At 71.9% G+C, this 115,343-nt stretch carries 95 protein-coding genes, 2 tRNA genes, 1 other RNA gene, 2 pseudogenes and 1 riboswitch (1 of these 101 running past the window's edge); of the genes and pseudogenes, 32 read left to right on the forward strand and 68 right to left on the reverse strand.

The window, feature by feature from the left end; all coding sequences use genetic code 11:
- Positions 1-248: 248 nt before the first annotated feature.
- The 4 genes from HTV45_RS19085 to HTV45_RS19100 form a co-directional block, all read right to left on the reverse strand.
- Positions 249-1,034, reverse strand: a complete 786-nt coding sequence (locus HTV45_RS19085; RefSeq protein WP_215207026.1) for a DUF1707 domain-containing protein — start codon at positions 1,032-1,034, stop codon at positions 249-251.
- A gap of 110 nt (positions 1,035-1,144) precedes the next feature.
- Positions 1,145-2,164: an ATP-binding cassette domain-containing protein gene (locus HTV45_RS19090; RefSeq protein ID WP_251692404.1), complete on the reverse strand. Its 1,020-nt coding sequence runs from the start codon at positions 2,162-2,164 to the stop codon at positions 1,145-1,147.
- 7 nt (positions 2,165-2,171) lie between these two features.
- A complete protein-coding gene (locus HTV45_RS19095; protein ID WP_215207109.1) occupies positions 2,172-2,936 on the reverse strand; it encodes an ABC transporter permease in 765 nt (254 codons plus the stop codon).
- An 82-nt stretch (positions 2,937-3,018) separates the two neighbouring features.
- Positions 3,019-3,819, reverse strand: a complete 801-nt coding sequence (locus HTV45_RS19100) for an ABC-2 family transporter protein (protein WP_215207108.1) — start codon at positions 3,817-3,819, stop codon at positions 3,019-3,021.
- 275 nt (positions 3,820-4,094) lie between these two features.
- Between HTV45_RS19100 and HTV45_RS19105 the strand changes: the two genes are divergently transcribed.
- A complete protein-coding gene (locus HTV45_RS19105) occupies positions 4,095-6,620 on the forward strand; it encodes a transglycosylase domain-containing protein (protein WP_215207027.1) in 2,526 nt (841 codons plus the stop codon).
- A 15-nt stretch (positions 6,621-6,635) separates the two neighbouring features.
- Here the strand turns inward: HTV45_RS19105 and HTV45_RS19110 are convergent, their stop codons facing one another.
- The 3 genes from HTV45_RS19110 to HTV45_RS19120 all read right to left on the reverse strand — a co-directional run bounded on the left by HTV45_RS19110 (position 6,636) and on the right by HTV45_RS19120 (position 7,851).
- On the reverse strand, positions 6,636-6,956 hold the full coding sequence (locus tag HTV45_RS19110) for a multidrug efflux SMR transporter (RefSeq protein WP_215207028.1): 321 nt from the start codon (positions 6,954-6,956) through the stop codon (positions 6,636-6,638).
- 36 nt (positions 6,957-6,992) lie between these two features.
- A riboswitch (guanidine-III (ykkC-III) riboswitch) is annotated at positions 6,993-7,053 on the reverse strand.
- A 66-nt stretch (positions 7,054-7,119) separates the two neighbouring features.
- The gene (locus tag HTV45_RS19115) at positions 7,120-7,476 is read right to left on the reverse strand and encodes a co-chaperone GroES (RefSeq protein ID WP_215207029.1); all 357 of its coding nucleotides are present in this window, start codon (positions 7,474-7,476) and stop codon (positions 7,120-7,122) included.
- 45 nt (positions 7,477-7,521) lie between these two features.
- Positions 7,522-7,851 carry a DUF3618 domain-containing protein gene (locus tag HTV45_RS19120; protein WP_215207110.1) on the reverse strand — a complete coding sequence of 110 codons (330 nt, stop codon included), beginning with the start codon at positions 7,849-7,851 and terminating at the stop codon, positions 7,522-7,524.
- Between the two features lie 140 nt (positions 7,852-7,991).
- Between HTV45_RS19120 and bcp the strand changes: the two genes are divergently transcribed.
- Together bcp and HTV45_RS19130 are read left to right on the forward strand one after the other, a co-directional pair.
- Positions 7,992-8,459: a thioredoxin-dependent thiol peroxidase gene (bcp, locus tag HTV45_RS19125; RefSeq protein WP_103540966.1), complete on the forward strand. Its 468-nt coding sequence runs from the start codon at positions 7,992-7,994 to the stop codon at positions 8,457-8,459.
- Positions 8,460-8,728: 269 nt separating this feature from the next.
- Positions 8,729-8,814, forward strand: a tRNA-Leu gene (locus HTV45_RS19130).
- Between the two features lie 45 nt (positions 8,815-8,859).
- On the opposite strand, the gene rdgB is transcribed toward HTV45_RS19130, so the two are convergent.
- From rdgB to HTV45_RS19150, 4 genes are all read right to left on the reverse strand, one after another.
- Entirely contained in the window at positions 8,860-9,462 is a 603-nt protein-coding gene (rdgB, locus tag HTV45_RS19135; RefSeq protein WP_215207030.1) for an RdgB/HAM1 family non-canonical purine NTP pyrophosphatase, read from the reverse strand.
- Positions 9,463-9,499: 37 nt separating this feature from the next.
- Positions 9,500-9,898 (reverse strand): hypothetical protein, encoded by a 399-nt coding sequence (locus HTV45_RS19140; RefSeq protein WP_215207031.1) that lies wholly within the window; start codon positions 9,896-9,898, stop codon positions 9,500-9,502.
- A 142-nt stretch (positions 9,899-10,040) separates the two neighbouring features.
- Positions 10,041-10,778, reverse strand: a complete 738-nt coding sequence (rph, locus tag HTV45_RS19145) for a ribonuclease PH (RefSeq protein WP_215207032.1) — start codon at positions 10,776-10,778, stop codon at positions 10,041-10,043.
- Between the two features lie 94 nt (positions 10,779-10,872).
- The gene (locus HTV45_RS19150) at positions 10,873-11,106 is read right to left on the reverse strand and encodes a glucose PTS transporter subunit EIIB (RefSeq protein WP_215207033.1); all 234 of its coding nucleotides are present in this window, start codon (positions 11,104-11,106) and stop codon (positions 10,873-10,875) included.
- Between the two features lie 197 nt (positions 11,107-11,303).
- On the opposite strand from HTV45_RS19150, the gene HTV45_RS19155 reads away from it, so the two are divergent.
- Positions 11,304-12,617 carry a PTS transporter subunit EIIC gene (locus HTV45_RS19155; RefSeq protein WP_215207111.1) on the forward strand — a complete coding sequence of 438 codons (1,314 nt, stop codon included), beginning with the start codon at positions 11,304-11,306 and terminating at the stop codon, positions 12,615-12,617.
- A gap of 278 nt (positions 12,618-12,895) precedes the next feature.
- Entirely contained in the window at positions 12,896-14,158 is a 1,263-nt protein-coding gene (locus tag HTV45_RS19160; RefSeq protein ID WP_215207034.1) for a PTS transporter subunit EIIC, read from the forward strand.
- Positions 14,159-14,249: 91 nt separating this feature from the next.
- Here HTV45_RS19160 and HTV45_RS19165 read toward each other — a convergent pair whose 3' ends face one another.
- The 8 genes from HTV45_RS19165 to clpS form a co-directional block, all read right to left on the reverse strand.
- Positions 14,250-14,999 (reverse strand): MBL fold metallo-hydrolase, encoded by a 750-nt coding sequence (locus HTV45_RS19165; RefSeq protein ID WP_215207035.1) that lies wholly within the window; start codon positions 14,997-14,999, stop codon positions 14,250-14,252.
- Positions 15,000-15,695: 696 nt separating this feature from the next.
- Positions 15,696-16,646: a PLP-dependent cysteine synthase family protein gene (locus tag HTV45_RS19170; RefSeq protein WP_215207036.1), complete on the reverse strand. Its 951-nt coding sequence runs from the start codon at positions 16,644-16,646 to the stop codon at positions 15,696-15,698.
- 6 nt (positions 16,647-16,652) lie between these two features.
- Positions 16,653-16,931: a MoaD/ThiS family protein gene (locus tag HTV45_RS19175; protein ID WP_215207037.1), complete on the reverse strand. Its 279-nt coding sequence runs from the start codon at positions 16,929-16,931 to the stop codon at positions 16,653-16,655.
- A gap of 110 nt (positions 16,932-17,041) precedes the next feature.
- Positions 17,042-17,137 carry a putative leader peptide gene (locus tag HTV45_RS35225; RefSeq protein WP_312847494.1) on the reverse strand — a complete coding sequence of 32 codons (96 nt, stop codon included), beginning with the start codon at positions 17,135-17,137 and terminating at the stop codon, positions 17,042-17,044.
- A 99-nt stretch (positions 17,138-17,236) separates the two neighbouring features.
- Positions 17,237-17,659, reverse strand: a complete 423-nt coding sequence (locus tag HTV45_RS19180) for a Mov34/MPN/PAD-1 family protein (protein WP_215207038.1) — start codon at positions 17,657-17,659, stop codon at positions 17,237-17,239.
- A gap of 157 nt (positions 17,660-17,816) precedes the next feature.
- A complete protein-coding gene (locus HTV45_RS19185) occupies positions 17,817-19,367 on the reverse strand; it encodes a sodium:alanine symporter family protein (RefSeq protein WP_215207039.1) in 1,551 nt (516 codons plus the stop codon).
- A 355-nt stretch (positions 19,368-19,722) separates the two neighbouring features.
- A complete protein-coding gene (locus HTV45_RS19190; protein WP_215207040.1) occupies positions 19,723-20,325 on the reverse strand; it encodes a DUF2017 domain-containing protein in 603 nt (200 codons plus the stop codon).
- 55 nt (positions 20,326-20,380) lie between these two features.
- Positions 20,381-20,698, reverse strand: a complete 318-nt coding sequence (clpS, locus tag HTV45_RS19195; protein ID WP_215207041.1) for an ATP-dependent Clp protease adapter ClpS — start codon at positions 20,696-20,698, stop codon at positions 20,381-20,383.
- 120 nt (positions 20,699-20,818) lie between these two features.
- Between clpS and HTV45_RS19200 the strand changes: the two genes are divergently transcribed.
- Both HTV45_RS19200 and HTV45_RS19205 read left to right on the forward strand, forming a co-directional pair.
- Positions 20,819-22,165: a nicotinate phosphoribosyltransferase gene (locus tag HTV45_RS19200; RefSeq protein WP_215207042.1), complete on the forward strand. Its 1,347-nt coding sequence runs from the start codon at positions 20,819-20,821 to the stop codon at positions 22,163-22,165.
- Positions 22,166-22,278: 113 nt separating this feature from the next.
- A complete protein-coding gene (locus tag HTV45_RS19205) occupies positions 22,279-22,872 on the forward strand; it encodes a nicotinamidase (RefSeq protein WP_215207043.1) in 594 nt (197 codons plus the stop codon).
- Between the two features lie 205 nt (positions 22,873-23,077).
- On the opposite strand, the gene HTV45_RS19210 is transcribed toward HTV45_RS19205, so the two are convergent.
- Positions 23,078-23,407: a hypothetical protein gene (locus tag HTV45_RS19210; RefSeq protein ID WP_215207044.1), complete on the reverse strand. Its 330-nt coding sequence runs from the start codon at positions 23,405-23,407 to the stop codon at positions 23,078-23,080.
- Positions 23,408-23,529: 122 nt separating this feature from the next.
- The gene (locus HTV45_RS19215) at positions 23,530-25,893 is read right to left on the reverse strand and encodes an immune inhibitor A domain-containing protein (protein WP_215207045.1); all 2,364 of its coding nucleotides are present in this window, start codon (positions 25,891-25,893) and stop codon (positions 23,530-23,532) included.
- 387 nt (positions 25,894-26,280) lie between these two features.
- On the opposite strand from HTV45_RS19215, the gene HTV45_RS19220 reads away from it, so the two are divergent.
- Entirely contained in the window at positions 26,281-26,574 is a 294-nt protein-coding gene (locus HTV45_RS19220) for a hypothetical protein (protein ID WP_215207046.1), read from the forward strand.
- Between the two features lie 3 nt (positions 26,575-26,577).
- Here the strand turns inward: HTV45_RS19220 and HTV45_RS19225 are convergent, their stop codons facing one another.
- From HTV45_RS19225 to hppD, 4 genes are all read right to left on the reverse strand, one after another.
- On the reverse strand, positions 26,578-27,285 hold the full coding sequence (locus HTV45_RS19225; protein WP_215207047.1) for an RDD family protein: 708 nt from the start codon (positions 27,283-27,285) through the stop codon (positions 26,578-26,580).
- A 93-nt stretch (positions 27,286-27,378) separates the two neighbouring features.
- Positions 27,379-28,869, reverse strand: coding sequence for an RDD family protein (locus HTV45_RS19230; RefSeq protein ID WP_215207048.1), 1,491 nt, complete (start codon positions 28,867-28,869; stop codon positions 27,379-27,381).
- Positions 28,870-28,982: 113 nt separating this feature from the next.
- Positions 28,983-30,392 (reverse strand): FAD-binding oxidoreductase, encoded by a 1,410-nt coding sequence (locus HTV45_RS19235; RefSeq protein ID WP_215207049.1) that lies wholly within the window; start codon positions 30,390-30,392, stop codon positions 28,983-28,985.
- 166 nt (positions 30,393-30,558) lie between these two features.
- Positions 30,559-31,707, reverse strand: coding sequence for a 4-hydroxyphenylpyruvate dioxygenase (gene hppD, locus HTV45_RS19240; protein ID WP_215207050.1), 1,149 nt, complete (start codon positions 31,705-31,707; stop codon positions 30,559-30,561).
- A 122-nt stretch (positions 31,708-31,829) separates the two neighbouring features.
- On the opposite strand from hppD, the gene HTV45_RS19245 reads away from it, so the two are divergent.
- The 5 genes from HTV45_RS19245 to HTV45_RS19265 are packed head-to-tail and all read left to right on the forward strand — an operon-like array spanning position 31,830 to position 36,141.
- A complete protein-coding gene (locus HTV45_RS19245) occupies positions 31,830-32,300 on the forward strand; it encodes an Lrp/AsnC family transcriptional regulator (RefSeq protein WP_215207051.1) in 471 nt (156 codons plus the stop codon).
- A gap of 29 nt (positions 32,301-32,329) precedes the next feature.
- Positions 32,330-32,977, forward strand: coding sequence for an ABC transporter permease (locus tag HTV45_RS19250; protein WP_215207052.1), 648 nt, complete (start codon positions 32,330-32,332; stop codon positions 32,975-32,977).
- Positions 32,970-34,253, forward strand: coding sequence for a betaine/proline/choline family ABC transporter ATP-binding protein (locus tag HTV45_RS19255; RefSeq protein WP_215207053.1), 1,284 nt, complete (start codon positions 32,970-32,972; stop codon positions 34,251-34,253). The genes HTV45_RS19250 and HTV45_RS19255 overlap by 8 nt, the downstream gene beginning before the upstream one ends.
- A complete protein-coding gene (locus HTV45_RS19260) occupies positions 34,250-35,113 on the forward strand; it encodes an ABC transporter permease (RefSeq protein WP_215207054.1) in 864 nt (287 codons plus the stop codon). The genes HTV45_RS19255 and HTV45_RS19260 overlap by 4 nt, the downstream gene beginning before the upstream one ends.
- Positions 35,110-36,141, forward strand: a complete 1,032-nt coding sequence (locus HTV45_RS19265) for a glycine betaine ABC transporter substrate-binding protein (RefSeq protein WP_251692405.1) — start codon at positions 35,110-35,112, stop codon at positions 36,139-36,141. The genes HTV45_RS19260 and HTV45_RS19265 overlap by 4 nt, the downstream gene beginning before the upstream one ends.
- A gap of 197 nt (positions 36,142-36,338) precedes the next feature.
- On the opposite strand, the gene HTV45_RS19270 is transcribed toward HTV45_RS19265, so the two are convergent.
- The 6 genes from HTV45_RS19270 to HTV45_RS19295 all read right to left on the reverse strand — a co-directional run bounded on the left by HTV45_RS19270 (position 36,339) and on the right by HTV45_RS19295 (position 42,419).
- The gene (locus HTV45_RS19270; RefSeq protein ID WP_215207055.1) at positions 36,339-37,130 is read right to left on the reverse strand and encodes a S16 family serine protease; all 792 of its coding nucleotides are present in this window, start codon (positions 37,128-37,130) and stop codon (positions 36,339-36,341) included.
- Positions 37,131-37,515: 385 nt separating this feature from the next.
- On the reverse strand, positions 37,516-38,157 hold the full coding sequence (locus tag HTV45_RS19275) for an IclR family transcriptional regulator (RefSeq protein WP_215207056.1): 642 nt from the start codon (positions 38,155-38,157) through the stop codon (positions 37,516-37,518).
- A 277-nt stretch (positions 38,158-38,434) separates the two neighbouring features.
- On the reverse strand, positions 38,435-40,234 hold the full coding sequence (locus tag HTV45_RS19280; RefSeq protein WP_215207057.1) for a DEAD/DEAH box helicase: 1,800 nt from the start codon (positions 40,232-40,234) through the stop codon (positions 38,435-38,437).
- A gap of 125 nt (positions 40,235-40,359) precedes the next feature.
- Entirely contained in the window at positions 40,360-40,728 is a 369-nt protein-coding gene (locus HTV45_RS19285; RefSeq protein WP_215207058.1) for a type II toxin-antitoxin system death-on-curing family toxin, read from the reverse strand.
- Positions 40,728-40,925 carry a hypothetical protein gene (locus tag HTV45_RS19290; protein ID WP_215207059.1) on the reverse strand — a complete coding sequence of 66 codons (198 nt, stop codon included), beginning with the start codon at positions 40,923-40,925 and terminating at the stop codon, positions 40,728-40,730. The genes HTV45_RS19285 and HTV45_RS19290 overlap by 1 nt, the downstream gene beginning before the upstream one ends.
- 33 nt (positions 40,926-40,958) lie before the next feature.
- On the reverse strand, positions 40,959-42,419 hold the full coding sequence (locus HTV45_RS19295; protein WP_215207060.1) for an MFS transporter: 1,461 nt from the start codon (positions 42,417-42,419) through the stop codon (positions 40,959-40,961).
- Positions 42,420-42,640: 221 nt separating this feature from the next.
- Between HTV45_RS19295 and HTV45_RS19300 the strand changes: the two genes are divergently transcribed.
- Positions 42,641-42,712: transfer RNA gene (locus HTV45_RS19300), tRNA-Cys, on the forward strand.
- Positions 42,713-42,895: 183 nt separating this feature from the next.
- Here HTV45_RS19300 and HTV45_RS19305 read toward each other — a convergent pair.
- From HTV45_RS19305 to HTV45_RS19350, 10 genes are all read right to left on the reverse strand, one after another.
- A complete protein-coding gene (locus HTV45_RS19305) occupies positions 42,896-44,080 on the reverse strand; it encodes an SUKH-4 family immunity protein (RefSeq protein WP_215207061.1) in 1,185 nt (394 codons plus the stop codon).
- 340 nt (positions 44,081-44,420) lie between these two features.
- Positions 44,421-46,727, reverse strand: a complete 2,307-nt coding sequence (locus tag HTV45_RS19310) for a molybdopterin cofactor-binding domain-containing protein (protein WP_215207062.1) — start codon at positions 46,725-46,727, stop codon at positions 44,421-44,423.
- Entirely contained in the window at positions 46,724-48,724 is a 2,001-nt protein-coding gene (locus tag HTV45_RS19315; RefSeq protein ID WP_215207063.1) for a 2Fe-2S iron-sulfur cluster-binding protein, read from the reverse strand. Before HTV45_RS19315 ends, HTV45_RS19310 begins: the two co-directional genes overlap by 4 nt.
- On the reverse strand, positions 48,721-49,614 hold the full coding sequence (locus tag HTV45_RS19320) for a xanthine dehydrogenase family protein subunit M (protein WP_215207064.1): 894 nt from the start codon (positions 49,612-49,614) through the stop codon (positions 48,721-48,723). The genes HTV45_RS19315 and HTV45_RS19320 overlap by 4 nt, the downstream gene beginning before the upstream one ends.
- A gap of 316 nt (positions 49,615-49,930) precedes the next feature.
- Positions 49,931-51,574 (reverse strand): beta-N-acetylhexosaminidase, encoded by a 1,644-nt coding sequence (locus HTV45_RS19325; protein WP_215207065.1) that lies wholly within the window; start codon positions 51,572-51,574, stop codon positions 49,931-49,933.
- A gap of 1 nt (position 51,575) precedes the next feature.
- Positions 51,576-52,445 carry a carbohydrate ABC transporter permease gene (locus HTV45_RS19330; RefSeq protein WP_215207066.1) on the reverse strand — a complete coding sequence of 290 codons (870 nt, stop codon included), beginning with the start codon at positions 52,443-52,445 and terminating at the stop codon, positions 51,576-51,578.
- A 5-nt stretch (positions 52,446-52,450) separates the two neighbouring features.
- Positions 52,451-53,437 (reverse strand): carbohydrate ABC transporter permease, encoded by a 987-nt coding sequence (locus HTV45_RS19335; RefSeq protein ID WP_215207067.1) that lies wholly within the window; start codon positions 53,435-53,437, stop codon positions 52,451-52,453.
- Positions 53,434-54,726: an extracellular solute-binding protein gene (locus HTV45_RS19340; RefSeq protein ID WP_215207068.1), complete on the reverse strand. Its 1,293-nt coding sequence runs from the start codon at positions 54,724-54,726 to the stop codon at positions 53,434-53,436. Before HTV45_RS19340 ends, HTV45_RS19335 begins: the two co-directional genes overlap by 4 nt.
- Positions 54,727-54,960: 234 nt before the next feature.
- Complete coding sequence (locus HTV45_RS19345) at positions 54,961-55,242, reverse strand: DUF3039 domain-containing protein (RefSeq protein WP_003990595.1); 282 nt, start codon at positions 55,240-55,242, stop codon at positions 54,961-54,963.
- A gap of 30 nt (positions 55,243-55,272) precedes the next feature.
- Complete coding sequence (locus tag HTV45_RS19350) at positions 55,273-55,845, reverse strand: YqgE/AlgH family protein (protein ID WP_215207069.1); 573 nt, start codon at positions 55,843-55,845, stop codon at positions 55,273-55,275.
- A gap of 314 nt (positions 55,846-56,159) precedes the next feature.
- Between HTV45_RS19350 and murA the strand changes: the two genes are divergently transcribed.
- Positions 56,160-57,506 carry a UDP-N-acetylglucosamine 1-carboxyvinyltransferase gene (gene murA, locus HTV45_RS19355; RefSeq protein WP_215207070.1) on the forward strand — a complete coding sequence of 449 codons (1,347 nt, stop codon included), beginning with the start codon at positions 56,160-56,162 and terminating at the stop codon, positions 57,504-57,506.
- A gap of 176 nt (positions 57,507-57,682) precedes the next feature.
- On the opposite strand, the gene HTV45_RS19360 is transcribed toward murA, so the two are convergent.
- The 10 genes from HTV45_RS19360 to HTV45_RS19405 all read right to left on the reverse strand — a co-directional run bounded on the left by HTV45_RS19360 (position 57,683) and on the right by HTV45_RS19405 (position 70,177).
- Positions 57,683-57,964 carry an HU family DNA-binding protein gene (locus HTV45_RS19360; RefSeq protein ID WP_004987462.1) on the reverse strand — a complete coding sequence of 94 codons (282 nt, stop codon included), beginning with the start codon at positions 57,962-57,964 and terminating at the stop codon, positions 57,683-57,685.
- Between the two features lie 393 nt (positions 57,965-58,357).
- Positions 58,358-59,767 (reverse strand): NAD-dependent malic enzyme, encoded by a 1,410-nt coding sequence (locus tag HTV45_RS19365; protein WP_215207071.1) that lies wholly within the window; start codon positions 59,765-59,767, stop codon positions 58,358-58,360.
- A gap of 395 nt (positions 59,768-60,162) precedes the next feature.
- A complete protein-coding gene (locus HTV45_RS19370) occupies positions 60,163-62,511 on the reverse strand; it encodes a UvrD-helicase domain-containing protein (protein WP_215207072.1) in 2,349 nt (782 codons plus the stop codon).
- Positions 62,512-63,543: 1,032 nt separating this feature from the next.
- On the reverse strand, positions 63,544-64,305 hold the full coding sequence (locus HTV45_RS19375) for a zf-HC2 domain-containing protein (protein WP_308309709.1): 762 nt from the start codon (positions 64,303-64,305) through the stop codon (positions 63,544-63,546).
- 74 nt (positions 64,306-64,379) lie between these two features.
- Positions 64,380-64,964 carry a sigma-70 family RNA polymerase sigma factor gene (locus tag HTV45_RS19380; protein WP_037932079.1) on the reverse strand — a complete coding sequence of 195 codons (585 nt, stop codon included), beginning with the start codon at positions 64,962-64,964 and terminating at the stop codon, positions 64,380-64,382.
- Positions 64,965-65,255: 291 nt separating this feature from the next.
- Positions 65,256-65,849, reverse strand: coding sequence for an ABATE domain-containing protein (locus HTV45_RS19385; RefSeq protein ID WP_215207074.1), 594 nt, complete (start codon positions 65,847-65,849; stop codon positions 65,256-65,258).
- Between the two features lie 108 nt (positions 65,850-65,957).
- Positions 65,958-67,112, reverse strand: coding sequence for a uroporphyrinogen-III synthase (locus tag HTV45_RS19390; protein ID WP_215207075.1), 1,155 nt, complete (start codon positions 67,110-67,112; stop codon positions 65,958-65,960).
- A gap of 127 nt (positions 67,113-67,239) precedes the next feature.
- Positions 67,240-68,598 carry a NarK/NasA family nitrate transporter gene (locus HTV45_RS19395; RefSeq protein WP_215207076.1) on the reverse strand — a complete coding sequence of 453 codons (1,359 nt, stop codon included), beginning with the start codon at positions 68,596-68,598 and terminating at the stop codon, positions 67,240-67,242.
- A 179-nt stretch (positions 68,599-68,777) separates the two neighbouring features.
- Positions 68,778-69,680, reverse strand: coding sequence for a hypothetical protein (locus tag HTV45_RS19400; RefSeq protein ID WP_215207077.1), 903 nt, complete (start codon positions 69,678-69,680; stop codon positions 68,778-68,780).
- A 26-nt stretch (positions 69,681-69,706) separates the two neighbouring features.
- The gene (locus HTV45_RS19405; RefSeq protein ID WP_215207078.1) at positions 69,707-70,177 is read right to left on the reverse strand and encodes an ATP-binding protein; all 471 of its coding nucleotides are present in this window, start codon (positions 70,175-70,177) and stop codon (positions 69,707-69,709) included.
- Between the two features lie 231 nt (positions 70,178-70,408).
- On the opposite strand from HTV45_RS19405, the gene HTV45_RS19410 reads away from it, so the two are divergent.
- The 3 genes and pseudogenes from HTV45_RS19410 to HTV45_RS34370 all read left to right on the forward strand — a co-directional run.
- On the forward strand, positions 70,409-71,260 hold the full coding sequence (locus tag HTV45_RS19410; RefSeq protein WP_215207079.1) for a helix-turn-helix transcriptional regulator: 852 nt from the start codon (positions 70,409-70,411) through the stop codon (positions 71,258-71,260).
- Between the two features lie 8 nt (positions 71,261-71,268).
- Positions 71,269-71,442: a DUF397 domain-containing protein gene (locus HTV45_RS19415; protein WP_215207080.1), complete on the forward strand. Its 174-nt coding sequence runs from the start codon at positions 71,269-71,271 to the stop codon at positions 71,440-71,442.
- A gap of 293 nt (positions 71,443-71,735) precedes the next feature.
- A pseudogene (locus HTV45_RS34370) lies at positions 71,736-72,252 on the forward strand (tyrosine-type recombinase/integrase); the annotation flags it as partial.
- A 136-nt stretch (positions 72,253-72,388) separates the two neighbouring features.
- On the opposite strand, the gene HTV45_RS19425 reads toward HTV45_RS34370, so the two are convergent.
- Both HTV45_RS19425 and HTV45_RS19430 read right to left on the reverse strand, forming a co-directional pair.
- A complete protein-coding gene (locus HTV45_RS19425; RefSeq protein WP_215207082.1) occupies positions 72,389-72,718 on the reverse strand; it encodes a hypothetical protein in 330 nt (109 codons plus the stop codon).
- Positions 72,719-72,774: 56 nt separating this feature from the next.
- Positions 72,775-73,620, reverse strand: a complete 846-nt coding sequence (locus HTV45_RS19430; protein ID WP_308309710.1) for a polymorphic toxin-type HINT domain-containing protein — start codon at positions 73,618-73,620, stop codon at positions 72,775-72,777.
- A gap of 164 nt (positions 73,621-73,784) precedes the next feature.
- Between HTV45_RS19430 and HTV45_RS19435 the strand changes: the two are divergent.
- Positions 73,785-74,189: pseudogene (locus HTV45_RS19435) on the forward strand (RHS repeat-associated core domain-containing protein); the annotation flags it as partial.
- Positions 74,190-74,516: 327 nt separating this feature from the next.
- Here the strand turns inward: HTV45_RS19435 and HTV45_RS19440 are convergent.
- The 4 genes from HTV45_RS19440 to HTV45_RS19455 all read right to left on the reverse strand — a co-directional run bounded on the left by HTV45_RS19440 (position 74,517) and on the right by HTV45_RS19455 (position 81,098).
- The gene (locus tag HTV45_RS19440) at positions 74,517-75,779 is read right to left on the reverse strand and encodes an acyltransferase (RefSeq protein ID WP_308309711.1); all 1,263 of its coding nucleotides are present in this window, start codon (positions 75,777-75,779) and stop codon (positions 74,517-74,519) included.
- A 54-nt stretch (positions 75,780-75,833) separates the two neighbouring features.
- Positions 75,834-77,987 (reverse strand): glycosyltransferase, encoded by a 2,154-nt coding sequence (locus HTV45_RS19445; protein ID WP_215207083.1) that lies wholly within the window; start codon positions 77,985-77,987, stop codon positions 75,834-75,836.
- The gene (locus HTV45_RS19450; protein WP_215207084.1) at positions 77,987-79,549 is read right to left on the reverse strand and encodes a hypothetical protein; all 1,563 of its coding nucleotides are present in this window, start codon (positions 79,547-79,549) and stop codon (positions 77,987-77,989) included. The genes HTV45_RS19445 and HTV45_RS19450 overlap by 1 nt, the downstream gene beginning before the upstream one ends.
- Positions 79,550-80,129: 580 nt before the next feature.
- A complete protein-coding gene (locus tag HTV45_RS19455) occupies positions 80,130-81,098 on the reverse strand; it encodes a LysR family transcriptional regulator (protein WP_215207085.1) in 969 nt (322 codons plus the stop codon).
- An 83-nt stretch (positions 81,099-81,181) separates the two neighbouring features.
- Here HTV45_RS19455 and HTV45_RS19460 point away from each other — a divergent pair, with 83 nt between their 5' ends.
- Complete coding sequence (locus HTV45_RS19460) at positions 81,182-82,489, forward strand: MFS transporter (protein WP_215207086.1); 1,308 nt, start codon at positions 81,182-81,184, stop codon at positions 82,487-82,489.
- An 88-nt stretch (positions 82,490-82,577) separates the two neighbouring features.
- On the opposite strand, the gene ssrA is transcribed toward HTV45_RS19460, so the two are convergent.
- From ssrA to ftsE, 5 genes are all read right to left on the reverse strand, one after another.
- Positions 82,578-82,981, reverse strand: a transfer-messenger RNA (tmRNA) gene (ssrA, locus tag HTV45_RS19465).
- 103 nt (positions 82,982-83,084) lie between these two features.
- Positions 83,085-83,564: an SsrA-binding protein SmpB gene (smpB, locus tag HTV45_RS19470; RefSeq protein ID WP_215207087.1), complete on the reverse strand. Its 480-nt coding sequence runs from the start codon at positions 83,562-83,564 to the stop codon at positions 83,085-83,087.
- A 58-nt stretch (positions 83,565-83,622) separates the two neighbouring features.
- Positions 83,623-84,783, reverse strand: a complete 1,161-nt coding sequence (locus HTV45_RS19475) for a S41 family peptidase (protein ID WP_215207088.1) — start codon at positions 84,781-84,783, stop codon at positions 83,623-83,625.
- 177 nt (positions 84,784-84,960) lie between these two features.
- Positions 84,961-85,878: a permease-like cell division protein FtsX gene (ftsX, locus tag HTV45_RS19480; RefSeq protein WP_215207089.1), complete on the reverse strand. Its 918-nt coding sequence runs from the start codon at positions 85,876-85,878 to the stop codon at positions 84,961-84,963.
- Between the two features lie 27 nt (positions 85,879-85,905).
- Positions 85,906-86,595 (reverse strand): cell division ATP-binding protein FtsE, encoded by a 690-nt coding sequence (ftsE, locus tag HTV45_RS19485; protein ID WP_103543777.1) that lies wholly within the window; start codon positions 86,593-86,595, stop codon positions 85,906-85,908.
- Positions 86,596-86,914: 319 nt separating this feature from the next.
- On the opposite strand from ftsE, the gene HTV45_RS19490 reads away from it, so the two are divergent.
- Complete coding sequence (locus tag HTV45_RS19490; protein ID WP_215207090.1) at positions 86,915-87,109, forward strand: hypothetical protein; 195 nt, start codon at positions 86,915-86,917, stop codon at positions 87,107-87,109.
- A 119-nt stretch (positions 87,110-87,228) separates the two neighbouring features.
- On the opposite strand, the gene HTV45_RS19495 is transcribed toward HTV45_RS19490, so the two are convergent.
- The 4 genes from HTV45_RS19495 to HTV45_RS19510 form a co-directional block, all read right to left on the reverse strand.
- The gene (locus HTV45_RS19495) at positions 87,229-87,849 is read right to left on the reverse strand and encodes a hypothetical protein (protein WP_215207091.1); all 621 of its coding nucleotides are present in this window, start codon (positions 87,847-87,849) and stop codon (positions 87,229-87,231) included.
- 305 nt (positions 87,850-88,154) lie between these two features.
- A complete protein-coding gene (prfB, locus tag HTV45_RS19500) occupies positions 88,155-89,261 on the reverse strand; it encodes a peptide chain release factor 2 (RefSeq protein ID WP_215207092.1) in 1,107 nt (368 codons plus the stop codon).
- 100 nt (positions 89,262-89,361) lie between these two features.
- Positions 89,362-90,606 (reverse strand): serine/threonine-protein kinase, encoded by a 1,245-nt coding sequence (locus HTV45_RS19505; protein ID WP_215207093.1) that lies wholly within the window; start codon positions 90,604-90,606, stop codon positions 89,362-89,364.
- Positions 90,607-90,735: 129 nt separating this feature from the next.
- On the reverse strand, positions 90,736-92,427 hold the full coding sequence (locus HTV45_RS19510) for a serine/threonine-protein kinase (RefSeq protein WP_215207094.1): 1,692 nt from the start codon (positions 92,425-92,427) through the stop codon (positions 90,736-90,738).
- A 491-nt stretch (positions 92,428-92,918) separates the two neighbouring features.
- On the opposite strand from HTV45_RS19510, the gene HTV45_RS34375 reads away from it, so the two are divergent.
- The 9 genes from HTV45_RS34375 to HTV45_RS19560 all read left to right on the forward strand — a co-directional run bounded on the left by HTV45_RS34375 (position 92,919) and on the right by HTV45_RS19560 (position 111,464).
- A complete protein-coding gene (locus HTV45_RS34375) occupies positions 92,919-97,157 on the forward strand; it encodes an FHA domain-containing protein (RefSeq protein WP_251692422.1) in 4,239 nt (1,412 codons plus the stop codon).
- Between the two features lie 439 nt (positions 97,158-97,596).
- Positions 97,597-99,015, forward strand: coding sequence for an ABC transporter substrate-binding protein (locus tag HTV45_RS19525; RefSeq protein WP_215207095.1), 1,419 nt, complete (start codon positions 97,597-97,599; stop codon positions 99,013-99,015).
- A 7-nt stretch (positions 99,016-99,022) separates the two neighbouring features.
- The gene (locus tag HTV45_RS19530) at positions 99,023-100,372 is read left to right on the forward strand and encodes a carbohydrate ABC transporter permease (RefSeq protein WP_215207096.1); all 1,350 of its coding nucleotides are present in this window, start codon (positions 99,023-99,025) and stop codon (positions 100,370-100,372) included.
- Positions 100,373-100,463: 91 nt separating this feature from the next.
- On the forward strand, positions 100,464-101,363 hold the full coding sequence (locus HTV45_RS19535; protein ID WP_215207097.1) for a carbohydrate ABC transporter permease: 900 nt from the start codon (positions 100,464-100,466) through the stop codon (positions 101,361-101,363).
- A gap of 147 nt (positions 101,364-101,510) precedes the next feature.
- On the forward strand, positions 101,511-103,850 hold the full coding sequence (locus tag HTV45_RS19540; RefSeq protein WP_215207098.1) for a bifunctional glycosyltransferase family 2 protein/CDP-glycerol:glycerophosphate glycerophosphotransferase: 2,340 nt from the start codon (positions 101,511-101,513) through the stop codon (positions 103,848-103,850).
- Between the two features lie 238 nt (positions 103,851-104,088).
- On the forward strand, positions 104,089-106,299 hold the full coding sequence (locus tag HTV45_RS19545; protein ID WP_215207099.1) for a bifunctional glycosyltransferase family 2 protein/CDP-glycerol:glycerophosphate glycerophosphotransferase: 2,211 nt from the start codon (positions 104,089-104,091) through the stop codon (positions 106,297-106,299).
- A 1-nt stretch (position 106,300) separates the two neighbouring features.
- Positions 106,301-108,517: a bifunctional glycosyltransferase/CDP-glycerol:glycerophosphate glycerophosphotransferase gene (locus HTV45_RS19550; protein WP_215207100.1), complete on the forward strand. Its 2,217-nt coding sequence runs from the start codon at positions 106,301-106,303 to the stop codon at positions 108,515-108,517.
- A complete protein-coding gene (locus HTV45_RS19555; RefSeq protein WP_215207101.1) occupies positions 108,514-109,785 on the forward strand; it encodes a hypothetical protein in 1,272 nt (423 codons plus the stop codon). Before HTV45_RS19550 ends, HTV45_RS19555 begins: the two co-directional genes overlap by 4 nt.
- Positions 109,786-109,904: 119 nt before the next feature.
- The gene (locus HTV45_RS19560) at positions 109,905-111,464 is read left to right on the forward strand and encodes a hypothetical protein (protein ID WP_215207102.1); all 1,560 of its coding nucleotides are present in this window, start codon (positions 109,905-109,907) and stop codon (positions 111,462-111,464) included.
- A gap of 48 nt (positions 111,465-111,512) precedes the next feature.
- On the opposite strand, the gene HTV45_RS19565 is transcribed toward HTV45_RS19560, so the two are convergent.
- A complete protein-coding gene (locus tag HTV45_RS19565) occupies positions 111,513-111,926 on the reverse strand; it encodes an organic hydroperoxide resistance protein (RefSeq protein WP_215207103.1) in 414 nt (137 codons plus the stop codon).
- Between the two features lie 126 nt (positions 111,927-112,052).
- Between HTV45_RS19565 and HTV45_RS19570 the strand changes: the two genes are divergently transcribed.
- Together HTV45_RS19570 and HTV45_RS19575 are read left to right on the forward strand one after the other, a co-directional pair.
- A complete protein-coding gene (locus tag HTV45_RS19570) occupies positions 112,053-112,547 on the forward strand; it encodes a MarR family winged helix-turn-helix transcriptional regulator (RefSeq protein WP_215207104.1) in 495 nt (164 codons plus the stop codon).
- A gap of 358 nt (positions 112,548-112,905) precedes the next feature.
- Positions 112,906-114,504, forward strand: coding sequence for a glycosyltransferase family 2 protein (locus HTV45_RS19575; protein ID WP_215207105.1), 1,599 nt, complete (start codon positions 112,906-112,908; stop codon positions 114,502-114,504).
- Between the two features lie 221 nt (positions 114,505-114,725).
- Here the strand turns inward: HTV45_RS19575 and HTV45_RS19580 are convergent, their stop codons facing one another.
- Positions 114,726-115,343: the 3' portion of a TetR/AcrR family transcriptional regulator gene (locus HTV45_RS19580; RefSeq protein WP_215207106.1), read on the reverse strand. It continues 21 nt past the right edge of the window; only the last 618 of its 639 coding nucleotides appear in the window; its start codon lies beyond the right edge, outside the window; the stop codon is at positions 114,726-114,728.

The raw sequence follows: 115,343 nt of genomic DNA on the forward strand, positions 1-115,343 counted from the left end.
CCCGCCCCGCCCCCGGGGCGCTGCCCCGGACCCCGCTCCTCAAACGCCGGAGGGGCTGGGACGACGGGAGCGGGACGGCGGGGCGGAGGCGCTGGAACGGAAGGGCAGGACGGCGGGGCTGGCCGGACGGACTGGACGGCAGGGCTGGACTGCAGGACCGGACGGAAGGGCTGGACCGGAAGGGCAGGACGGCGGGGCTGGCCGGACGGACTGGACGGGAAGGGCGGGCTGGCGAGGGCGGGGTGGGATCAGCGGTCTTCGCGGGGGTGGGGTTCGTGCCGCTCGCGGGAGGTGTGGAGGTTCAGGGGGTCGTGGAGGGGGGCCGTCAGACCTCGGCGGCGTTCCCCCTTGCGTTCCAGTTTTTCGCGGCGGCGCTCCTCGCGCAGGCGCTGCTTCTCCGCGCGGGGGAGCTTGCGCTGGACGCCCACGCCGCCCCAGAAGGCCAGGCCCGTGACGATCACTCTGGGCGCACCGGGCTCGCGCGGTACGCCCTCCTCGCTGTGGTCGAAGCCGCCCATGATGCCGATGCCGCGGACGACGACCTCGACACCGGGCGGGACGATGACATCCACACCGCCCATGATCGCGACCGCGTTGATCACGATCTCGCGGTCCGCGAAGTACGCCTCGCGCAGATCGATCTCCCCGCCGCCCCAGAAGGCGAAGCAGTTGAAGCGGCGCGGGGCGGTCCAGTGGCCCTTGCGCTGAAAGCCCGACATCACGGCGACGGCCCACGTCGACGTACCCGCTTCACTGTCGCTGTCGCCGACGATCCGGTTCCCCCAGTCGTTCCCCGGCTCCAGGTCCTTCGTCAGGGAGACGGCGGCCACGCCCGGTGAGCCCCGGTCCGGCAGATCCCGGGTGATAGGCGCCAGTTCCCCGTACGTCCGCGCGCTGTACGTGGCGTCCAGCCGCTCCCCGAACTCCTCCATGTCGAGACGGCCCTCCGCGAGGGCGTCCCGCAGGATGTCGGCGACCCGTTCACGGTCGGCGTCGGAGGCGCGAAGGTCCGGTACGGCTGCGTCGTCGGTCATACACATCAGCCTACGATTCGCCTCCGTCACACGGCTACGAGGGACACGGAGAGAGGAGCGGCGCGGGAGGGGTTACCGACCACGGGCGGCTCCGGGCCACCGGCCACAAACTACGGAACAGCGTGGTCCGCCGGGTCTTGTGGGGAGTGCGGGGACGGCGGGGGGTCTGCCGGGGTGGTGAGCATCTTCGCGATGACCGTCTCGATGTCCGGTTCGCGTACCGAGAGGTCGACCATCGGGTACTCCGCCGCGACGCGCGCCACCAGGCCCGCAGCCGACTCCGAGGCCGGGAACGCCAGCCACTGCCGCGGGCCCTCCACCCGTACCACCCGCGCGGGAGCCGGTGCCTCGATCGGCGGGAGCTCCCGCTCCAGGTCGACGACCAGGATCCGCTCGCTCTCCCCCACCTCGTGCAGTCCGGCGAGCGCACCGTCGTACACCAGCCGGCCCTGGTCGATCACCATCACCCGCGAGCACAACTGCTCGATGTCCTGGAGGTCGTGCGTCGTCAGCAGCACCGTCGTGGCACGCTCGGCGTTCAGCTGCCGCAGGAACTCCCGCACCCTGGCCTTGGACATCACGTCCAGACCGATCGTCGGCTCGTCGAGGTACAGCACCTCCGGATCGTGCAGCAGGGCCGCCACGATGTCGCCGCGCATCCGCTGGCCGAGCGACAGCTGACGCACCGGGACGTCCAGCAGGTCGGAGAGACCGAGGAGTTCGACCAGACGGTCCAGGTTCTCGCGGTACCTCGCGTCCGGGATGCGGTACATACGGTGCATCAGCCGGTACGAGTCGATGAGCGGCAGGTCCCACCACAGCGTCGTACGCTGCCCGAACACCACCCCCATGCGGTGCGCGAGCCGGGTCCGCTCCCGCGAGGGGTCGATCCCCGCCACCCGCAGCCGGCCGGCGCTGGGGGCGAGGATCCCGGTGAGCATCTTGATCGTCGTCGACTTGCCCGCGCCGTTGGGGCCGATGTAGCCGACCATCTCCCCGCGCGCCACCGTGAACGAGAGCGAGTCCACGGCCCGCACGCTCCGCCGCTCCCGCCTCATGAAGCCGGTCCTCCGGCGCACCTCGAAAACCTTCTCGACACCGTCCAGCTCGATGAACCCGTCGTCCGTCATGACCGCCCTAACTCCCCGTGCTCCGATACGACCTCAGGCCCGCCCGCCACGCCGCCCCGGCCGCCGCCGCGCACCCCACCGCCACCAGCGGCGCCGCGAACGCCGCCCCCGCCGGCAGCCCCAGCGGATACGGACGCCCCAACAGATACGCCGCCGGCACCCAGTTGACGAAGGCGAGCGGCAGCACGAACGTCACCCCCCGCACCAGATCCCGGCCGAACACCGTCGGCGGATACTGCAACAGCGTGGTACCGCCGTACGTGAACGCGTTCTGCACCTCGGCCGCGTCCTGCGCGACGAACTGGAAGGCACCGCCCGCCACGAACAGCGAACCGAAGATCACCGCACCGCAGACCACCGTCACCGGCACCAGCAGCACCTTCACCACGCCCCAGTCGACGTCCACGGCCGCCAGCGCCCAGCCCAGCACCGCCGCCCCCTGCACACCCCGGCCCAGCCGGCGCAGCGCGAAACGGTCCGCGGCGACCTGCGCGAGCACCGGCACCGGACGCACCAGCAGCGTGTCGAGCGAGCCGTCACGGACCCTGCCCCCCAGCGACGCCACCGACCCGAACGCCAGCTGGGCGGCTCCGAACGCCGTCCCGGACAGCCCGTACAGCAGCGCCACCTCCGGCAGCGTCCACCCGCCGAGCGCGTCGACGTGCGCGAACATCAGCAGGATCGCCACGAAGTCCAGCCCCGTCAGCAGCAGATTGCCGCACACCGTCAGCGCGAAGGAGGCACGGTAGGTCAGCGTGGACCGGATCCACATCCCGGCGATCAGCCGGTACGCCCGCAGCCCCTCCACCGCCCGGAAGCGCCCCCGCACCGCGGACACCTCCCGCACCCGCACCTCAGCCACCCTGCACCACCACCCGCCGTGTCGCCGCCGACTGCACCAGCCGGCCCGCCGCCAGCAGCGCCACCGCCCACGCCGCCTGGAACGCGAACGCCCCCGGCGCGGCCGTCTCCCCCATCAGCACATCCGCCGGCACCTGGAGCTGCGCCGCCCACGGCAGCACCCGCACCACCTCGCCCAGGGCGCCAGGAAACGCGTTCAGCGGCAGCGTCATACCCGAGCAGAAGGCACCCGTGACCATCAGGGCCTGCCCCACGCCCTGGCCGTCCAGCAGCCAGAACACACTCAGCGCGAACAGATAACGGATCGCGAAACTGACCAGCAGCGCCAGCAGGAGCGACACCCCGAACGCCGCCCACACGGCGAACTCCCCCGGCAACGCCGTCGGGAAGAACAGCGCCCCGAAGAGGAACGGGACCACACCCCGCCCCAGCAGCTGGAAAACCGCCCGCCCCATATCGTTCGCCAGCCACCACAGCTGCAGATCGACCGGCCGGTACAGATCCACCGCGATCTCACCCGTACGGACGCGTTCCATCAGCTCGATCTCGAACCCGCCGCCCTGGACCGCCAGCATCGCGAACAACGCCTGCGCCAGCCACACATACGTGACCGCCTGCGCCTGGTCGTACCCGCCGAGACCCGGCCGGGCCTCCCACAGCGCGAGATACGTGTAGACCAGGATCAGCCCGAACACGGTGTTGGTGAACACCCCCGCCGCGGTCGCCGCCCGGTACGTCGCATACCGCCGGAAACCCCCCGCCACCACAGCCGGGTACACCCGCCACGAGCCCACGCCGACCCGCCACGAGCCCACACCCACTCCCTCACTCCCGCGTCCGGCACCGAAGCGCAGGAGCCTAGTGCGCGGGCCCCTCCCCCTGCCACGCGATTACCCGCCGCCGTCCGGCGCGTGGCAGCACCCGGCAGGGCCGAACGTGTGAGAAGCCGCAAGTGTGCGCGACGCGCGCCGCAACCGCGGGACGCACGACCGGATGGGACAGTCTTGAATAAGGGGAACGCACCCGGCGTACGGGTACGAACGAGGCGAAACAGGAGTCCGTGCACGACATGAGCGACGAGCCGCAGCCGCAGCCGCAGCAGCCCCGGAAGGGCCGGGCACCCGGAAAGCCCCAGGCGGCCGCCGCCCCCGGAGGCACGGCGGGAGGCAAGGCCGCAGGCCGGGCGGACAGCACCGCGGGAGCCGGAGCGGGCAGCAGGACCGGCAGCCCCGCACGGGGCAGGACGGGAGGCAGGGCCGGCGGCAGGCCCCCACGCACCGGATGGCGCCGGCTGGTCCCCACCCGGCGCATGGTGCTCGGCACCTTCCTCGGCACCGGCCTCGTCCTCGTCGGCGGCTTCCTCCTCGGCTACCACCTGGTACAGATCCCCGCCGCCAACGCCCTCGCCACCCAGCAGGCCAACGTCTACCTCTACGCCGACGGCACCGTCATCGCCCGCGACGGCGAGATCAACCGGGAGAACATCACCCTCCCCCAGATCTCCGAGGACGCCCAGCACGCCATCCTCGCCGCCGAGGACCGCGACTTCTACACCGAGTCCGCCGTCGACCCCCAGGCCATGATCCGCGCCGCCTGGAACACCGCCACCGGCAAAGGCAAACAGTCCGGCTCCACGATCACCCAGCAGTACGTGAAGAACTACTACCTCCGCCAGGAACAGACCGTCACCCGCAAGGTGAAGGAGTTCTTCATCAGCATCAAACTCGACCGCGAACAGAGCAAGGACGACATCCTCGAGGGCTACCTCAACACCAGCTTCTTCGGCCGCGGCGCCTACGGGATCCAGGCCGCCGCCCACGCCTACTACGACATGGACGCCTCCGAACTCGACGCCGGACGCGCCGCCTACCTCGCCTCCCTGCTCAACGCCCCCAGCCAGTACGACGTCATCACCCACCCGGAGAACCGGCGAAGCGTCGAGAACCGCTGGAACTACGTCCTCGACGGCATGGTCGACGAAGGCTGGCTCAGCGAGAGCGAACGCGCCGGCATGAAATTCCCCACCCCCAAGGAGACCACCCACTCCACCGGCATGTCCGGCCAGCGCGGCTACATCGTCAACATCGTCAAGAAGTACCTCACCGACAACGACATCGTCGACGAGGCATCCCTCGACACCGGCGGCTACCGCATCACCACCACCCTGCACAAGGACAAGCAGGACGCCTTCGTCGACGCCGTCAACGACAACCTCATGGACCGGCTCGACCCGGAGAACCGCGAGGTCGACACCTACGTCCGCGCCGGCGGCGCCTCGGTCGACCCCAAGACCGGCAAGGTCGTCGCCCTGTACAACGGCATCGACTACGTCAAGCAGTACACCCCGAACGCCACCCGCCGGGACTTCCAGGTCGGCTCCGCCTTCAAGCCCTTCGTCTTCACCTCCGCCGTCGAGAACAGGTCCCGCACCCAGGACGGCCGCCGCATCACCCCCACCACCCGCTACGACGGCACCAGCGAACGCCCCGTCCAGGGCTGGCCCGGCGACCGCTACGCCCCCGAGAACGAGGACCACCGCGACTACGGCGACATCACCGTGCGCGAAGCCACCGACAAGTCCGTCAACGCCGTGTACGCGCAGATGGCCGTCGACGTCGGCCCCGACAACGTCCGCAGGACCGCCATCGCCCTGGGCCTGTCCAAGGACACCCCCAGCCTCGACGACGCCGGCCCCTCCATCGCCCTCGGCGTCGCCACCGCCAGCGTCCTCGACATGGCCGAGGCCTACGCCACCCTCGCCAACCACGGCAAACACGGCGCCTACACCATGGTCGAGGAAGTCACCCACGGCTCGAAGACCATCGCCCTCCCCGAACGCCGCACCCGCCAGGCCGTCAGCCGCAACGCCGCCGACACCACCACCGCCGTCCTGCGCGGCGTCGTCGAGAACGGCACCGCCACCGCCGCCCAGACCTCCGGCCGCCCCGCCGCCGGCAAGACCGGCACCGCGGAGGAGGACACCGCCGCCTGGTTCGCCGGCTACACCCCCGACCTCGCCACCGTCGTCGCCGTCATGGGCCAGGACCCCGTCACCGCAGGACACAAGTCCCTCTACGGCGCCATGGGCCTGCCCCGCGTCAACGGCGGCGGCGCACCCGCCGAGATCTGGGGCCAGTACACCCACGACGCCCTCGAAGGCGACCCCGTACAGGCCTTCAACCTCCGCCTCCAGCCCGACGCCTTCGCATCCCAGCCGCCGCCCGCCGACTCCAGCACCGGCCCCTCCTCCTCCGGCGACCCCACCGGCGGCGGCTCCGACGCACCGGGCGACGAGGACACCGGCAGCCGCACCCCCGACGACACCGGCGCACCGACCGGTAACACACCGGCCGACGGCGGCAGCGAGGGCGGCGCGACCGGGGGGACCACCGGCGGCGAAGGCGCGACGACCGGCGGCGAAACCGGCACCGGCGACGGCTCCCCGGACGGCCCCGGCTCCGAATCCGGCTCCGGCTCCGGCTCCGGCTCCGGCTCCGGCGGCGGCAGCGGAGACGACTTCAACGGAGACGACCGCACCCGCCGCCCCGGCAGCCTGACCGGCACGATCACCCAGCCCGCCCGCCGGATCTGGTGAGCACGAGCCCGGCCGTCAATGCCCCGAGGTCGCCCTCAGCCCCACCACCGCGATCACCAGCAGACTGATGAAGAAGATCCGGGCGGCCGTCACCGGCTCGCCCAGCACCACCATCCCCAGCACCGCCGCACCGGCCGCGCCGATCCCCACCCACACGCCGTACGCCGTACCGATCGGCAGCGTACGGGCCGCGTACGACAGCAGCAGCATGCTGGAGACGATCCCGGCACCGGTCAGCAGGCTGGGCACCAGCCGCGTGAACCCCTCGGTGTACTTCAGACCGACCGCCCAGCCGACCTCCAGCAGACCGGCGACCACCAGCAGAACCCACGCCACGACAGGCACCTCCGGGACACGAGAAACCGAAACGGGGGTGCGTCGTCTTTGCCTTCACCCCGGTACGGCGCGTCTCGTCGGGGCCCAGTGGGTCCCTCCACCGTAGCCCACAACGACGGAAGGGGCTGATGACCATGGTCACCAGCCCCTACCGCCCTCAGAACTACAGGTACAAGCCGGTCGAGTCCTCGGAACCCTCGAAACGGTCCGCGGCCACCGCGTGCAGATCACGCTCCCGCATCAGCACATACGCGGTCCCGCGCACCTCGACCTCCGCACGGTCCTCCGGGTCGTACAACACCCGGTCACCCGGCTCCACCGTCCGCACGTTCTGCCCCACCGCGACCACCTCGGCCCAGGCCAGCCGACGGCCCACCGCCGCCGTCGCGGGAATCAGAATGCCGCCCCCGGAACGCCGCTCGCCCTCACTCGTGTCCTGCCGCACCAGCACGCGGTCGTGCAGCATCCGGATGGGCAGCTTGTCGTCCTGGGAACCCTGCTCGAGTCTTTTGGCGCTCACGTCCTGCAACCTACCTGCCTTCGCCCCGCGCGTACGCGGGAGGGGTCAGCGCCGGCGCCGCCAGGACCCCAGGGCCAGCAGCCCCACGACCCCGACCGCGAGCACCGCCACCGGCACCACCCGCTCCAGCCGCGGCGAACCCTCCGCGTCCACGAACTGCCCCTTCACCTCACTCACCACACCGTTGACGCGCACATACGCACGCCCCAGCGTGTGGTCCACGTTGGACACGACCTTGGCCTTCGCGTCCCCCATGATCGTCTTCGGGTGCGCCCGCACACCGATCTCGTCCAGCGTCTCGGCCAGCACCGCGCGACGGCGCTCGATGTCCGCCTCGATCTGCGCCGGGGTCCTGGTGTCCGCCGTGTCCGCCACCGTGCCGCCTCCGATACTCACTGATACCTGTGCCGGACAGTCTGTCAGCTCCACGTCGCCACGCACTGTCAGGACCCCCGGTTACCCTCGATCCCGGCACCCGATCCACCCCGCGCGTACGTACGAGGAGACCAGATTCGATGAGCGAACGCCTCCAGCCCGGAGACGCGGCCCCCGCGTTCACCCTGCCCGACGCCGACGGCAACGAGGTGTCCCTGGCCGACCACAAGGGCCGCAAGGTCATCGTCTACTTCTACCCGGCCGCCCTCACCCCCGGCTGCACCAAGCAGGCCTGCGACTTCACCGACAACCTCGAGCTGCTGGCCGGCGCCGGCTACGACGTCATCGGCATCTCACCGGACAAGCCCGAGAAGCTGGCGAAGTTCCGCGAGAAGGAGTCGTTGAAGATCACCCTCCTCGCCGACCAGGACAAGAAGGTCCTCGACGCCTACGCCGCCTTCGGCGAGAAGAAGAACTACGGCAAGACCTACATGGGCGTCATCCGCTCCACGATCGTCGTCGACGAAGAGGGCAAGGTGGAACACGCCTTCTACAACGTCCGCGCGACGGGCCACGTAGCCAAGATCATCAAGGACCTGGGCATCTGACGTGCCCGACCCCCCTGGAACGGCTCGTACCGACTCACCGGTACGAGCCGTTCCGCTTTCCGTACGCAACCGTCCGATATCCGGTTCGTAACTCCGTACAACGCCACGAACGGGTGGTAGGGGACCGAGGAGAACCTGCGGCACTTGGGCCCCAACTGCCACGCGCTGACAGAGACGTGGTGTCGCCAGAAGGCGAGGGCGGCCCTCCCGAGGTGACCCGATTCCCCCGTACACTGAGCGTCGCCGGTCAGGCGTGATGACCGTGTTGAGCGGCCGTGGCGAAATCAGGCAGCACGCGAGGGTTTTAGGTGCCCTTGGGCGAAAGCCCGTGTGGGTTCGAATCCCACCGGCCGCACGAAGAAGGGGCCACCCGTCGACAGGGTGGCCCCTCAGCCATTACTCAGCCCAGCAGCTCCCGCACCGCCGGTACCAGTGCCCGGAAGGCCTTGCCGCGGTGGCTGATCGCGTTCTTCTCGGCCGGGGTCAGTTCGGCGCAGGTGCGGGTCTCGCCCTCCGGCTGGAGGATCGGGTCGTAGCCGAAGCCGCCGGTGCCGGCCGGGGTGTGGCGCAGGGTGCCGTTCAGGTGGCCCTCGACGACCCGCTCCGTGCCGTCCGGGGTCGCGAGGGCTGCCGCGCAGGTGAAGCGGGCGCCCCGGTGGGCGTCGTCGATGTCGGAGAGCTGGGCCAGGAGCAGGTCCAGGTTGGCCCGGTCGTCGCCGTGGGTGCCCGCCCAGCGGGCGGAGAAGATGCCGGGGGCGCCGTTCAGGACGTCGACGCAGAGGCCGGAGTCGTCGGCGACGGCGGGCAGGCCGGTGGCCCGGGCGAGGGCGTGGGCCTTCAGCAGGGCGTTCTCGGCGAAGGTGACGCCGGTTTCCCTGACGTCGGGGATGTCGGGGTAGGCGTCGGCGCCGACGAGGTCGTGGGGCAGGCCCGCGTCGGCGAGGATCGCCCGGAGTTCGGTGATTTTTCCGGCGTTGCGGGTGGCGAGGATCAGGCGGGTCATGGGCCCAGTATGTCCGGGCCCATGGGGCGCTCGTCCGTTACGGGGTGCAGACCTTGGTGAGTTCGCCGGCTGCGTCGGTGATGGGGCTGACGTCGGGGGTGGCGTCGCCGTTCTCGACGGAGGTGCGGACGTTGTCGACGGCCTTGCCGAGGTCGTCGACGGCCTTGGAGACGTCGGCGTTGTCGGTCTTGCCGCCGATCTCGTCGAGGTTCTTGTCGATGGAGTCGAGGGACTCCTCGAGCTGGGTGACGTCGTTGCCCGCGCTCTCGACGGCCTGCTGCATGTCGGTGACGCTGTCGGCGATGGCGTCGGCGGTCTGGACGCAGTCCAGTGCCTTGTCGACGGCCGCGCAGCCGGTGGTGAGTCCGGCGGTCAGCGCGACGGCCGCCAGGGTTGCGGCGACGGCTGTGGTGCGGCGTCGGCGGCTCGCGGCCATGGATCGGTCCCTCCCTCGTCGGGCCGGTGCGGCCCGGATCGTCTGCCGGGCGCCCGGTGTTGAGCCGTGCGCCCGTATCCGTTCAGACGCGGGGGTGGCCGGCGCGGTTGCTCCGCGTCGGCCACGGTCCTTGGTCTGTCTTTTACTTTTCGAGGACCGTACCAAGGGCGGCGTGCTGTGCGGTGGCGAGTTCGGTGCAGCCGGTGACGGCGAGGTCGAGGAGGGCGTTCAGTTCGTCGCGTGCGAAGGGTGCGGCCTCGGCGGTGCCCTGGACTTCGACGAAGCGGCCGTCACCGGTGCAGACGACGTTCATGTCGGTGTCGGCCTTGACGTCCTCCTCGTAGCGGAGGTCGAGGAGGGGGACGCCGGCCACGATGCCGACGGATACGGCGCTGACGGTGCCGGTGAGGGGCTGGCGGCCGGCCTTGACGAGCTTCTTGGTCCTGGCCCAGGTGATGGCGTCGGCGAGGGCGACGTAGGCGCCGGTGATGGCGGCGGTGCGGGTGCCGCCGTCGGCCTGGAGGACGTCGCAGTCGAGGACGACGGTGTTCTCGCCGAGGGCTTTGTAGTCGATGACGGCGCGCAGGGAGCGGCCGATGAGGCGGCTGATCTCGTGGGTGCGGCCGCCGATGCGGCCGCGGACGGATTCGCGGTCGCCGCGGGTGTTGGTGGCGCGCGGCAGCATCGAGTATTCGGCGGTGACCCAGCCCTCGCCGCTGCCCTTGCGCCAGCGGGGGACGCCTTCGGTGACGGAGGCGTTGCAGAGGACTTTGGTGTCGCCGAAGGAGACGAGGACGGATCCTTCGGCGTGCTTGCTCCAGCCGCGTTCGATGGTGACGGGGCGGAGCTGTTCGGGGGTGCGGCCGTCGATTCGAGACATGGCGGTGAGCCTAGCCGTACGTGCGGGAGGGGCCCCTTCCGCGGTGGGTAGGAGCCCCGTTCGTGTGGTGCGTGTGTGGCTTTTCGCGGTGGTTCTACATCATGTCTTCGATTTCGGCGGCGATGGGGTCGGCGTCGGTGCCGATGACGACCTGGATCGCGCTGCCCATCTTGACGACGCCGTGTGCGCCGGCGGCCTTGAGGGCGGCTTCGTCGATCTTGGAGGGGTCCACGACTTCGGTGCGGAGGCGGGTGATGCAGCCTTCGATCTCGTCGATGTTGTCGATGCCGCCGAGTCCGGCGACGATCTTCTCAGCCTTGGTGGCCATGCTCGTTCTCCCTGATCCGAACCGCTTTGTCGCAGTAACCCACAGTTGGCCCATCTTTGCGAGCGGTCGTGTCGTGGGTGCCGAAGGATGGCGTCACGACAGCGGAACCGTCCTGCCCTGACTGGTCTACACCACCGGGTGGACTGCCGCCAAACGCGTCATGCCCGTCGTGTCCGTATCCCAGGGAAGGGGGCCGGATGAGTGCCGGCAGTCCTGCCAGTGCCGAGCCTACGGTGACTTCCGCCCGGGAGCGATGGAATCGGTTGTTCCAGGGTCTGCAGAAGATGGGGCGGAGTCTGCAGCTGCCGATCGCGGTGCTGCCCGCTGCGGGGATCCTGAACCGGCTGGGGCAGCCGGATGTGTTCGGGGACGACGGGCTGGGCTGGACGAACGTCTCGAAGGTGATGATGGGCGCGGGTGGCGCCCTGCTGGACGGTTCGCTGGGGCTGCCGCTGCTGTTCTGTGTGGGTGTGGCCATCGGGATGGCGAAGAAGGCGGACGGTTCGACGGCGCTGGCGGCGGTGGCGGGGTTCCTCGTCTACTTCAATGTGCTGCGCCAGTTCCCGGAGGACTGTCCGGAGGGTTCGGAGGCGGTGCCGCAGGTCGGGTGCCGGTTGACGGACGGGTCGGGGACGGTGACCGCGTTCACCTTCCAGAATCCGGGTGTGTTCGGCGGCATCGTGATCGGGCTGATGGCGGCGTATTTCTGGCAGCGGTTCCACCGGACGAAGCTGGTGGACTGGCTGGGGTTCTTCAACGGCCGGCGGCTGGTGCCGATCATCATGGCGTTCGCGGCGATCGTGTTCGCGGCGCTGTGTCTGTGGGTGTGGCCGCCGATCGGTGACGCGCTGGAGAGTTTCAGTGACTGGATGACGGGGCTGGGCGCGTGGGGTGCGGGTGTGTTCGGTATCGCGAACCGGGCGTTGCTGGTGGTGGGGCTGCATCAGTTCCTGAACGTGCCCATCTGGTTCCAGTTCGGTTCGTACACGAAGCCGGACGGGACGGTGGTGCACGGTGACATCAACATGTTCCTGGCGGGTGATCCGGACGCGGGGCAGTTCCTGTCGGGGTTCTTCCCGATCATGATGTTCGCGTTGCCCGCGGCGGCGCTGGCGATCACGCACTGTGCGAGGCCGGACCGGCGCAAGGAGGTCGGCGGTCTGATGCTGTCGGTGGCGCTGACGTCGTTCGTCACGGGGATCACCGAGCCGATCGAGTACTCGTTCCTGTTCATCGCGCCGTTGCTGTTCGCGGTGCACGCGGTGCTGACGGGTGTGTCGATGGCGGTGACGTGGGCGCTGGGGGTGCACGACGGGTTCAGTTTCTCGGCGGGGCTGATCGACTACGTCATCAACTGGAACCTGGCGACGCGACCGTGGGCGATCATCCCGATCGGGCTGTGCTTCGCGCTGCTGTACTACGTGATCTTCCGTTTCGCGATCACCAGGTTCGATCTGAAGACTCCGGGGCGGGAGCCGGAGGAGGAGGTGGAGGACGCGACGAAGGCGTGATCTCCTAGGCCGGCGGCGGCTGTTCAAGTCCTCGGACCGTACGGTCCGGGGGCTTTTCGGTGCGCCCGGAGAGGATTCCGTTTCGCGGTGCCGGGCAGGCACGGTGCGTAGCGCTGTGGTCGCTGGATCCGAGGGTTCCTTATGCGGCCTTCATCGTGTTACAACTGGTCTACACCACTCAGTGGTGTAGACCACGCGCACGGGCTTCCCGCCGCGCGTCCCGGGACGCCGCCGTCCTCTTCTGTCCCTGGCGGCGCCTTGCCCACTGGAGGAAGACGATGACCACGGCGAGCACGGCAACCGCCGAGAAGAAGAAGGGCGCCGGGGCGATGGCCGTCCTGCAGCGTATCGGCCGCAGCCTCATGCTGCCGGTCGCGGTGCTGCCCGCGGCCGCCCTTCTCGTGCGCCTCGGGAACACGGACATGCTGGGGCGCGAATCGTTCCCCGGCTTCATCACCAAGATCGCCGGCTTCATGGCGGCCGGCGGCAACGCGATCCTCGACAACATGGCGCTGCTGTTCGCCGTGGGCATCGCGATCGGCTTCGCGAAGAAGTCGGACGGCTCGACGGCGCTCGCGGCCGTGGTCGGCTACCTGGTCTTCAGGGAGGTCCTCGGCACCTTCACCGACGGCAGCCTGCCGAAGGAGGAGGCCATCGTCGACGGCAAGATCGTGATGGTCGAGCAGGCGGTGGACGCCAAGGTGCTCGGCGGTGTGGTCATGGGCCTGGTCGTCGCCCTGCTCTACCAGCGCTTCTACCGCACCAAGCTGCCCGACTGGGCGGGCTTCTTCGGCGGCCGCCGCCTGGTCCCGATCCTGTCGGCGTTCGCCGGTCTGTTCATCGGCATCGTCTTCGGCTACATCTGGCCGGTGCTCGGCACGGGTCTGCACAACTTCGGTGAGTGGCTGGTCGGCTCCGGCGCCGTGGGCGCGGGCATCTTCGGTGTCGCCAACCGTGCCCTGATCCCGGTCGGCATGCACCACCTGCTGAACTCCTTCCCCTGGTTCCAGGCGGGCGAGTACGAGGGCAAGAGCGGTGACATCGCCCGCTTCCTCGCCGGTGACCCGAGCGCCGGCCAGTTCATGACCGGCTTCTTCCCGATCATGATGTTCGCGCTGCCCGCCGCCTGCCTGGCCATCGTGCACTGCGCCCGCCCCGAGCGCCGCAAGGTCGTCGGCGGCATGATGTTCTCCCTGGCGCTGACCTCGTTCGTCACCGGTGTCACGGAGCCCATCGAGTTCACCTTCATGTTCATCGCACCGGTCCTGTACGCGATCCACGCGGTGCTCACCGGTGTCTCGATGGCGCTGACCTGGGCGCTGGGGATGAGGGACGGCTTCGGCTTCTCGGCCGGCGCGGTCGACTTCGGCCTGAACCTCGGCATCGCGACCAACCCATGGGGCCTGGCCCTGGTCGGCCTCTGCTTCGCGGCGGTCTACTACGTGGTCTTCCGCTTCGCGATCACCAAGTTCAACCTTCCGACCCCCGGTCGGGAGTCGGACGAGGAGCTGGCCGAGATGGCGAAGGCCGAGGCCAAGTAGGACCTGACCGCACGGAACGCCGAATGCCCCCGACCGCTGAGCGGTCGGGGGCATTCGGCGTTGCTGCCGGGCGTGGAACCGCGCGGGGACGTCAGATCTCGTACGTCGTCCCCGGCGCCGCCAGTCCCACCGGGCCGGCGTAGACGCCGCGGGCGTCGGTGAGGTTGATCTGCGGGTCGGTCCACGGGGGGATGTGGGTGAGGATCAGGCGGCGGGCGCCCGCGCGGGCCGCCGTCTCACCCGCCTCGCGGCCGTTGAGGTGCAGATCGGGGATGTTCTCCTTGCCGTGCGTGAAGGCGGCCTCGCACAGGAAGAGGTCGGCGTCGCGGGCGAGGTCGTCGAGGGCGGGGCTGACTCCCGTGTCGCCGGAGTAGGTCAGTGTCCGCCCGCCGTGCTCGATGCGGATGCCGTACGCCTCGACCGGGTGCGCGACGCGCTCGGTGTGGACGAGGAACGGGCCGATCTCGAAGGTGGACGGCTTGACCGTGTGGAAGTCGAAGACCTCGCTCATGGAGGAGGCCGAGGGGGTGTCCGCGTAGGCGGTGGTCAGCCGGTGCTCGGTGCCCTCGGGCCCGTAGACGGGAAGGGGGTCGCAGCGGCCGTCGTGCCGGTAGTACCGCGCGACGAAGTAGCCGCACATGTCGATGCAGTGGTCGGCGTGCAGATGGCTGAGGAAGATCGCGTCGAGGTCGTAGAGACCGCAGTGGCGCTGCAGCTCGCCCAGGGCGCCGTTGCCCATGTCGAGGAGCAGCCGGAAGCCGTCGGCCTCGACGAGGTAGCTCGAGCAGGCCGATTCCGCGGACGGGAACGACCCCGAGCAGCCGACGACGGTGAGCTTCATGAAGCAGAAACCTCCGCTGGCGGGGGTGGGGAGACGGGGGTCGTGCGGTTCGTCGAGCGTAAGGCGCGAAACCTGTGGTCGCTCCTCCGCCAGGGGCCGTTGTGGGCGAACTCACCTGTGCTGTCACCGGTTCGGCTGGATGCGGCGCACGCCGGGACGGGAGGGGCGCGCGGTGGTGGCTCGCGCCGGTACGGTCTGGGCATGGACACGGCTTGGTGGCTCGCGCTCGCCGCGGTGGTACTGCTCGCGTTGGTCACCGCGCTCGTCGACGGGTGGGGGCGGGGGCATCGGCCGCGGCGGCGGCGCGGGGGTGGTGGCGCCGGGGGTGGTGGCGCCGGGGGTGGTGGCGCCGGGGGTGGTGGCGCCGGGGGTGGTGCTGACGGCTCCGGGAACGGGGGCGGGCCGCGGAACGGGGGCGGGTGACGGGGCAGGTCTTTCGCCCCCGCCGCCCCTTCCCGTCCCGTCCCGGGGCTCCGCCCCGGACCCCGCTCCTCAAACGCCGGAGAGGCTTGAAGGGCGGCCGGAGAGGCTTGCAGGGCGGGAGAGGCTTGCAGGGGGCCGGACAGGCTTGCAGGGGCCGGACAGGCTGGAAGGGGCGGGAGGAGGCTTGAAGAGGCGGGAGGAGAGGCTGGACGGGCCGGAGAAGCCGGAAGGGCCGGAGAAGTCGTTCTCCGGCCCTTTGTGGTGCGGGGCGTGTCAGGCCCAGAGCTGGCCCTGGAGTGCGTCGATGGCCTCTTCGGTCGTCGCGGCCGTGTAGACGCCGGTCGAGAGGTACTTCCAGCCGCCGTCGGCGACGACGAAGACCACGTCGGCGGACTCCCCCGCCTTCTGTGCCTTCTTCGCGACGCCGATCGCGGCGTGCAGGGCGGCCCCGGTGGAGACGCCGGCGAAGATGCCCTCCTGCTGGAGGAGTTCCCGGGTGCGGGTGACGGCGTCGGCGGAGCCGACGGAGAAGCGGGTGGTGAGGACGGAGGCGTCGTAGAGCTCGGGGACGAAGCCCTCGTCGAGGTTGCGCAGGCCGTAGACGAGGTCGTCGTAGCGCGGCTCGGCGGCGACGATCCTGACGTCGGGCTTGTTCTCGCGCAGATAGCGGCCGACGCCCATCAGGGTGCCGGTGGTGCCGAGTCCGGCCACGAAGTGGGTGAGGGAGGGCAGGTCGGCGAGGATCTCGGGGCCGGTGGTCGCGTAGTGGGCGCCGGCGTTGTCCGGGTTGCCGTACTGGTAGAGCATCACCCAGTCCGGGTGCTCGGCGGAGAGTTCCTTGGCGACCCGGACGGCGGTGTTGGAGCCGCCGGCGGCCGGGGAGGGGATGATCTCCGCACCCCACATGGCGAGCAGCTCACGGCGTTCCCGCGAGGTGTTCTCGGGCATCACGCAGACCATGCGGTAGCCCTTGAGCCGGGCGGCCATGGCGAGCGAGATGCCGGTGTTGCCGCTGGTCGGCTCGAGGATCGTGCAGCCGGGGGTGAGCCGGCCGTCCTTCTCCGCCTGTTCGATCATGAACAGGGCGGGGCGGTCCTTGATGGAGCCGGTGGGGTTGCGGTCCTCGAGCTTCGCCCAGACGCTGACGTCGGCGGACGGCGAGAGCCGCGGCAGGCGCACCAGGGGGGTGTTGCCCACCGCGGCCAGCGGGGAGTCGTAACGCATCGCCGATCAGGCCATACCACCGGCGACCGCCGGCAGGATCGTGATGCTGTCCCCGTCGGACAGCTTGGTGTTGATGCCGTCGAGGAAGCGGACGTCCTCGTCGTTGAGGTAGACGTTCACGAAGCGGCGCAGCTGGTCGCCGTCGACGATGCGGGCCTGGATGCCGGTGTGCCGGGTCTCGAGGTCGGCGAAGAGCTCGGCGAGGGTGTTCCCGGTGCCCTCCACCGCCTTCCGGCCGTCGGTGTACTGGCGGAGGATGGTCGGGATGCGGACCTCGATGGCCATGGCTGAGGGCTCCTGTCGGAAGGGTCTGTCGTCGGTCGTCATGTTCGGGAGAACGCGCGGCGGCACGCGTCGGCCCGCCGCGGCTCTCGGCCGTTCGGCGGCAGCGGGGATCAACAGATGGCGCTGTTCAGCCGGCACAGGTCGACGTGCAGCCGCGCCACGAGCAGGGCGCCCGGCGCTGTTTCGCTCACGTCGAGGAGAACCATGGGGTCATCGTATCGATTCCCGGACGGGCTTCCGGAGTGTGATCTCACCTCTCGGACACTTCCCTTCCGCGATACGGGACGAGGCCCGGCCGTGGCGCGTCAGTACGCCTCGACGACCTTGACCTCCTCCTCGGTGATCTCGCCCTCCAGGATGCGGAACGAGCGGAACTGGAACTCGCCGGCGTCGTCGGTGTCGGCTGTGGAGACCAGGACGTAGTGGGCGCCGGGTTCGTTCGCGTAGGTGACGTCGGTGCGGGAGGGGTAGGCCTCGGTCGCGGTGTGGGAGTGGTAGATGATCACCGGCTCCTCGTCCCGGTCGTCCATGTCCCGGTAGAGCTTCAGCAGGTCCTGGGAGTCGAACTCGTAGAAGGTGGGCGAGCGGGCCGCGTTCAGCATGGGGATGAAGCGCTCGGGGCGGCCGGAGCCCACCGGGCCCGCCACCACGCCGCACGCCTCGTCGGGGTGGTCCTCGCGGGCGTGCGCCACGATCCGGTCGTACAGGGCCTGGGTAAGGGTCAGCATGGGGCTCAGGATAAGCAGACGGGCCGTCCCGTACCGAAGAGTGGTACGGAACGGCCCGTATGCCGGACGCCTTGAGCGGACGGCCGCGGGGAGCGCCACGAGTGCCCTCCGCGGCCGGCGTCCTGGAGGGGACGGGGCGCGGCCCTGTCCCGGTGGATCAGACCGACTTGGTGACCGGGGCCTCGGGCGTCCCGGGCGTCTCGGCCGTGGTGTCCGCCGGTTCGCCGCTGTTGCGGCGGCGGACGTACTCCAGGAAGGTGTTGAGCTCCCGCTTGACCACGGGGGCCAGCAGGTAGAGGCCGATGATGTTGAACACCGCGAGCAGGAAGAGCGCGGAGTCGGCGAGGCTGATCAGCGAGTCGAGGGAGAGCAGAGAGCCCGCGACCACGAACACGCTCCAGATCACCTTGAACGTCATCTCGCTGGTCCGGCTGCGGCCGAACAGGTACGACCACGACTTGAGGCCGTAGTAGCCCCAGGTGAGGATCGTCGAGAAGGCGAACAGGAGCACCGCGATGGTCAGCAGGTGCGGGAACCAGGGCAGGACGGTCTCGAAGGCGTCGGAGGTGATGGTGACGCCGCCGATGCTCTCGCCCTCGCGCGCCTCGCCCCAGCTGGCGGGGTCGGCGATGACGATGGTCAGCGCGGTCATGGTGCAGACGATGACCGTGTCGATGAACGGCTCGAGCAGGGCGACCAGGCCCTCGCTCGCGGGGTGCTTGGTCTTGACCGCGGAGTGGGCGATGGGCGCGGAGCCGATGCCTGCCTCGTTGGAGAAGGCGGCGCGCTGGAAGCCGACGATCAGGGCGCCGATGACGCCGCCGACGACGCCGTCCGCCTGGAAGGCACCCTCGAAGATGGTGCCGATGGCGTCCGGAACGGCGGTGATGTTCGCCAGGATGACGATCAGGCAGGCCACGACGTACATGAGCGCCATGGAGGGGACCAGCCGGCTGGTGACGGACGCGATGGAGCGGATGCCGCCGAGCAGCACGAGGCCGACCAGGGAGGCGACGACCAGTCCGAAGAGCACGGCGCCGGCGGAGGAGGCCATGAAGCCGTCCTCGCCGCCGAAGGTCGAGGAGACCTGGGCGTAGCTCTGGTTGGTCTGGAAGAGGTTGCCGCCGAACAGACCGAAGAAGAGGATCATGGCGGACGCCAGAACGGCGAGCACCTTGCCGAACGTGGCTCCGGCGCTGCCGAAGCGCTCGGCGAGGCCCTTGGGCAGGTAGTGCATGGGGCCACCGGACACGGTGCCGTCGGGGTGCACCTCGCGGTACTTCACACCGAGGGTGACCTCGACGAACTTGGTGGCCATGCCGAGCAGGCCGCACAGGATCATCCAGAAGGTGGCGCCCGCGCCGCCGATGGAGACGGCGACGGCCACACCGGCGATGTTGCCGAGGCCGACGGTGCCGGAGACGGCGGCGGTCAGGGCCTGGAAGTGGGTGACCTCGCCGGGGGCGTCAGGCTCGTCGTATTTACCCCGTACCACGTCGTAGGCGAGTTTGATCTTGCGTGCCTGGACCAGACCGAACCAGCTGGTGAAGACCAGACCGGCGATCACGAGCCAGGCGACGATGAGCGGAAGCTCGGCGTCGCCGACCGGGACGGTGTAGAAGACGAAGTCGCCGACTTTGGTCGCGACAGGGTCGAAGAAATCACTTACGGCGTCGTCGATGTTTTGGGTGATGGAGTCGAGTGACATCGAACTTCCTCGGGCGCGGGGACGAGCTGGCGTGCGCAGCAGAGCGGGTGCGGCGTGGGGGGTCCACGTCCCGTTCGGCGACGGCGGTGGGGCGGCGGCCCGTGAACGGGGGCGTCGCCCTGTGGTCGTGCTGGTCTACGCCGGCGGTGACCGGCTTTTTGGCTCACAGCCGCGAGCGGGCCGCAAGCGAGTTGCCGATTCTTACCACGCCGTTTGCTTGATCTCGAGTGACCCAGATCACAGAAAACCGCCCTTACGCGGCAAAACCGCAGGGGCGGTGACGGGATCGTTATCCGGACTTGAGGTTCCCCTGAGCGAACACGGCGGGGAACCTATATGGATGCATAGGGCATCTTTACGGCATGAGCGTCGCGACGAGCGTCTCCTGGAGTCCGCCGAGCCACAAGTAGGCCATCACCATCGGCTTGCGCGGGTCCTCGTCGGGGAGGTGGAAGAGGAGGTCGCTGTCGTCCTCGTCGCCGATCTCCAGCCGGGAGCCGATCGCGAGGCGCAGGTCGTTCAGCGCGCCCAGCCACCGGCGGGACTCGGCCGGCGACAGCTCGAGCACCGTGCGGCCCTCGCCGGCCGGGAGGAGCCCGTCCAGGGAGCGGATCACCGCCAGGGCGTTGTCGCGCTTGCCGGCCCGCAGGTCGTTCTCGGTGTAGCGGCGGAACTCGGCGGAGTACTCACGGTCCTCCTCGGCCTCCCGGGCCCGCGGGGTGCTCCCGGGGTCGCCGTAGGCGTCGGGGAAGAGACGGCGCAGCACCGGGTCGGAGGGCGGTTCGCTCGGGCCCTCGGCGAAGAGCTCGGCGAGCGGGTCGCCGGAGGCGTCCTCGGCGGGCCCGGGGCCGATGAGTTCCATCATCTGTACGGCCAGGGACCGGATGATGGAGATCTCGACGGCGTCGAGGGCGACGGCCGCGCCGCCGCCGGGGAGCGGTTCGAAGGTTCCTGGCATGGAGGCGATCGCTACTTCCGGTCCTGCGGACGGGGACGGTTCATGTCCGGCTCGGTCACTTCCGGTCGTGCTGGAGGGTCGCCCACAGTCCGTAGCCGTGCATGGCCTGGACATCGCGTTCCATCTCCTCGCGCGTACCGCTGGAGACGACCGCCCGGCCCTTGTGGTGGACGTCCATCATGAGCTTGGTGGCCTTGTCCTTGGAGTAGCCGAAGTACGTCTGGAAGACATACGTCACATAGCTCATGAGGTTGACCGGGTCGTTGTGGACGATGGTGACCCAGGGAACGTCGGGCTCGGGTACGGCGAAGGCCTCCTCCGCCGACTCGGTGCGTTCGATCTCCATGGGTGCGGGTGACGTCACACTGCCCATGCTGCCACCGCAGGGGGGTGGTCGCACAAACCGGCCCGCTGTTCCGGTCCTCCTGCCGGGTCACGGACCGGACCGCGACCCAAATCGTCAAACTGACGAAATGGGGGTAGCATCCTTCGTATGAACACAGCGGATCTCGGGCTGCCGGTGGAGGTTCCCTCGACGGCGCTCTTCACGGACCAGTACGAACTGACGATGCTGCAGGCCGCGCTGAAGGCCGGTACGGCCGGGCGGCACAGCGTGTTCGAGGCCTTCACCCGGCGGTTGCCGGACGGCCGCCGCTACGGCGTGGTGGCCGGCACCGGACGGGTCCTGGACGCGGTGGAGAACTTCCGCTTCGACGCCGATGTGCTGCGCTTCCTCGGCGAGAAGGGGATCGTCGACGAACCGACCCTGGACTGGCTGGGCGACTACCGCTTCTCCGGCGACATCTGGGGTTACCCCGAGGGCGAGGTGTACTTCCCGGGCTCGCCGATCCTGCGGGTCGAGGGCAGCTTCGCCGAGTGCGTCCTGCTGGAGACCGTGATCCTCTCGATCCTCAACCACGACTCGGCGATCGCCGCGGCCGCCTCCCGGATGGCGTCGGCCGCCGGGGAACGGCCGCTGGTCGAGATGGGCGCCCGGCGCACCCACGAACTGGCCGCGGTGGCCGCCTCCCGGGCCGCCTACCTCGGCGGCTTCACCTCCACCTCCGACCTGGCGGCCGGCTTCCGCTACAACATCCCGACCGTGGGCACCTCCGCCCACGCCTTCACCCTGCTGCACGACAGCGAGCGGGACGCCTTCCGCGCCCAGGTGGACTCCCTGGGCCGCGGTACGACCCTGCTGGTGGACACCTACGACGTGTCCGAGGCGGTCCGCACGGCCGTCGAGATCGCCGGGCCCGAGCTGGGCGCCGTCCGCATCGACTCCGGCGACCTGCTGCTGGTCGCGCACCGGGTGCGGCAGCAGCTGGACGAGCTGGGCGCCACCGGAACCCGGATCCTGGTCACCTCCGACCTGGACGAGTACGCCATCGCCTCGCTGGCGGCGGCGCCGGTGGACGCGTACGGGGTGGGGACGCAGCTGGTGACCGGCTCCGGGCACCCGACGGCCTCCATGGTCTACAAGCTGGTCGCCCGCGCCGAGTCCGCCGACCCGGCCGCCCCGCTGGTACCGGTGGCGAAGAGGTCCACCGGCGGCAAGACCTCCATCGGCGGCCGCAAGTGGGCGGCGCGGCGGCTGGACACGGACGGCGTCGCCGAGGCCGAGGTCATCGGGACCGGCGAGGTGCCGGACGCGCTGGCCGACCGGCAGCTCCTGGTACCGCTGGTCAAGGGCGGCGAGGTGATCGTCCGTGAGCCCCTGGACGTGGTCCGCGACCGCCACGCGGCCGCGCGGGCGGGGCTGCCGCTGTCCGCTACGCAGCTCTCACGGGGGGAACCCGTGATTCCGACGGAGTACGTGCACGAGGGCTCGGGTAGCTAGAGGCGGTGCCCCTTGCCGCGCCCCTGTCCGTGCCACGCTCCCTTCAATAGGCTCGGGGATCCATCCGGCCGGGACTGTCTCCCCACCCGGCCCACTCATCGAAGGACACCGTCATGCGCCGCGCACTGATCGTCGTCGACGTGCAGAACGACTTCTGCGAGGGGGGCAGTCTCGCCGTGTCCGGCGGCGCGGACGTGGCCGCCGCCATCACCGAGCTGATCGGCCAGGCCGGCTCGGCCGGCGGCTACCAGCACGTGGTGGCCACCCGGGACCACCACATCGCGCCCGGCGGGCACTTCGCCGACAACCCCGACTTCGTGCACTCCTGGCCCGCGCACTGTGTCGCGGGGACGGAGGGGGTCGGGTTCCACCCGAACTTCGCGCCCGCGGTGACGTCCGGGGCGATCGACGCGGTGTTCGACAAGGGGGCGTACTCGGCCGCCTACAGCGGGTTCGAGGGGGCGGACGAGAACGGGACGCCGCTGGCGGAGTGGTTGCGGGAGCGGGAGGTCTCGGAGGTGGACGTGGTGGGCATCGCCACGGATCACTGTGTGCGGGCCACCGCGCTGGACGCGGCGAAGGAGGGGCTCCGGGCGCGGGTGCTGCTGGGGCTGACGGCGGGGGTGTCGGCGCCGACGACGGAGCGTGCGCTGGAGGAGCTGCGGGGGGCTGGGGTGGAGCTGTCGGGGGAGCCCGTGGTGCGGTGAGGTTCCGCCGGCCGCTGCCGGCCGGGCCGGGGGTGGGGTTCGGCCGGCTGCGGCCGGCCGGGCCGGGGGTGGGGGGTTCGGCCGGCCGGGTGCCGCCGCGCCCGCCCTCCCATCCCATCGCCCTGGGGGTGCCTCCCGGTGCCTCCCAGGCCCTTTGGGCACTGGGGGAGGCACGATCGCCCACAGCTCCGCGGGCCGGGTGGGATCAGGCCGGGGCCGGGGGGCGGTTGAGGAGGGCCTTGATGGGGTGCCAGAGCTCTACCGTCAGGGGAGTGGTCTCGGGGGTGGTGCGCCATATGAGGCCGTCGGGGTGGTGCAGGACCGCCGTGATCTCGTCCGGGGTCGGGGGCGCGGCGTTGCCCCGCAGGTAGATCGCCCGCAGGCCCAGGTTGCGCAGCCTGGTCAGGGCGCGTGCGCGGTTCTGGGCGTGGACGAGGACGCGGACTCCGGCCGGTGCGTCGGCGGCGGGGCTGGGCAGGTTCATCGCCACCACCACCGTGCCGTTCGGCAGTTTGCAGAAACCTCCTGCGGCCATGTGGTCATACCCCCGTGTCAGCCGGTGTCAATAAGAGCGTCACAGGAGGCACCTAAACACGGATCGGCGGCGACCCGCCAGGGGGTCACCGCCGATCACGCTCTGACCTGGGCAGACGCTATTTACCTGCCTGCGGCACCGACCTCGAGCTCGATGGTCGAGCCGTTCTTGGCCTCCTTGAGGATCTTGATCTTCGTGTTGGTGTCAGTGATCTTGACGCCGGCGGTCGGGTTCGACTCGTCGTAGTAGGTGTGGGTGCGGTCGTTGAAGACCGACACGCCCTTCGACGACGGGATCCACTTCGCCACGTCCGCGTTGTGCAGCATCATGCCGTCGGTGCGGAACTTGCTGAAGGTCGCGTCGTAGGTCTGGATGCGGTTGCGCATCAGCGTGCCGTCGGACCACTTCAGCGCGGTCGGGTGGGAGTCGACCGGGAGGAGCAGACCCGTGCCCGGGTGCCGGCTGGTGTTGTTGTCCTGCTGGGAGGTGTCCCACTTCCAGATCAGCAGGCCGTTCTGGTAGGCGAAGTGCTCCACCCAGTCCGGACGGCTGTTCGCGAAGCCGAAGTTGTACGGACCGACCTTCAGCGTCTTGTCGTACGACACGTACTGCCGGTTCTCGGCGATGTAGTACTGCGCGTAGTCCTTGGTGAAGGACGCCCCGATACGGGAGAAGCCCTTCGCCGTCCAGGCGTCGTCGGCGCTCTCGGCGTCGTCCGTGAAGAGCGCGGTACCGTCCGCCGTCACCGTGATGCCGTCGGCCGCGAAGCCCTTGAGGGCCACACCGCCGTCGGTCTGGTAGCGGAAGCGCAGGTCGATCTTCTGGCCCGCGTAGGCGTCCAGCGAGTATGCCAGCTTCTTGTAGCTGTCGACCGTGCCGTGCAGGGCGGGCTTGTCGCTGCCGTCGCGCGGGATCGGCTGGCCGTCCACCGTGCCGTCCAGGGCGGTCCAGTTGGCGCCGCCGTCGGTCGACGCCTCGGCGTAGAGGAAGTCGTAGTCGGCCTCGATCTCGTACCAGCCGTCGAGGGTCAGCTCGGCCGATTCCTTACCGCTGAGGTCGACGCCGCGCGTCAGCGTGTTCCTGAGGTCGTCGCCGCTGCCGCTCCACCACTGGGTCTGCCCCTCGGCCGGCTCGACGACCTCGGTGGTGACGGCCTTCTCGGGCAGCGTCACGACCAGCGCCTGCTTGTGCTTGGTGTTGTACTCGGCGACACCGAGCTTGTGCCAGGAGCTGACCCCGGCCTTGGCGGTGTCGTAGTTCAGCCAGCCGAGCTGGAGCTTGTCCCAGGCGGTCATGTCGCCGGGCAGGTTGCCGATCTCCTTCTTGCCGGTGCCGAGCCAGGAACCGGAGGACATCAGCGTCCAGAAGCCGGTGGAGTTCTCGCCGCCCTGGGTGTCGTAGTGGTCCGGCAGGCCGAGGTCGTGGCCGTACTCGTGGGCGAAGACGCCGAGTCCGCCGTTCTCGGGCTGGATGGTGTAGTCGCCGACCCAGATGCCGGTGTCGCCGATCTGGGTGCCGCCGAGCTTGTTGTTCTCGGGGCCGGTGGCGCCGGCGTCGGTGCCGAAGGCGTACCAGCGGTGGGCCCAGATGGCGTCCTCGCCCTGGGCGCCGCCGCCCGCGGACTCGTCCTCGCCGGCGTGCACGATCTGGAAGTGGTCGATGTAGCCGTCGGGCTCGTTGAAGTCGCCGTCGCCGTCGAAGTCGTAGCGGTCCCACTCGTCGTACTGGGAGAGCTGGGTCTTGATCTGGGCGTCGGTCTTGCCGGCGGCCTTCTGGTCCTCGGCCCAGGCGGTCACGCCGTCCTGCACCGCGTACCAGGCGCAGTTGTCGGGGACGCACTTGTTGGAGCCGTAACGGGCCTCGTTGTAGGGCACCTTCACCCAGTCGGAGACCTCGCCGTCGACCGAGTAGCGGCCGGAGGACTGCTTCTCGAAGTACGTCTTGACCGAGTCGACGCCCTTGCCGGACCCGAAGTACAGGTCCTCGAAGTGCTGCTGGTCGTAGTCCTCCTGCCAGGCCGTGGAGTTGTCGACCTTGCGGTCCGGCTTGGCGATCTGGTTGTGCAGCGGACCCGGGGTGCCGCCGTAGCGGCTGTCGATCTGGTCCCCGAACTCGACCAGGATCGTGAAGATCTTGTCGGTCTTCTCGCGGCCGAGCTCGACGTACTTGGCGTCGCCCTTCTTGCTCTTCAACTGGACGACCTTCGAACCATTACGGTCCTTGACCGAGGTCTCACCGGATATGACCTGGTTGAGCGCCTCCTCGCGCTGGGCCGCCTGCGTCTTGGAGAGCGGACCGTCGAGGTCGTGGTCGACGTGGTGGTTCTCCGCCGGGTCGTGCCGGTCCACGGCGCTGGGACGGTCGGCCTTGCCTGCCGTGTCGGCCGTGTCGGCCTGGGCCACGGTGAACGCAGAGCAGGTGGCGGTAACCGCCGCGAGCGCCACACCTGTCGCGGCCGCTCTGAACGTCCAGGTTCTACTGGTCACTTGATATCCCCTCCCGCGTACGTGCGCGCGGTCGAAGGGGGTTCCCTGGTGGAAGGTCCCGCAGCGCACGCGATCAACGCGTGTAGTCAAGTGACGACATTTGACTAGAGGTTCGGCAGAAAAAACAGACCTTGACTTGAACAGATCAAGTGCACTATGCGGAGCCCGGGTTCGCGTTCCGGACACACCCGCGCGAATCGAACAGGCGCGCGCGACCGGTCATATGCGGGGGGCCATGACTCCGTGCGCCCCCTGTGCATCGGCCCTGTCGGTTAGGTCACGCTTACTGTCCGTTCCGCTCGGGCACGCTCGCGGTTAGAGTCGCTTGGCGGAACGCCCTGAACCGGTGGAAAGCCAGGCCGACAGCCCCCGACTTCCGAGGACACGATGGCCATGCCCCGTCCTACTGTCGCATCGCTCGCTTACGGTTCGTGCACCGTGATCTTCTCGACCTTCGCCATGCTGCTGTTGTCCGGGACGAGTTCGGGCGTGGGTATCGCGGTGGTCGCGGTGTCGGCGCTCGCCCTCGGACTGCTGGTGGCCATGACCGTGCCGCGCCCCGCGCCCCGGCGGCTCGTGGCGGTGGCACGGCCCGCGGTCCCGGAGCCGGTGCGGGCCACCGTCCCCTCCCCGCTGCGGGAGCCGGCCCGCGAGCCGGTGCGGGAACGGGCGGCGTCCTGACCGTCATCCCGTACTGACCACCACGGTCCTGGCCGCCTTGTCGTGCAGGCCCTGTTTGTAGGGCCGGTCGAAGAAGCTCCAGCCACCCGAGATCGCGGTCCAGATACAGGCGCAGCAGAACGCGAACGGCAGCCACAGCACGGCGGCGCGGGTCAGCGCGGTCTGTGTGGAGGGGTTCGAGCCGTCGGCGAGGTCGGCCACCCTCAGATGCAGCCACTTCTTGCCCAGGGTCTGGCCGGAGCGGGCGGTCATGAGGGTGTCGTAGGCGATGTAGAGCACGGCGGCGATGACGGACTGCGCGAAGCCGTTGCCGACGTTGACGTCGTTTCCGTCGATGTTGTACTCGTTGACGCCGAACGGCCAGGTGAGCAGCACGACGACGATGCCGACGAGGATCATGTCGATGATGCGGGCGAGTGTGCGCCTGCCGCTGTCGGCGAGCGGGGGCATGCCGGCGAGGGGGTCGGAGGGACCGGGGGTGCCTCCGTAGGGGCCGCCGGGGCCCGCGCCGTACGGGCCGCCGCCTCCGCCCGCGCCGTACGGGCCGCCGCCGCCGCCCGCGCCTGTGCCGTAGGGGTCGCCTGGGGGAGGGCCGCCGCCGTACGGGGAGCCGGGCCCCGGGCCTCCGGGGCTGCCCGGCGGGGGGTGCTTCTTGAACGGGTCGTCGTCCGGCGGCTGCTGACCGGAGCCGGGGGGCGGTTCGGTGGTCATGCACCCGAGTCGACCGCGAACCCCCCGGCCCCGCATCCGGCGAGCCGCCGTCCGGAGTAGGAGGACCGGCGGTGCGGGTACCGCCGGTGAGGCTCAGCCCGCGACGAAGGTGTGCGCGGCCTTGTCGTGCCAGCACTGCCGCCAGGGCTTGTCGAAGAGGCACCACAGGATGCCGACGACACCGACGACGAGCAGCCCGGGGACGCTGAAGATCAGCCAGCGGCGCAGGGCGGCGCCGAAGGCCGGGGCGTCATGGCCCTCGATGTCCCGTACGTCCAGGCCCAGCAGCTTCTTGCCCAGGGTGCGCCCCCACCTGACGGTGGGCAGCACCTCGTAGAGGACCCCGGCCAGGAGCAGGACGGCGAGGACGATGCCGAGATGGACCGAGGTGGTGCCGTCGAGCAGCCAGACCGTGACCGTCTCGCCGGACAGCTTGGCGGCTTCGATCTTCGCGTCGATGTGGTCCATGGCCCTGATGCCGAGCGGGACACCGGCCGCCGCGGTGACGGCGCCGAGCACGAGCGTGTCCAGCAGCCGGGCGGCCAGCCGCCTGCCGAGCGGGGCGGGGCGGGCCTCGGCCTGACGGCGGGCGGCGGCCTGGAACGGGTCGTCGACCGGCGGCTTCCACGGCGCGACCGGCGGCTCCTCGCCACCGGCGAGCCGGTGCACCTGCTGGGCCCAGGAGGACTGGCCACCGCCCACGCCGCTCGACAGGGGCCCGGGTCCGGAAGCGGCCGGGACGGGAGCCTCCGGGGCGGCGGGTACAGCCGGCGCGGCGGGCTGGACCGGGGCGGCGGGCCGCGGCGGCACGGCCGCGGCGGCGGCCTGCTGTGGTCCGGCCGGAGCGGCGGGGGTGGCAGGAGCGGCGGGAGGGACCGGGGCGGCGGCGCGGGCGGCCGCCGCCTTTCCGGCGCCGAAACCGGGGCGCCCGGAGGCGGCGCCCGCATCCTGGTTCCGCTCCCCCGCGCGCGGCGCGACGGCGCGGAAGGTCATCGTGCCGTCCTCCACCGCGCCGGTGTCGGCCGCCTGCCGCGGGTTCGGCGCGGGTCTGCGGAACACGAAGGTCCCGCCGCCGGCGTCCGCACCCGCCTCCGGGACGCCCGGGTCGGCGGTACCGGCCTCCGGCGCCGACGGTGCGGACGGCGCTGGTGCGGCCGGTGCGGCCGGGTGCGGCACGCGCGGGTCGGCGCCCCAGGAGACCTTGCGGTCCTGGTCGCCGCCGAAACCGGACTGGCGGGAGCGGTCGGCGCCCCAGGCCGTGGCGGGCTCGGGCCGGCTGCCGTGCTGCGCCTCGGCCGGTGACGGGGACGCGGACGGCTCGGGAGCCGGGGACGGCGCCGGGAACGCCGGTTCGTCCGCCGGGTCCTCGTCGAAGAAGTGCGGGCCCGTCTCCTCGACGGAGGGCCGCGCGGGGCCGGCGCCGGACGGCGCGGCGAGCGGTTCGCCGTCCCCGGGGGCCGGACGGCTGGTGCCCGGCACCCAGGAGGCGCCGTTCCAGTACCGGACATATCCGGGAATGGACGGGTCCGGGTAGTACCCTTCGCGGGGCCTGTCGTCACCGGGGGCCGGGGTTGGGGCACTCATTCCGTCGTCCCGTATCTGCTCGATGGGTGATGGGGGAGGACCACATCTATCAGACGGACGGGGGCCTGACCGCCTCTCCGGCCGGACCCCACTCCTTTCGGGCACCTTCTCGGTCAGAAGAGCTTGCCCGGGTTCAGAATGCCGAGCGGATCGAAGACCTTCTTGACGGACCGCTGCATCTCCAGGCCCACGGGTCCCAGTTCGCGCGCCAGCCACTCCTTCTTCAGCACACCCACGCCGTGTTCGCCGGTGATGGTGCCGCCGAGTTCCAGACCGAGCGCCATGATCTCGTCGAAGGACTCCCGGGCCCGCCGGGACTCGTCCGGGTCGGTGGCGTCGAAGCAGACCGTCGGGTGGGTGTTGCCGTCGCCGGCGTGGGCGACGACGCCGATGGTCAGCCGGTACTTCCCGGAGATCCGCTCGACGCCTTCGATGAGCTCGCCCAGCCTGGAGCGGGGCACGCAGACGTCGTCGATCATCGTGGTGCCCTTGACCGCTTCCAGCGCGACCAGGGACATCCGCCGGGCCTGGAGCAGCAGTTCGGACTCCGCGGCGTCCTCGGCCGGGACGACCCGGGTGGCGCCGGCGGCCTCGCACAGCGCGCCGACGGCGGCGAGGTCCGCCGCCGGGTCGGTGGTGTCGAAGGCGGCCAGGAGGAGCGCCTCGGTGGAGTCCGGCAGGCCCATGCGGGACATGTCGTTGACGGCCCTGACCGTCGTACGGTCCATGAGTTCGAGGAGTGAGGGGACGTGGCCTTCGGCCATGACGCGGCACACGGCGTCACAGGCGGCGGCCCCGGAGGAGAACTCGGCGGCCAGCACCAGCTGCCCGGGCGGCTTGGGCCGCAGGGCGAGGACCGCGCGGACGACGATGCCGAGGGAGCCCTCGGAGCCGACGAAGAGACGGGTCAGGTCGTATCCGGCGACGCCCTTGGCGGTGCGGCGGCCGGTGGACATCAGGCGGCCGTCGGCGAGGACGACGTCCAGTCCGAGCACGTACTCGGCCGTCACTCCGTACTTGACGCAGCACAGCCCGCCCGACGCGGTGCCGATGTTGCCCCCGATGGTGCACGTCTCCCAGCTCGAGGGGTCCGGCGGGTAGGAGAGGCCGTGCTCGCCGACGGCGCGGGAGAGCGCCGCGTTGACGACGCCGGGTTCGACGACGGCGATCCGGTCGACCGGGCTGATCTCCAGGATGCGGTCCATCCGGGTCAGGCAGAGCACGATGCAGCCGTCGGTGGCGTTGGCGGCGCCGGACAGGCCGGTACGGGCGCCCTGCGGGACGACCGGCACACGCAGGGCGGTGGCGGTGCGCATGACGTGCTGGACCTGTTCGACCGTGCGCGGCAGGACCACCGCCGCCGGGCTGCCGGCCCGGCAGAAGCTCGCCATGTCGTGGGCGTAGGAGGCCGTGATGTCGGGGTCGGTGAGGACGGCCTCTGCGGGCAGGCCGTCCAGCAGCCGGTCGACGAGCGGGCCGGCCGCGACCGTGACGTCATCGCGTGGCGTTTCGATACGGCGCATGATCACAGCGTCGCAGTCGGGACCACCGGTGTGAAGCCCGCGTACGGCAGCCGCGTCCCCTCGGGGTGTGATCGGGGTGCCTGCCCCGTGGGGAGGCACCCCGCCCCCCTGCGGGAGGACGCCTGGGCGGCCGTCCGCACGCAGGCGGGCAGCGGGGGCTGCCGGGTCACAGGTTGCCGCGCTTCTCCTGCTCGCGTTCGATCGCTTCGAACAGGGCCTTGAAGTTGCCCTTGCCGAAGCCCATCGAGCCGTGCCGTTCGATGAGTTCGAAGAACACCGTCGGGCGGTCCTGGACCGGCTTGGTGAAGATCTGCAGCAGGTACCCGTCCTCGTCCCGGTCGACGAGGATCTTCAGCTCACGCAGCGTCTCGACCGGCACCCGCGTCTCGCCGGCCCACTCGCCGAGGGTGTCGTAGTACGAGTCGGGGGTGTCCAGGAACCGCACACCGGACGCGCGCATCTGGCGGACCGTCCGCACGATGTCGTTGGTGTTGAGCGCGATGTGCTGCACGCCCGCGCCGCCGTAGAACTCCAGGTACTCGTCGATCTGGGACTTCTTCTTGGCGATGGCGGGCTCGTTGATCGGGAACTTGACCTTGAGCGTGCCGTCGGCGACCACCTTCGACATCAGCGCGCTGTACTCGGTGGCGATGTCGTCGCCCACGAACTCCTTCATGTTCGTGAAGCCCATGACCTTGTTGTAGAACGCGACCCACTCGTTCATCCGGCCGAGCTCGACATTGCCGACGCAGTGGTCGACGGCCTGGAAGGACCGGTGGGCCGGGGGCTCGACGATCGGGTCGGCGGCGACGTAACCGGGCAGGTACGGGCCGTCGTAGCCGCCGCGCTCGACCAGTGTGTGCCGGGTCCTGCCGTACGTGGCGATCGAGGCCAGGACGACGGTGCCGTGCTCGTCCTTCAGCTCGTAGGGCTCGGCGACGGAGCGGGCGCCGTGCTCGATGGCGTAGGCGTACGCGGCGCGCGCGTCCGGGACCTCGATGGCGAGGTCGACGACACCGTCGCCGTGCGCGGCCACGTGGTCGGCGAGGAAGGCGCCCCACTCGGTGGACTGCTTGATCACCGAGGTGAGGACGAAGCGGGCGGAGCCGCTCTCCAGGACGTACGCGGCGGTCTCGCGGCTGCCGTTCTCCGGTCCGGAGTAGGCGACCAGCTTCATGCCGAAGGCGGTGGAGTAGTAGTGCGCCGCCTGCTTGGCGTTGCCCACGGCGAAGACGACCGCGTCCATTCCCTTGACCGGGAAGGGGTCGGCCTGCCGGGCGGTCGCTGCGGGAGTGTGGTCTGTGGTCTGCGTCATAGGGGCAGGGTGGGCCAGCTCTGCAAGGTGCGCAATAGTTTGCCCGTTCACTGGGCAATGTGTTCAGTCGGATGCCCGACCTCTCGGGCTTTCTGTACAGGATGACCATCGGGGAGGCCGGAATGGCGATCGATCATCTGGACGGGCGGATCATCCTGCTGCTGGCGCGGGAGCCGCGGACCGGGGTGCTGGAGATGTCCCGCCGGCTCGGGGTGGCGCGCGGGACGGTGCAGGCCCGCCTCGACCGGCTTCAGTCGAACGGAGTCATCCGCGGATTCGGCCCCGAGGTGGATCCGGCGGCCCTCGGCTACCCGGTCACGGCCTTCGCCACACTGCAGATCCGGCAGGGTCAAGGGGCCGATGTACGGGCGCACTTGACGGGTGTGCCGGAGGTGCTGGAGCTGCACACCACGACCGGCACCGGGGACATGATGTGCCGGCTGGTGGCACGCTCCAACGCCGATCTTCAGCGGGTGATCGACCGCGTGGTCGGTTTTGATGGCATCGTCCGGGCCTCCACGGCGATCGTCATGGAGAATCCCGTTCCGCTGCGGATCATCCCGCTGGTGGAACAGGCCGCGCTCGGAGAGTGACCCGACCTGGCCGACTGGGGTGAGCCGCTGTGAACTTCTGGGAGTACCTGGGGAGCCGGCATCAGCAGATCCTCGTCGACACCTACCAGCACGCCAGCGTGGTCTTCCAGTGCATGGTGGTGGCGACGCTGCTCGGTGTGGCGATCGGGGTGGCCACCTACCGCAGTGAGTGGGCGGGCAACCTCGCCACGACCGCCACCGCGACCCTGCTGACCATCCCCGCGCTGGCCATGATCGGTCTGCTGATCCCCGTGGTGGGGCTCGGGGTGCCGCCGACGGTGATCGCGCTGACGCTGTACGGGCTGCTGCCGATCGTGCGGAACGCGATCGTGGGCCTGCGCGGGGTCGATCCCTCCCTGGTGGACGCGGCCAAGGGGATCGGGATGTCGCGCCCGGCCCGGCTGGCACGGGTGGAGCTGCCGCTGGCCTGGCCGCCCATCCTGACCGGGATCCGGGTCTCGACCCAGATGCTGATGGGTATCGCGGCCATCGCCGCCTTCGCCTCCGGTCCCGGCCTGGGCAATCTGATCTTCCGCGGCATCGCCTCGCTGGGCAGCTCCAACGCGCTGAACCAGGTACTGGCGGGCACGCTCTGCATCATCGTGCTGGCACTGCTCTTCGACGCCGCGTACGTGCTCATCGGCCGGCTGACCATTCCCAGGGGGATCCGTGCCTGAGTCCGTACCCGGTTCCGTCACCGAACCCAAAAGCTCCGGGGCGCCGTCCCGGTCGGTCGGGGCCACCATCGAGCTGGAAGGGCTGACCAAGCGGTACCCGGGCAGTGCGCTGCCGGCCGTCGACAACGTCACCATGGACATCAAGGAGGGCGAGACGGTGATCCTCGTCGGCCCCTCGGGCTGCGGGAAGTCCACCCTCCTGAAGATGATCAACCGGCTGATCGAGCCGACGGCCGGCCGGATCCGGATCGGCGGCGAGGACGTCACCGACATGGACCCGGTCCGGCTGCGCCGCAAGATCGGGTACGCGATCCAGGCGAGCGGGCTCTTCCCGCACATGACGGTGGCGCAGAACATCGCCCTGGTGCCGAAGATGCTGCGCTGGCCGGCGGCCCGGGTGCGGGCCCGGGTGGAGGAGATGCTGGACCTGGTCGGTCTGGACCCGGGTGAGTTCCACGGCCGCTACCCGCGCCGGCTCTCCGGCGGTCAGCAGCAGCGGGTGGGTGTGGCGCGGGCGCTGGCGGCGGATCCGCCGGTGCTCCTGATGGACGAGCCGTTCGGGGCGGTGGACCCGATCACCCGGGACCATCTCCAGGACGAGCTGATCCGGCTCCAGCGGGAGCTGCACAAGACGATCGTCTTCGTCACCCACGACTTCGACGAGGCGATCAAGATCGGCGACCGGATCGCGGTGCTGCGCGAACGCTCCCACATCGCCCAGTTCGACACCCCGGAGGCGATCCTCACCAACCCCGCCGACGACTTCGTGTCGGGCTTCGTCGGGGCGGGAGCGGCGCTGAAGCGGCTCAACCTGACCCGGGTGCGGGACGTGGGGATCACCGACTACCCGACGGTGCGGGTCGACGACCCGCTCCAGGAGATCTTCAACAGACTCCGCTCCGGCGGCACCAACGAGGTCCTGGTGCTCGACAAGCAGGGCCGCCCCTACAAGTGGCTGCGGCGCGGCGACATGATGCGCGCCAAGGGTTCGCTGGCCCGCGCGGGCGCGCTGGTGCACGACACGGTGACCCAGGACGCGACCCTGCGGGACGCGCTGGAGGCGGTCCTCACCGACAACACCGGCCGGGTTCCGGTGACCGGGCGGCGGGGCGCGTACGAGGGTGTCGTGGACGTGGAGACGCTGATGAACTCCGTGCACGAACTGCTGGAGGCGGACCGGCTGGAGGCCAGGGAGGCGCAGGCCGGCCTGCAGGAGCAGCAGGCGTCGCAGACGCACGCCGAGCAGGAGGGCTTCGGAGGGGCGGCGAAGGCGTGAGGACCTCTTCCGGGCGGCGGCCCGAGGGCGAGCACGAGGTGAAGGGGCTGGCGTTCCGGGACGAGGGCGGCGGATCGTCCGACGACGACACCGCGGGCGCTCCGGCCCCGTCCGCCGGGCGGGCCCGGATGACCTGGCAGAAGCTGACGTTCCTGCCGGTGGTGCTGATCGCCGTACTGCTCGCGACCTGGCTGTGGTTCGAGCAGGCGGACCTCGACGCGCTCACCCGGAACGCGCTGTCGGACGGGCGGGTCTCCCAGGCGCTGTGGCAGCACATCGCACTCACCGCGATCTCCACGTTCTTCGTGCTGATCATCGCGATCCCACTGGGCATCCTGCTGACCCGTCCGATGTTCCGCCGGGCCACTCCGGCGGCGATGGCCTTCGCCAACATGGGCCAGGCCACCCCGGCGATCGGCCTGCTGGCGCTGCTGGTGATCTGGCTGGGCATCGGCCGCAGGGCCGCCCTGATCGGCATCATCACCTACGCCGTGCTGCCGGTGCTGTCCAACACCATCGCCGGGCTGAAGGCCAACGACCCCACCCTGCTGGAGGCGGCGCGCGGGATCGGCATCTCCCCGCTGGGCGTGCTCGCGCGCGTCGAGCTGCCGCTGGCCGTTCCGCTCATCCTGGCGGGGGTGCGCACGGCGCTCGTCCTGAACGTCGGTACGGCGACCCTGGCGACGTTCGGCGGGGGCGGCGGGCTCGGCGTGCTGATCACCACCGGGATCACCAGTCAGCGGATGCCGGTGCTGATGGTGGGCTCGATCCTCACGGTGGTACTCGCGCTGCTGGTCGACTGGCTGGCCTCACTGGCGGAACTGCTGCTGCGGCCCCGGGGTCTGGAGGCGGGGCAATGAGCCGTCCGGTACCGCTGTCGCGCCTGTTCCCGCGCCCTCTCCCGCGCCCGTTCCCGCGCCTTCTCCGGCGTCTGTGTCCGCTGCTGGCCGGGGCGCTGCTGGTGGCGGCCTCCGGCTGCGGTCTGACCAGCGGTTCGCCCATGGTCGACGACGTGGGACCCGGCTCGATCGGCCGGGGCGAACCACTGGAGGGCGCGACCCTCACCGTCACCTCCAAGGAGTTCACCGAGCAGCTGATCCTCGGGGCGATCATGGGCATCGCCTTCCAGGCGGCCGGCGCGGAGGTCATCGACCGGACCGGTATCCAGGGGTCGGTCGGCTCCCGGGAAGCGGTCGTCCGGGGGGAGGCGGACGCCGGGTTCGAGTACACGGGCACGGCGTGGATCACGTACCAGGGCAACAGCAGGCCGATCCCCGATCCGCGCGAGCAGTGGCTGGCGGTGCGGGACGCGGACGTGAAGAACGGGGTGACCTGGCTGGAACCGTCGGAGCTGAACAACACCTACGCCCTCGCCATGAACCAGGCGAACTTCGAGAGGTACGGCACGCGGACCCTCTCCGACGTGGCCGCGCTGGCGACATCCGACCCGGGTGCGGTGACCCTGTGCGTGGAGGGCGAGTTCGCCAACCGCGCGGACGGGCTGCCGGGGATGGAGAAGACGTACGGCATGGACATCCCGGCGGGCAACGTCACGCAGATGGACACCGGGATCATCTACACCCAGGCGGCCGAGGGCGCCTGTACCTACGGCGAGGTCTTCACCACCGACGGGCGCATCAAGTCCATGAACCTGGTGGTGATGGAGGACGACAAGAAGTTCTTCCCCAACTACAACGCGGCGCCGACGGTCAACTCGGGCACCTTCGAGAAGTGGCCGGCCATCGCGGAGGTGCTCGCCCCCGTCACGGAGAAGCTGGACAACAACGTGGCACAGACGCTGAACGCCAAGGTGGACGTCGACGGGGAGGACCCGCACCAGGTCGCGCTGGACTGGATGGTGGAGGAAGGATTCGTCGAGGAGAACTAGCTGTTCCGTCCCGGCCGGCCGCCTAGGGCCTGTCTGACAATTCCCGTCGTCGCCCGGAGGGCGGCCCCGCGGCGTCAGGTGCGTGCTCTCGGCGTGCCGGGCGTAGAGCCTCGTACTGGATGTACTTGGCTCTGCGCACGGTGCGGCGAGAGTGCGTGCATGGCGTCGCGGGGCAGACGGGAATTGTCAGACAGGCCCTAGCAGCTCGGGACCTTGCCGGTGCCCTTCTCCAGGTCGACCAGGGCCTGGACGGCGCCCTTCAGGGTGGTGACCGGGATCAGGCGCAGACCCTCGGGGAGTTCGGCCTGCGCGTCGGCGCACTCGGCCCGGGGGACGAGGAAGACGGTGGCGCCGTCGCGCCTGGCCGCCTGTGTCTTCAGGGGAACGCCGCCGACCGCGCCGACCGCGCCCTCCTCGTCGATCGTGCCCGTACCGGCGATGACCCGGCCGCCGGTGAGGTCACCGCCGCTGCCGTCGCCGTCCAGCTTGTCGACGATGCCGAGGGAGAAGAGCAGACCGGCGCTGGGACCGCCGACGTCAGCCAGTTCCAGTCTGACGTCGATGCCGTCGTCCGCACGGTCCAGGTAGTTCAGCGCGGCGCTGGTCGCCTCGTCCTGGGACACCTTCATCTGCTTGCGGTTGTACCGCTCGATCTCCTTGACGCTGTCGCCGCTGGGGTAGACCGCGTCGCGGGGCATGACCGCCTGGTCGGTGCTGAACCAGCTGTCGATGACGTCCGTGAGGCCCACCCGGGTGTCCGGGGAGGTCGCCTCGATGGTCGTCATCCGCAGCTGTCCGCCGGTCTTCCGTACGGGTGCGCCGGAGATCGTGATGACCTGCGCCCCCTTGTTCTCGCCGAGCACGTCCGCCGTCATGCCGGGCTGCGCGACGGAGAAGGGCAGCGGGGCGAAGGCGGCGGTGGCCAGCAGGGCGGTTACGGGCACCGCCAGGACGGCGAGGGCTTGGGGACGCGTGAGGCGGGAGAGCACGGTGCCAATCTAACGCGCCCCCGCCGCAGCCACTGCCGCCGCCCGGCGGCCCCCGCTCGATCGCGGCCGAGAGGCGGGGAAGGCACCCCGTGGGCGCCAGGTCGCGTCACGCCCCCGGTCAGCGATCCCGCACCCTTGCGGTGCCGGCCGTGAGTTGCTCCACCGGCATGTGCCGGGTGCCGCCGCGCCCACCCGTGCCGCCCTGCGGCACGACGGCCCGCGGCGCCGCGCTAGCTGTATTGCCCTGTGAGGTTGGGGATGCGGCCGGCGGGTGGTTGGCCCTTGCAGACGTCGCCATCCACACCGAACCGGAAGGCGCTCACCTGTTCAAGATCCCTCAGCCGAGACCTGGCTCACCCGTCCACAACCTCCCGGGACAGAACAGCTAGCGCAAGGCCTCGGCCACCTCGCGGGCCGCGTCCATCACGCGCGCTCCCACCCGCTCCGGTACGACGTCCGCCAGCATGACCACGCCCACACTGCCCTCGACCCCCGTCACCCCCAGCAGCGGCGCGGCCGCCCCGCAGGCTCCCGCCTCCAGCTCCCCGTGCGTCAGCGTGTACCCGGGTTCGTCGGCCGACTGCTGCCGGGCGGAGAGGATCGCCTTGCCCGCGGCCCCCCGTTCCAGGGGGTGCCGGAACCCGGCGCGGTACGCCACGTGGTAGTCCGTCCAGGACGGTTCCACCACCGCCACGGCCAGCGCCTCCGCCCCGTCCACCAGGGTCAGATGCGCGGTCGCGCCGATGTCCTCCGCCAGCGACCGCAGCGCCGGCATCGCGGCCTCGCGTACCAGCGGATGCACCTGCCGTCCGAGCCGGAGCACGCCGAGTCCGACCCGGGCCCGTCCGCCCAGATCACGGCGTACGAGCGCGTGCTGCTCCAGTGTCGCGAGCAACCGGTACACGACGGTCCGGTTCACGCCCAGTTTGTGGGACAGCTCCGTGACGGTCAGCCCGTGATCGGTGTCGGCGAGCAGCTTGAGGACCCGTAGTCCCCTGTCGAGCGTCTGAGAGGTCTCCGCGGTCACGACGCCCACTCCTTCGTGATGAGGTCGGCGGCCCCCTCGCGGCAGATGCGTCACCGAGTCCCGTCGGTCACGCGCCTCAGAGGCCTCCGATCGGCCCGGCGGCCCGGCAGTGTCCCGGGCACGGTCGCTTCACGGCTGCGCTCCGCGGCGGCGCTGCCACGGGGCGTATGCGTAGCGGGGACAGTAGCGAGCCGGTTCGGTGAGCGGAAGTCTCCGTCCAGAATCCGGGCACTCTCCGCCGGAAGTGGTTCCGTTTGTCCTCATACGTGCGGCGAGGTCATCGCATGCGCGTGGCCCACTCCTGCACCTTTTCGATCCGCTGGCGCAGCTGTCCCGCCGTGGCCTCGGCGGAGGGCGGGCCGCCGCAGACCCGGCGCAGCTCGGTGTGGATCACACCGTGCGGTTTGCCGCTCTGGTGGACGTACGCGCCGACCAGGTTGTTGAGCCGCTTGCGCAGCTCCATCATCTCCTTGTGGGAGACCACCGGGCGGCGCTCGGCGGGCATCTCGAGCAGGTCCGCCTCCTCGGCGGGCTTCTTGCGGCTGTGCGCGATCTGCCGGGCCTGCCGCTTCTGGAGCAGCAGTTGCACCTGGTCGGGTTCGAGGAGTCCCGGGATGCCGAGGTAGTCCCGCTCCTCCTCGCTGCCGGGGTGGGCCTGCATGCCGAACTCGGCGCCGTTGTACATCACCCGGTCGAAGACGGCGTCGGACTCCAGCGCCTCGAAGGGCAGCGTCTCCTGCTCGCCGGTGTCCTCGTCCTGCTCCCGGTTCGCCTCCTCCATCTCCTTCTCGGACGCGGCGTACGGGTCCTCCTCACCCTCCTTCTTGGGCTTGTCGAGGACGTGGTCGCGTTCGCGCTCCATCTCGCCCGCGAAACCGAGCAGGTCGGGGATGGTCGGCAGGAAGACGGACGCGGTCTCGCCGCGCCGCCTGGACCGTACGAAACGGCCGACGGCCTGGGCGAAGAACAGCGGGGTGGAGATGGTGGTGGCGTACACGCCGACCGCGAGGCGCGGGACGTCGACGCCCTCGGACACCATGCGGACGGCGACCATCCAGCGGTCGGTGTTCTCGCTGAACGCGTCGATGTTCTTCGACGCACCGGTGTCGTCCGACAGGACCACGGTCGCCTTGTCGCCGGTGATCTCGCGGATCAGCTTGGCGTACGCCCGCGCGGAGTCCTGGTCGGCGGCGATGACGAGGCCGCCGGCGTCCGGGATGGCCTTGCGGACCTCGGTGAGCCGCTGGTCGGCGGCGCGCAGCACGGCCGGCATCCACTCGCCGCGCGGGTCCAGCGCGGTGCGCCAGGCCTGGCTGACGGCGTCCTTGGTCATCGGCTCGCCGAGGCGGGCGGCGATCTCGTCGCCGGCCTTGGTGCGCCAGCGCATATTGCCGCTGTACGACATGAAGACGACCGGACGGACGACGTTGTCGGCGAGGGCGGAGCCGTATCCGTAGGTGTAGTCGGCGGACGAGCGCCGGATGCCGTCGTCGCCCTCCTCGTACGCCACGAAGGGGATCGGGTTGGTGTCGGAGCGGAACGGCGTGCCGGTCAGCGCCAGCCGCCGGGTGGCCGGCTCGAACGCCTCCAGACAGGCCTCGCCCCAGGACTTGGAGTCACCGGCGTGGTGGATCTCGTCGAGGATGACGAGGGTCTTGCGCTGCTCGACCCGGTTGCGGTGCAGCATGGGCCGCACTCCGACACCGGCGTACGTGATCGCGATCCCGTCGTACTCCTTGCCGAGCGGGCCCGCGCTGTACTCGGGGTCGAGCTTGATGCCTATCCGCGCCGCGGCCTCGGCCCACTGCTTCTTCAGGTGCTCGGTGGGCGCGACCACGGTCACCTGCTGCACGACGTGGTGGTGCAGCAGCCAGGAGGCGAGCGTCAGGGCGAAGGTCGTCTTGCCGGCCCCGGGGGTGGCCACGGCCAGGAAGTCACGGGGCTGTGCCTGGAGGTACTTGTCCATCGCCCTCTGCTGCCAGGCGCGCAGCTTGCCGGCGGTGCCCCAGGGGGCCCGTCCGGGGAAGGCCGGGGACAGGTGGTGCGAGTGGGACGCGGTGCCGGCGGTGGTAGTCACGATCTCCGTCGGGGTAGCTCGGGTACGGCGCATCGGCGCATGACGACCGGGCCACCCTACCGATGGCCCGGTCGGGTCGACGCCGCCACCGGGCCGTGCTCCCGGGGGTGGGACCGAGGTCACAGTCAGCGCGCGAAGCGCGGCAACTGGGACGCGATCTTGGGAACGTCCAGCGCGCCCTGACATACGTCCAGCACGAAGCGCTCCGCCTCGTCCACGTCGAAGTCCGCGTCCAGTGGATGCCCGTTCATGTGGAGAAAGACCCAGGTCCCGTACCAGGCGAGACGCTTGTTCCCGTCGACGAGAGCGTGATTGCGAGCGAGGGACTCCATGAGCGCCGCAGCCTTCTGCCACACGTCCGGGTACGCGTCCTGGCCGAACACGCTGGACCGGGGCCGCGCCAGAGCCGAGTCCAACAACCCGAAATCGCGCACCTCGTCCGCCCCGAGCCGCTTCGCGAGGTTCAGCAGCTCGGGCAACGTGAGGTAGTGCATCAGGCGAGCCTCCGGTTCAGCTCCGCACTGGCCTTCAGCACATGGTCGGCCGCCTCGTTGAACAGGCGCGAATGCTCGTTTATGGCGGAGATCACGGCATCGTGCGCGAAGGCCTGCATGCTGCGCCCTTCCGCTGTGGCGCGCTCACGCAGGGCGTCGAGCTCTTCCTCGGTAAACCGCAGGTTCAGTCCAGCCATACCCTCGACGGTACTACGCGGTACCACGTGGTGTCATGTTGCTTCGGGGCGCACCCGCGCAGCCACCCACACCCCCGCCAGCGCCACCGCCGCCATCGGCAGGAACACGGCGACGAAGGCGGCCGGGTGGGAGCCGGAGGCCTGCGTCGCCGCGTGGCTGACCGTGCCGCCGCCGAGGGCCGCGAAGGCGGCGCCGCCCGCGGCGAGCAGGATGACGTTGGAGAGGCCGTCGGAGATCTGGAGGGCGGCGGAGTTGGTGCCGGCCTCCTTGGGGCCGGAGAGCTGGAGCAGCAGGACACTGGTGGAGGAGATCACCAGGCCCATGCCGAGACAGCCGAAGGCCCAGGCGACCGCCACGGTCCAGGCGGGCACGGTCTGGATCAGCACGGTCGGGGCCACCGCGATGCTCGCCGCCACCAGGAGCATGCCGGATGCCATCAGACGTTCCCGGTACGGCTCGAGGCGGGGCCGGGACTGTATCCAGGAGCCGAGCGCCCAGGTGCCGCCGCCCGCCGCGAGCGAGAAGCCGGCGAGGGTCGGGCTGAGGCCCCGCTGGGTGACCAGCATCAGCGGGACGAACGACTCCGCCGCGATGAAGGAACCGGCGGCGACTCCGCGCAGCAGGACCACCGAGGGCAGGCCGCGGGCCGCCCGGTAGGTGCCGCGCGGGAGGAGGCCGAGGACGGCCGGGACGAGCAGGGCGGTGCCCAGCGCGCCCGGCAGGAGGGACAGCCAGCGCAGGTCCTGGGCGGCGTACTGGAGGAGCCCGGCGCCGAGGGAGATCGCCAGGGCCAGACGGATGCGGCGGCCGTCGAAGGAGGCCGGGGCCCCGTCGCCCCCGTCCACGGGGCCGGAGGCGAGACGCCGTATCTGGGGCAGGGCGAGGGCCAGCGGGAACACCACGAGGACCGGTATGCCGAGGAACACCCAGCGCCAGCCGATGTGCTCGGTCACGGCGCCGGAGGCGAGGGGGCCGACGATGGACGGCACGACCCAGCTCGCCGCGAAGGCCGCCATGATCGCCGGGCGCAGCCGTTCCGGGTAGGCCCGGCCGACGATGACGTACAGCGCGACGATCACCAGGCCGCCGCCGAGCCCCTGTACGGCCCGCCCCAGGATGAACGGCCACATCGCGCCGGCCGTCCCGGAGAGCAGCAGCCCGACGGCGAAGGAGGCGATGCCCCCGGTCAGCGGCCCCAGTGGGCCGCTCCGGTCGGACCACTGACCGGACAGCACCATGCCGAACAGGCTGGTGGTGAAGTAGCCCGAGAACGCGAACGCGTACAGCGAGACGCCGTCCAGCTCGCGCGCCGCGACCGGCATCGCCGTGCCCACCGCCGTCGCCTCGAAGGCGATCAGCAGCACGACGGAGACGATCCCGATGCTCAGCGCGCGGTAGGGGCTGCTCAGCACGGTGTCGGCGGCGGCGAGGGCCGGGGAGGGGGCGTCGGCGGGCTCGGCGACACCGGTGTCGCGCGGGTTCGGGGCGGTCATGACCGCCAGAGTAAGGTGCGATGCCCGGTGTGACGCCTGTCGGAGGGTGTGATCCGCACCGGACCTTGGTCGTAGGACCGCCGCCGCACCCCGTTCGGAAACGGCGCGTGGCAGTCACCTCGCGGCACCCGGCTTTTCCTCGGGTGCCGCCCGCGGACCGGCTTACGGTCGGTGCACGGTTCGGAACGACGAGGCGCCGCGGGGCACCTCGCCACCGACACGGCCGTGTGCCCGAGTGGCCCAGGGACTCGCCTGCACAGCGAGGTACACCGGTTCGAATCCGGTCACGGCCTCCGCCCGGGGTGGGGTGCTCTCCGGAGCACCCCACCCGCCTCGGACGACGTCCGCTGCGGTGCGGCGGCGTCCTGAAGGGGCGCGGGCTGTACCGATAGCGGCTTTGCCGGGTGGGCACGACCGGCCACGACGGCGCCGCGGACGGCCGACGGCGCCCCGTCGCCGCACTCCCCGTGGAGCGCTCAGAGCACCCCGCCCGCCTCGTCCTGGAAGAGTTTCGTCCAGTAGTGCCAGTCGGCGTCGGCGGTGGTGCCCGTCGGGTCGATCGAGGACAGGACCTGGATCATGGTCAGCGCGAGCTGGTCGTAGGTGTCGCTGGTCAGGGCGTGGCCCGACTCCTCGTCGAGGGAGCGCTCGCGGTGAAGCAGCCAGAGGGTGAAGGCGAGCGTGGAGATGTCCGTGTTCAGGGGACGGAGGATCTCCTCCGGTTCGTTCCAGCTGAACACCGCTCCCGTGGCTCCGTCGACGACCAGACTGTGGTCGTCGACGAGACGGCCCAGGCGTATCAGCTGCGTCTGCCGGGCGGGCGGGAGGCCGGCGGTGAGCTCTTCCCGGCCGTCCTCGGCGTAGTACTCCGCGAGGGTCCGCAGCGGCAGGTCCGTGTCCAGGGAGAAGAGGAAGCCGTCCTCCGGCAGCCCCGTCTCGCGCAGGAAGCGGCGGGTCGGCTCGTGGTCGAGCGTCGCGGGGAAGTCGACCTCCTCGAAACGGACCACGCCACCCCGGCCGAACTCCTCGTCCAGCAGGCGGCGGGGAAGGTCCAGGGCGAGGCCCGAGGCCGTACCCGGGCCCGCGACCAGGGCCAGGGGGCGGATCAGCGCGGCCATCCGCCAGAACGGGGCCGGTTCGCCGCCGTCCGCGCCCTCCTCGAAGACCGCGAGCAGCTGCCGGGAGGCCTCCGCGACCGCCTTGGTGCCGTACCGGCCGGCGTAGGCGGCGAACTGGCCGCGCAGTCCCGCCAGTTCGTCCGTCGCCGCGGCGAACCGCACCAGGGTCGGCAGGGACGGGGCGAGCGGGCGGCGGTCCATCAGGTCGGGGCGGTCGTGGAAGACGTACGTGGTGGAGACCTCGCCGGTCGCGCCGTCCAGCAGGACCGACTCCGTCTCCAGACCGGCCGGGCCGAGCATCCCGCCGATCACCAACTGGTCCCGCAGCCGCGCGGGGAGCCGCCCGTCCGGGTCGCCCGTCGAGTCCGCCACCGTGTGCGGGCCGCTCTGCCGGGCCAGCTCCGCGAAGCTGAAGAGGCCGCTGTCGGCGGGCAGTCCGGGGCCGGTCAGCCAGCGGCGGGTGGACGCGTGCGTGATGAAGGGATCGAGGTCGGCTTCGGTCAGAGTGATCGCCGCTGCGACAACGGTGTCGGTCGTGCTCATGATTCCCCCGCGATACGTGTGCTCGGTCCCGGGTCCGCGAACGTCCCGCCCCGGGCAGGACGGCACAAGCCCTTGCGGACCCGGTGGCCGTCCCCCACTGATCGGAACACTACGTGCCACCACTGACAACGGCCCCGCTCCGAGACCTCGACGGTCCCGGTGCCCCATCATCTCCCAAGACGCGTCGGCAACCGCTTGCGTTGCCTCGGCGCGGCGGACATCGGCGAAACCGAAGATTCCGGGGGATCCGGGGCATCCGTCCCGCGGGGCCCGGGAACCGACCCCGCAGGACCGGGCGATCCGCCCCGCGGGCAGCGGGGATCCGTGCCGGGACGGCCGCTCAGCCGCCGGTGACCACCGCGGCCTGCGGCCGTATCGGCAGCCGGTTCACCGGACGGCCGGTGGCGGCGCGGACGGCGGACGCGATGGCCGCCGGCGAGGTCACCACCGGGACCGCGCTCACCGCCTTCGCCCCGAACGGCGCGACCACGTCCCGCTCCTCGACCAGTTTCACGATCCGGATGTCCGGCGCGTCCAGGGCCGTGGGGAGGGCGTAACCGGTGAGATCGGGGTGGCGGATCAGGCCGCGCGGGGTGCGCAGGTTCTCGGTGAGCGCCGCGCCCAGGCCCTGGGTCACGCCCGCCTCGATCCGGGCGGCCAGCTGGGCCGGGTTCAGGATCCGGCCCACGTCCTGGGCGACCGCCAGTTCGACGACCCGTACCGAGCCGATCTCGATGTCGACGTCGACCACCGCACGGACCGCGCAGAAGGCCATACCGACGAAGGCGTCGCCCTGGCCGGCCTCGTCCAGGGGTTCCGTCGGATGCGGGCGGCACTGGGCTGTCGCCCACAGCTCCTTGCCGTCCAGCGCCTCCGTGACGGTCGTGGAGAGCACCCCGTCGTACGAGGTGATCTTGCCGTCGGTGATCTGGAGCAGCTCGGTGGACATGCCGAACTGGTGCGCGAGCGGCTGGAGGAGCTGGGTGCGGACCATCTTCGCCGCGCGTTCCACCGCACCGCCCGACACCCAGGTGTGCCGGCCGCGGCAGCCGGGTCCGGCCGGGGGCTGGTCGGTGTCGACGGGCACCACGTGCACCTCGTCGACGCCGAGGGTCTCCTGGACGATCTGCCGGGCCAGGGTGGCGAAACCCTGACCGGTCTCGACGGCCGCGCAGAGCACCGTCGCCACACCGCCCTGGACCCGCACGGTGGCGGTGGAGACCTCGTCGGCGCCCTCCGCGCCGAGCATGTGCACCATGCCGAGGCCGTAGCCCACTCCCCGGCGCACGGCGCCCGGTTCGCCCGCGCCCTCGGGGCCGCCGGGCAGCAGCCACTCGTCCTCGGGGGTGTCCTTGGGCAGCGGCGGCAGCGGGAAGTCCCGTACCGCCTGGAGGAGTTCCGCGACCGGGGCCGGGCAGGTCACGGTCTGACCGGTGGGCAGCAGGTCGCCGGTGGCCATGACGTTGCGCATGCGCAGTTCGGCCGGGTCGACACCGAGCTTCTTGGCCAGCTTGTCCATCTGCGCCTCGTAGGCGGCGCACACCTGCAGGGCGCCCTCGCCGCGCACATGGCCGGAGGGCGGGTTGTTGGTGCGTACCACCCAGCCCTCGATGAAGGCGTTCGGGACGACGTAGGGGCCGCAGGCGAAGGCGACGGCGGCGGCCAGCGCGTCGGAGGAGGTGTCGGCGTAGGCGCCCGCGTCGAGCAGGATCTGTGCCTCCACCTTGACCAGCCGGCCCTCGGCGTCCGCGTGGTGGCGGTACCGCAGCAGGGTGGGGTGGCGGTGGGTGTGGCCGAGGAAGGACTCCTCACGCGTGGCGGTGAGTTTCACCGGGCAGCCGGTCTTCAGCGCGAGCAGGCCGAGGGGGAGCTGGAAGCTCTGGTCCTCGCGGTCGGCGGTCGCGCCGGGCACCCCGGTGACGACGATCTTCACCCGATCGGGTTCCAGGCCGAACGCGGCGGCGGCGGTGTCCCGGTCGCCGTGCGGGTCGGTGGACGCCAGGTACAGCTCGACGCCGCCGTCCGGGCGGGGCACGGCGAGACCGGCCTCGGCCCCTATCGGGGCGGGATCCTGGCGGCCGATGCGGTACAGGCCCTCGACGACGACGTCGCCGGCCGCGTCGGGGTCGCCGTGGCGCAGCGGGATATGGCGGATCAGGTTGCCGTCGGGATGCAGCGGCTCGGCCTCGAAGGCCTGCTCGGGGTCGATGACCGGTTCGAGCACCTCGTACTCGACGATGACGGCCGCGGCGGCCATCCGCGCGGTGTCGGGGTGGTCGGCGGCGACGGCGGCGAGGGGCTCGCCGTGATGGCGTACGACCTCGGAGGCGAAGACCGGACGGTCGGCCGCGCCGCGGCCGTGCACCCCGGCGCCGGGGACGTCCTCGTGCGTGACCACCGCTCGGACGCCGGGCATCTCGCGCGCGTGGCTGGTGTCGATGGACACGATCCGCGCGTGCGGGTGCGGGGAGCGCAGCACGGCCGCCCACAGCAGGCCCTCGGCCCACAGGTCGGCGGCGTACGGGAAGGTGCCCTCGGTCTTGGCACGGGTGTCGGAGGCCGGGAGCGAGACGCCGAGTCCGTGCGGAACCGGTTCCGGCTCCGGGGCGGTCTCGGCGGCCTGCGCGGTGGCTGCTTCGTTGCTCACGCCTGGCCTCCGTCCTGGCCGTAGGACTGGTCGTGGGGCCGGCCGTGGGACTGCTCACGCGGTCCGGGGCCGCCGAACGCCGTGGGGTTGACGCCGCCGGCGCCGGGGCCCGCCTGGTGCGGGATGCGGGGCGGGTCCGGTTCGTCGTCGGAGCCGGACTCGGCGGACGTGGCGCGCTCCCGGCGTTCGCCGACGACCTCCTGCACGGCGTCCACCACGCCCCGGTAGCCGGAGCAGCGGCAGAGGTTGCCGCACAGGGCCTGGCGGGTCTCCAGCTCGGTCGGCGCCGGGTTGCCCTCGAGGAGGTCGTGCACGGTCATCGCCATGCCCGGTACGCAGAAGCCGCACTGCACGGCGCCGCACCGCGCGAGCGCCCGCTGCACGTCCGAGGGCCGGCCGTCCTGGGCCAGGCCCTCGACGGTGCGGACCTCGCTGCCGGCCGCGGTGACGGCCGGGACCAGGCAGGACGCCACGAGCCGCCCGTCGACCTGCACGTTGCAGGCGCCGCACTCGCCCTGCGAGCAGCCGTCCTTGGCACCGGCCAGGCCGAGCCGCTCACGCAGCACGTAGAGCAGCGACTCGCCGATCCAGGCGTCGGTGACGGGCCGGTCGGTGCCGTTGACGCGGAGCACGTAGGAGGCGAGGGGATGGTCGTCGTGGGGGGCGTCCAGAAGGACCGGTTCACCCGGTGCGGCGGACGGTTCGTCCGGTGCGGTGGCCGCGGCGCCCGGCCCGGCGTCCGGGGTCTCCGGCTCGGTGTCCGGAGCCGGGGAACCGGCGTCCGGGACGCCCGGGTCCTCCCGGTCGCCCGGCGGCGGGAAGGCAGGCGAAGCGCCGGGGGCGGCCCCGCTGTCCGGAGCGGCCCCGGGGCGGGCGGTGCGGGGGCCCGCCGGTCCCCCGGCGTGGTCCTCGTGGTCTGTGTGGTCTGTGTGCTCTGTGTGGTCTGTGCGGGCGCCTTCGGGAGCCTCCGGCGCCTCTCCGGCGGCAAGGGGCCGTCCGGCGTTCCGGGCGGCGTCGTGCGGGTGCTCCCGGAGTCCCGCCGGGGCGGCGCCGTCGGCCGCCGGTGCGCCGGACCGCCACTGCGGCTCCTCGTGGCCCCCGGCGGGCATCGGCTGGGGAACGCCCGCGGAGCGGTGGCCGGGGTGCCCGGGGTGCTCGGGCCCGTCGTGGGCGGGCGCACCGCCGTACCCGTCGGGACCGGCCGGCGCTTGCGGGGCGTGGTCCTCCCGCGGGTGCGCGTCGTGGCCGGACGGCGCACGGGACGTGTGGTCGCCGGCGCGGCCGGGTCCGTCGTGCGGCCGGGGCGCGGTCTCCTGCCGCTCCCCCGCGGATCCGTGCCCGCCGTCCTGCCGCCCGCCGTCCTGCTGCCCGTCGTCCTGCGGGACGCCGGGCACCCCCGGTCCCCACGGCCGGCCGATGGCCTGGGTGGCGGCCCAGGGGGCCTGGGCACCGCCCGGCAGGGTGGGCGGCGGGGTGCCGCCCCACTGGTCGGCCAGCGCGGACGTGGTGAACTCGCCCGACTCGTCCGGCAGGTCGCCGCCCGCCACGGGGATCGACCACTGGCCGGTGACGTCCTGGCCCGGGGCGGGGTTCTCCCCGGGGTTGTCCCCGCGGTTCTCCCCGCGGTTCTCCTCGAAGTGCCACTGCCCGGTAGCGCCCGGCCGGTACGCGAACCGGTCGCCGCCTGCGGTGTCCGGCTCGCCTGCCTGCGGGTCGTGCCACTGGGCGCCGTCGACGGGCGCGCCGGGCACGGCCCAGCTCCCGGTGGCCGCCGGGTCGGTGCCGGCGGCGGTCGCGGGGGCGACCGTGATCTGCGGCGGCACATAGCCGTGTCCGGGCGCGGCGAGCGGACTCTCCATGGAGTCCAGCAGGGCGTCGATGCCCCCCTCGGGAAGGTTCACGAAGGCCGTGGCGCCGTCGTCGTAGTCCCCTTGAGGCAGCGGGTCCCAGCGGCTGCCGCCCGGGGGCCTGCCCTCTCCGTGCTGGTCGTCGGTCACGACAGCGCCCTCCCCAGTGCTCGTCGGGCCAGCGCGGCGACGGTGCGCCGCAGGTGCAGTACCGCGGGCGGAAGCGTGGGGACGGTGCCGTCCTCGCCGGGGGTGGCGTCGGGGATGCAGGCCGCGGCGACGTACTCCCCGAACGCGTTCAGTGCCTCGGGCACGATCGCGCGGTTGTTGTCCCAGTCGATGAGCTGCGCGACCCACTGCTCGGCCTGCAGGGGCCGCAGCGGCATCGGCGCGATGGCGCCCACCGCGCAGCGCACCCCGCGGCGGGCGGGGTCGAGCACGAGGGCCACGGAGGCGACGGCACGGCCGGGGCCGGTGCGGCCGGTCGCCTTCAGGAAGACCTGGGGGGCGTGCAGCAGCGGCACGCGCACGAAGCCGATGAGTTCGCCGGGGCGCAGCAGGTCCATCCCGGCCAGCAGGTGCGACACGGGGACCTCGCGGCGTTCCCCGGACGGGCCGGCGACGATCAGTGTCGCCTCCAGCGCGGCCAGGACCGGCAGCGCGTCCCCGGTGGGGGCGGCGGAGGCGATGTTGCCTCCGAGGGTGCCCGCGTTACGGATGTGCGGCGGTCCGGCGGCCCGCGCGGAGGCGGCGAGCGCCGGGATGAGGGCGGCGAAGTCGGGGCGGCCCATACGGGCGTGGGTGAGACCGGCGCCGAGCAGCGCGTGTCCGTCCAGGTACTGCCAGCCGCGGATCTCGCTGATCCTGCCGAGGCCGACCAATGCGGCGGGCCTGAGCTGCCCGGAGTTGACGGCGGCCATCAGATCGGTGCCGCCGGCGACGGGCACGGCGGCGGGCATGGCGGTGAGCGCCGCCACGGCCTCGTCCAGTGTCGTGGGCAGCGTCACGGCCTGCGCCGCCTGCGGTGCGTGCGTGCTCAAAACCGGCTGCCCCTTCCCGCTGCCCCACCTGGTCCGCCTGTGCGCCGTACGGTACGTGCTCACAGGGCGGACGTGGCAACTCTGGCACATCTTGGCAGGCGCCGAAGACAGGGGTCCGCTAGGAGGCATTCACCCACCTCGCCCCGGACATGGCCGATTTCACCCGAGATCAACGGTGCAGCGCGCATTGACGCCCTCCGGTGCGACTCGTGCCCGTATCGCACAGCCTGTCCGGGCGGGAACGAACGGACACGCGAAGGCCGTCCGGTGCCCGGGGCGCGCGGTGCGGGCCGCCCCGGGTCCAGGGGCGTACGGGCTAGCAGTCCGGCGGCGGGCCGTCGAGCGGGCGTCCCAGCACGCCCGGACGCCGCTGCCAGGGCAGCGGCCCGGTGGGCGGCCGGTAGGCGACTCCGAGGGCGTCCAACCGCCGGTAGTGGGCGGACATCCGCCGTTCGAAACCGGCGAAGTCCCGGTCGGCGGGGGCGGGCAGGTCACTCCAGGCGACCTCGGCGAGCGCGGCGAGCCGGGGGAAGGTCTGGTAGTCGACGCGCCCCTGGTCCTCCATCACCTCGGTCCACACATTGGCCTGGGTGCCCAGCACCCGCGCGGCCTCCTCGCCCGTCAGCTCCGCCGGCACGGGCTCGAACCGGTAGACGTCCTCCAGGGTGCGCACGTACGCGATCGGCACCGGCTCCTCGGGGCCCGCGTCCTGGCGGTAGTCCAGGTACACCCACTGCTGGGGGCACATGACCACGTCGTGCCCCGCGCGGGCGGCGGCGACCCCGCCCGCGTAGCCGCGCCAGGAGGAGACGGCGGCGCCCGCTGCCAGGCCGCCCTCCAGGATCTCGTCCCAGCCGATCAGCCGGCGCCCCCGCTCGGCGAGCCACCGGTCGAAGTGCCCGATGAACCAGGACTGCAGCGCCTCCTCGTCCGCGAGTCCGAGGTTGCCGATCCGCTTCTGCGCGGTGTCCGACGCGCGCCACTGGTCCTTGAGGCATTCGTCGCCGCCGATGTGCACGAACGGCGAGAACGGCCCGGCGTCCGCGGGGAAGAGTTCCAGGACTTCCTCGAGCACCCCTTCGTAGAAGCGCAGGGTGTCGTCGGTGGGGGCGAGTACGTTCGGATTGATCCCCCAGGTGTCCCAGACGGTCAGCGAGGCGGTGTCGACGACATCGGAGTTACCGAGTTCCGGATACGCGGCGATGGCGGCCTGCGAGTGGCCGGGTACGTCGATTTCCGGGACGACGCTGATATGCCGCTCGGCGGCGTAGGCGACGATCTCGCGGATGTCGTCCTGGGTGTAGTGACCGCCGTGCGGCCTGTCGTCCCACAGGGGTGAGGCGCGGTGCCCGATTTTCGTCCGGGCGCGCCAGGAGCCGGTCTCGGTGAGCTTCGGATACCGCTTGATCTCGACGCGCCAGCCCTGGTCGTCCGTCAGATGGAAGTGGAACACGTTGAGTTTGTGCGCCGCCATCAGGTCGAGATAGCGCAGCACGCCCTCCTTGGGCATGAAGTGCCGGGCGACGTCCAGCATCAGCCCGCGCCAGCGGAAGCGGGGGGCGTCCTCGACCGTGATGTGCGGCACGGCCCAGGTCCGGTCCCGGCGGACCGGGGCCCTGCGGTAGGCGTCCGGGCCGAGGAGCTGACGCAGTGTCTGCGCTCCCCGGAAGACACCGGCCGCGCTGCCGCCCTCGATCAGGACGCCGTTCCCGTCGCTGACGAGGCGGTACTCCTCGGCACCGAGTGCGGGGTCGAGCCGGAGCCCGATGCCGTCCCCGTCCGTGTCGTCGAGTTCCCGCCCCTCGTGCAGCGGGAGTCCGGTCGCCTCCCGCAGGACGGTGCGCAGCCAATGCCCGACGCCCTCCGTCCCGTGACCGGCGTAGATCCGGGAGTGAGCCGTCAGCCGCACCTCGCCTGAGCCGGCGACGACACTGCGGGGCGCTGGAATCAGTTCGGTCACATCAGTCCTTTACCGCGCCGCCCAGTCCGGAGACCAGCCGCCGCTGCACGAGTACGAAGAAGACCAGCACCGGGACCGTCATCACGGTGGACGCCGCCATGACCCCGCCCCAGTCCGGGTCGTCGGGTTTGTAGAAGACCAGCAGCGCCATCGGCAGCGTCGACTGCGAGATGTCGCTGATGATGAACGACTTGGCGAACAGGAAGTCGTTCCAGGTGGAGATGAAGGAGAACACGCTGGTGGCGACCAGACCCGGCAGCACGAGCGGGAAAAGGATCTGCCAGAGGAAACGCGCGCGGCTCGCCCCGTCGATGTAGGCGGCCTCCTCCAGCGCCTCGGGAACGGCTTTCACGAATCCCCTGAGCATCCAGATCGCGAACGGCAGGGAGAACGCGATGTGCGGCAGGATCAGCGACCAGAGCGTGTTCAGCTGGCCGAGGTCCCGCATCACGAAGAACAGGGGGATCGTCAGCGCCTCCACCGGCACCATCTGGGCCACCAGAAACATGATCAGCAGGGTGGTCCGCATACGGAACCGGAATCGCGTCACGGCGGTCGCGGCGAGAAACGCGATCAGCGCGGAGGCGATCACCACGGCGACCGCGACGACGACGCTGTTGAGGAAGTACCGGCCGAAATCCTGCTGCCCGAACACCCGCCGGAAGGAGTCCAGCGTGGGCGCGAGCGTCCAGGGGCGCGGCTGCGTGGACTCGACCTCCCCGGCCGGTTTGAAGGCGCTCAGCACCATCCAGTACAGCGGGAAGGCCACCACCGCGGCGATCAGCAGTGCCGCGGCCTCCGCCGCCGTCCTCCCCGGACGCCTGACGAACCGGTGCACGGTCCTCACCCGGGGTTCCCGGTCCTGGCTCACGCGGTTCACAGTTCCTCCCCCTGGCGGCGCAGCAGCCGCAGATACACCAGCGTCACGGCGAGCAGGATCAGCAGCATCACCACGCCGATGGCCGCCCCGAGGCTGTACTGGGAGGAGGCGAACGCCCGCTGGTAGGCGTAGACGTTCAGGACCATGTTCTGGCCCGCGATGCCGCCGCCTCCCGTCATCACGTAGATCTGGGTGAAGACCTTGAAGTCCCAGATCACCGACTGGATGGTGACCACCACCAGGATCGGCCGGAGCATCGGCGCGAGTACCGAGCGCCAGATCCGCCACTGCGAGGCACCGTCCAGGGACGCCGCCTCCAGCACTTCGGCCGGTACGGCGCGGATGCCGGCGTAGACCGTCACCATCACGAACGGGAAGGAGCACCACACCACTTCGAGCAGCACGAGGAGGAACGCGCTGTACCGTCCGTACGTCCACGAGTGGTCGCCGAGCCCCAGGATCCGGTTGACGGGGCCGAAGTCGGCGTCGAAGAGGAGCAGCCAGACCGTGGAGCCGGTGACCGCCGGGGTGGCCCAGGCGCCGAGCGCGGCCAGCATCAGCGCCAGCCGCGGCACGGCCCGCACGCGGGTGAGCAGCACGGCGAGCGCGCAGCCCACGGCCAGCGTGCCGGCCACGCAGGCCGCCGCGAACACCACGGTGGCCAGCAGCACCTGCCAGAACTGCTCGTCGCCGAAGAGCTCGGCGTAGTTCCCGAACCCTTCGAAGGTGGTCGGCTCCCCGCCGCTGACCTGCGCCTGGGTGTAGTGGAGGAGCGAGATCAGCCCGAGCTGGTAGACCGGGTAGGCGAGCAGCCCCCCGAGGACCACGAGCGCCGGCGCGAGATACAGCCACGGTGTACGCGAACCCCCCGAGGGGCGCGGGCCCTTGCCGGATGGGCGGCCGCCGCCGGGCGGGCGCGGACCGCTCCGCCCGGCCGGCACGCGCCGGCGCTCCAGGACCCCCGGACTCGAGGGCCCTGTCATCCGATGGAGCCGAACGCGTCGTTCATCTTCCGCGCCGCGTCCGCAGAGGCCGCCGCCACCTCCTTCTTCCCGGAGACGATCTCCTGGAACATCGTCGGCAGCACCTGCGAGGAGTCGATCTGCGCCCAGGCCGGCGACGCCGGTACGAACTTGGTGTCGGCGGCCAGCGTCTCGACGAACGGCTTCACGAACGCCTCCTTCGCGGCGATCTGCTGCCGCACGTCGGAGAAGGTGGGAAGGAAGCCCATGCCCTCGAAGAGCGCCCCCTGCGACTTCTTCGAGGCGAGGCGCTTCATCAGGTCGACGGCGAGGGTGCGGTGCGAGGTGGACTTCAGCACGCCGAGGTTGTTCCCGCCGGCGAACGCGGGGGCGATGGACCCGGCCTCGACGCCCGGCAGCGGTACGACGGCGTACTTGCCCTTGACCGCGCCGGCCTCCACGGCCGCGTGGCTGAAGTCGCCGCCGACGGCCATGGCCGCCTTGCCCGCGGCGAAGGCGGTCACCGTGTCGTTGCCGGTCATCCCGGCGCACTTGGCGGCCGGGCAGTTGTCGTCCCCGAAGAGCGAGGTGTACGCCTCGATGCCCTCGCGGGCCTCGGCACTGTCGATGGCGGAGGCGTACGAACCCCCCTTGCCGGTGGCGAGTTCGCCGCCGTGGGACCAGATGAAGGGCATCGCGCCGTAGGTGTAGGCACCGCCGACCGCGATGCCGTACAACTCGGGTTTCGCGGCGCGGATCTCCTTGGCGGTGTCGATCAACTCGGCCTGGGTCCTGGGGACGTCGAGGCCGAGTTCGTCGAAGACGTCGGTGCGGTAGTAGAGCGCGCGGACGCCGACGAAGTACGGGGCTCCGTAGATCCTGCCGTCGACGGTGACCGACTGCCGTGCGGTGGGATCGGTGTCCCTGGCCTCGTCCCAGGCGTTGAACTCCTCGGTGAGGTCGGCGAGTCCGCCGTCCTTCACATAGCCTGCGGTGTCCGTGTTGCCGTACTCGATGAGGTCGGGTGCGGACGCCGGATCGTTGAAGGCGGCCTTGATGCGCTGGGCGCGGGTCTCGACGGGTATGTACTCGACGGTGACCTCGGTGTCCTTGTGCGCCTTCTCGAACTCGGCGAGGACGGTGTCGACGGCCTGTTCCTTGGGCTTGTTGCTGACCTCCTGGAAGAGCCAGACGCGCAGGGTGCCGGTCTTCTCGTCCTTGTCGGAGGAGGAGTCGCCGGAGGTCTGGGGCGCGCAGGCGGCGGTGGCGAGGACGGCCGCGACGGCGACCAGGCGGGCGGACAGCTTCATGGAGTTGCTCCTCCGAGCGCGTTGCAATCTATGCAATGGCGGTTTCGCTGTGCACAACACACCGGAGGCTAGAGACTGGAGGAACCGCGCCACAAGAGGTCTCAACCACTCTGTGACCGGCGGACGCACCCTGCGCAACGCGCGGACAGCGCAAAGGCCCCCAGGGCACGCAAAGCGCACCCCGGGGACCTGGAAGAGGGAACGGACCGGCGGAGAAGGGAGGGGACCAGGGGGCTACTTGTCGCCCTTGCCCTTGTCGTCGTCCCCGGAGCTCATGGACTCGTAGATCTCCTTGCACATGGGGCAGACCGGGTACTTCTTCGGGTCACGGCCGGGTACCCAGACCTTGCCGCACAGCGCCACGACGGGCGTGCCGTCGAGGGCGCTGGCCATGATCTTGTCCTTCTGGACGTAATGGGCGAAGCGCTCGTGGTCACCGTCGCCGTGGGAGGTCTGCGGCGTCGGCTCGACGAGGGTCCCCGTACCTGTCCCGCGCTCGGGCTCAAGAGTGCTCATAACTGCCAAGGGTACTGAAGCTCACCCGCATCAGTTGAGCGAAGGGTCGTCCGGATAGGTGGCCACCATCGCCAGTTCGCTGCGCTGGCGGCGCAGCACCTCGCGCCAGAGCCGCTCCGGCGACGGGGAGGACACATCGCCCGGCTCGGACTCCACGACGTACCAGGCGCCGTCCACCAGCTCGTCCTCCAGCTGGCCGGGGCCCCAGCCCGCGTACCCGGCGAAGATGCGCAGGGAGCCGAGGGCGGAGGCGAGCAGTTGCGGCGGGGCCTCCAGGTCGACCAGCCCGATCGCGCCGTGCACCCGGCGCCAGCCCGGCGGCGCGGCCTCCCCGGCCGGCTGCCCCGGTACGACGGCGACGCCGAGGGCCGAGTCGAGCGAGACCGGTCCGCCCTGGAAGACGACACCGGGTTCGCCGGCCAGCTCCGCCCAGCCCTCGAGGATGTCGCCCACGTCCACCGGGGTCGGACGGTTGAGGACGACGCCGAGGGAGCCCTCCTCGTCGTGGTCGAGGAGGAGCACCACCGCACGGTCGAAGTTCGGGTCAGCCAGAGCGGGAGTGGCCACGAGCAGCCGCCCTGTGAGCGAGGACACCTCGGTCATGCCAGACATGATCCCGCATCCGCGCTCCGCGCGGGGAGGCAATGGGGGTACGCGGGTGAATACGGGGCGCGCATCCGCCGGAGCCGCCTGGTGGGGCGCTGGTGCGGGGGTGGTGACGCCAGGACGGACGGGCGGACGGGAGCACTCCCGGCGCGGACGGAGCGCGGTGACCGTTCGTGGCCGGGAAGGAACGGTTCGTGTTGTGACAGAGCCATGACCTCCCCAGTCCGTCCGCGGGCTTACTGAAGGGGGGGCGAGGGCGATTACCCTGTGGCATTCAGGCCCTGCCCCACTCTCCACGGAACGCGAGATTCATGACCGTCAACGACGCTGATGACGTACTGCTGGTCCACGGCGGAACCCCGCTGGAGGGCGAGATCCGTGTCCGCGGCGCGAAGAACCTCGTGCCGAAGGCCATGGTGGCGGCGCTGCTGGGCAGCGCACCCAGCCGCCTGCGCAACGTTCCCGACATCCGTGACGTCCGGGTCGTGCGGGGTCTGCTGCAACTGCACGGGGTGACGGTCCGTCCGGGGGACGAACCGGGCGAACTGCTGCTCGATCCCACGCATGTGGAGAGCGCCAACGTCGCTGACATCGATGCCCACGCCGGTTCGTCGCGCATCCCGATCCTGTTCTGCGGCCCGCTGCTGCACCGGCTCGGGCACGCCTTCATCCCGGGTCTGGGCGGCTGCGACATCGGCGGCCGGCCCATCGACTTCCACTTCGACGTGCTGCGGCAGTTCGGCGCGACCATCGAGAAGCGGGCCGACGGCCAGTACCTGGAGGCCCCGCAGCGGCTGCGCGGCACCAAGATCCGGCTGCCCTACCCGTCCGTCGGCACGACCGAGCAGGTGCTGCTCACGGCGGTGCTCGCGGAGGGCGTCACCGAGCTGTCCAACGCCGCGGTGGAGCCGGAGATCGAGGACCTGATCTGCGTACTGCAGAAAATGGGCGCGATCATCGCGATGGACACCGACCGGACGATCCGCATCACCGGTGTGGACAGCCTCGGCGGTTACACCCACCGCGCCCTGCCCGACCGCCTGGAGGCCGCCTCGTGGGCGTCCGCCGCGCTGGCCACCGAGGGCAACATCTACATTCGTGGCGCCCAGCAGCGCTCGATGATGACGTTCCTGAACACCTTCCGGAAGGTCGGCGGCGCCTTCGAGATCGAAGACGAGGGCATCCGTTTCTGGCACCCCGGCGGCCAGTTGAAGTCCATCGCGCTGGAGACGGACGTGCACCCCGGCTTCCAGACCGACTGGCAGCAGCCGCTGGTGGTCGCGCTCACCCAGGCGACGGGCCTGTCGATCGTGCACGAGACGGTCTACGAGTCCCGCCTCGGATTCACCTCCGCGCTCAACCAGATGGGCGCACACATCCAGCTGTACCGCGAGTGCCTGGGCGGCTCCCACTGCCGCTTCGGCCAGCGGAACTTCCTGCACTCGGCGGTGGTCTCCGGCCCGACCCGGCTACAGGGCGCCGACCTGGTCATCCCCGACCTGCGCGGCGGCTTCTCCTACCTCATCGCCGCTCTCGCCGCCCAGGGCACCTCCCGGGTCCACGGCATCGGCCTGATCAACCGCGGCTACGAGAACTTCATGGAGAAGCTGATGGAGCTGGGCGCCAAGGTCGAACTCCCGGGCAAGGCACTCGGGTAGCGGCGGCTTTCACACGCACGCCGATGGGGCGGTCACCACAACCCGGTGACCGCCCCATCGGCGTCTGTGAAAGCGTCCTTCGAGGGGCGCGGGGCTGCAGACGTATGCGGCTCCGCCGCGCGGGCGCGACCAGTCACAACGGGCCCGCAGCCACCCACCGCCTCTCAGCGGAGCGCCTACTTGCCCTTGGCGGCTTCCTTCAGCTTCGAGCCCGCGGAGACCTTCACGCTGTATCCCGCGGGGATCTGGATCGGCTCACCCGTCTGCGGGTTGCGCGCGGTGCGAGCGGCCCGGTGGGTGCGCTCGAAGGTCAGGAAGCCGGGGACGGTGACCTTCTCGTCGCCCTTGGAGACGATGTCGCCGACGACCTCGGCGAACGCGGCCAGCACGGCGTCGGCGTCCTTGCGGGTCACCTCGGCACGGTCGGCCAGCGCGGCCACCAGCTCACTGCGGTTCATGTTCTTACTCCCGTGTTCTTCTTGCCGTTGAGGCGTGCCACGCGGCGGAGCCGCATGTCGGGCACGGCGAAGCCGATGCTGCCAGGTTCCTCGGTGAGTCACCGGACCCGGGTCCGTCGTCAGACCCTCGCGCCCAGGGACGCATCCTGCCCCTACCTGCGGCGGTAATGCCAATCCGGCACCCGCAGGAAGTCGTGAGAACACCCGAGGGAGTCACACGAAGAGCGCCACGGGTTCGGTGCGGTGACGCTCCGTCCGCTTCCGGCAGCGGACAGCAGGGGCCGGAGCCCACTCTGGCCGCCACGATAGAGGGCCGCCAGGATCTACGGGTTCCACGACGCGCCGGTTCAAACCGGGCGTGTCGATCCTCACAGCCCTCTCGCGGTCCGGTGTCTACGCCCCCGCGGCCTTCGCCGCGTCGCGCACCGCGCCGGCGACGGCGCCCGCGACCTTGTCGTTGAACACGCTGGGGATGATGTAGTTCGGGTTCAGTTCGTCCTCCGTCACCACATCGGCCAGCGCCTGCGCGGCGGCCAGCATCATCTCGGTGTTGACAGTGCGGGACTGCGCGTCCAGCAGCCCGCGGAACACCCCCGGGAACACCAGCACGTTGTTGATCTGGTTGGGGAAGTCGGAGCGGCCGGTGGCCACAACGGCCGCCGTCCGGCGGGCGATTGCCGGGTCGACCTCGGGGTCGGGGTTCGCGAGCGCGAACACGACGGCGCCCTCGGCCATCGCGGCGACGTCCTCCCCGTCCAGCACGTTCGGGGCGGAGACGCCGATGAAGACGTCCGCGCCGCGCACGGCCTCCTTCAGCGTGCCGGTGAGGTTCTCGGGGTTGGTGTTGTCGGCGATCCAGCACAGGGCGGAGCCGGGCGCGGCGTCCACCAGGTCCTCGCGGCCCGCGTGCACCACACCGTGGATGTCGGCCACCACGGCGTTCTTCACACCGGCGGCGAGCAGCAGCTTCAGGATGGCCGTGCCCGCCGCGCCGGCGCCGGACATCACGACGCGGATGGTGTCGATCGACTTGCCGGTGACCCGCAGCGCGTTGGTGAGCGCGGACAGGACGACGATCGCCGTGCCGTGCTGGTCGTCGTGGAAGACGGGGATGTCGAGCGCCTCGCGCAGCCGGGCCTCGATCTCGAAGCAGCGCGGCGCGGAGATGTCCTCGAGGTTGATGCCGGCGAAGCCCGGGGCGATGGCCTTGACGATCTCCACGATCGCGTCGGTGTCCTGGGTGTCCAGGCAGAGCGGCCAGGCGTCGATGCCGGCGAACCGCTTGAAGAGGGCCGCCTTGCCCTCCATGACCGGCAGGGCGGCCTTGGGGCCGATGTTGCCCAGGCCCAGCACGGCGGAGCCGTCGGTCACGACCGCAACGGAGTTGCGCTTGATGGTGAGGCGGCGGGCGTCCTCGGGGTTCTCGGCGATCGCCATGCAGACCCGGGCCACACCGGGCGTGTAGACCATGGAGAGGTCGTCACGGTTGCGGATGGGGTGCTTCGACGCCATCTCGATCTTGCCGCCGAGGTGCATCAGGAACGTACGGTCGGAGACCTTGCCCAGCGTGACGCCCTCGATGCCGCGCAGCTGCTCGACGATCTCCTCGGCGTGGGTGGTGGAGGTGGCGGCGATGGTCACGTCGATGCGGAGCCGTTCATGGCCGGACGCCGTCACGTCGAGGCCGGTCACCGAGCCTCCGTGGGACTCGACTGCCCCGGTGAGCTGGGAGACCGCGGATCCGCCCGCGGGTACCTCCAGCCGGATGGTCATCGAGTAGGAGACGCTGGGCGCCGTTGCCATGGCCGACTTCCTCTGCTTCTTACCGTGTCGCGATATGTGCTGTCCGATCGTCGCACCTACCGCTCGGTACGAGGTAGCCGCCCGGGATTGCGGACGTTTTGTTCACCGGGACATCACGCATTCCGGACAACGTCTTCCATCATACGAAAGGCGCCCGGTGGCCAAGAGGCGGCCGGGCAGCAGAAGAGGCCCACGTCACAGGGGGTGACGTGGGCCTCTCGCAACACTTTGACGACACCGACCCGCCATGCTCGCCTCGCGGCAAGTGGTCGCTCGTAGCGACGAAGGTTGGGCCCGGGGGCTTGGATCGGGCCGGTGCCACATCCAGGCTAACAAACGGATGCCCTGGGACCATTCCCCCGGCACAGGCGCTTTATCCGGACCCGGTGTCGTCCTCAGTCCCTGAGCAGATCGGGCACCCCATCGGCGTCGGGTTCGTCGCGGTCCGCCGAGACCACCGTCAGCTGCTGGGTGGCCCGGGTGAGGGCGACGTACAGCACGCGCAGACCGGCGGGGGACTCGTCGGCGATCTCCGCCGGGGAGACGACGATCGTCGCGTCGTACTCCAGGCCCTTGGCCTCCAGGCTGCCGAGCGCCATCACGCGCTCGCCGAGCCCGTCGAGCCACCGCCGGGCCTCCTCGCGGCGCTGCATGGCGACGACCACACCGATCGTGCCGTCCACCCGGTCCAGCAGCCGGGCGGCCTCCGCGCGCACGGTCGCGCCCAGCGGGGCCGGCGGGCCGGCCGGGTCCCCCGACTCCCGCGCGTCGCGGCCGCCGGAACCCCCCGCGACGGCGAACCGCGGCTCGATGCCCGTGGACCGTACCGCCCTCGGCGACTCGGAGCCGGGCATCGCGAGGGCGAGCACCTTCGACGCCAGCTCGGCGATCTCCGCCGGGTTGCGGTAGTTCACGGTGAGCTCGAAACGGCGGCGCGGGCGGCTGCCGAGGGCCTCGTCACGGGCCTGGGCCGCCTCGTCGGGGTCCGACCAGGAGGACTGGGCCGGGTCGCCGACCACCGTCCAGGTGGCGTGCCGCCCGCGACGGCCGACCATCCGCCACTGCATCGGGGTGAGGTCCTGGGCCTCGTCGACGATGACGTGCGCGTACTCGACGCGCTCCTGGGCGAGCCGCTCGGCCCGCTCGCGCTGGGTCTCCTCGCGCACCGGCATCAGCTCCTCCAGGCCGGTGAGCTGGTCCAGCGGGTCGAGCTCGCGTTTCCTGCGGGGGCGGGCCGGGGTGCCGAGCACCGCGTGGAGCTCGTCGAGCATCGCGATGTCGTGCACCGAGCGGCCGTCCCGCTTCAGCGAGCGGGCGACCTTGCGTACCTCGCCGGGGTTGAGGACGCGGCGGGCCCAGCGGCCCAGGCGCCGCTCGTCGGCCATGGCGTCCAGCACGGCGGCCGGGGTCAGCTCGGGCCACCAGGCGTCGAGGAAGGCGGTGAAGTCGTCCTCGGTGGTGATGTCCTCGTCGAAGGAGGAGCGCAGCTCGGCGGCGAGTTCCGGGTCGGTGTGCCGGCTCCCGGCGCCGGAGCGCTCCCACAGGGCGTCGAGGAGCAGTTTCCGGGCGCGCGGGCGCAGCAGGTTGACCGGGGCGGTGCCGCCGAGGGCGGTGCGGCGGATGTCGGCCAGCTCCGCCGCCTCGAGTTCCAGGCGGCGGCCGAAGGCGACGACCCGCAGCCGCTGCGGTGAGCCGTTCGGCTCCAGTGCTCCGCGCGCGGCCTTCCGCAGCACCTTGAGCATGCGGTAGGAGCCCTTGGCGCGGGCCACCGACGGGGAGTCGTAGACCGTCGCCTCCGCGCCGTCGACCAGGGAGCCGATGGCGCGGATGGCCACCTGGCCCTCCTCGCCGAGGGACGGCAGCACGCCCTCGGTGTAGGCGACCAGGAGCGGGGTGGGCGAGACGATCAGGATGCCGCCCGCGTACCGGCGCCGGTCCTGGTAGAGCAGGTAGGCCGCGCGGTGCAGGGCGACGGCGGTCTTGCCGGTGCCGGGGCCGCCCTCGACGTACGTCACCGAGCCGGCGGGGGCGCGGATGACCAGGTCCTGCTCGGCCTGGATGGACGCCACGATGTCCCGCATGGTGTGCGTACGGGCCTGGCCCAGCGCGGCCATCAGGGCACCGTCGCCGATCACCGGCAGCTCGCGGCCGTCCAGGGACGCCTTCACCTCGGGGCGCATCAGGTCGTCCTCGACACCCTGGACCCGGCGTCCCTTGGAGCGGATGACGCGGCGCCGCACGACCCGGCCGGGGTCGACCGGGGTGGAGCGGTAGAAGGGAGCCGCCGCGGGGGCCCGCCAGTCGATGACCATCGGCGCGTAGTCCGCGTCGAGGACGCCGATCCGGCCGATGTGCAGGGTCTCGGCGATGTCGGCGGTGTTGTCCTCCCTGATGGCCCCGTCGGCGGGCTCCACTGCGGTGTACGCGCCGTCGGGGCCCTTCTTGCCGTCCTTGCCGGGCAGCAGGTCGATCCGGCCGAAGAGGAAGTCCTCGTACTCGTTGTTCAGCCGGTTGAGGTGGATGCCGGCCCGGAAGACCTGGGCGTCCCGCTCGGCGAGAGCGCCGGGCGTGCCGACGTGACCGCGCAGGGCGGCGTCGGCCATGAGGAACTCCGCCTCGTGGATCTTCTCCTCGAGGCGTACGTACACCCGGTCCAGATGTTCCTGTTCGACTCGGATCTCGCGGTCCCGAACAGAGTCGTGGACCGGTTCGACCGCGGATTCCTGCTGAGCCTGAGCGGCCACCGGGCCCCCTTCTGACGTGCTGGGCAGCCGTCAACCGTACGCGAAGGGGACACCCGTCGGCTACGGGCCTCCCCGGCGAACCCCCGCCGGACAGGATGACCCACGAACCGGTCCCGCACACCCGCCGGCCGGACAGGACCACCGGGCCGGCCCGGAAACCGGCCACGACCGGCGGACACGGCCGGACCGGACCCGCACCCGCACCCGCACCCGCACCCGCACCCGAACAGGCACGACCCTCCCCCAAGGCCCGGCGTCGGAGCCCCCGGTTCGACGGACCGGCCACCCACCCACCGGAAAGAACCAGCGGACACGGCCGGACCGGACCCGCGCCTCCAGGCCGAACAGGAGCAGGCCCCCAGGGCCCGGCGTCGGAGCCCCGCCGGTTTCGACGGACCGACCACCCACCCACCGACCGGAAGACCGGCGCACCGGACCCGCACCCCGCGGACCACGCGCGGGCACACCCGCAGGGGCCCGCCATCGGGGCCGGACCCGCAGACCGGACCCCCACCCGCCGACCGGACCCAACCGGCGCACCGGACCGGAGGCAGGGGCAGGGAACAGCAAGCCGGCGGACCGGACCCGCACCTGCCACCTGCCACCTGCAAACCGAAGGGGGCAGACCCCCAGGGCCCGGCGTCGGAGCCCGGCCGGATCGGCGGACCGGCTCCCACCCGCCGACCGGGAAGAACCGACGGGACACGGCCGGACCGGACCCGCACCCCGCGGACCACGCGCGGGCACGCCCGCAGGGGCCCGGCCTCGGGGCCGGACCCGGCAGACCGGACCCGAGGAGCGGGCGCGACCGGGCCGGGGACCGGCAGGCCGGGCCCGTGGACCGGGTGGGGGCAGCAGCGCAGGACCCGGCGTCGGTGCCCGGCCGGACCGGCGCACCGGGCCGGGGACGGCGGGTCACGCACGCCACCCCGCGGCCCAAGGGGCGCCGGAGGAGACGCACCGGCCCCCGCTCACCGGCTCCCCGGCGCTCGCGGGTGCCGCCCGCGTTTCCCCGGCCCGACCGCCGGAGGCCTACGCGTCGACCTCGACGAGCAGCTCGCCCTCGAAGGTCATGAACTCGAAGTGGTCGATCTGGTTCGGCGCGATCGAGGCGCCGCCCTGGACGTACAGGGGCTGCCTGGCCTTGTCCGACGTGGCTTCGGGCAGACCGTAGCCCTCGCCGGGCACCGACCAGGTGTTCGCCGTCTCGCGCTCGCCGTTCTTGCCGACGACGATCAGCGAGCACTTCTGCTCGCCCTTGACGTTCTTCAGCTCCGTGACGATCTCGGTGCCCCAGAGCTTCTTCTCCAGGGCCACGGTCGCGGTCACCTGCGTGCCCGGGTCGGTCGCCGTGATCTTGTCGGAGATCTTGTCGAAGGCGTCCTTGGCGGGGTTGGCCGCGAGCGTCTGGTTGGTGCCGCTGCCGCCGCCCTTCTCCTCGTCCCCGCCACTCGCCGCCACGGCGACGAACGGACCGCTGACGATCAGCGCGCCCGCGGCGGCCACCATGTAGAAGTTGCGGCGGCGCTTGCGGGCACGGCGCTCGGCGACCTCGTCGACCAGTTTCTCCACCACACGGGGTGAGGGCTTGGCGGCCAGGGACTCGCCCAGCGCGGGCGTCTTGGTCTCGGGCAGGTCCGCGAGGGCGGCCAGCATCGGTTCCATGCCGGCGAGTTCGTCGAGCTGCTGGGCGCACCACTCGCAGGACGCGAGGTGCGCCTCGAACGTGCTCGCCTCGGCGTCGTCGAGGATGCCGAGGGCGTAGGCGCCGACGGTCTCGTGCTCGTTCGGCACCGGTGATCCCTCCATGGCACCAGACATACCCGTACCGCCCGTGCCGAATCCCTGGTTTCCCCCGTACACACTCATCACGCCGTCACCCCCCGCTCCTCGAGAGCCAGCTTCATCGACCGCAGGGCGTAGAAGACCCGGGAACGGACGGTACCGCTCGGTATGCCGAGTGTCTGCGCCGCCTCGTTGACGGTACGCCCCTTGAAGTACGTCTCGACGAGGACCTCCCGGTGGGCCGGGGTCAGGTCGTCGAGCGCGTCCGACAGCGTCATCAGCCACAGCGCCTTGTCGATCTCGTCCTCCGCGGGAATGACCTCCAGCGGCGACGGATCGACCTCCTGCGGCCGGGCCTGCCGGCTGCGGTGGCCGTCGATGACGATGCGCCGGGCGACCGTCACCAGCCAGGGGCGTACCGAACCGGTCGCCCGATTGAGCTGACCGGCGTTCTTCCAGGCACGGATGAGCGTCTCCTGGACGACGTCCTCGGCGCGTTGCCGGTCTCCGGCGACCAGCCGCAGGACATAGGCCAGCAAAGGCCCCGCGTGCTCGCGATACAGCGCACGCATCAGCTCCTCATCAGGTTCCGAGGGCTGTGAGGACATGCGATGTCGGGCCCTCGATCCACGTTCATTGGCCACGGCCGCATCCTTGCGCACGCCCACCTCCGGTGTCCGGGGGATCCCCCAGTCGGTCGCTCGACAACCGGTACGGACGGCAGGGGTTGGGTGTTCAAAGGGAGACGGCAGTTTTCTGCGGGACGGGGCGACGACCGGGACATGAGAGCACATTCCCCCCGCCACTTCTTTACATTTCCGACACAGTGCCGAGAGCGGCCACGTCATTCACCGCACACGGAAGGCGAACAGGGGTGTAACGCAGATCACTTCGACAATTTCCGCCCGCACGGCACACGGAAGCCGCATACGACGCAAGGGGGTTGTTCGGGACGCCGGTCAGGCGCGGGCGAGAGCGGCGCGGCGGCGGTGCCGGGCCACCCGTTCACGGTTGCCGCACACCTCGCTGGAGCACCAGCGCCGCCTGCGCCCCCGGGAGGTGTCCACGTAGACGATGGGGCAGTTGTCGCCCGCGCACTGCCTGAGGCTAGCGCGGGCGACGGGGTCGGTGAGCAGGTCCACCGCGTCCCGCGCGACCGCGGCGAGCAGCGCGGCCCGGCCGGGCGGGCCGTCGAGCCGGCGCACCAGCGTGCCGTCCTCGCCGGGCACCGCGTGCGGCACCGGGGGCGCCGCGCGGGCGAGTTCGTTCACCCGCGCGAGGGCGCGATCGTACGCGGGGACACCGGGCGCCGGCCGGCCACGGACCAAAGGGGCGAGCTGCCCGCGCAGTTCGCGGAACGCCACCAGCCAGGAGGTGTCCGCGTGGGCCAGTGTGGTGTCCTCGGGCACGAGCCCGGAACCGGTGATCCAGGCGCGCAGCACCGCCGCGGACTCGAGCCGTTCCCCGGGATGGGCGGTCGCGAGCAGATCCAGACAGACCCGCCCGGTGTCGAACCGCAGCTCGTAGGAGACCGTGACCGTACCCAGTGCCATGTTCCTGCCACCGCCTAGGTTGGCCTCGCGCGAAGGCCGGTGAGCGATCCGGGAAACCGTGCTCCTCCCACAGTGCCCGTCCGCCCCGGCCCCCGGAACCCCCCGCGCTCAGCCGTCCCCGTACTTGGACTCCAGGGTCGGGTCCAGGGCGAGGCGGTAACCGCGCTTGACGACGGTCTGGATCAGTTTCGGCGCGCCGAGGGCGGAGCGCAGCCGGGCCATCGCGGTCTCCACCGCGTGCTCGTCACGGCCGGTGCCCGGCAGTGCGCGCAGCAGCTCCGCGCGGGAGACGACCCAGCCGGGCTGCCGGGACAGCGCCCGCAGCAGGGACATCCCGGCCGGCGGCACGGGCCTGAGCGCCCCGTCCACCAGGGCCGCGTGCCCCCGGATCTCCAGCCGGTGCCCGGCGACCGGCAACGCCCGCGCCCGCGCGGGCAGTTCCCGGCAGAGCAGCTGGACCAGCGGGCCGAGCCGGAAGCGTTCGGGCTGCACCGTGTCGATACCGCGGGCCTGCAACGGCAGTGCGGTGACCGGGCCGACGCAGGCGGACAGCACATCGTGGCCGAGCGCGGCGAGCAGTCCGTCGAGGAGTCCGCGCTCCTGCGCGCGGGAGAGCAGCGACGCCGCGGCGGGCGCGCTGGTGAAGGTGACCGCGTCCACGGCGCGGGCGACGGCGGCGTCGATGAGGCGGTCGACGGGACCGATGTCCTCCGGCGGCAGCCACCGGTAGACCGGCACTCCCACCACCTCCGCTCCCGCGGCCCGCAGCGACTCCACGAAGCCCGGCAGCGGTTCGCCGTGCAGCTGCACGGCGATCCGCAGTCCGTCCACGCCCTCCTCCAGGAGCCGGTCGAGCACCTCGGCCATGGACTCCGACGCCGGTGACCACTCCTCGGACAGCCCGGCGGCCCGGATCGCGCCCTTCACCTTCGGCCCGCGGGCCAGGATCCGCACCCCGCGCAGCCGCTCCAGCAGGTCCTCCCCCAGCCCCCAGCCGTCGGCGGCCTCCACCCAGCCCCGGAAGCCGATGGCGGTGGTGGCGACCGTGATGTCCGGGGCCCGTCCGATGATGTCCTTGGTGGCGGTCAGCAGTTCGCTGTCGTCGGCGAGCGGCACGATCCGCAGCGCCGGGGCGTGCAGCACGGCGGCTCCGCGCCGCTCCAGCAGCGCGCCCAGCTCGTCCGCGCGGCGCGCCGCGGTCACCCCCACGGTGAAACCCGCGAGTGGACCGTGCTCCGGTGGCTGCTCTTCTTCGTCGTACATGGCTCTCGTCCCGCTCGAGTCGGCGTACCGCAGGGAGGTGCGGCTCCACCTCCCTGCGGGCCGAGCCTGTCAACGATGCGTGTCGGGCCCGGTTCGGCTGCATGTCACCAGTGTTACGTCATGGCCGTCACACTTCCGCGTAGCTGAGCTGCGGCTTCTTCTCCGCGGCGGCATCCGTGTCCTGTGGCCGGGCCGCCGGGCGGCGCAGGTATACGGCCCAGGTGACCGCGAAACAGACCGCGTAGCAGGCGAGGAACGCCACGAAGGCGCCGGTGCCGGAGCCGTAGGAGAGGAAGGACTGACGGAACGCCAGGTTGATGCCGACCCCGCCGAGCGCGCCCACCGCGCCGATCAGCCCCATGGCCGCCCCGGACAGCCGCCGCCCGTACGCGGCCGCCTCCTCGCCCGCCAGCCCCCGGGCCAGCGCCTTCGCCTGGAAGATGCCGGGGATCATCTTGTACGTCGATCCGTTGCCGAGACCGGTCAGCACGAACAGCACCACGAACGCGACGGTGAACAGGACCAGCGACTTCTGCATGGACGCGGTGATCAGTACGGACGTCGCCGCGCCCATGGCGACGAAGTTCCACAGGGTGATCCGCGAACCGCCGTACCGGTCGGCGAGCCACCCGCCCACCGGACGGATCAGCGACCCCAGCAGCGGGCCGATGAAGGTGACGTACGCGGCCTGCAGCGGGGTGCGGCCGAACTGGCTCTGGAGCACCTGCCCGAAGGCGAAGCTGTAGCCGATGAACGAGCCGAAGGTGCCGATGTAGAGGAACGACATGATCCAGGTGTGCCGGTCCCGCGCGGCGTCCCGGGCGGCACCGGTGTCGTTGCGCACCGAGGCGAGGTTGTCCATGTACCGCGCGGCGAGCACCGCGGCGACGACGATCAGCGGGATGTAGAGGCCGAGCAGCACGCGCGGCCCCCCGCTCGCGCCGATGATCGCGAGTGCCGCGATCTGGATCACCGGGACGCCGATGTTGCCGCCGCCGGCGTTCAGTCCGAGCGCCCAGCCCTTCTTCCTGAGCGGGAAGAAGGCGTTGATGTTGGTCATGGAGGAGGCGAAGTTGCCGCCGCCGATACCGGCCAGCAGGCCGACCAGCAGGAACGTGGAGAAGGACGTCCCCGGCTCCATCACGGCGAACGCGGCGACGGTGGGCACGAGCAGCAGCCCGGCACTGATCACCGTCCAGTTCCGCCCGCCGAAGAGCGCGACGGCGAAGGTGTAGGGCACCCGGACCACGGCGCCGACCAGGGTGACCATCGAGGTCAGCAGGAACTTGTCGGCCGGCGTGAGCCCGTACTCCGGGCCCATGAAGAGCACGAGCACGGACCACATCGTCCAGACGGAGAACCCGATGTGCTCGGACAGCACCGAGTAGAGCAGATTGCGGCGGGCGACCCGCTCTCCGGTCCGGTTCCAGAAGGTCTCGTCCTCCGGGTCCCACTGCTGGATCCAGCGGCCGCTGGGGGCTGTCATGGGGCCTCCACTGTTCTCCGGGGCGCGGGCGGATGCGCCGCGCGGGGATGATCCCGAAGGTAGGGAGGGGGCGTTTCCGCCACGATGGCACGCAGTGACCGACAGGGAACGTTGCTCTCACCCGCGGCGGGAGCGGGGTGAGAGGTGTCCGGCGCCGGGCACGGGCGACACCGTGAGGTTCAGTGCCTCGGGGGCTGCCAGTGGGGGTTCTGCTGGGGGTTCTGCTGCGGCTGGTACCCGGGCGGCTGGGCGGGCTGCCCGTACGGGGGCTGCGGCTGGGGGTGACCGTAGCCGCCGGGTGCCTGGGCCGAGGGCTGCGGCGGGGCGGCGTACGGGGCGGAGGCGGGCTGGGCGTACGGGGCCGGCTGAACATACGGCATCGGAGGCTGCCGCGGTGGCTGGTGACCGTAGCCGGGCACGGGCGCGGGCATTCCGGGGGCCTGGGCGCCGTACGGGCCGCCGCCGCCGAAGGGATTGCCGTGGCCCGGCATCCCGCCCGGAGGGAGCTGGCGGACCCGGCCGGTCTCGTCCGTCACCGGGACGAATCCGGCCGCCTGGAGCCGGGCCGCGAACTTGGCGTTGCGCTTGCGGTTGACGGCCAGGCCGACGCCGAAGACGGCCATGAGGACCAGCCAGACCACGCCCGCGACGGCGAAGTCCGAGGACTCGCCCCCGAACCGGAGGGCCAGGACCCCGCAGCCGATGGTGACGCCGATGGCCCCGTACCCCATCCGCTTCTCGGCGCTCTTGCCGGTGAGGTCGAAGTTGATACGGGCTTTGAGCAGCTCGAAGGCGTCCGGCACGAGGGGCGGCACCGACACCCCGTCGCCGGCGTTCGGATACTGCGCCCAGTTCTGCGCGGCGCGGGCGCGGGCCTGCGGGCTCGGATCGGGCACGATGAGCATCCTCAACTGGCTGTTGTTCCCGCCGCCCTGCCGCACGTCCGCGTACTCGTACCCGAACTGCTGGGCGACGAAGGCGAGTCGGGCCAGCTTCTTCACGGACGCCATCGCACTGGTGAGCTCGACGGGCTCCCCGCTCGCCATCAACCCCAGCATCTTCCGCGTCTGCCGCTTGCTCATCCGCCCTCGCCCCCTGGTCACACCGTTCACTTCCGCAACAGCGGCAGTTTCGCACGCCCACCCACTTCGAACCAGAGCAGCTTCCCGGCCCCTCGCCCCAGCGCGCCGTCACCGAGCGCCCAACCGCCCCAGGAGTCGGCGTACTCCCGCACGAGACCCAGCCCGCGCCCGGATTCGGCGCCGGCCGGAGCAAGCGGCGCGGAGCCGTCCCCGGACTGGCCGAACGGGGCGGGAACGCGAGGATCGCTGTCCCACACCCCGACCCGCAACCGCCCGTCGCCCAACCCCGTGAGCCGCAGGGAGGCGGGCCCGTCGGTGTGCCGGTAGGCGTTGGTGACCAACTCCGACGTCAGCAACTCCACGACGTCGACGGCATCCTGCATACCGTGCCCGTCGAGCGCCGCCCGCACCGTCACGCGTGCGACGCGTACCGCGCGGGGGTCATGGGGGAGGCGAAGGGCGTACGCCCAGGGGTGGGGCGTAGCTACGGTGACCATGGTTTGCCTCCGGGAGTTGAAAGGGAACCGGGACGCGCCCAACGAACCCCGTCGGGCGGTGGCGGTGCCGCGCATTGCGGTGCACTTCCGGCATACGGAGTGGGTGATCGAGCGCTGGGTGACCACCGTAGGACTGATGGTTAGATGGATCTTACGAAAACAGCTGAATCCATCCATGCTTCACTCATGTGAGGGAGAGACACGCCGCCTCACGGCCGGGAGGGACACACTTTGCCGCCCACGAACAATCCGACGCTGCGGCAGCGGAGACTGGGCGCCGAGCTGCGCAAGCTCCGCGAACGGGCCGGCCTCACCGCGACCGGCGCCGGGGAGCTGCTCGGCGTCAACCAGGCGCGCGTCAGCATGATCGAGACGGGCCGCACGCCCGTCAGCGCCGACCGGATCCACTCCATGGCACACGCCTACGCCTGCCCCGACGCCGCACTGGTCGACGCCTTGGCCGCGATGACCGGGCGGCGATCGCGGGGCTGGTGGGAGGAGTACCGGGAGCATCTTCCGGCAGGCCTCATCGACCTCGCCGAACTGGAGCACCACGCAACAGCACTGCGCGTCGCGCTGGTCGTCCACATCCCGGCGCTGCTACAAACCACGGAGCACGCCCGCGCACTCTTCTGCGAAGCGGTACCACCGCTACGGCAGTTCGAGATCGAGCACCGCGTGACCCACCGCATCAAGCGCCAGGGCGTTCTCCACCGCGCGGACCCACCTCCCTATACGGCGGTGATCCACGAGTCCGCTCTGCACATGGGGTACGGCGGCCCCACCACCGTCCGCACCCAGCTCCGGCACCTGCTGGACATGAGCGAACTGGAACACGTCACCGTTCGGATCATCCCGTTCGGCAAGGGTTCCTTCCCGGGAACGGGACAGTCGGTCGACTACCTGTCGGGTCCCGTCCCGCAGCTCGACACCGTGCAGCTGGACACCCACCACGGGTGCGAATTCCTTGACGCGGAAGCGCAGTTGAGCAAGTACCGTTCTGTACTCGACCGCATGGAGGCGAACGCCCTCAAGCCCGCCGAATCCCGCGACCTGATCCACCGCATCGCCCAGGAGACCTGAGAATCACTATGTCCGATCACCATTGGCGCAAGTCTTCCCACAGCCCCGACGCATCCAACTGCGTCGAAGTGGCCACCACTCCCACCACCGTCCTCATACGCGACTCAAAGACCGCGCCCGGCCCTCGTCTCGGCCTCTCCCCGGCCACGTGGACCACCTTCCTCACGCACATCAAGAAGTGATTGCGCCCATTCCCCCAGGGACTCGGCGTTGACCCCATGTTCCCCCCTGGCCACGGAGTTGACCAGTCGGCCGGTGGAGACCAAGCACAACCTCGCCTCGCTTGAACTCTTGTGCCGCCGGCACCTCGATAACCCTTGTCGGCTCAACACTTGACGTCCGGCTCGACAGGACGTCGATGATGCCGTGTATGCCGGGCGCGGGGTAGCCGTGTCGACCGCGGGCCCGCCATCAGCGGCGTATCAGAGGCGACTGCGAATGCCACGGTGTCGTGATCGGTTCCAATGCTGACCCCATTCACCGCTCCCTCCAGCACACCCGCACGGGTGGCCTAACCACCCTGCACACCACGACCCGCGCATCCGAACGCCGCATCGCCCTCCCCACCGAAGGCGTCCACTCCCTCAAGGACCGCCAGGAACGCCAGCAGGAGGAACGACGAGCCGTCGGGGCGCTGGTCGCACAGCAGGCTCATCTACACCACCTCGACCGGCGGCCCTCTCGGCCCCGCCAACCTCACCCGCCGCTGCGGCCGACTCCTCCCATGCCGACTCCGCCGCATCCGGTTCCACGACCTGCGCCACTCGACCGCAACTCTGTTTCTGTAACGGGGAATCGACCTCGTCGTGATCAAGTAACCCCTCGGTCACGCCCACATCGGCGTCACCGCCACCGTCTACGCCCACGTCCGCCTCCGCCTCCAGCGCGACGCCATCGACACCCTCAGCACCGCCCTCGCCAACCCGGAGAGCACCGAGACGGCAAACGGCGACGGTGACGAACCGCTGCCCTGCGCCGTCTCCGTCCGCTGACGTTGCCGTCAACTACTGCCGTCACGACGCGCAGAAGCCCCGCCAGGACATGCCTGACGGGGTTTCATATTTGCGCTTGCGTGCCCTCGAAAGCCCCAAGTGAACTTACGGAACTGCATAAAGGCACAACCTCCGGTTAAGCACTCCCGGAAGGCTCTCCGGTCCAGTTAGGCGCTTCCTCTACGGCACTCACCAACCCGCCAGCCAATGCAAGCGCCTGCTCTCGAAAGAAGCCGATCCTTTCGTAGAACACCTCCTCAGAGGGCATCATGACTGGAGCGGAAACCAATGCCGCAAACAGCACGTGAATCTCATTCAGCTGGAACTCTGAATTCGCCCCGGAAGCCTTCTCCATCACCTGCGCAGCGCTTGCGCGATCGACACCCAGGCGCACAATCGAAGGACGATCCCCATCGGGGCGATCCGCATGGAACATGAGCGTCTCGCAGATCAACTGCTTCTGCACCTCCGTCAACCGCAAGAGGACTCCACTGCGAGTCACCGTGGCTGCAACTCTCACCCTCATGGCGTCACACACCTCCCGCTTTCAAAGGCGCCTTGACTGTACCTAAACCCGTGGATGTTACGGCCAGTCGTCACAAGTAGCACACCTCGACTGGAGTCGTATGCCACACGCGATCCAGTCCTAGTATCCGTATGCGTCATCTTGCCTCGCCACGACGCAAAGTAGGAAGCCAACGCATCAGGGTCATGCCCGATACCAGGAAGATCGTGATCCGCGGCAGTGGAGGAGCCGTCATGCATCCTCTGCACCTGGTAATCGACTCCGTCGGCTACATCCGGGCCGTGCGCACCATCTATTCGGTCATAGGTGTCGTCATCGAGCCCGCCATTGACAGGATCCCTTCCATTGCAGTTGTGAACGAGTACCGGAGTCTCGCCCGCCAGCACATAGTACGTGTGGACGCTCTCTACCGTCAGGTCGTGGGTCCGCTGGCGCTTGTTGAAAGTGTGGACGGCTGCGAGCTCGACCGTTTCGCCGTTTGTCGTGTGCAGGCGCATGCCGGGGTTGAGGTCGCCGGCTTCGATCCAGGCCTGCTCGGAGTCGGACCAGAAGGGGTGGGTCGTGGTGGAGACCAGCTTCTCCGGCTTACCTGAGGTGCTTTTGACCGTCAGGTCGACGAAGTGCTTGTCGTCCTCGGTGACGATCGTGCCGACGACCTGGCGCACCACTGTCTTGCCTGTCACCGGGTCAGTCACGATGATCTTGTCGCCGAGCGTGACTTTCTCAATCGGCTTCGTCTTGCCGTTGGCGAGCAGCACCTTGGTGCCGGGAAGGAAGCTGTGCTTCTTTCCGGTGAGACATCCGGAGTTGTCAGCCGACTTCCTCTTGAGTGCGGCTGCCACCTTCTTGCGGGCGTCGGCTAGTTTGCCTCTGGCCTTGCTCAGGGATTTGTTGGCCTTGTAGAGGGTTTTCGCACCGCCGATCAGATCGTCGATCAGACCGGCGAGTTTGGCGCCCTTCGCCCAGTCCCACGGTGCCCCGTATTTGGCGAGGACCTTGTCGGCGGATGCTGAAGCTGTCGGCCGACGGTACGAAGACGTCGGCGACCCGCCACTACACGTTCGCCGGTCAGCCGGTCGCCGTGCGCACCGACGGCAAGCTGTCCTTCGTCGCCTCCGACCACCACGGCACGGGCGAGCTGGCGATCGACTCGGCCACCGGCGCGGTCTCCCAGCGCCGCTTCGACCCCTACGGTGTCGAGCGGGGCGAGGAGACCGGTACCTGGCCGGGGGAGAAGGGCTTCGTCGGCGGCACGATCGACGCGCAGACGGGGCTCACCCACCTCGGGGCCCGCGAGTACGACCCCCAGCTCGGCAAGTTCATATCCGTCGACCCGATCATCGACTACACCAGGCCGAGCCAGATCAACGGCTACGCCTACGCCGACAACTCCCCCGTCGCCCTCTCCGACCCCTCAGGGCTGGAGAGCTGCTTCCCGTACGGGCACTGCGCCGGCTACGGCACGCCCGGCGGACCCAGCACCCACACCGGCACCGGCACCGGCACCGGCACCGGCACCAAGGCGGTCGACGACGCCCAGTCGCAGATCATGAGCCCGGCGGCCGGGCGCCTCCCTCAACACGGCCAAGCGCTACGCCCGTCACAGCGAGCCGGACCGTACGGTCCGCGCCCTCACCCACCGGGCCTGTCTCGTCGAGGCCTACCGCGACCACCTGCGCGAACGACGTGCCGGAGCAGCGGTGAGGCCGTGCCGGCCCCGCCACACGCGGCTGGGCCGTCAGGCCCGGTGCACCCCCGTGCCCGAGCGGCGCCGTCCGGTTCTGCCTCCGTCCGGCCACAGCCGGGGCCGGCGCCTGGCCGCGAGGTCCTCGGCCCAGCCGAAGGCCAGGACGCAGCCGGAGATCAGGATCCACGCCAGGAGCAGGACCGGCCAGGGACTCTCCAGCAGCCAGGGCACGTTGGTCTCCAGCGCCTCGAAGCCCCAGAGGCGGTCGTAGAGGGTGGCGGCGGCCAGGATGCACACGTTGTGCCAGAGGTAGACCGTCACCGCACGGGAGTTGAGAAGGGTGATCAGGCGGTCCCAGCGGCGCAGCCGCTCCGGCCACTCGGCCCAGGAGGGGCTGATGTGCAGCAGGAGGAGAACCGTCGCGAAAGACCACACGGCCTGGGCGAAGGGGATGGAGTCGAGGTCGTGGCCGGTGCTGAAGCCCTGGTGGAAGGCGTACCAGAGGCCGAAGGCGGCGACGATCGGCGCGAGGGACGGTACGGCGTACTGCGGGAGGCGCTTGAGTACGCCCTGCTGGTGGGCCATGCCGAGGATCCAGCAGGCGCCGAAGGTGCTGAAGTCGGTGACCGCCGAGTCGATGCGCTCGCTGGGGAGGGAGAGCCAGCCGAACTGCAGGACCGCCGACAGGACGAGCGGCGCGGCGATGGTCGGCCACGGCAGGGCGCGCAGCAGCCTGAGGAGGAACGGGGAGAGCAGGACGAACCAGAGGTAGGCGCGGATGTACCAGAGCGGGCCCGCGAGTTCCGACGCCCAGTCCTCGCCCAGCACGCCCTGGATCCCGGCGACGCCCTCGGCGTAGGGCGGGTCGCTCAGCGGCAGCACCCAGAAGGTGAGGTGGAGGAACCACCAGCCGGGGTGGCCGTCGTCGTCCGGGCTCCAGCCCTGGGCGAGCATGCCGGACACACCGATCGCGCCGAGCAGCCACAGCGGGGGCAGCAGGCGGCGCATCCTGCCCCGTACGACCTGGACGGCGGGCCGCTTCAGGGAGCGGGCCATGAGGTTGCCCGCCAGGGCGAACATCACGCCCATGGACGGGAAGACGACGGGGAGCCAGGCCCAGCCCGTCAGGTGGTAGAGGACGACGCGGAACAGGGCGGCCGCGCGGAGCAGATCGAAGTAGCGGTCCCGGGTGGGCGGGCGGGCTGCCGGTTCGGACGGGGCCGGGCGGGACGGGGCGGACGGGCCGGATGGCGCGTCCGGTCCGTCCGCCCCGTCCGTCGCTTCCGTGCCGGACGGCAGGAGGGGTGCGGTCACGTGCGTGGGTCTTCCTGGTGCGTCGCCGTGGAGGCGGGAACGTGGTGGGCGGGGCTACGCCACCGGTCTGCTGTCCAGGGCCTGCGGCTGCGGGGCGGCGGCGCCCGGCGGGGCGGAGACGCCGCCCTTGCGCCGCAGCTTCTGCCAGCGCAGCCGGCCGCCGGTGAGCGCCGTGATCCAGGACTGGAGCAGCACGACGTACATCAGCTGCCGGTAGAGGATCTGCTGCAACGGCAGTGACAGCAGCGGCGTGAGCTTCTCCTTGTCGAGGACGAAGGCGTAGGCCGCGCAGGCCAACTGGATGGCGAGGACGCCGAACCAGGCCAGGATCGTCTTGCCGGTCGGGCCGAAGACCAGGCCGTAGATGAGGAACACGTCGATGAGCGGGGCCAGCAGCGGGGCCAGGACCATGAAGAGGGAGACCAGCGGGAGTCCGACCCGGCCGAAGCGGCCCGAGGGGCCCCGGTCGATCACCGCGCGGCGGTGTTTCCAGATCGCCTGCATGGTGCCGTAGGACCAGCGGTAGCGCTGCGACCACAGCTGCTGCACCGACTCGGGGGCCTCGGTCCACGCGCGGGCGTTCTCCGCGTAGACCACCTTCCAGCCGTCGCGGTGGATGGCCATGGTGATGTCGGTGTCCTCGGCGAGCGTGTCGTCGCTCATGCCGCCGACCCGCTCCAGCGCGGAACGGCGGAACGCGCCGACGGCGCCGGGGATGGTGGGCATGCACCGCAGGACGTCGTACATCCGGCGGTCGAGGTTGAAGCCCATCACGTACTCGATGTGCTGCCAGGCGCCGATCAGCTTGTCCTTGTTGGCGACCTTGGCGTTGCCCGCGACGGCGCCCACGCGCGGGTCGCCGAAGGGCTGCACCAGTTCGCGGACGGTGGTCGGTTCGAAGACGGTGTCGCCGTCCATCATCACGATGATGTCGTGGCGGGCGTTGGCCACACCGCGGTTGAGGGCGGCCGGCTTGCCCGCGTTGAGCTGGCGGACCACCCGGACACCCGGCAGACCCAGCGACTCCACGATCCGCGCGGTGCCGTCGCTGGAGCCGTCGTCGATGACGATGATCTCGACCGGGTGATCGCTCTCCACGAGGGAGCGCACGGTGTCCTCGATGCACTTGGCCTCGTTGTACGCCGGCACCAGCACCGTCACCGGTTCGGTGATCGGCGGGCCCCACGCGAAGTCCCTGCGGCGCACCTTGCGGGCGTGCGCGGCCGACAGGACGAGCATCAGCACGAAGCGGGCGATGACCAGGGAGCCGATGATCGCCAGACCGACCACCAGGACACCCGTGATGTTGTCGGAGGCCTGGACGAGGAAGACCCAGGCCTTGCCCTTCCACAGCTCGACACCGGTCACCGGGGAGTGCGCGCTGGGCGCGTCCAGGGCCTCGGTGAGGTTGTCGAACGCGTAGCCCTTGTCCTTCAGGTCGGGCAGCATCCGGGCCAGTGCCTGGACGGTCTGGTGGCGGTCACCGCCGGAGTCGTGCATCAGGACGACGCCGCCCTTGCCGTCCTGGGGCGTCGCGCGGCGGATGATCTCGTCGACGCCGGGCTTGCGCCAGTCCTCGGTGTCATGGGTGTTGACGACGGTGATGTAGCCGCGGTCCCCGATGTACTGGGCCACCGGCCAGGAGTTGTTGTCCATGGCGCCGGCCTGGGAGGAGTACGGCGGCCGGAACAGCGAGGTGCGGATGCCGGCGGCGCCGGTTATGGCCAGCTGGTTCTGCGACAGCTCCCAGTCGATGCGGTCCTTCGACTGCAGGGAGAGATCGGGGTGGTTGAAGGAGTGCAGACCGATCTCGTGGCCCTCGTCCACCATGCGGCGGACCAGGTCGGGATAGCGGGAGGACATCGTCCCGGTGACGAAGAAGACGGCGTGCGCGTCGTGCTCTTTCAGCACGTCCAGGACCTTGGGGGTCCAGACCGGGTCGGGACCGTCGTCGAAGGTGAGCACGACATGCCCGTCGGGCACGTTCAGGGTCTCCGCGCGGCCGTCCCGGGTGTCGATGACCGGGCCGCCCGCCAGTATGTCGTCCGGCACCCGGTCGGCGGCGGCCTCGGGCTGGACGCGGTGGTCGGCGAGGATCTCGCTGTGCACGTAGCCGCGCAGCATGAGCATCGCCATCAGGGCGACGAGGAACAGCAGCGGCAGCAGCAGGCGCAGGGGGATGCGGCGCCGGCGGGTTCGGGATGCCATCAGAGGACGTACTCCGGGGACGGTGCGGCGGAACTGGTGGAGGGTCCGGGTTCGGCTCCCGGGTTCCCGGCGACGACCGCGGGGGCGTCGTCGGCAGCCGCGGCGACCGCGGGGGCGTCGTCGGCAGCCGCGGGGGCGTCGTCGGCGCCGGCGGCGGTGTCGACCGGTGTGTCGTCGTCGCCTCCGCCGGCGGGAGGGGTCGTCTCCGCTCCCGGGGAGGGGTCGGCCGGCGGGGGCGGGTCGGCCGGCGGGGTGCTCGCCGGGGGCGTGGTGGCCTCCGTCGAGGGAGCGCCGCCGGTGTCGGTGCCGGTGCCCGGGTTCTGCGGCTTGCGGCTCGCGGTCGGTTCCGGGTCGGGGCTCGTGCCGGGCTCGTCCTGGCCGCCCGTCGCGCCGGCCGCGGGAAGACTGACGCCGGGCGCGGTCACGGTGGGTGCGCCGGCGCTCGGCAGGCCTCCGGGGAGGAGGCTGGTGCCGGCGCCGGGGGTGGCGTCCGTCTCCCCGGGGCCCGGGGAGGTCTCGACCTTCCCCGCGGGCTGTTCCTCCTGCTGCTGTCCGGGGACGGGCAGCCACGGGGCGTCGGAGTTGCCGGACAGCAGGGTGGCGACGATGACGGCGGCGTAGCCGGCGCAGGCGAGGCCGACGGTCATGCCGATACGGCGGTATCTGCGGCTGCGGCGGCCGGTCTCGTCCACGAACACGGGTCCGTCGGCGCCGTCCGGAGCCCTGCTCTTCGGCGGGGCGGGGGCCCGGCTCAGCACGCCGTCGCCGAACTGGACGGCGTCGAGCTGGACGGTCACCTCGTGCGGGTCGTGCGTGGCCGCGGCGGTCTCACCGACGGGCTCCTCCTGCCACGGGTCCCGGACGGAGGCGGTGGCGGCCACACCCGTCGCGGCCGCCGAGGCCGGCCAGGGGCCCTTCGCCGCGGCGGCGGGGCTGCGCAGCATGGTGGTGCGCTCCGCCTCCCGCTCCTCGTCCACGGGCACCGGTGCGGATGCGGATGGGGATGCGGAAGCGGAAGCGGGGCCCTGTGCCGGAACCCGGGGACCGGCGGCGCCCTTGGCCGCGTCAGCTCGCGGAGGCAGGTCCGCGCCCTTCACCGCGCCACCACGGGAAGGCAGACCCTCGTCCTGCACCACGCCACCACGGGAAGGCAGACCCTCGTCCTGCACCACGCCACCACGGGGAGGCAGGTCCGCACCCTTCACCACGCCACCGCGCGGGGGCAGGTCCGCACCCTTCACCACGCCACCACGGGGAGGCAGACCCTCGCCCTTCACCGCGCCACCGCGCGGGGGCAGGTCCGCACCCTTCACCACGCCACCACGGGAAGGCAGACCCTCGTCCTGCACCACGCCACCGCGCGGGGGCAGGTCCGCACCCTTGGCCGCGTCAGCTCGCGGGGGCAGGCCCTCGCCCTTCGCCCGCGGCCCTCCGGCCCGGCCCGCTTCGGCGGAGGCCGTCGCGGTACGGCCGCCCGCGGGCGGCTCGGCGTCGCGCCCCGGTCCGGTCGCCCGGTCGCCGCGCGGCGCCGTGATGCCGTCCACGCCGCGCGAGGCGTCCACGGGCGCTCTGCGGAACGCGGCCGCGAGTCGGCCGGCGTCGGGGCGTCCGCCACGCGAGGGCCCGTCCCGGTCCGCACCGGGCGGACGTCCCTCGCTCTCGGGCTGGGTACCCGCGGCGGCCCCTCGGCTGTCCGCACGGTCGCTCCGCGCGGCCGGGGCACCGGCCGCCTGCTCGCCCCGTGGGGCGTGACCGTGCGGAGATACCGTGGGGTCCGCGTCGCGGGCGGCGGGACCGCGCCGCGGCTCGTTCGTTACGGTGGGGAAGACTCCGAGGCGGGCCCAGCGGTCCTCGATCGAGCCGGTCTCCGCGGAGTCCCCGTCTTCGTCATTGCCCGGAAGTCCCCCGGGCGCCGTGGCGTCCTCGAGCTCTCCCGGTTGGGCGTCTTCCCGCCACTTTTCCACGCGCACGCACTTCCCCCACAGACAGTTCCGGGTGCGCGAACGACCTGAGCACCAGCCGCCGGACCGGGCCCCCACCCGCTCCGAGCGCCCCGTTTATCACACTGTGCTCGGGCATTGAATGTAGCGCACGCGGAGGTTCCGTGTGAGACGCGTGCTGTTTCGTGTCAATGGCGAGACATCACGGGGACGCCATCACGACAGAGTCGCTGGCCGGAATCCACCCCCTTTCCGGCACCCGCAACCAGCCCTGTTCGACGCCGACGACCGTCGCAGCTCGCCGAAGTCCCTCCAGAGCAGGGTGAACCATCCCTTTCCGCCACACCAGGGACACAGGCGACAGGGGAACCGGGTCCACGAGCGGCCGCAGGACCGTCGACGGCAACGGCGGGAAGTCCACGACCGCGAGGATCGGGTGACGCGTTCTGGCCATCATCCGCTGGAACTCCTCCTCCCCCACGGCCAGCGGCGCGGGCGGCGCGAGCATGATGCCCCTCCCCCGGAACAACTGCCGCGCGAGGTCGGTCCACTCCGGCGTACGGGGGTTCCCGGCCCCGGCGTACACCGTCTCGCCGGCCAGCGCGGCCAGCGGCACCTCGGACAGCGGGGCCAGCGGGTGGTCCTCGGGCAGCACGACCGCCATCGGCTCGTGCCGCACCGGCTGCTGGTCCAGCGCGGAGCGCAGCGCGGGGGCGAGTCCCGCAAACCGCCCGAACGACGCGTCGAGCCGCCCCGCGAGCAGTTCCGCCGCCGCCCAGGTCAGCCCGCTCTCATAGCGGGCCATCAGCTCGTGTCCCGGGGAGAGTTCACGGGCCCGGTGCAGCACCCGGCGCGGGGTCTGCAGACCCGGGGAATTGAGGTCGACCAGCAGAGGGCGGGCCTGCCCGGCGGCGGCGAGCAGGTCGTCCTGCGCCTGGAGCACCGCGCGGGCGTACGGCAGCAGCCGTTCACCGTCGGCGGTGAGGGACACCTGGCGGGTGGTCCGGACGAACAGCTCACAGCCCAGCTCCCGTTCCAGCCGCCGCACATCCCGGCTGAGCGCCTGCTGGGCCACGTAGAGGCACGCGGCGGCACGGGTGAAGTGCAGTTCGCCGGCGACGGTCACGAAGGCGCGCAGCAGCCGCGGGTCCGGATGGGTGGGGACGGGCATCCCGGGAATTTACAACACAGGTGCGTGAATCGGCTCCGGACAGGTGTTGGACCGGCCGCGTGACCGGGGGCGACGGTGGAGGCATGCCTCAGCCGACCTCCCGGGACACACCCCTGTTCACGGTCACCGCCGACACCCTGGTCGCCGTCGACTTCCGCCCGCGCACCGCGGGAGGGTTCCGCGCGAAGGGCCCGTACCGCCGTCTCCTCGCACGGCCCGGCGCCCGCGCCTTCACGGCGGGGAACCTGATCGCCCGCCTGCCGATGGGCATGTTCAGCGTGAGCGCGGTCCTCATGATCGCGGGGACGCGGGGTTCGTACGCCCTGGCCGGTGCCGTCACCGCGACGGGGCTGGCGGCGACGGCGGTGGTCGCGCCGTGGACCGCTCGGCTGGTCGACCGGTACGGGCAGGCCCGTGTCGCCCTGCCGGCCACGGTGTTCGCCGTGGCCGGCTCCCTCGCGCTGCTGCTCTGCGTACGTCACGGCGCACCCGACTGGACCCTGTTCGTCTCCTACGCCGCCACCGCCACCACTCCGAACACCGGCGGTATGTCCCGGGCCCGCTGGGCTCACCTGCTGAAAGGCAGCCCCGAGGAACTGCACACCGCCCACTCCTTCGAACAGGCCACGGACGAACTCTGCTTCATGCTCGGCCCGGTGCTCGCGGCCTTCCTGTGCACGGCGTTCTTCCCGGAGGCGGGCACGCTCACCGGCGCAGTGCTGCTGCTGACGGGTGTGCTGTTGTTCACCGCGCAGCGGTCGACCGAGCCGCCGGCCGTACGGCGTTCCACCGGGCGGGCGCCGCTGCGGGCACCCGGCATGCGACCGCTGCTGGCCGTGTGCCTGGCCACCGGCGCGGTGTTCGGCTCGATGGAGGTGGTGACCCTGGCGTTCGCGGACGCGCAGGGGCACCGCGCGGCGTCCGGCGCGGTGCTGGCGCTCCAGGCGGCCGGTTCCTGTGCGGCGGGACTGCTGTACGGGGCGGCGCGCCCGGCCGGGTCCGCGCGGTCCCGGCTGCCGTGGTGTCTGGCCGCGATGACCGCGCTGATGACGCTGCCGCTCTGCGCGGCCGGTCTCACCGGCTCGCTGCCGGTCCTCGCCGCGGCGCTCCTGGTCGCCGGGATGGCGACCGCCCCGACGATGGTCACCACCATGACCCTGGTGCAGCGGTACACCCCCGAGGGGCGGCTGAACGAGGGCATGACGCTCGCGGTCACCGGTCTGCTCGGCGGGATCGCCTGCGGCAGCGCGGCCGGCGGCTGGACGGTGGAGCACCTCTCGGCGACGACCGGGTACGGCGTACCGGTGGCGGCGGCCGCGACCGCCCTCCTCGTCGCCCTGTGCGCCCTGGTCCCGTTCGGGGCGCCGATTCCCGCACGCCCCAAGGCGTGACGCGCCGGAGCACCGGGTCCCGCACCCGTGTGACCGCATGACGAAGGCCCCGCCGCTCGGAGCGACGGGGCCTCTGCCCACATGGGATGAGTGGAGATGGCGGGAATCGAACCCGCGTCCAACGGTGCGGAACCAGGGCTTCTCCGTGTGCAGTCGGCTGTGCTTTTCTCGGCCCCGGAGATCACGCCGACAAGTCTCCGACGGGCCCAGTCACTGTTGGATTTCCCTCTTCACCCCGTGACCGGGATCAAGGTTTAGTTCCCTAGCTGATGCCAGGATCCGGGTCGGGAACACCCCCGGGCTGACACTCCCTTAGGTAGGGGAGCCGCTGCTCGCTACCTGAAAATCAGGCAGCGAGGGCGAGCTCGCCCTGGGAGACAGATCGCTTAGAATTGGCGATTGTTTTTTTCGGCCTGTGGTTTACGAGATCATGGCCGCTTCCTCGACACGCTTCCCCTGCTTCGACAGCCGCTGTCGAAACCGATCATCCCCATGTTTTTTTCTCAAGGTACGCACCCTCTGCGGGGTGCTGTCCCCATCGTACGTGACCAACGCGGGTCGGTGCCAGCATATTCCCCGGCCCTCCCGCGAGGGCCTACGCCCGCTGCTTCCTGCGGACCGCCGAGATCGCCCGGTCGGTCTCGCGCCGGTCCTGCTTCTCCCGCAGCGTCTGCCGCTTGTCGTACTCCTTCTTGCCCTTGGCCAGCGCGATCTCGACCTTGGCGCGGCCGTCCTTGAAGTACAGGGAGAGCGGCACGATGGTGTGCCCCGTCTCCTGGGACTTGGACTGCAGCTTGTCGATCTCCTCGCGGTGCAGCAGCAGCTTCCGCTTGCGCCGCGCGCTGTGGTTGGTCCAGGTGCCCTGGCTGTACTCCGGCACATGCACGTTGTGCAGCCACGCCTCGGCGTCGCTGAGCTGGACGAAGCCGTCCACCAGCGACGCCCGTCCCTGACGCAGGGACTTCACCTCCGTACCGGTGAGGACGAGGCCGGCCTCGTAGGTGTCGATGATGAGGTAGTCGTGCCGCGCCTTCTTGTTCTGCGCGATCAGCTTGCGCCCTTTTTCCTTAGCCATAGTGCGCCCATTTTCGCACTACGGAGGGGGTCGGCGGAAAGCCGATTACGGACGGTGGCTAGCGGCCGAGTCCGCTGAGGACCGTCTCGGCCCGCTGGAGCGCCTCCTCGTCGGCCTCCAGGTCGGGGATGAGGCCCTGGCCGTCGACGCCCCGGCCGGAGGGAGTGCGGTAGTGGCCGACGGTCAGCTCGGCCACCGAGCCGTCGGGCAGCGCGGTCGGCATCTGGACCGAGCCCTTGCCGAAGGTGCGGCAGCCCACGACGACCGCTCGTCCACGGTCCTGCAGGGCGCCGGTGAGGAGCTCGGCCGCGCTCATCGTCCCGCCGTCGACGAGCGCGACCAGGGGTCTGGCCGTGTCGCCGCCGGGCTCGGCGTGCAGGGCGCGCTGCTCGCCGTCGACGTCGTACGTGGCGACCAGGCCGCCGTCGAAGAAGGCGGAGGCCACGATGGCCGCCTCGGCGACCAGTCCGCCGGAGTTGCCCCGCAGGTCCAGGACGATCCCGGCACCGGCCGGGGCCTCCCGTACGGCGGTGCGGACCGCTTCGCCGGAGCCCCGGGTGAAGGCGCCGACCTTGATGACCGTGGCGCCGGAGCCGAGCGCGCGGGTGGTGACGGTGTCCCGGGACAGCCGGGCCCGGCGTACGGTCTCGCTCCACGCGCGCGTGCCGCGTTCCAGCCCGAGGCGGACGGTGGTGCCGGCGCTGTCCCCCGCGGTGTCGCCGCGCAGTAACGAGACCACCTCGGTGACGGGCCGGCCGTCGACCCGTTCGCCGTCGACGCTGCGCAGCCGGTCCCCCGCGCGGATGCCCGCCTCGGCGGCGGGCGTGTCACGGCCCACCCTGGTCACCTCGATACGGCCGTTCCGCTCGCGGGCCAACAGGCCGACGCCGGTGTAGCGGCCGTCCAGGGACTCCTCGAACTCCTCGTACTCGCCCGGGGAGTAGACGGCGGCCCAGCGGTCCCCGCTGCGGCTGACGGCGCGCTGGGCGGCCTCCATGGGGGACGTGCCGTCGGCGGCGGCCTCCTCGGCCGCCCGGGCGACCTCCGCGTGGTGACCCACGGGCGCGGCCGCGGCCGCGCCGTCCGCCGCGTCCTCGCGGTCCGTCCCGGGGAGGCTGCCGGTGGCCGCGCCTGCGGCCAGCACACTGGCGAACACCAAGGTCAGGGCGGCCCCGCGGCCGATGCGGCGGGGCTGACAGAACAGGGCACGACCTGACATGCCGGTGAGTCTAGGACAACGCGCAGGGGCGCACGGCCGGTTGGCCGCACGCCCCTCGTGGCACGCGTCACTCGGACTCTTGCGAGGAGGCCCCGATCTCTCACGCCGGAGCGAGGGAGGAGCGGGCACGGCCACCGCGGAGCCGGGAATCCCCTCCTCCTTCGAGGAGCAGAGCAGTCACACCTTCAGGTACTTGCGCAGCGCGAAGAACGCGGCCAGGGCCGGCATCAGCAGGCTGGTCGCCAGGATCAGCGGAAGCTTCGACAGTACGGCGTCCCAGCCGATGAAGTTGATCAGATTCAGCTTCTCGGACAGGGCCAGTCCGTGGTCGATGATGAAGTACCGCGCGACGAGCAGGAACCCGCACGCGAGCGTCCCGCCGATGAGTCCGGCGACCGCGGCCTCCATGATGAACGGCGCCTGGATGTAGAAGCCGGAGGCGCCGACCAGGCGCATGATGCCGGTCTCGCGGCGGCGGCTGAACGCGGAGACCCGCACCGTGTTCACGATCAGCATCAGGGCGACCACCAGCATGAGCGCCATCACCGCGAGGGCCGCCAGGTTCATGCCCTCCAGCAACCCGAAGAGGTTGTCGAGGAGGCCCTTCTGATCCTGCACCGACTGCACGCCGTCCCGCCCGTCGAAGGCGGTCGCGATGACCTGGTACTTCTCCGGGTCCTTCAGCTTGATGCGGTACGACTCCTGCATCTGGTCGGGCGTGAGGGAACTGGCCAGCGGGGAGTCGCCGAACTGCTCCTTGTAGTGCTTGTACGCCTCGTCCTGCGACTCGTACGACACCGAGTCGACGACCGACATCTTCTCCAGGTCGGTCTTGATCTGACCCTTCTGGTCGTCGGTCACCGCGCCCTTGGCACAGCTGGGGTCCGACTCGGCGTCACTCTTGTTGCACAGGAAGATGGAGACGTTGACCTTGTCGTACCAGTAGCCCTTCATCGTGTTCACCTGGTCGCTCATCAGGAGCGACCCGCCGAACAGGGCGAGCGACAGGGCGACGGAGACGACGACGGCGAAGGTCATCGTCAGGTTGCGGCGGAGACCGACGCCGATCTCCGACAGGACGAACTGGGCGCGCATGGCGTCTGAAAGCCTTTCCGTGGAGCGTCAGTGCTGGTAGCCGTAGACGCCGCGTGCCTGGTCGCGGACGAGACGGCCCTTCTCCAGCTCGATGACGCGCTTGCGCATCTGGTCCACGATGTTCTGGTCGTGCGTCGCCATCACCACGGTGGTGCCCGTCCGGTTGATGCGGTCGAGCAGCTTCATGATGCCGACGGAGGTCTGCGGGTCGAGGTTGCCGGTGGGCTCGTCGCAGATGAGCAGCTTCGGCCGGTTGACGAAGGCCCGCGCGATGGCGACGCGCTGCTGCTCGCCACCGGAGAGCTCGCCCGGCATGCGGTCCTCCTTGCCGCCGAGCCCGACGAGGTCGAGCACCTGCGGCACGGACTTGCGGATCTCACCGCGCGACTTGCCGATGACCTCCTGCGCGAAGGCGACGTTCTCGGCGACCGTCTTGTTCGGCAGCAGGCGGAAGTCCTGGAACACGGTCCCCAGCTGGCGCCGGATCTGCGGCACCTTCCAGTTGGAGACACGGGCGAGATCCTTGCCCAGGACGTGTACCTGTCCGTGGCTGGCCCGCTCCTCGCGGAGGATCAGCCGCAGGAAGGTGGACTTTCCGGAGCCGGAGGAGCCCACGAGGAACACGAACTCGCCCTTCTCGACCTCCAGGGTGACGTCCCTGAGGGCTGGGCGGTTCTGCTTGGGGTAGGCCTTGGACACGTTGTCGAATCGGATCACGGGTGCACCACGGGTAGCCGGGGGTAGATGAGCGTGACCTTACGCGACCCGGGGAGCCGAGCGCAGTCACCGGAGGGGGTTGCGGAAGAGATGCGCCCTTTGTGCCGGGCGACGGCAACTCCCCGGGGCGCGGGAGGGTGACGTGTGCGGCCGCGCAGCGTGGGCGCGACCGGGCCCCGGCGCCGCTTCCGCGCCCCGGGGAGCCCTTCCGGAGCGACCCGGCGCGGCATCCGCGGGAACCTGGCACAGTGGAGAGAGGGGAACGTTCGCGCGGACGTGGGCGTTGTGTGACTGGAACCGGTGCGAGGAGGGCGAGCGCATGACGTACGACAGGCTGGTGTGCGCGAACTGCGCCGCGCCCGTGAGCGAGGGCCGGTGCCGGGTGTGCCGCGCGAACCGCGAGCGGCTGCAGCAGGAGAACAACTTCTTCGCGGGGCTGAACCCCATCACGCTGATCGCCCTGCTGGCGGTTCTGATCGCGGCGGTGGCGCTGCTCGCCCAGCAGACCGCCTGAGCCTGCCGCCGACGGCTGGGCAGGCCCGGAACAGACAGGGCGAAGGGCCCGGAACGCGACTCGCGTTCCGGGCCCTTCGTCTTACGTCGGGCACACTGTGTGCGCACGCGCGGCCACCGTCAGGCAGCGGCGCCACCGCGGCCGGTCATCAGGCGCGGCAGCACCCGGAAGCCGATACCGCCGGCGATCATCGTGGCGGCGCCGATCACCAGGAAGGTGGTCTCGGCGGCACCGGTCTCGGCGAGCTCCTTGCCGTTGCCCTGGGCCGAGGTGGCCGGGACGTCGTCGCCGGTGTCGGTGAGGGACGAGGAGCCCTCGTCCTGCGGCGAGGCACCGCCGTCGGGGTCGGCGGCGTTGCCACCGTTGCCGTTGTCGTTGCCCGGGGTGGTCGGGTCCTCGATGGGCTCCTCGGGCTCGGTGGGCTCCTCGGGCTCGGTGGGCTCCTCCGGCTCGGTGGGCTCCTCCGGCTCGGTGGGCTCCTCCGGCTCGGTGGGCTCCTCGGGCTCGGTCGGAATCTCCGGCTCGGTGGGCTCCTCCGGCTCGTCGGGAATCTCCGGGTTCTCGGGGTCCGGGTCTTCCCCGTCGAGGCCCACCTGGGCTCCGAGGCCCCCGTCGCCGGCCTCGGCGCTCACACCGAGGTCGAGTGCGGAGGCGGCGCCCGCCGCGGTCAGCGAGGCACCGGCCGCGATCACGGCACCGGCCGCGATCCGAGCGACACGGATCCGCGTCTTCTTGGTCATGTGGTTGCTACCCCCAGTAGCTCATCGTCAGTGAGGCGGCGCTCGGGGCCGTGATCGACGGAGGCTGCTGCGATAAGGCGCCCCCGGTTCACATGCGCCCCGGAGATACGCATGCCGCGCTTCACCCTTCCGATTTTCCAAAAGAACGTCAAGGCCGTTGCGTACGCGATGTCCGGCTACGAGGGCTTTGCGGAACAAGGAAGCCGAGACTGTGACATAGAACCCGGACACCCCGACACGGAAAGGCAACTGCCACCCATGGGGCGGCAGTTGCCTTGTCGACAAATCGGCGTTCGCGCGGGCGGTTACTTCTCCTGCTGCTTGCGCCAGCGAATCCCGGCCTCGAGGAAGCCGTCGATCTCGCCGTTGAACACGGCCTCGGGGTTGCCGACTTCGTGCTCGGTGCGCAGGTCCTTGACCATCTGGTACGGGTGCAGCACGTACGAACGCATCTGGTTGCCCCAGGAGTTGCCGCCGTCGCCCTTGAGGGCGTCCATCTTGGCCTGCTCCTCCTGACGGCGCCGCTCCAGCAGCTTGGCCTGGAGGACGTTCATCGCGGTGGCCTTGTTCTGGATCTGTGAGCGCTCGTTCTGGCAGGAGACCACGATGCCGGTGGGGATGTGGGTGAGCCGCACCGCGGAGTCGGTGGTGTTCACGCCCTGGCCGCCGGGGCCGGAGGAGCGGTAGACGTCCACGCGCAGTTCGGACTCGTCGATCTCGATGTGATCGGTCTGCTCGACCACGGGGAGGATCTCGACGCCGGCGAAGGAGGTCTGGCGGCGGCCCTGGTTGTCGAAGGGCGAGATGCGCACGAGGCGGTGCGTGCCCTGCTCGACGGAGAGCGTGCCGTAGGCGTAGGGCACCTGGACGGAGAAGGTGGTCGACTTGATGCCGGCCTCCTCGGCGTACGACGTCTCGATCAGCTCGGTCTTGTAGCCGCGCTGCTCGGCCCAGCGCAGGTACATGCGCTGGAGCTTCTCGGCGAAGTCGGCGGCGTCGACGCCGCCAGCCTCCGCACGGATGTTGACGAGCGCCTCACGGGAGTCGTACTCGCCGCTGAGCAGCGTCCGGACCTCCATCTCGTCCAGTGCCTTGCGGACCGCGGTGAGCTCGGACTCGGCCTCCGCGCGGGTGTCCGGGTCGTCCTCCTCCTCGGCCATCTCGAAGAGCACGGAGAGATCGTCGATCCGGCCCCGGAGCGCCTCGGTCTTCCGCACCTCGGCCTGGAGGTGGGAGAGCTTGCTGGTGATCTTCTGCGCCTCGTCCGGGTTGTCCCACAGGGACGGCGCTGCCGCCTGCTCCTCGAGCACGGCGATGTCTGCCCTCAGCTTGTCGAGGTCCAGGACGGCCTCGATCGACTCCATGGTCGAGGAGAGGGACTTGAGCTCTTCGGATACATCGACGACTGCCACGCCCTCCAGCGTAACGGCTCCGCCCGCCGGGCCACGCCGGGCGGCCCCGGCGGGCGGCCCCCACGGGGCGGACCCGCGCATCCGCGTGGCCCCTCGGGTGTCAGGGGACGGCCGGGGCCGAGTTCCGGGGGGAGTCCGGTGGGGTGGGGGGATCGTCGGAGGCGGCCAGCCAGGTGCCGACGCCGGCTGCCGTCAGGAGGAGCGCCGCCACCGCCACGGTCAGACGGCGCCTGCGGGTGACCGCGCGGTTGCGGGCCGAGCCGGGCCGGGGGGCTCCGGACGCGCGGGGCGCGCGGGCCGTGCCGCGGGCGCCGCCGGCCAGCTCGTCGGGGGCGGGCACCCGCATCGACGTGTGCGTGTCACGGTTGGAGTCGGACGGCTTCGCGCCCGGGACCAGCGGGACCGCGCCGCGGCGGCGCACCGGTGCTCCGGCGGCCTGGGAGGGACCGGCCACCGGAACGGTCTCGTCCGTCTCCTCCTCCGGCTCGGTGTCCGGCTCGTCGACGTCCAGCGGCGGCATCCCCGCCAGCATCGGCAGCAGCTCCCGCAGCCGCACGCCCAGCTCGGAGGCGCGCAGCCGGGACGCCGGGGCCTTCGCCAGGCACTGCACCAGCAGCTGCCACAGCTCGTCCGGGATGCCCGGGAGGGGGACGACCGTCTCGGTGACATGGCGGCGCAGCACCGCGCCCGGGTGGCCGCCGCCGAACGGGGTGAAGCCGGCCAGCAGCTCGTAGAGGACCGTCGCGAGGGCGTAGATGTCGACCGACGCGCGCGGCGGCAGGCCCTCGACGATCTCCGGGGCGAGGTAGTCCGGCGTTCCGATGATCTTCGTGGCGCGGGTGCGGCGCGGGGTGTCGATGAGTTTCGCCACACCGAAGTCGGTGAGCAGGGCGCGGTGCGAACCGCCGGGGCCGAGCGGGCCCTGCATGTCCAGCAGCACGTTCTCCGGCTTCACGTCACGGTGCACGACCCCGGCGGCGTGCGCCGCCGCCAGTCCGTCCGCGACATCGGCGACGATCGCCACCGCCGCCTCCGGTGCCAGCCTGCGCTCCCGGTCGAGACGGGTGCGCAGGTCCGTACCCCGGACGAGGTCCATGACCAGGGCGAGATCGTTGCCGTCGACCACCAGATCGCGTACGGACACGATGTGCGGGTGTTCCAGGCCGAGCAGCGCCGTCCGCTCCCGCACGAAGCGGCCGACGAGCTCCTGGTCCGAGGAGAGATCCTCACGCAGCAGCTTGACGGCGACGGGCCCCTCGGGCCCCTCGCCCAGCCACACCGTGCCGGCGCTGCCCCGCCCGAGGACCTGGTGGGCGGTGTACCGGCTGCCGATTCTCCGTGCCAAGGCTGCTCCTACCGACGCGTGTTGTCGCCAAAGCTACGCGTCCGGGGAGCCGGCCTTCACCGGGGATACCGAAATCGACCCCCAGGTGTCGACAAATCAGCAAACAAGCCCGGTTCGAGCCGGCGGGGCCTACGGCCCGTCCGGGCCGCCCAGATCCTGGATCCAGCCCGTCACCGAGCCGAACCAGTCGCTGAGCTGCTCCCAGTAGCCCTTGCCGGTGCCGATCCAGCCCTGGAGCGGGCTCAGCTCCCAGATCAGCCAGCCCGCGACGAACAGGATGACGATCGTGAAGAAGCACCCCTTGAGACAGCCCAGGCCAGGGATGCGCATCGGGTTGGCACCGCGCTGCCGGGGCTCCCGGGGCGGGCGGGGCTCCCGGGCCGGACGCTGCGGCTCCGGCGGCGGGGCGTACCGCTGCGGCTGGGGCTGCTGAGGCGGCTGCGACCGCTGGGGCGGCTGCGGGGCGTACTGCTGGGGCGGGGGCTGCTGCGGGTAGCCGTACCCGGGGCCGGGCTGCGGCTGCTGCTGCGGCTGGGGGCGCCGCTGGGGCTGCTGCTGCGGGGGCTGCTGCTGCGGGGGCCGGGCGACCTGCCGCTGGGGGCGGCGGCGCAGCGGGTCCTGGTTCGGGTCGAGGTACTGGACCTGGGTCTGCTCGTTGCGGTCGCGGGCCGCGCGGAGCTGGTTCTGCCAGGGGTGCGGGTCCTCGGGCCCCTGCCCGCCGGGCTGCCCCGGCTGCCCCGGCTGTCCGGGCGGCACCGGAGGCATCACGGCGGTGGGGTCGGCGGCGCCGGCCGGGGATCCGGTCTGCGGCAGGACGCTGGTCGCGGCGCCCGGGTCGTAGCCGCCCGCGCCGTGCGGAAGGACCTGGGTGGGGTCGGCGGAGCCGGCGGCGCCGGGCACCGACGCGGGCGTCGGGTCGGGGGCGAGGAGCACACCCACGTTCTCCGCGGCGGAGATCTGCCCGGAGTTCGCGTGCACCCCGATGCCCTCGGCGACGACCCGCAGGCCACGCCCCAGGTTCTCGGCGCTCGGGCGTTCGTCCGGGTTCTTGCGCAGGCAGCGCTCGATGACCGTCCACAGCGGGTCGGGGACGGTGGACGGGCGGCGCGGTTCGGCGCTCAGGTGCTGGTGCAGCACCTCGAGGGCGGAGCCGCCGGAGAACGGCGGGCGTCCGGTGACCAGCTCGTACAGGAGGATGCCGGCGCCGTAGATGTCGACGGCGGAGGTCTGCGGGCGGCCCTCGGCGGACTCGGGCGCGATGTACGCGGGGGTGCCGACGAACTCGTGGGTACGGGTCAGGCCCGGGGAGTCGGCGAGGCGGGCGATGCCGAAGTCGGTGAGCATCGGGTGCATCTCGCCGCCGCTCTGCCTCAGCAGGACGTTGGCCGGTTTCAGGTCCCGGTGCACCACGCCGTCGGCGTGGCTGGCGCCGAGCGCGTCGGCGATCTGCGCCGTCAGCAGGGCCGCGGCGACGGGGGTGAAGGGGCCGTTCTCGCGGAGATAGTGGTGCAGGTCGGGGCCCTCGACGAGGTCCATGACCAGGGCCAGCAGATCACCCTCGACCACCAGGTCGCGGACCCGGACGATGTTGGGGTGGGTGAGCCGCAGCAGGACGGACCGCTCGCGCAGGAAACGCGTCACGATGTCGGCGTCGCCTGCGAGCTCCTCCTTGAGGACCTTGATCGCGACGGTCTCTCCGGGCTGCCCCGGCACGGCCGCCTCGGCGCCCGCGGTCTCCCGCTGGCGGGCGCGCCAGACGGTGCCCGTGGCGCCGCGTCCCAGCGGCTCCTCGAGCAGGTACTTGCTCCCTACCGGCCGCACGTCATGCGCTCCCTGCTGCTTGCTTGGCTGGCGTACACCGTGGTCCACCCTGCTCCGGAATGTTCCGACCCACTGTAGTGCCGCCGCGCGGGATACCGGCCGGACGTCTTCGACGCCACTTGCTCCGGCGGCCGGACCGCCGTCCCGCCGCGGCGGGTCGTACGTACCGGTTCCCGCCGGTGTCCGACGGTTCGGAGGAAAGACGTAGCAGTCGGTCCGTTGGTTGCCGCGCAGCGGACGTGACCGATCTCAAGTCGGCACAAAACGATCATCGACTCGTCATTGGTCAGGCATTTTTGCGGGCAGAGCCGACCAATCAAGATCATTCTTTGCCGGAAGGCGGGCGCGTTGTCGGTGTCAGGTGCGAGGATGCGTGCAGTACTGGCCGTACGTGCGCGTGTGGCGGTGGGGGAAGACCGCGGTGGGGGACCGCGGGGCGGTTCCGTCCCCTCGTGCCGCGGGCGCTCGCGCAGAAGGGACCGCTGACGGCGATGCAGATCCGGCTGACCGTCGTAGACCCGCTGGGCCCCTCATCCCCCGCGCGGGAGCGGGCCCTGAGCTGCGACGTGCTGGTCACGGCGCCCGCGGGCACTGCTCTGGCCGCGGTCGCCTCCGCACTGGCCTCGGCGGTCTCCGGCGGCGACGCGGCATCCGGCTCCACGGGCGCACCGGTGCTGTACGCCGGCGACCAGCGGCTCGACGCCCAGCGCTGCACGCTGGGCGAGCCGCCGCTGATCGACGGGGCGGTGCTGGCCGTGGGCGCCCCCGGCGAGCCCGAGCCGCATCCGGAGCTGGACGAGGCCCCGACCCGGCTGCATGTCGTCGCCGGTCCCGACGCGGGCGGCGTGCATCTGCTGCACGGCGGTGAGATCCGGATAGGCCGCTCCGCCGACGCCGACGTCCCGCTCGACGACCCGGACGTCTCCCGGCTGCACTGCGCGGTCACGGTCGGCGCCGACGGCCGCGTCTCGGTCGCCGACCTCGGCTCCACCAACGGCACCACCCTGGACGGCCGCCGCGTGGGCCCCCGCCCGGTCCGTCTGAACCCGGGAGCGCTGCTGCGCATCGGCGAGTCGGCGCTCCGGCTGACTCCGGCGGCGGGTCCGCGCGCGCGGACGACGACGACACCGGACGGGGAGGGACACGTCCGGGTACCGGGGCCGCGGACGGGCGAGGAGACCGGGAACGGGGCCTTCGGGGGTGCCGAAGCCGCCGGAAGCGCCGGTGCCTCCGGCGACGTCAGGTCCCCCCGCGGCGCCGGCGCCTCCGGGCACACCGACTCCCCCGGCGACGCCGGGGACTTCCGGGACACCGGGGCCGGCGGAAGTGCCGGGCACGGCGAAGGCACCCGGTTCCCCGGTGAGGTCGCGGACGTCCGGGCCGCCTCCGCGGGCGCCGGGGCGGCCGGGGCTTCTGGCCGTCGGGCGGCGGTCAACGGGGAGAGCCCGCGCGCCCGCGTGGAACCGACGGCCCCGCCGCGGGGGCGGACCCATCACGCCTACGGCTCGGCGAGCCGGGCCGCCGACGGCCGGCGCACCGACGGTCAGGTCACGGGCGGCCCGTCTCCCGGCGGCCGGTCAGCGGGAGACGGGACGGCCGGCAGCGGGACGGCCGGCAGCGGGACGGCCGGCAGCGGGACGCACGGACGGGCTCCCGGCAGCGCGACCGCCGGCGGTGACGCGGCCGACGGACGCAGTCCCGGCGGATACGCCGCCCGCGGCCAGACTTCGGGGGCGCCCCGTGGACCACGGGTACCGGAGCAGGGCGAGGCGCCCCGGCCCGAACGGCGGGAAGGCGGCGCCGCCGGACGCACGCTGCGGATCGCCCCGCGCGGGGATGTGCCCCGGGTGCCCAAGGGACGCCGCGTGTCACAGCCGCGGCCGGCCGCGGGCGAGGCACACGCGGACCGCGGGCCGCTCGACGAGGGGCGCGGTGCCGGGTCCGCCGGTCCGGCCGACGCGGGACGCCGGGCCTCCGACGCGGAACACGGCGACTCCCGGGACGAGGCCCCCGCCGCTCCCGGCCGGAGGCCCGACGGGCTCCGCGCCGGCCGCCCCGGCGGATCTCCCGGCACCACGGGTGACGCACGCGACAGGAGCACCCGCCCGGCCCGCACAGCCGAAGCGTTCCGCGCCGCCACGGCGCACGAGGGGCCGCACGGCGGAGCCCCCGACGCCCACGCGCCCGGAGGGCCCTCCGCCGGTACCTCCCACGACGGCATCCCCTCCCCCCGTACCGCCGACGGCACCCCGCGTGACACGCGCTACGACGGGCCTCCCGCCACCACCCCCGCTCGCACCCCCGAGGGACCCGCCGGCGGCACGACGGGCCCCGCATCCGGCGGGTACCGCCCGGACGCCGGACACCGTGGTGACGACATCCCCGGCCAGGGGTCCCGCCACGCCGTCCACGACCCCGGCACCCCCGGCACCGCCGGCACCCGCAAGGGCACCCCCGTCCGCGGCATCGACCTCCCCCCGCCCCCCGGCGGACGGAAGCGGGGCGGGATCGGGGCCTGGGCCCGGCGGCTCACCGGTAGCCGGCAGGAGCGCGAGGCCCCGGCGCCGGCGTGGGACGGCCACGACGGCTGTGTCCCGGACGGGGGGCCCACCCCCGAACCCGCCTTCGTCACGTCCGTACAGCCCGAGACCTGGCCGGACCCCGCCACGCTGCTGCTGACCGCGCTGGGCCCCGGCCCCCGGCTGTGGGAGCGCGGGCCGGGTCATCCCGAGGCGCTCACGGTGCGGCTCGGCACCACGGACCGGACCGCGCCGGACGGTTCGGGCCTGCTGCCCGCCGTGCCGGTGACCTCGGGCCTGCGCGAGGTGGGCGCCCTGGGACTGGCCGGTCCCCGGGAGCGTCTGACCGGGCTGGCCCGCGCGGTGCTGGCCCAGCTCGCCGCGCTGCACTCCCCCGACTCGCTGGAGATCGTCCTGATCGCCGCGGACCCCTCCCGCCCCCTGGCGGAGCGCACCGCGCAGTGGTCCTGGCTGGGCTGGCTGCCGCATGTCCGCCCCGGGCACGGCCAGGACTGCCGCCTGCTGCTCGCGCACGACCGCGAACAGGCCACCGCGCGCGCCGACGAGCTGCTGCGCCGGCTGGCGGACCACGACCACACGGCCGCCCCCGTCCCGGAGGGCGACGGCCCGAACACCGTGGTCGTCGTGGACGGTGACCCCGGTGGCACGGAGATCCGTGAGGCGGTGGCCCGGCTCGCCCAGGACGGCCCGCGGGCCGGGATCCACGTCGTGTGTCTCGCCGAGACACCCGCCGCCTCCGCCTCGTCCCCGGTGACGGAGACGTACGAGGCGGCCTGCGCGGTGGTCCCGGCGTTCCGGCGGTGCGGAGCCGTCGCCCTGCTCAGCGGTGACGTGGCGACCACGCTGCGGCTGCTGCGGGTGGCCGGGAGCGGCTCCGGGACTCCCCCGGGCCCCGTGGGCCACGGCACGCTCGCCACCGTCGACGCGGTCTCCCCCGCCTGGGCCGAACGGTTCGCACGGGCCCTGGCGCCGCTGCGCACCGACGGCGCCCCGGGCGAGCGGCACGCGCGCGTGTCCGCTCCGCTGCCCCGGTCGACGCGGCTGCTGGACGAGCTGGGCCTGGCACGGGCCACCCCGGCCTCGCTGATGGCCCGGTGGGCGGACGCGGCCGACGACACCCAGGCGCTCGGCGGACGCGTCACCGCCATACTGGGCGCCGGACCGCGCGGACCGGTCGTCGCCGATCTCGCCGCCGACGGACCGCATCTGCTGGTCGAGGGAGCGTCCGGCAGCGGCCGTACGGAGCTGCTGCGGGCGGTCGTCGCCTCGCTGGCGGCCGCCGAGCGCCCCGACCGGCTGGGCATCGTGCTGGTCGACGGCAGGGGCGGCCCCGCCACGGGCGCCGGACCCGGCGAGGGCCTGCGGGTGTGTACGGACGTACCGCATGTGACCACGCATCTGGGCGCCAGTGACCCGGTGCGGATGCGGGAGTTCGCCCAGTCCCTGAGCGCCGAGCTGAAGCGGCGCGCGGAGCTGCTGGGGCGCTCGGACTTCACGGAGTGGCACACCGGACGCGAGCTGTCGGACCGTATGGTCGCCCAGCGCACGGCCGCCTCCCGCGCGGGGGCGGAACCGGGCGGGCAGAACGGCGACCTGGAGGCCCCGCCCAGCTCCTCCACCCTGCGGCTGCGCCCGGGGGCGGACCGGCGCAGGACCGAGGCCCCGCCGCCGCTGCCCCGGCTGGTGGTGGTCGTGGACGACCTGGACGCGCTGGTGTCCCCCGCGCTCGGTTCACCGGGGCGGCCCGCCGCCGGTTCGGTGATGCGGGCGCTGGAGGCCGTGGCGCGCGACGGCGACCGGCTCGGTGTGCATCTGGTGACGGCCACCGGTCCGTGTGCGCGGACGGCGGCGACCGAGCCGGCGCGGCAGGCGTCGCTGCGCGTCACGCTCGACCACCCGCCCGCACCGGGCGGCTGTCCCGACGCCCCGGCACCGGGCCGTGGCCGCCTGGCTCTCCCGGACGGACGGGAGACGGCGTTCCAGGGCGGCCGGGTGACGGGCCGTATCCCGCGGACGGCGACCCTGCGGCCGACGGTCGTCCCCCTGGAGTGGCACCGCATGGGCGACCCCCCGGCCCGCCGCCAGGTCCGCGAACTCGGCAACGGCCCGACGGACCTGGCCCTGCTCGCCAGCGCCCTGGAACGGGCGGCGCGTCAGGTCTCTGCCGCGGAGGTGCCGTCGCTCCTGTGATCCGGGCGGGGAAGGCGGGTCAGTGCCCTCCCCGGTTCTTCACCCAGGGTCCGGTTCCGGGCCGGGGCTCGGTGTACGCGCCGTGCACCTCGGTGGTCAGTTCGTCCCGCGTCACCCGGCCGGACACAACACAGACGACTCCGGTGTGCACGCCGTAGTGCCCGTCGCCGATGTGGACCGCGTACTCCTCGCCGCACCAGAAGGGCGGCCGCGGTGACTGACCGTCCGATGAGCAAGTCCTCAGCTTCCCTGCTTCGCGTGAGCAAGTCATGAGCCGGGACACCCGGGCGCACTGACGCATGGTCACGACGCGGTCACGATCCATGACTTGACACGGAACGCACTCTTGCCACCCCCACCCCCCGGGCGTAGACCAGAGCGCACGGGAAGCGCTCGAACGTTCGGCTGAGTACGACGGAGTACGAAGAACGGGGCAGTGATGCGCAGGACGAACAGGATCATCCGGATACCCAAGTCGCCCGACCGTCCCACGACGACACCCCGCTCCCGCACGGCGCTGAGGGCCGCCGCCGCGCTCGCCGCGGGTGTGCTCGCGGTCTCGCTCACCGCCTGCGGAGGCGACGACGACAGCGGTGACAACGACAAGGGCGGCGGGACCGGCGACACCGGCACCACCGTCACCCTGCCCGACCTGAAGGGCGAGAGCCTGGAGGTCGCCGCCGTGTGGACCGGCGCCGAGCAGGAGAACTTCAAGAAGGTCCTCGCCGAGTTCGAGAAGCGCACCGGCGCCGAGGTGACCTTCGTGCCGGCCCAGGACCCGATCATCAACTTCCTCGGTTCGAAGATCGCGGGCGGTGCCCCGCCGGACGTGGCGCTGCTGCCGCAGCCGGGCGCCATCAAACAGGCCGTGGAGAAGGGCTGGGCCAAGCCGCTGGGCGCGGCGGCCACCAAGGAGCTCACCGAGAACTACGCGCAGGCCTGGCAGGACATCGGCAAGGTCGACGGCAAGCAGTACGGCGTCTACTACAAGGCCGCCAACAAGTCGCTGATCTGGTACAACGCCCAGGTCTTCGAGAACGCCGGCGCGACCGAGCCCACGACATGGGACGAACTGCTCACCACCGCGCAGACGGTGTACGACTCCGGGGTCACGCCGTTCTCGGTCGGCGGCGCCGACGGCTGGACGCTGACCGACTGGTTCGAGAACGTCTATCTGTCCCAGGCGGGGCCGGAGAAGTACGACCAGCTGGCCCGGCACGAGATCAAGTGGACGGACCCGTCCGTCAAGGAGGCCCTGACCACGCTCGCCGGGATCTGGGGCAAGAAGGACTATGTCGCGGGCGGCGCGTCCGGTGCCCTGCAGACGGAGTTCCCCGCGTCGGTGACCCAGACCTTCACCGGCGGCGACCAGCCCAAGGCCGGCATGGTCTACGAGGGCGACTTCGTCCAGGTCAACATTGCCGAGACCGAGGCGGAGGTGGGCACGGACGCCAAGGTGTTCCCGTTCCCGGCGGTCGGGGACGCCCCGCCCGTGGTGTCCGGCGGCGACGCGGCGGTGATCCTGGAGGAGTCCGAGGCGGCGCAGGCGCTGGCCACCTTCCTCGCCTCCCCGGACGCGGCGGGCATCCAGGCGAAGCTGGGCGGCTACCTCTCGCCCAACAAGAACGTGCCGAACTCCGCGTACCCCAACGAGGTGCAGCAGAAGATGGCCAAGGCACTGATCGACGCCGGTGACGACTTCCGCTTCGACATGTCCGACCAGGCCCCGCAGGCCTTCGGCGGCACGCCGGGCAAGGGCGAGTGGAAGGCGCTGCAGGACTTCCTGAAGAACCCGAAGGACATCGCGGGGGCGCAGGCGCGGCTGGAGGCCGACGCGGCCGCGGCGTACGGGAACTGATCCGGCGATGGCGTCGGACACGGCGGCGGGGGCCCCGAAGAGGACCCCCGCCGCTCCGAAGTCGCGCAAGAGCGTCACCGGCACCCGGAGAACGGTCGCGGCGCTGTTCCTGCTGCCCGCCCTCGTGCTGCTCGGTGCGCTCGTGGTCTACCCGATCGGGTACTCCGTCGTCCGCAGTTTCTACGACCAGTCCGGCGACGGTTTCGCCGGGTTCGACAACTACCAGGCGCTGTTCACCGACGACGGCATCCGCACCGCCCTGAAGAACAACATCATCTGGGTGGTGTTCGCGCCCACGGTCGCCACCGCGCTCGGTCTGATCTTCGCGGTACTGACCGAACGGGTGCGCTGGGGCACGGCGTTCAAGCTGGTCGTCTTCATGCCGATGGCGATCTCGATGCTGGCGGCCGGCATCATCTTCCGCCTCGTGTACGACCAGGACCCGGACAAGGGTGTGGCGAACGCGGTGTGGGTCGGGGTGCACGACACCTTCGCCGAGTCGTCGGCGTTCCCCAAGGCACACCCGGGCCGTGAGTCGCCGCTGGAACCGGCCGGCGGGGGCGCGTTCATCACCCGGGACACGGTGAGCGCCGGTGACACGGTCACGCTGCCGCTGGTCGGTGTCGCCCCGGACCTGATGCCGGACGGCGCGAAGCCCGCGGCGGCGGCGAAGCCGGAGGACGACCGGATCACCGGCACCACCTGGCAGGACTTCACCCGGGGCAAGGGTGTCGGGGCGCTGAACCAGGTCGACGCCTCCGAGCTGGGCTATCCGGGGATGCGGATCGAGGCCGTCAGGGACGGCGAGGTGGTGGAGACGGCGACGGCCGGCGACGACGGCACGTTCTCGCTGTCCTCGAAGGCCGACGGGGCACACCTCCGGCTGCCGGCGAGCAACTTCGCGGCACCGTACAACGGGCTGGACTGGCTCGGCCCGTCGCTGGTCACACCGGCCATCATCGGCTCGTACATCTGGATGTGGGCGGGCTTCGCGATGGTGCTGATCGCGGCCGGGCTCGCGGGGATGCCCCGGGAGCTGCTGGAGGCCGCGCGGGTGGACGGGGCGAACGAGTGGCAGGTCTTCAGACGGGTCACGGTGCCCCTGCTGGCGCCGGTCCTCGCGGTGGTCACCGTCACCCTGATGATCAATGTGCTCAAGGTGTTCGACCTGGTCTTCATCATCGCCCCGGGCTCCTCCCAGGACGATGCCAACGTCCTGGCGCTGGAGCTGTACCGCCAGGGCTTCTCCGCGGACCAGCCGGGCATCGCGAGCGCCATCGCGGTGTTCCTGCTGCTGCTGGTGATCCCGGTGATGTGGTTCAACGTCAGGCGGCTGCGGCGGGAGGTCAGGCGATGAACCGGCGTCGACCGAGTGACTGCCGGGGGTCCGGGGGTCGCCCCCCGGGCGGGCACAGCAACGTCAGGCGGCTGCGGCGGGAGGTCAGGCGATGAGTGCCACCAAGGCGGCCGCACCGGCCGTCCCCCCTGTCAGGGCCGAACAGTCGCTCGGTTCGCGGCTCTCCCAGTGGGTGAGCGGCGGTCTGGTCCGTGTGTTCCTGATCGTCGTCGGCCTGTTCTGGCTGGTCCCGACGTTCGGGCTGCTGCTGGCCAGTCTGCGCACCCCGCGGGACATGGCCGCCGACGGCTGGTGGACGGTGTTCACCGAGCCTTCGCAGCTCACCTTCGACGCCTACGGGACACTGCTGAAGAACGACGACATCACCGGTTCGCTGCTGAACACGGCGTACATCACGGTGCCGGCGACCGTGCTGGTGGTGGTGATCGGCTCACTCGCGGGCTACGCCTTCGCCTGGATGGAGTTCCCCGGCCGTGACTGGTGGTTCCTGGCGGTGGTGGGGCTGCTGGTGGTGCCGGTGCAGGTGGCGCTGATCCCGATCGCCGAACTCTTCGGTTCGCTGGGCATCTTCGGTTCCCTGACCGGTGTGGTCCTCTTCCACGTCGGCTTCGGACTGCCGTTCGCGGTGTTCCTGCTGCGGAACTTCTTCGCGGAGATCCCGAGGGAGCTGCTGGAGGCTGCCCGGCTGGACGGCGCGGGCGAACTGCGGCTGTTCGTACGGGTCGTGATGCCGCTCGCCGGGCCGGCGATCGCCGCGCTCGGCATCTTCCAGTTCCTGTGGGTGTGGAACGACATGCTGGTCGCGCTGATCTTCACCGATTCGGGGAGCCAGCCGATCACGGTCGCCCTGCAGACCCAGGTACGGCAGTTCGGCAACAACATCGACGTCCTGGCGCCGGGCGCGTTCATCTCGATGGTGGTTCCGCTGGTCGTGTTCTTCGCGTTCCAGCGGCAGTTCGTCACCGGCGTGATGGCAGGGGCGGTCAAGTAGCAGACAGCGCGACAAAGTTGAAGGGGCGGACCGGTGAGGTCCGCCCCTTCGTGTGACGGACGTCCCCCGGATGCCGCAGGGCGCGTAACCAAGTCGGCCCAGCGGCCGTTGCCGGGCAGAACGCCCGCACCGACCGTTGGATGCCCCTTGCCCAGGTTCAGTGTCATTGTCCCCGCGTACCAGGTCCAGGCGTATCTGCACGCGTGCCTGGAGTCGGTGCTGTCGCAGTCGTATCCCGATCTCGAACTGATCGCCGTCGACGACTGCTCACCGGACGCCTGCGGCGCGGTGATCGACGAGTTCGCTGCCCGGGACCCGCGGGTACGGGCGGTGCACCTGCCGGAGAACACGGGCCTGGGGCGGGCCCGCAACGCGGGGATGGAGCGGGCGACCGGCGACTACCTGGTGTTCCTGGACGGCGACGACACCCTCACCCCCGACGCGCTGCTCGCCCTCGCCGACCGGCTGAAGGAGACCGGCGAACCGGACGTGCTGGTCTACGACTACGCGCGCACCTACTGGGCGGGTGAGGCCGTGCGCAACCGGGTCGCCGCCGAGCTCACCGAGAACGGCCCGGCGCCGTTCCGGCTCGCCGACCGACCGGGGCTGCTGAACCTGCTGATGGTGGCCTGGAACAAGGCCTACCGGCGGGAGTTCGTCCTGAGCGCGGGCCTGGCCTTCCCGCCCGGCTACTACGAGGACACCCCGTGGACGTACCCGGTCCTGATGACGGCGGAGTCGATCGCCACCCTGGACCGGGTGTGCGTGCACTACCGGCAGCGGCGGGCCGGCTGCATCCTGCGCACCACCACCGACCGGCACTTCGACGTCTTCGATCAGTACGACCGGGTCTTCGCGTTCCTCGACGGGCGCCCCGAACTGGAGCGCTGGCGGCCGGTGCTGTTCCGCCGCATGGTCGACCACCTGGTGACGGTGTACACACGGCGGGACCGGCTGCCGCGCGGTTCGCGGGCCGCGTTCCTGCGCCGGGCCCGCGCCCACTACCGGCGTTACCGGGCACCCGGCGCGCCCGTTCCGCCGCGCGCCCGCGTCCACCACACGCTGGTCCGTCTCGGGCTGCACCGCACCTACCGGGCGCTGCGGCTGGCGGCGGCCGCGCGCCGCAGGGCGGCCCGGCTCACCGGGCGGCTCCTGTGCGGTCTGCGCCGTGCCGCCCTGCGCGGGCATTACCGGTTCCAGCGGCTGCTCCCGCTGCGCGCCGGCCATGTCCTGTTCACCGCCCACGCCGGCCGCGGCGGTGACCCGGGGGCCCTGGAGTCCGCGGTGCGCGACCTCGCCCCGCGGCTGCGCACCGCCTGGGTGTCCGGTCCGGAGCACCACCACACCCTCGCGCCGGGCACCCGCCGCCTCCTCCCCGGCACCGCCGCCCACTGGACGGCGCTCGCCCGGTCCCCGTATCTGGTGACCGACACCGACACCGAACCGGGCCTGGTCAAACGCGGGGGCCAGATCCTCGTCCGGGTCCAGCGGGGCACCCCGCTCGGACATGAGGGCCTGGACCTCCAGGAACGTCCGGCGGCGGCCCGGGACACCGACTTCGCCCGGCTGCTGGCGGACGTCGACCAGTGGGACTACGTCGTCTCCGCCGACCGCCACTCCACGCTGACCTGGGAACGCGTGTTCCCCGGCCGCTACACCACGCTGGAGTACGGCAGGCCGCGCACCGACCGGTTCCACACGGCGACCGGAGCGGACGTCGCCGCACTGCGGAAGTCGCTGGGCATCCCGCCGGGCGCGGTCGCGGTCCTGTACGCGCCGGCCCGCCGCGACTACCTCCGCACCCAGCCCCGGCTGCTCGACCTGGAGCGCGTGGCGCGCCGGCTCGGCCCGCGGTTCGTCGTCCTGGCCCGCGGCCACCACCCGCGGCAGGGGCCGCTGGAGGCCGCCTCCGACCGGGTCCTGGACGTGAGCGGGCATCCGGACCTGACCGCGCTCTGCCTGGCCTCGGACGCCCTGGTCACGGACTTCTCCCCGCTGATGTTCGACTACGCGGTGCTGGACCGGCCGGTCGTCCTGCACGCCGACGACTGGGAGGCGTACGAGGCGGCCCGCGGCCTCTACTTCGACCCGCGGTCGGTGCCGCCGGGCGCGGTCGCGGGCAGCGAGGACGATCTGATCGACATCTTCGCCTCCGGCCACTGGCGCGGCGCCCGCTCCGCCCTGCTGCGCGCGGCCTTCCGCGACCGCTTCTGTCCGCACGACGACGGCCGGGCCGCCGAACGGGTCGTACGCCGGGTCCTGCTCGGGGAGGGCTCCGTCCCCCCGGTCGTCCCCCTGGACGAGCGCCGCCCGGCACCGCCGGCCGCCGCCGCGCCCGGCACACCACCGCCCGACACACCGCCGGTCGGCACCGCACCGCTCGGCACGCCGCCGCTCGCCTCGCCGCCGCTCGCCTCTCCGCCGGCGCCGCGGCAGTCGGCGCCCCGGCAGTCGGCCGGACTGCTGGCCGTCACCGACGGCGGCTGACCGTCGTTCCCCTCAGGGGGCCCCCGGCCCGTCCACCCCGCGAGGTCGTCCCCCGCCCCCGGTCCCGTCCACCCCTCGGGAGTTCCCATGCCCCCCGGCCCGTCGCGGCCCGCCCCGGCCCGGCCGCCGGCCGACGCCCCGCGGGACGGCCCGGCCGGCGCCCCGCACGCCGACGCGTCCGGCGCCACACCGTCCTCTACGGAAAGAGCAGCACGCCCACCCCTAGGGAAAGAGCAGCATGCCCCGCTTCAGCATCATCGTCCCGTCCCACGGGGTCGCCGGCCGGCTGGGCCAGGCGCTGGACTCGGTCCTCGCCCAGGCCTTCGGTGACTTCGAGCTGATCCCGGTCTGCGACGCGCCCGGGTCACCGGCGGCCGACGTGGCCGCCCGGCACGCCGAGCGGGACTCGCGGGTGGTTCCGGTGCACGCACCTCCGGAGCAGGGACTGGCGGGGGCGCGCAACGCCGGGATGCGGGCGGCGAACGGGACGTATCTGCTGTTCCTCGACGGCGACGACGTGCTGGTCCCGGGCGCGCTGGCCGCTCTGGACGCGCGCCTGGCGGACACCGGCGACGTGGACGTGCTGCACTTCGAGCACGAGCGGGTGCCCTGGTGGGAGAGCGAGTCCGCCAACCCGGCCGCGCCGCTGCTGGCGAACACCCCGGACGGCGCCTTCGCCCCCGCACGCGCCCCTCACCTCACGGGTGTGCGCCTCCCGGCGTGGAGTGCGGCCTGGCGCCGCGCGTTCGCCGCCGAGCAGTGCCTGGCGTTCCCGCCGGGGCACTTCACGGACATCGGCTGGGGCGGGCTCGCGATGCTGGGCGCCGAGCGGGTGGCGGTGCTCCGCGCGGTGGTCGTACGGCATCTGGTGCGCCGGCAGGGCAGCCGGCTGAACCTGCCCGGCGGGCACCACGCCGAGCTGCTGGACCAGGCCGACCTGGTGCTGGCCCGCGCCGCCGACCTGGAGGTGTCCGCCGACCGGTCGGGCCCCTTGTTCGAGCAGCTGTTCGCCGCCGTGCTGAAGACGGCCGCACACCCCCGGCGGCTCCCCTCGGACCGCCGTGCGTTCTTCCGCCGCGCGAGCGCCCTGTACCGCCGTCACCGCCCGGCCGGGTTCCGGCCCCCGCGCGGCAGCCTGGGCGTGCAGCACCGGCTGCTGGCGGCCGGTTCCTACCCGGCCTTCGCCGCCCTGCGCCTCGCCCGGCGCGCTGCGGCCGGGGCGGCGGCGACGGTACCGGTGCCCCGGGGGCTGCGCACCCGGCTGCTGTACGCGGCGCAGCTGCGCCGCCCGCTGGATCCGCACCTCGCCGTGTACTGCGCGTACTGGGGCCGCGGCTACGCCTGCAACCCGGCCGCGATCCACCGCGCGGCCCGCGCACTCGCCCCGCACCTCCGCTCGGTGTTCCTGGTGGAGGCCGACCAGGCGCACACCGTGCCGGAGGGCGTCGAGTACGCGGTCATCGGCAGCCGGCGCTACTGGCAGGTGCTGGCCCGCGCCACGTACTTCGTGAACAACGCCAACTTCGCGGAGGGCGTCGTCAAACGCCCCGGCACCGTCCACCTCCAGACCCAGCACGGCACCCCGCTGAAGACCATGGGCGTCGACCAGTCCACGTACCCGGTGGTGGCGGCCGCCACGGGCAGCTTCACCAAGCTGCTCGGCCGGGTCGACCGCTGGGACTACAACCTCTCCTCCAACCCCCACTCCACGCGCGTGTGGGAGCGCGCCTTCCCCGGCTCCTACGAGCAGCTGGAGTACGGCTATCCGCGCAACGACGCGTACCTGACGGCAGGCGCCGACGACGTGGCCCGGATCCGCGCCGGGCTGGGCGTCCCGGAGGGCGCGCGGGCCGTGCTGTACGCGCCGACCCACCGCGACCACCACACCGGCTTCGAACCGGGCCTCGACCTGGAGGCGTTCTGCGAGGCGGCCGGCGAGGACGTGGTGGTGCTGCTGCGCGCCCACTACTTCTACGACCGGGGCGCGCGCGGGAGCACCGGCCGGATCAGCCGGGTCATCGATGTATCCGCGCACCGCTCCTCGGAGGACGTGTGCCTGGCCGCCGACGCACTGATCACCGACTACTCGTCGATCATGTTCGACTACGCCAACCTGGACCGCCCCATCGTCGTGTACGCCGACGACTGGGACGTCTACCGGGAGACCCGCGGGGTCTGCTTCGACCTGATGGCCGGCCCGCCGGGACCGGTCGCGCGCACGCCCGACGAGCTGGCCCGGGTGTTCCGCGACGGCTCGTACGCGGACGCGGAGTCGGCCGCGCTGCGAGCCCGTTTCCGGGAGCGGTTCTGCGCCTTCGACGACGGGCGGGCCGCCGAACGCGTCGTACGCCGGGTGCTGCTCGGTGAGCCGCCCGAGGCGCTGCCGCCCGTGATCCCGCTCGCGGAGCGTGTCCCCGCTCCCGCCGCCGCCCCCCTGGTGAGGAGCTGACGTGCCCCGCTTCAGCGTCATCGTCCCCGTCCACAAGGTGCAGGGATATCTGCACGCCTGTCTCGACTCGGTGCTCGGACAGTCGTACCGCGACATCGAGGTGATCGCGGTCGACGACCGCTCCCCCGACGGCTGCCGGGCGATCCTCGACGCCTACGCGGCCCGTGACGAACGCGTCCGGGTGCTGCACCTGCCGGAGAACGTGGGCCTCGGGCAGGCCCGTAACGCCGGGATGCCGCTCGCGACGGGCGACTACCTGTTCTTCCTGGACAGCGACGACACCCTCACCCCCGGCGCGCTGCGCGCCCTGGCCGACCGCCTCGACGAGGCAGGCGACCCGGACGTGCTGGTCTTCGACTACGCCCGCACCTACTGGTGGGGCGGCACCCGCCGCAACGCGCTGGCCCGTGTCCTGGCGGAGAACGCCGGCGGGACCTTCACCGCGGCCGAGCGGCCGGAGATCCTCGACCTGCTGATGGTGGTCTGGAACAAGGTCTACCGCCGCGACTTCGTCGGGCGGGAGGGCTTCACCTTCCCGCCCGGCTACTACGAGGACACGCCCTGGACGTTCCCGGTGCTGCTCAGCGCGGAGCGCGTCGCGGCCCTGGACCGGATCTGCCTGTACTACCGGCAGCGCCGCCGGGGCAGCATCCTGTCCACCACCAGCCGCAGGCACTTCGACGTCCACGAGCAGTACGCGCGGGTGTTCCGGTTCCTCGACGCCCGCCCCGCGCTGGCGCACTGGCGGCCCGTCCTGCACGCCAAGATGGGCGAGCACTGTCTCGACATCCTCTCCAAGCCGGACCGGCTGCCGCCGTCCGACAAGGCCGAGTTCTTCCGCCGTACGGCCGACATGTTCCGGGCCCACCGGCCGGAGGGGGCACGGGTCCCCGCCCCGCTGCGGGTGCTGGAGGGCGGTTACGCCGGCTACGTACTGCGGCGCCGGGCGGAGCGGGCGGGCCGGGACCTGGCGCGCCGGGCCCGGCAGGCGCGCACCGCGACGGCGGCGCGGGCCGTGGCGGTCCGGTCGTCGCTGCGCCGCCCGCTGGACCCGGACCTCGCCGTGTACTCGGCGTTCTCGCACCGGGGCGTCCTCGGCGACCCCGCGGCGATCCACCGCGCGGCGCGTGAGATCGCCCCCCACCTCAGGGGCGTATGGGTGCTGGCCGACGAGGAGCGGGCGGCCGCGCTGCCGCCGGACACCGAGTACGTGCTGCTGGACTCCCCCGGCTACCGCAGGGTGACCGAGCGGGCCACGTACTTCGTCAACAACGTCAACTGGTCGGGCGCGCTGGTGAAACGTCCGGGGAGCGTGCACATCCACACCCATCAGGGCACCCCGCTGAAGTTCATGGGCGCCGACCTGCTCGGCAAGCCGGGCGCCCGGCAGGGCTTCGACGTGCCGCAGATGCTGCGCCGGGCCGACCGCTGGGACCACAGCCTGGTCGCCAACCGGCACTCCGAGCTGGTGTGGGAGCGGGCGTACCCCTGCCACTTCGCCTCGCTGCGCAGCGGCAGCCCCCGCAACGACGTCCTGGCCGTCGCGGGCCCGGACAGCGGCCGGGAGGTCCGGGCCCGGCTCGGGGTGCCGGAGGGGGACACGGTGGTGCTGTACGCCCCCACCCGCCGCGACTACCGCAGGGACGGGCTGGTGGAGCGGATCGACCTGGCCCGGTTCGCCGCCGACCTGGGCGCGGGCCACACCCTCGTGGTCCGGCTGCACCCCTCGCTCGCCGACGGCCCGGCCCGCGGTCTCGGCCTCGCCGAGCTGCACCGGCGGGGCGTGCTCGTCGACGCCACCGACGAGCCGGAGGCGCAGGACGTGCTGCTCGCCGCCGACGCCCTGGTCACCGACTACTCGGCCCTGATGTTCGACTACGCCAACCTGGACCGGCCGATCGTCGTGTACGCCGACGACTGGGACGCCTTCCGGGCGAGCCGCGGCGCCTACCTCGACATCACCGCCGAGGCGCCGGGACATGTGGCGCGCTCCTACCGGGAGCTGGCGTGGCTGTTCGACTCCGGCACCTGGCGGGACGAGGAGGCGGCGCGGCTGCGCTCCGCCTTCCGGGAGCGGTACTGCGAATTCGACGACGGCCGGGCAGCCGAGCGGGTGGTGCGCGCCCTGATGCTGGGCGAACCCGTGCCGGAGCACTCGCCGGACCCGGCCAGGCTGCCCGCCCAGGCCGCGGGCCGTGGCCGGCTGGCCCCGTCGTGAGGCCGCGCACCTGGGTACTGCTCCTGGCCGCCGTGTTCGCCGTGCTGCAACTGGCGAACGTCTCCGGCCGGGACACCCCCGACAGCAAGAACTACCTGTCGTACGCGCTGAGCCTGAGCGGCGCCGGCAAGCGGGAGGCCGCGGCCGTCACCATCGACCACTACTGCGCGGGCCGGGCGGCGATGGCCCACCGCGAGCAGAACGTGAACGTGGTGCGCTTCCACGCCCCGGACCCCGCACCGCGGGTCATGGAGGAGTGCCGCGAGCGGGAGTGGCGGGCGGTGGAGGCACGGCTGGCGGCCGGTGAGACCGGCGGGCACACCGTGCCGTTCATGTCCGAGCGGTTCATGCGGATCTTCGAGGTGCGTCCCGGCTATCCGGTGTTCCTGGTGCCGTTCGTCAGCCTGTTCGGTGCGACCTGGGGTCTCTGGGCGGCGGGCGTGGTGATCACCTGTGCCGGCGGGGCGCTGGCCTTCCTGGTGCTGCGCGCCCTGGCGGTGCCGGTACCGCTCGCGCTCACCGGGCAGGCGCTGTTCCTCGCCCTGCCGTGCGGGACCACGGCGATGCGCCCGATGGCGGAGGGGCTGCTGCTGGCCCTCACGCTGGCCGCGCTGTGGGGCTGCGCGCTGGTGCTGGAGGGGGGCGGCAGAAGGCGGGCCGGCATCGGGCTGGTGTGCGCGGCGCTGCTCGCGCTGTTCACCGTGAAGCACTCCCAGGCGCTGTTCCTCGGGCTCTGTCTGGCGGGCGCGGGCGCGGCGGTCGCGGTACGGCGCCGGTGGCGGGGGGTGCCTGTGGGGCGCGGGGTGGCGGCGCTCGCGTGGACGGGGTGCGCGGGGACGGTGGGGACGGTCCTGGCGGCCCGGCTGCTGGACTGTCCGTCGGTGTCGGAGAGCGTGCAGGACCTGCTGACCGACCACTTCGCCCGCCCCGACCGGGAGCGCCCCTGGGCGGAGTTCTTCCAGCTCCAGGGGAACTTCTGGATGGAGTGGCTGCGGCGGCGGCTGTGGGAGCCGCTGTTCCTGGCGGCGGTGGCCGCCGGGGTGCTGGGCGCGCGGCGGCGGCCGGCGTTCGGCGCCTTCCTGGTCGCCGCCGCCTGTACCGGGTTCCTCAACCAGGCCGGGCATCCGGACATCAACATCTGGGGCGACCGGCTGATCACGCTGGCCTGGCTGCTTCCGGTGCTGGGGGTGCCGCTGCTGCTGGAGCCGGTGGTGCGGCGGGTGGTGGTGCCGGTGCGGGAGGTGCCACCGGCGGAGCCGGTGCGCTGAGCGGCCCGCCGGCGCCCCGACGCCGGTGGGTCACTCGAAGAGGTGACTTGAGGTCATGCCCGTGATCTCTCCGGGAACATACGGCAGATGTCTCGCATGCACTCGTTCCCCGTCACCCGATGAGCGCCGGAGTCCTCGTACGGCGGACCGTGGACGGTGCCACGGCGCTGCGCGGCGGCGGGGCCCGGCGCCCCACGCCGTACCTGCTCTTCGGCTTCCTGTTCTGGCTGGTGATGTCGCTGGCGTACTGGGCGGTGCCGCTGTGCTGCGACGCCGGGCAGCACGCGGCCGTCGTCGAACGCCTCAAGGACGATCTGCTGCGGCCCCGGCACCCGATGGCGGACCTGCCGGGCGCGGGCAGCCCGTACTACTCGCCGTTCGCCCTGGCGCAGGGCGTGGCCGCCCGGCTGACCGGTCTCGGCGGCTGGGAGGTGCTCAGGCTCACCGGGCCGCTGAATCTGCTGGTGCTGCTCACCGGGATCGGCCGTTTCGTGCGGGTGCTGACCCCGCGTCCCTGGGCGCCGGTGCTGGCGCTGGCGGCGATGACGCTGCTGTGGGGAGTGGAGCGGGCCTGGTGGAGCGGCTATCTGAACCTGATGTCGATGACGGGCAATCTCGCCTATCCGTCGGCGTGCGCGATCGGGCTGGCCTTCTGGGCCTGGGCGCTGACGGGGGCGCGGGCCCGGGACGCCGGGACCGTGCGGTTCGTGGGGCCGGGCGGGCTGCGCCCGCTGCCGGGGTACGCGGCGCTGGGCGCGCTGTACGGGCTGATCCTGCTGGTGCATCCGATCACGGCGGTCGCGGCGGCGCTGGGGGCGGCGGCGCTGGTCGGCGGGTGGCAGCGGGGCTGGTCGGCGGCGGTCGCCGGGCGGTGGGCGCTGACGGGCGGGGTGGCGCTGCTGGTGGCCGTCTGCTGGCCGTACTTCGACGTCTTCGCGCTGGCCGGGGACGGCAGCGTGGACGCGATGCACCGGCGGCTGTATCTGGATCTGCCCGCCCAGTTCGGGCTGGCGCTGCTGGGACTGCCGGTGCTGTGGCTGCGGGCACGGCGCACCTCGTGGCGCGACCCGCTGGTGCTGATGTTCGCGGCGGACTGCCTGGTGGTGGCGTACGGCTGGGTGAGCGGCCACTACACCTACGGCAGGGTGCTCGGGCTGACGCTGGTGCCGTTGCAGTTCGCGCTCGCGGTGGAGCTGGCGGCGCCCCGGCCGTGGCCGGTGTGGCGGCGGCTGCTGGGCGGGGCCGCGGCCGCGGGGGCCTGTGCCGGGTTCCTGACGGTGCACGCCGGGGCGGTGGTGCCGCCCGCGGTGGATCCGGTCGGCTTCGAACAGCCGCCCGACTGGCCGTCGTACGACTGGGCCGCGCGGTACATCGGTCCGGGCGAGGTGGTGATCACGGACGGCTATCACGCCGTCCACGCGATCGCCGGTTACGGGCCGAACCTGGCGGCGCCCGCCTGGCCGGACGCCGCGCTGGACGAACCGGAGCGGCTGCGGCGGGCGGCCGATGTGCGCGCGTACCTGGATCCCGCCTCGACCCGGGCCGAGCGCGTCACGATCGCCCGCCGGTACCACGCGCGCTGGGTGCTGCTGACGCCCTGGCAGCGGGTGCCCGAGGAGGCGGTGGTGGTGACGTGGAGCCGGCGGACGGGGGAGGTGCTGGCGCGGGTCGGGGGGTGAAGCGCGCCGCGTCCGTGGCATCCGTGGCGTCCGTGGCGTCTGCCGGGACTACTCGATGACGAGGTCGACGGGGATGTTGCCGCGGGTCGCGTTGGAGTAGGGGCAGACCTGGTGGGCCTGCTCGACCAGCTTGCGGCCGGTCGCCTCGTCGAGGCCGTCGGGCAGTTCGACGCGCAGGGTCACGGCGAGCGCGAAGCCCTCGCCCTGCTTGCCGAGGACCACCTCGGCGGTCACCGCGGCCTCGCTGACGTCGACCTTCGCCGCCCGGCCGACCACGCCGAGGGCGCTGCCGAAGCAGGCCGCGTAACCGGCGGCGAAGAGCTGCTCGGGGTTGGTGCCCTGCCCGCTGCCGCCCAGCTCCGCGGGGGCGCCGAGGCCGAGGTCCAGCTTGCCGTCGGAGGTGACGGCGCGGCCCTCACGGCCGTGGGTGGCGGTGGCGACGGCGGTGTAGAGCGCGTCCATGGGGAGACCCCTCCTGGGTGATGACCGGGCCGGGGCCCTGATGGGCTCCGGCCGCCTGACGAGCTCAAGTAGAGCACGCAATTAAATTGTGCGCAACCAAATGGTCCGCAGAGCTACCCTGGAGGCATGACAGCCACTCCGAACCCGCCCGCGACGCCCCCGCTGCCGGGCGCCACGGACGACTGGCTCCGCCTCGACGGGCAGATCTGCTTCAGCCTGCACGCCGCCTCCCGCGCCTTCAACGGCGTCTACCGGGTCGTACTCAGGGATCTCGGTCTCACCTATCCGCAGTACCTGGTCATGCTGGTGCTGTGGGAGCACGGCACGCTGCCCGTGAAGAGGCTCGGCGAGTACCTGCGACTGGACTCCGGAACGCTGTCCCCGCTGCTCAAGCGGCTGGAGACGTCCGGCCTGGTGCGCCGGGAGCGCAGCGCGCGCGACGAGCGGTCGGTGGAGGTCCGGCCCACCGGGGAGGGCACCGCGCTGCGCGAGCGGGCCGCGGAGGTGCCGCGCCGGATCCTGGCCGCGACCGGCTTGGGGGGTGACGAGCTCCGCTCCCTGAGCGCCGGTCTCCACGCGCTGACCGAGGCCCTGGACCGGGCGGCGGCCGAAGGGGTGTAGCTCCCGGCCCCCTCCACACCGTACGGACGCGCACCGCCCACGGGTGCGCGTACGCGTTCCGGAGTACGTCCGGGGGCATGCCGGCACAGCCCCGGCGCCCGCCCCGCCCGTCCCGCCCGTCCGGCCGCCATGGCGCAGGCGGGAACGCGTGAACGCCCCGCCGCGCCCCCCGGGGCCCTCGGCCACCGCAGGTTGCCCGCGTCCGCGAGGGCGAGGGGCCGGGCGGCCGACGGCTGCGCCCGGGAGCGGCCTCGCGCGGACGGGCGGCGCCCCGCGGCCTTCCGCAGGACCGCGGAGCCGCGCCGGGGTATGAAGGGGTGCAGGAACGACAAACGGTTCATAGCACCGCAAGGACGCCATGCGCCCCCACCGCCCCCAGGCCTCCGTCGTCGTCATCGGCCATGACGACGCCGCCCACGTGTCCGACGCCGTGCGCTCGGCGCTCGCACAGGGTCCCGCCGTGCGCGAGGTCGTCGCCGTGGACGACTGCTCGACGGACGGCAGCGCGGACCTGCTGGACCGGCTGGCCGACGACGAGCCCCGGCTGCGGGTGATCCGGCTCCCCGTCAACAGCGGCGGCTGCGGCACCCCGCGCAACACCGGGCTGGACGCCGTGACCGCGCCCCACGTGATGTTCCTGGACAGCGACGACGTCCTGCCGCCCGGCGCGGCCGACGCGCTCCTCGCCGCCGCCACCCGGGCGGACGCGCAGGTCGCGGGCGGTCTGTGCGTCCGCCGGGAGCTGCCGTCGGGCCGCGAGGTGCCGTGGGAGCCCGGCCTGTACGCCTCCCCCGCGGTTCTCGCCCACCCGGCGCGCCGCCCGCGACTGGTCCACGACACCCTCTGCGTCAACAAGCTCTACGCCACGGGCTTCCTGCGCGACCACGGCATCCGCTTCCCCGAGGGCCGGTTCCGCTACGAGGACATCGTGTTCACCGCGCGGGTGTGGGCCGCCGCCCCGCGCGTCGCGCTCGTCCCCGACCGGGTGTACGTCTGGCACGTCCGCCGCTCCGCCCGGCAGCTGTCGATCTCGCTGGACCGCGCGGGCATCGGCAACTGGCATTCCCGCACCCTCGCGTGCCGCACCGCCCACGGGATTCTGCTGGACGCCGGGGAGAAGGTCCTGGCGCGCCGGGCACGGGCCAAGTTCCTCGACCGCGAACTGCGCATGTACGCGCGTGAGCTGCTGTCGCGCGACGAGGAGTACCGGCGGGCGTGGTGGGCGCACACCCGGGCGTTCCTCGCCGAGTACGACGCCGCCGACCTGGCCCGCGACCCGGTCGCCCCGGGACGGCTGACCGCGCGGGTCGTCCTGGCCTCTCCCGAGCCGCGCGACCTGCACCGGCTGCGGGAGCTGGCGGCCCGGCCGGCCCGGCTCCGTCCGCCGTACGCCCGCGCGGCGGACGGCACCGCGTGCTGGTCGTCCGACCTGCCCGAGGTCACGCTGGAGGCCCTGTCGGCCCGCCCCGCGCCCCTGCTCCCGCTCGCCGTGGACGCGGAACTGCGCCCCCGCGCACGCCGTCTGCGGCTGCGCCTGCACGAGCTGTACGGCGGGGTCGCGCGGGCGGGCCCGAGGGAGGTGGAGGTGGAGTGGCGCCACCGGGACCGGGCCGGGGTGACGGTGCGCCGCACGGTGCCGCTGCGGGTGTCGTCCGCCGGGAACACCTGGACGGCGCAGACCCCCGTCCACCCGGAACGGCTGGCGTCCCTCGCCCCGGGCGCCTGGGACCTGCGGCTGCGGCTGCGCTTCCGGGACGGCTCGACCCGGCGCGTCACGGCCCACGCCCTCGCGGGGCCGGGCCTGCTGCGCCGCGACGCGCTGCCGAGCCTCCGGCACGGCGTGGTCCTGGTCCATCCGTACGCCACCCACTCCGGCTCCCTCGCCCTCCGCGTGGCGGCCGGCCTCCGCGGAATCGCCCCCGTACTCCACGGCCGGCTGCGGCGCCTGCCGCACTGATCCCCGGTACGGCCATCACTCCCGTGGTCCGGGCCCCGCGTGCCCCTGCCCCGCTCGGGGACCGGGCGCTCCGGGCACCGGACCTGGAGGAGACGGCCCACGGCCATCCACCTGGGGGAAGCACGGCTCCCCAGGCAACCGGGTGCTCCGCACGGGAGCTGGGGGAGCCGGCCGCGCGGGTGGTCGGCGTGCCGGAGGCGGCCGGCTGACACCGCCGGCTGTCAGAGCGCCTTCAGGGCCGCGGTCGTCGCCCTCGCCAGGGCGGCCAGGTAGTCCTTGGGCAGTCCGGGGTTGCGGATGACGACCGAGCGCCAGTAGAGCGGGCCCGAGATGAGGTCGAGGGCCAGGGCGTGGTCGGTGCCGGGGCGGAGTTCGCCGCGTGCCTCCGCCGCGGTGACGATGCCCTTGGCCACCCCGTCCTGACCTTCCCTGAGTGCCTTCTGCAGGGCCTCGGCGATGTCGGGGTTGCGGGCGGCCTCGGCCTGGAGGTCGGGGAGGATCTGCGAGGCGACGGGGTGCCGCAGGGCGCGGGAGGTGACCTCGTACAGCAGGCGCAGGTCGCTCTCCAGGGAGCCGGTGTCCGGGGCGGGCAGTCCCTGGACGGCGATCGCGGACACCAGGTCGAGGACCAGGTGCAGTTTGGAGCGCCAGCGGCGGTACACCGCGGTCTTGCCGACGCCCGCGCGGCGCGCGATCCCCTCGATCGACATCCGGGCGTAACCGACGGCGGCGAGTTCCCCGAAGACGGCCGCGCGGATGGCCTCCGTGACGTCCTCCCGCAGCACGGCGGCACCGGCGGGCGCCCGGCGGCGCCGACGCGGCTGCGGCTCGTCTGCGTT

The organism is Streptomyces sp. CHD11 (assembly GCF_018638295.1).
In the GTDB taxonomy this organism is placed as follows: Bacteria; Actinomycetota; Actinomycetes; order Streptomycetales; family Streptomycetaceae; genus Streptomyces.

What these genes read in the sequence shown, in the direction of transcription:
- HTV45_RS19085 (WP_215207026.1), bottom strand. Translation starts at nt 1,034, where the DNA reads ATGACCGACGACGCAGCCGTACCGGACCTTCGCGCCTCCGACGCCGAC.
- HTV45_RS19090 (WP_251692404.1), bottom strand. Translation starts at nt 2,164, where the DNA reads ATGACGGACGACGGGTTCATCGAGCTGGACGGTGTCGAGAAGGTTTTC.
- HTV45_RS19095 (WP_215207109.1), bottom strand. Translation starts at nt 2,936, where the DNA reads ATGTGGATCCGGTCCACGCTGACCTACCGTGCCTCCTTCGCGCTGACG.
- HTV45_RS19105 (WP_215207027.1), top strand. Translation starts at nt 4,095, where the DNA reads ATGAGCGACGAGCCGCAGCCGCAGCCGCAGCAGCCCCGGAAGGGCCGG.
- bcp (WP_103540966.1), top strand. Translation starts at nt 7,992, where the DNA reads ATGAGCGAACGCCTCCAGCCCGGAGACGCGGCCCCCGCGTTCACCCTG.
- rdgB (WP_215207030.1), bottom strand. Translation starts at nt 9,462, where the DNA reads ATGACCCGCCTGATCCTCGCCACCCGCAACGCCGGAAAAATCACCGAA.
- HTV45_RS19140 (WP_215207031.1), bottom strand. Translation starts at nt 9,898, where the DNA reads ATGGCCGCGAGCCGCCGACGCCGCACCACAGCCGTCGCCGCAACCCTG.
- rph (WP_215207032.1), bottom strand. Translation starts at nt 10,778, where the DNA reads ATGTCTCGAATCGACGGCCGCACCCCCGAACAGCTCCGCCCCGTCACC.
- HTV45_RS19150 (WP_215207033.1), bottom strand. Translation starts at nt 11,106, where the DNA reads ATGGCCACCAAGGCTGAGAAGATCGTCGCCGGACTCGGCGGCATCGAC.
- HTV45_RS19155 (WP_215207111.1), top strand. Translation starts at nt 11,304, where the DNA reads ATGAGTGCCGGCAGTCCTGCCAGTGCCGAGCCTACGGTGACTTCCGCC.
- HTV45_RS19160 (WP_215207034.1), top strand. Translation starts at nt 12,896, where the DNA reads ATGACCACGGCGAGCACGGCAACCGCCGAGAAGAAGAAGGGCGCCGGG.
- HTV45_RS19165 (WP_215207035.1), bottom strand. Translation starts at nt 14,999, where the DNA reads ATGAAGCTCACCGTCGTCGGCTGCTCGGGGTCGTTCCCGTCCGCGGAA.
- HTV45_RS19170 (WP_215207036.1), bottom strand. Translation starts at nt 16,646, where the DNA reads ATGCGTTACGACTCCCCGCTGGCCGCGGTGGGCAACACCCCCCTGGTG.
- HTV45_RS19175 (WP_215207037.1), bottom strand. Translation starts at nt 16,931, where the DNA reads ATGGCCATCGAGGTCCGCATCCCGACCATCCTCCGCCAGTACACCGAC.
- HTV45_RS35225 (WP_312847494.1), bottom strand. Translation starts at nt 17,137, where the DNA reads ATGGTTCTCCTCGACGTGAGCGAAACAGCGCCGGGCGCCCTGCTCGTG.
- HTV45_RS19180 (WP_215207038.1), bottom strand. Translation starts at nt 17,659, where the DNA reads ATGCTGACCCTTACCCAGGCCCTGTACGACCGGATCGTGGCGCACGCC.
- HTV45_RS19185 (WP_215207039.1), bottom strand. Translation starts at nt 19,367, where the DNA reads ATGTCACTCGACTCCATCACCCAAAACATCGACGACGCCGTAAGTGAT.
- HTV45_RS19190 (WP_215207040.1), bottom strand. Translation starts at nt 20,325, where the DNA reads ATGCCAGGAACCTTCGAACCGCTCCCCGGCGGCGGCGCGGCCGTCGCC.
- clpS (WP_215207041.1), bottom strand. Translation starts at nt 20,698, where the DNA reads ATGGGCAGTGTGACGTCACCCGCACCCATGGAGATCGAACGCACCGAG.
- HTV45_RS19200 (WP_215207042.1), top strand. Translation starts at nt 20,819, where the DNA reads ATGAACACAGCGGATCTCGGGCTGCCGGTGGAGGTTCCCTCGACGGCG.
- HTV45_RS19205 (WP_215207043.1), top strand. Translation starts at nt 22,279, where the DNA reads ATGCGCCGCGCACTGATCGTCGTCGACGTGCAGAACGACTTCTGCGAG.
- HTV45_RS19210 (WP_215207044.1), bottom strand. Translation starts at nt 23,407, where the DNA reads ATGGCCGCAGGAGGTTTCTGCAAACTGCCGAACGGCACGGTGGTGGTG.
- HTV45_RS19220 (WP_215207046.1), top strand. Translation starts at nt 26,281, where the DNA reads ATGGCCATGCCCCGTCCTACTGTCGCATCGCTCGCTTACGGTTCGTGC.
- HTV45_RS19225 (WP_215207047.1), bottom strand. Translation starts at nt 27,285, where the DNA reads ATGACCACCGAACCGCCCCCCGGCTCCGGTCAGCAGCCGCCGGACGAC.
- HTV45_RS19230 (WP_215207048.1), bottom strand. Translation starts at nt 28,869, where the DNA reads ATGAGTGCCCCAACCCCGGCCCCCGGTGACGACAGGCCCCGCGAAGGG.
- HTV45_RS19235 (WP_215207049.1), bottom strand. Translation starts at nt 30,392, where the DNA reads ATGCGCCGTATCGAAACGCCACGCGATGACGTCACGGTCGCGGCCGGC.
- hppD (WP_215207050.1), bottom strand. Translation starts at nt 31,707, where the DNA reads ATGACGCAGACCACAGACCACACTCCCGCAGCGACCGCCCGGCAGGCC.
- HTV45_RS19245 (WP_215207051.1), top strand. Translation starts at nt 31,830, where the DNA reads ATGGCGATCGATCATCTGGACGGGCGGATCATCCTGCTGCTGGCGCGG.
- HTV45_RS19265 (WP_251692405.1), top strand. Translation starts at nt 35,110, where the DNA reads ATGAGCCGTCCGGTACCGCTGTCGCGCCTGTTCCCGCGCCCTCTCCCG.
- HTV45_RS19285 (WP_215207058.1), bottom strand. Translation starts at nt 40,728, where the DNA reads ATGCACTACCTCACGTTGCCCGAGCTGCTGAACCTCGCGAAGCGGCTC.
- HTV45_RS19290 (WP_215207059.1), bottom strand. Translation starts at nt 40,925, where the DNA reads ATGGCTGGACTGAACCTGCGGTTTACCGAGGAAGAGCTCGACGCCCTG.
- HTV45_RS19295 (WP_215207060.1), bottom strand. Translation starts at nt 42,419, where the DNA reads ATGACCGCCCCGAACCCGCGCGACACCGGTGTCGCCGAGCCCGCCGAC.
- HTV45_RS19305 (WP_215207061.1), bottom strand. Translation starts at nt 44,080, where the DNA reads ATGAGCACGACCGACACCGTTGTCGCAGCGGCGATCACTCTGACCGAA.
- HTV45_RS19335 (WP_215207067.1), bottom strand. Translation starts at nt 53,437, where the DNA reads ATGACAGGGCCCTCGAGTCCGGGGGTCCTGGAGCGCCGGCGCGTGCCG.
- HTV45_RS19340 (WP_215207068.1), bottom strand. Translation starts at nt 54,726, where the DNA reads ATGAAGCTGTCCGCCCGCCTGGTCGCCGTCGCGGCCGTCCTCGCCACC.
- HTV45_RS19345 (WP_003990595.1), bottom strand. Translation starts at nt 55,242, where the DNA reads ATGAGCACTCTTGAGCCCGAGCGCGGGACAGGTACGGGGACCCTCGTC.
- HTV45_RS19350 (WP_215207069.1), bottom strand. Translation starts at nt 55,845, where the DNA reads ATGACCGAGGTGTCCTCGCTCACAGGGCGGCTGCTCGTGGCCACTCCC.
- murA (WP_215207070.1), top strand. Translation starts at nt 56,160, where the DNA reads ATGACCGTCAACGACGCTGATGACGTACTGCTGGTCCACGGCGGAACC.
- HTV45_RS19360 (WP_004987462.1), bottom strand. Translation starts at nt 57,964, where the DNA reads ATGAACCGCAGTGAGCTGGTGGCCGCGCTGGCCGACCGTGCCGAGGTG.
- HTV45_RS19365 (WP_215207071.1), bottom strand. Translation starts at nt 59,767, where the DNA reads ATGGCAACGGCGCCCAGCGTCTCCTACTCGATGACCATCCGGCTGGAG.
- HTV45_RS19385 (WP_215207074.1), bottom strand. Translation starts at nt 65,849, where the DNA reads ATGGCACTGGGTACGGTCACGGTCTCCTACGAGCTGCGGTTCGACACC.
- HTV45_RS19390 (WP_215207075.1), bottom strand. Translation starts at nt 67,112, where the DNA reads ATGTACGACGAAGAAGAGCAGCCACCGGAGCACGGTCCACTCGCGGGT.
- HTV45_RS19395 (WP_215207076.1), bottom strand. Translation starts at nt 68,598, where the DNA reads ATGACAGCCCCCAGCGGCCGCTGGATCCAGCAGTGGGACCCGGAGGAC.
- HTV45_RS19400 (WP_215207077.1), bottom strand. Translation starts at nt 69,680, where the DNA reads ATGAGCAAGCGGCAGACGCGGAAGATGCTGGGGTTGATGGCGAGCGGG.
- HTV45_RS19405 (WP_215207078.1), bottom strand. Translation starts at nt 70,177, where the DNA reads ATGGTCACCGTAGCTACGCCCCACCCCTGGGCGTACGCCCTTCGCCTC.
- HTV45_RS19415 (WP_215207080.1), top strand. Translation starts at nt 71,269, where the DNA reads ATGTCCGATCACCATTGGCGCAAGTCTTCCCACAGCCCCGACGCATCC.
- HTV45_RS19445 (WP_215207083.1), bottom strand. Translation starts at nt 77,987, where the DNA reads ATGGCATCCCGAACCCGCCGGCGCCGCATCCCCCTGCGCCTGCTGCTG.
- HTV45_RS19455 (WP_215207085.1), bottom strand. Translation starts at nt 81,098, where the DNA reads ATGCCCGTCCCCACCCATCCGGACCCGCGGCTGCTGCGCGCCTTCGTG.
- HTV45_RS19460 (WP_215207086.1), top strand. Translation starts at nt 81,182, where the DNA reads ATGCCTCAGCCGACCTCCCGGGACACACCCCTGTTCACGGTCACCGCC.
- smpB (WP_215207087.1), bottom strand. Translation starts at nt 83,564, where the DNA reads ATGGCTAAGGAAAAAGGGCGCAAGCTGATCGCGCAGAACAAGAAGGCG.
- HTV45_RS19475 (WP_215207088.1), bottom strand. Translation starts at nt 84,783, where the DNA reads ATGTCAGGTCGTGCCCTGTTCTGTCAGCCCCGCCGCATCGGCCGCGGG.
- ftsX (WP_215207089.1), bottom strand. Translation starts at nt 85,878, where the DNA reads ATGCGCGCCCAGTTCGTCCTGTCGGAGATCGGCGTCGGTCTCCGCCGC.
- HTV45_RS19490 (WP_215207090.1), top strand. Translation starts at nt 86,915, where the DNA reads ATGACGTACGACAGGCTGGTGTGCGCGAACTGCGCCGCGCCCGTGAGC.
- HTV45_RS19495 (WP_215207091.1), bottom strand. Translation starts at nt 87,849, where the DNA reads ATGACCAAGAAGACGCGGATCCGTGTCGCTCGGATCGCGGCCGGTGCC.
- HTV45_RS34375 (WP_251692422.1), top strand. Translation starts at nt 92,919, where the DNA reads ATGCAGATCCGGCTGACCGTCGTAGACCCGCTGGGCCCCTCATCCCCC.
- HTV45_RS19525 (WP_215207095.1), top strand. Translation starts at nt 97,597, where the DNA reads ATGCGCAGGACGAACAGGATCATCCGGATACCCAAGTCGCCCGACCGT.
- HTV45_RS19530 (WP_215207096.1), top strand. Translation starts at nt 99,023, where the DNA reads ATGGCGTCGGACACGGCGGCGGGGGCCCCGAAGAGGACCCCCGCCGCT.
- HTV45_RS19535 (WP_215207097.1), top strand. Translation starts at nt 100,464, where the DNA reads ATGAGTGCCACCAAGGCGGCCGCACCGGCCGTCCCCCCTGTCAGGGCC.
- HTV45_RS19545 (WP_215207099.1), top strand. Translation starts at nt 104,089, where the DNA reads ATGCCCCGCTTCAGCATCATCGTCCCGTCCCACGGGGTCGCCGGCCGG.
- HTV45_RS19560 (WP_215207102.1), top strand. Translation starts at nt 109,905, where the DNA reads ATGAGCGCCGGAGTCCTCGTACGGCGGACCGTGGACGGTGCCACGGCG.
- HTV45_RS19565 (WP_215207103.1), bottom strand. Translation starts at nt 111,926, where the DNA reads ATGGACGCGCTCTACACCGCCGTCGCCACCGCCACCCACGGCCGTGAG.
- HTV45_RS19570 (WP_215207104.1), top strand. Translation starts at nt 112,053, where the DNA reads ATGACAGCCACTCCGAACCCGCCCGCGACGCCCCCGCTGCCGGGCGCC.
- HTV45_RS19575 (WP_215207105.1), top strand. Translation starts at nt 112,906, where the DNA reads ATGCGCCCCCACCGCCCCCAGGCCTCCGTCGTCGTCATCGGCCATGAC.